Genomic DNA, 115343 nt, shown 5'->3' on the forward strand with positions numbered 1-115343 from the left:
CTCGGTCACCGTGAGCCGGTGCTCCACCCGGGTGGCCCCGGACGGGGGAACCGCGCCGGCGCCGAACTGGATGACGGTCACGGGCCTTCCGTTGACGTGGAGTTCGTACTCGGCGGTCGGGCGGCCGGTGTCCGGGGCGGTCCAGGTCAGCGTGACGGCGCCGGGGGAGGCGGTCGCGGTGAACTGGCCGGGCGCGGTGCCCGGGCCCTGGCCGGCGGACGGCGGCGTGGTCACGTCCACCGCCGGGCCGTCGGGGGAGGAGTTGTCCGCGCCGTCGCGGGCACGGACGGTGAAGGTGTAGACGGTGTCAGGCTGGAGGCCGGTCAGGGTGGTGCTGCTCTCGCCGGGGCCGGCCGTGTGGATCCGGACGCCGCCCTGGTAGACGTCGTACGCGGTCACGCCGGTGTCGTCGGTCGCGGCCGCCCAGGACAGGGTGGCGGCCCGGGGCCCGTCGGCCCGGCCCGTGGTGCGGGCCGGGGCGGTGGGCGGCAGGCGGTCCTCGGCCTTGGCCGCCGCGGTGGTGGCTTCGGCGGACGCGCTCGGGGCGGAGGCGTTGCCGGCGGCGTCCCGGGCCCGGACGGTGAAGGCGTACGCGGTCTGCGGGGCGAGGCCGGTGATGTCCACCATCGTCCTGTCGGCCGGGAGTTCGCGCACGAGACGGCCCGCCTGGAACACCTGGTAGTTGGTCACCCCGTCGGCAGGGGCCGCCGCCTGCCACATGACGTGCACGGAGGTGGCGCTGCCGGCCTGCGCCGTGATCCCGGCGGGGGCCGCCGGTGGCGTCGTGTCGGCCGCGGTGCAGGCGGTGAGCCCGGTGGCGGCCAGGCAGAGGGCGAGCAGGGGGGCGGTGCGTCGCACGGGGGGCCTTCCTCGGCATCCGCTTCCTCGTAAAGGTCTAGACATATATGGCACGGGCGCGGGCGGTGCGGCAATACCCGGGAGGAGATCGTCAAGCACCGATCGCCCGTCACGGACGGTCAACACCCGTACGGCGGACACGGGTTTCGCCCGAAGGCACCCCTTCCTGCGCCACGATGGCGCCGCCTAAGGAGGTATCGATGGTGATTTCGCTCTCGGTGGTCGTGCTGCTCCTCGTCCTCGCGTGGATCTTCATGCGCAGCGGCGGCCTCAAGTTCTCCCACGCCCTCGTCTGCGCGCTGCTCGGCTTCTACCTCGCGAGCAGCAGCATGGCGGCAACCATCCACGACGGCCTGTCGGCCACGGCCCAGGTGGTCTCCGGCCTGCGCCCGTAGGCCGGCGGCCGGCCCGCCTTGATCAACTGTTGCGCCTTCGTGAATCATCCGGCTCTTCCATGGACTCCTCGTGCGGTGCGATCTAGCGTCTGGCGGCGGCGCGATGTCATACGCACTGTCAATAAAACTGAAGAGAACGGAGGAAGTCCGGATGTTCCGAAGAGCGCTGAACTGCGCCGTGGTCCCCGCCCTCATCGTGTTCACCGCGATGTACGGGATCTCCCCGGCGCAGGCCGAGGAGATACCCCAGGCACCCGGCCACCGCCTGGTCAGCCACTACGACGGCGCCCCCGCGGCCGCCGCCCCGCTGCCCGGCGAAGCCCCGCCCCAGCACCCCTTCCTCGCGCCCAACGGCCGCAGCGGCATGCATTCCGACGCCGGGGGCAGCGCCACCTCCCCCTGGTCCGGGCCGCTCGGCAGGAACCCGCGGGTGACCAGCGAGAAGATCGCGGCACTCGGCGGCGAATGCGCCACCGCCACCTTCGACGCGGGCGGCAGGCTGGTCACGGTGTGCGGCACCTTCTCCGGCTTCAAGGTCAAGCTCCTCGATCCCCGCACGCTGGCCACCCTCGCGGAACACCAGCTCCCGCAGCGTTCCTCGACGGTCGAGGCGATCACCTCCCTCGACTTCTCGAAGATCTTCAAGGACACCTCGGGCGGCGCGTACTTCTACCTCGACCACGAGGACCGGGCCGTCCTGGCCGACTCCCGCCAGCACATCCTGCGCCTCTCGCACACGCAGCAGCCGGACGGCAGCTGGACGTTCGCCGTCGACGACGACTGGGACCTCACCGGCCAGGTCCCGCACGACTGCGTCACCTGGACCAATCTGCGCCCCAGCGGCACCTGCGACCCCGTCACCTCCGTGATGCCCGACTGGAACGGCCGCATCTGGTGGGTCACGCGGCAGGGCCGGGTGGGCACCGTGGATCCCGGGACCTCGCAGATCCGCTCGGTCCGGCTGCCGGGCGAGGAGATCCAGAACTCCTTCTCGGTCGCCGAGGACGGTGTGTCGATCGTCTCCGACCACGCGCTCTACAGCTTCCGCGCCGCCGCCGACGGCACCCCCGAAGTGCAGTGGCGCCAGACCTACGACCGCGGTACGGGAACCAAACCCGGCTCCGTGAACCAGGGTTCGGGCACCACCCCGGACCTCTTCGGCAACGGCTACGTCGCCATCACCGACAACGCCGACGACCGCATGAACGTCCTGGTCTACCGGCGCGGCGCGGACGTCCCGGCCGACCGGCGGCTGGTCTGCAAGGTCCCGGTGTTCGCCCGCGGAGCCTCGACCACCGACAACTCCCTGATCACCTGGGGCAACAGCATCGTCGTCGAGAACAACTACGGCTACGAGAACCTCACCAGCCTGCTGCTCGGCAAATCGGTCGTCGGCGGTATCAGCCGGATCGACGTCCGCGCCGACGGCAGCGGCTGCGACACGGTGTGGCAGAGCGGCATCCGCGCGCCCTCCGTCGTCCCGAAGCTGTCCACCGCGAACGGGCTGCTCTACTTCTACGAGAAGGAGCCCAACGCCCTGGGCATCGACGCCTGGTACCTGACGGCGGTGGACTTCCGGACCGGCGAGCGCCGCTGGCGGCAGCTGACCGGCACCGGGCCCCTGTACGACAACAACTGGGCGCCGATCACCCTCGGCCCCGACGGCACGGCGTACGTCGGCGTCTTCAACGGCATCGTCGCGGTCCGCGACGGCGGCTGAGGCCGACGGCAGCGAAGCTGGCCGGCACGCGATCCGTGCCGGCCGGCCCCCCTCACTCCCCGGGCCGTTCGGGCCGCCACAGCGGGTGTTCGCGCTCGGCCCACGCGCGGCCGACGGACCCCGTGCGCAGCCCGCGCCGGGCCTCGGGATCGGCCAGGGCCTTGCCGATGTGAGCGGCGAGCACGAGCCCGACGGCGAGGGCAAGCCAGTCGTGGACGAACGTGGCGGCGGTGCGCCGGACGACCGGGACGAGGCCGGTCCACCACATGAGCACGCCGGTGCCCGCCATCACCAGCACCGCCCCGGCCAGCCAGCCCGCGTACACCTTCTGCCCGGCGTTGAACTTCCCGGCGGGCCGCGCAGCCCTCCGGTCACGCCGCAGGGCGGCCCGCAGCCAGACCCGGTCGTGCGGCCCGAACCGGCCCAGGCGCCGCAGATCCGCCCGGAAGGCCCGCGAGGCGAGCCCCAGCAGGAACGGCAGGACGAGCAGCAGCCCGGACCAGACGTGCACGGTGACGACGAGGTGGCGGCGGCCGACGAGTTCGGCGAGCTGCGGGAGGTACAGGCAGGCCGCCGAGGCGGTGCACAGACCCATCAGCGCAGCGGTGGCCCGGTGGATCCACCGCTCGGCGCGGCTGAACCGGCGGACCCGCCCGGGCTGCGGGGCGCGCTCCGGCGCGGGCTCAGACCGTAGGAGCATCGTCGCGTCCGTTCGACCGGCCGACCCAGGCGTCGACCTCGTAGCCGAGGCGCTCCCAGTAGCCGGGTTCGACGTCACGGGTCAGGGTGATGCCGGAGAGCCACTTCGCCGATTTGTAGAAGTACATGGGGGCGACGTACAGCCGGACCGGGCCGCCGTGGGAGTGGCCCAACGGCTGGTCCTGCATGCGCAGCGCCACCATGACGTCGTCCCGGCGGGCCTGGGGGAGCGTGAGGCTCTCGGTGTACGTGCCGTCGAAGCAGCTGAAGCGGATCGCCCGGGCCTCGGGTCGCACCCCGGCGGCGTCGAGCAGCCTGGCCAGCGGCACTCCCTCGAACGGGGTGCCGGGAACCCGCCAGCCGGTGACGCACTGGACGTCCCGTACGACCCGGGTCTGCGGAAGCCGCTGCAGTGCGTCGAGGGTGTACGCCATGGGGCGGTCGACCAGGCCGTCGACGGTGAGCCGGTAGTTCTCGGGCCCGCGTCGGGGGACGGAGGAGGCCACCGAGTAGTAGCGGAACCCGCCGCCGTTCGGCAGCAGGCCGGTGAGGCCGGTGGGGTCCTTGTCGGCGGCCGCGCCGAGGAAGGTCTCGAAACCGCCCTGGAGGTAGGGGGCGCCGACCAGTCCGGCCGCGCCGAGCCCGACCATGCCGAGGACCAGGCGGCGGCCGACCGGCGCGCCCTGACCGTCGGGGTCGGGGTCGGGCGGGGGCGGTGCGGGTACGGGTGCGGGTGCTGGGCTCACGGGCCGATTCGACCACCGGCGGCGGCCCCGCACCAGGGCCGGCGGGTGTCCGTCAGACTTCCGTCACACCTTTCCCGCCTCCCGTGCGCGGTCTACGCCTTCCAGAAGAAGACGGCGGTCATCCGCTTCTCCTCCAGGGTCTGCCCGAAGTACCCGGTGGCGCTGTGGATCAGGTTCGCGGAGTAGAGCAGCAGCCGGTTGGCGCGGTGGGGGACCCGTACGTCCTCGGTGAAGGAGTCGGGGGACACGAAGCGGGTGCCCAGCGCGTCGACCAGGTTGTTGTGCGGTGCGATCACCTGGTTGCCCCCGAGGGCGCCGCCGGGCAGGCTCTGGCGGTAGAAACTCGTCCCGCAGTCCTTCGGGACCTTCGGGTTGAGGTAGAGCACGGCGGCATAGCGGCAGAGGGTCCGCGAGTCGGTGTGCGGGCGCGGCTCGGACTCGCCCTCGCCGACGACCTGGACGCAGTTGTGGTTGAACGTGCCGGCCCCCGCGGGCCGCTCGGCCCAGATCCTCGGGGCGCCGGTCGACTTCCGCACCAGCCGCTCCACCAGGGCCAGTTCCTCGGGCTCGAGACCCGGCATGGCGCGCAGTCCCGGCCAGCTCTCGGGCTTGTGCGGATAGCCCTCGGTCCAGTCGTCCTTGGCCAGGCAGCGCTGCCGTACGGCGTCGGGATCCGGCAGCACGTCGTCCAGTACCCAGTAGTCGCGCCCGCGGGTCGGCTTGCGGTACGGGAGGACCGGGAGGGGAGGAGGAGGTAGGGGCATGGGAGGGACCGTAGCCACCGGCCGCGGTGCGGCTCGCTCCGGAGCCGGTCAACGTTCCGTCAAGTGTTCCCCATGGACGCCGAGATGGGGCGGACACGCCCGGGGGCGCCCGTCGCCGGGCGGAGCGGGTGGTTCACTGGCGGCATGCCGCTCGAAAACTACGGAGTGCTGTCCGGAACCCTGCACCGCCACTTCCGTGAACGGCCGGACGACCAGGGGCGATGGTTCCGCGTCCACCTGGAGGTCGACGCCCCCGCAGGCCGCTACGCATGCGCCGTCGACGTCGACGGCAGGAACGCCACGGCCGGGATCCGGTGGAAGGTCTTCACCCTGCACGCCTCGGTGCTCGACCCCGTCGCCTCGCCGGCACCCGGGTACCGCGATCTCGCCCGGGCCTCCGGTTCGGGCGCGCTCGACCAGCTCCGACACCCGGCGCTCGCGGACCGCCCCGGCTGCCTCCTCGGCGGACACCCGCCGCAGTGGTACCAGCGCATCCTGGACCGGCTGAACCCGCCCCGGCCCTGGATCTCCGGCTCCTGCCTGGAGGCCTCCGAGGCGCTGGAGCCGATCCTCGTCCCCGGCCGACCGGTCCTGGTCTTCGGCGAGCCCTCCGCCGAGGGGCTCGGCATGCACAACATCCACCGGAACCAGGGCGATCCGTACGGCAGCCGGTGGTGGGCGGACAACGGCGTCTGGCAGGACGGGGCCGTGCTGACCCGGCGCCCGGACGGCCTGTTCGACGTGTTCGTCTCCGCGTTCTCCACCCAGACGGAACCCACCGACGCCGACGGCCACCCGGTCCAGGCGCCCTAGGCCGTCTCTTCCGGATCTTGCCTGACCTGCGCTGCCCGGCAAGATCCTAAAGAGACGACCTAGACGTGGTGCGGGCGGCGGGCCGCCACCGCCGCGCACGCTGCCGCGAGCGGCAGTTCCGCGCACAGGGCCAGGACCAGGGCCGTTGCCCGGGCACTGCCCGGAGCCGAGGTCGTCACGTCGAACCAGGCGTCCGCCACCAGCAGCGCGGCCGTCGCCGCGGCCAGCGGCGCCGCGCGCGGATCGTGCCGTCCCAGCAGCAGACCCGTACCGCTCAGCCCCGCGGCCAGCATGGCGTCCAGCCCGATCCAGGCGGTGGACCAGTTGGAGACCTCCGCGGTCTGCGGCAGCGTCTTCGACAGCACCACCATCCAGGGCAGGAGAGCCACTCCGGCTCCGCCGAGCAGCGTGGCCAGCCGGGGAGCGCGGCGGGCCCGGAAGCGCGGGGCGACGAGGGTCATGGCGGTGGAGCTCCTTCCGGCCCGGCGGTCCGTCCTCCGGGTACGGCGGCAACTCTGGTCGCGCGGAGGTCCGAAATCAGTAGCGGCACCGTCCGGACCGGGGGTGGCACTGGCTGCACCACCGGGCGGGCACCAGGGTGGTGGTACGGCTCTGACCAGTGCGATTACCGTACGGGCATGGGACTTTCCGGGGCGCTGAGGCGTACCACCAGCTGGATCGCCGGCCACGCTCCCTGGTCGGCGTGGGCCTGGCGCAGCACCGCCTTCACCGCCGCCGGTATCCCGACGGCCCTGCCGGCCGCGTCCGTGTTCACGTGCGCGGTCGTGGCGCCCGGCCGGGCGGCGGCCGCACTGCTCGTGGTGCTGGTCCTGAGCCCGCTGCTCACCCTGCTGCAACGCAGCCGGTTCCGGGAGCTGCTGGAGCTGGAGATACCCGCCGTCCGGTACGCGCACCGGCCGCTGCGCCCGCGGGGGCTGCTCGAACGGCTGCGCTCCGAGTCGACCTGGCGGCAGTACGGGTACCACCTGCTCGTCAGCCCGCTCGCCGGCGCCGGCGGGGCCCTGATCGTCCTCGCCTGGGCGTGCGGGGCGGCCGGGGCGAGCGTGTACGCCTGGTCGTGGCTGGTGCCCGTCGGCGACCGCGACCTGGGCTGGACCCGGGGCTACGACGCCGTCACCGTGCTCGGCGCCCTGCTGCTGCTGGCCACCCCCTGGCTGGCCGCCGCCCTGGCCCGGCTCGACGCCTTCGCCGCTGCCGCCCTCCTCGGACCCAACCGGGCCAAGGAACTGGAGCGCCGCGTCGAGGACCTCGCCGAGAGCCGGGCCGGCGTCCTCGACGCGGCCGACCTCGAACGCCGCCGGATCGAACGGGACTTGCACGACGGCGCCCAGCAGCGGCTGGTCGCCCTCGCCATGAACCTCGGCATCGCCCGCGCCACGCTCACCGACCTGCCGCCCGAGGCGAAGGCCGTGATCGACGAGGCGCACCGCGAGGCCAAGGAGGCCATCGAAGAGCTCAACAGCCTGGTACGAGGCCTGCATCCGGCCGTCCTGGAGGACCGGGGACTGGACGCGGCCCTCTCCGGGATCGCTGCCCGGGCGCCGCTGCCCGTCGAACTGACCGTGGAGCTGGCGCACCGGCCCGGTCCCACCGTCGAGGCCGTCGCCTACTTCGTCGTCTCCGAAGCCCTCGCCAACGTCGCCAAGCACGCCGAGGCCTCCCGCTGCCGCGTGGAGGCCCGCCGGGACGGCGACCTGCTGCGCATCACCGTCACCGACGACGGGGTGGGCGGCGCGGACCCGGCCCGTGGCACCGGACTGGTGGGCCTGCGCAAACGCGTAGGGTCGGTCGACGGAACCATCCTGATCAACAGCCCCCTCGGGGGCCCGACCGTCGTGACTGTGGAGCTGCCGTGCGGGCTGTGATCGCCGAGGATTCGGTGCTGCTGCGAATAGGGCTGGTCAAGGTCCTCGAAATGGCCGGATTCGAGGTGGCCGCCGAGACGATGGACGCCGAGGGCCTGCTCGCCGCCGTCGCCGAACACCGGCCCGACCTGGCCCTGGTCGACGTCCGCATGCCACCCGGCTTCACCGACGAGGGCGTGCGCGCCGCCCTGATGATCCGGCGTCAGTGGCCCGGGACCTCGGTGCTGCTGCTGTCCCAGTACGTGGAGGAGCGCTACGCCGCCGATCTGCTGGCCAGCCGGACCGGGGGCATCGGGTACCTGCTCAAGCAGCGGGTCGCCGACGTCGAGGAGTTCATCGACGCGCTCAAACGGGTCGCGGCCGGCGGCACCGCGCTCGACCCGCAGGTCGTCTCGCAGCTGCTGCTGCGCCGCGGCGGGGGCATCGACCCGCTGGAACGGCTCACCCCGCGCGAGCGGGAGGTGCTCGCGCTGATGGCCGAGGGCCGCTCGAACGCGGGTATCGCGGGCGGGCTGGTCATCAGCGAGAGCGCGGTCGCCAAGCACATCAACAACATCCTCGCCAAGCTCGACCTGCCGCAGGCCGACGGCGACCACCGGCGCGTGCTGGCGGTGCTGCGCTTCCTGGACGGGACCTCGTGAGCGGGGGCGGCGGCGGGAGCGGAGCCGCGGGCGGGTGGCGTCCGCGGAGAGCGGCGTGGATCGTGGCCGCGGTCCTGAGCGCCGTGCTCGTCGTCGCCCCGGCCGCCTGGCAGGTCTGGGCGTACACGTCCACCGAGAGCGGGACGCTGAGCGGCGGCAGCGGCGAACGGGCGGTGGCCGCAGTGGAGATCGACGCGGGCGGCGCCGACGTACGCGTCACCCCCCGCGCCGACCGGCAGGTGGTCTACCGGGCCGAGGTGCGCTGGTCGCTGACCGCTCCGGAGATCGAGGAGAGCTGGCTCGGCGACACCCTGAAGCTGACGCCGCGCTGCCCGGCGGTCGGGGCCGTGGTGGAATCCGGCCTCGGCTGCTCGGTCGACCTGGGCGTCACCGTGCCCGCCGGAGTTCCGGTGAAGGTGACCGCGGGCTCCGGCACGGTGGACATCAGCGGGCTGGGCGGCGCCGTCGACGCCGAGGTGGGTACGGGCCAGCTCCGGCTGACCGCACTGAGCGGACCGCTGCGGGCGAGCGTCGGCTCCGGCTCGCTCGAGGCCTCGGGGCTCACCTCACCGCAGGCCGAGCTCCGGGCCGGGGCGGGCTCTGCCGTCGCCCGTTTCGCCGCCCCGCCGCAGCGGGTCACCGCCCGGGCGGGCGCGGGCCACATCCGGCTCACCGTGCCCACGGCCACCCGGTTCCGGGTCACGGCCCGTGCGGGGTCGGGCCACTGTGAGGTCGTACCCGCCCTGCACGACCCCGCCGCGCCGGGCCGGCTGGACATCTCGGCGGACTCGGGCAGCGCCGAGGCGGGCTACTGAGCCCCGGGGCCGCGCCGGGCGGCCACGGCGCGTGCCGTGGCCGCCGGGGCGGTCAGGCGCGGGGCGGGACCCGGGAGGGGCGGCCCGTGCCGCGGGTGAGGGAGTACCCGAAGATGCCGGCGAGGGCGCCGAGCAGTCCGCCCGCGGCGGTCCAGACCCAGCGGTCGGACCAGCGTCCGCCGGACCAGCCGTCGGCCGGCTCCCCGACGGCCGCCGGCTGCGGCTTCGCCGAGCTCCCGGACACCGCCTGCGCGGTCTTGCCGATACCGGGTACGAGCGGCGCCGCCAGGGCGCCGTCGACCGCGTAGGCGCCTCCCGTGTCCCTGGTGGAGGCCTCGACCTCGGCCCGTACCGGAAGACCGAGGTCCTCCTCGGCCACGCCGACGACGGTCAGCCGGACGTAGTAGCTGCCGGGCAGCGGGTCGTTGGCCCAGGGCTCCGCGCCGGGGCGGACGGTGCGCAGGGTGCAGGAGAGCTCGACCGAGGCGGCCTCCTTGGCCGCCGCGGCCTGCTGCGTGCCGTACGTGCACGCCTGGCGGCGGCGCAGCCCGTCGTAGACGTCGAGCTGCCAGGTCGAGGCGCCGTGCCGGTTCGCCGCCGGAGGCAGCTTCACCGTGGCCTTGACCGTGGCCCGCTGCCCGGAGTCCAGCGGGACCACCCAGTAGAGGTAGTCACCGGTGGACGCGTCGGCCGTGGCCCGCTGGCCGGGCCGGATCGCCGTGGCGGTACGGAACGCCGTGCCCGCCTCGGTCGGCCCGGAGGCCTTGCCGCCGGGGCTCGGGCTCGCGCTCGCCGACGGGGTGTCCGCCGCGGCCGCGCCGGACATGGCGAGCACACCGCCGACGGCGAGGGCGGCTGCGGTCAGTGTGCGTACGGTACGCATCAGTTGGTCCTCCAGACCGAGATACGCCAGCGGGAGATCCAGCCCCACAGCAGACCGGCGACGAGACCGGCGAGCACCAGCACGCCGAGCAGCCACCAGCCGCGGCCGAGGCCGAACGACGCCGCGTCGGACGCGTCGTCGGGCCCGTCGACCAGGTCGATGGTGAGCTCGACCGGCAGGCCCGGCGTGGTCTTCACCGAGGCGGGCGCCGAGAAGGAGTTGCTGATCTGCAGGCAGACGGTCTCCGTCGCGGACTTGCCGTCCTCGTCGGCGTCGGAGTCGAGCTCGGCCTTCGGATAGCGCAGACCGGCGGAGATCATGTCCGTCCGTCCGTCGCCCGCCTCCGAGCCGCGGACGATCTCCCGCCCGTGCACGGTCGTCGCACGCAGCATGACGCCGTAGTCGTTGTTGACGGCCCGGTCGGCGGCGATGCTCACCGAAGCGCGCAGCTCCTGGCCGGGCTTGACGTCCACCCGGTACCAGCGGTGCTCGCCGAACGTCTCACGGTCGGTGTACAGGCCCGCGCCGAGCTGCGGGGCGCCCGCGCACTGCTTGGCGCCCTCGGTCGCCACCGGGGTGACGACCGGGGTGGCCGCGCGGTCCACCAGCTGCTTGACGCGGCCGGAGAGCTCGGCGGTGTGCTGCACCGAGGTGTAGGTGCCGCCCGTGGCCTCGGCGATGCAGATCAGCTGGTTGCGCGTCTTGGCGTCCGGGACGAGCCCGAGCGTGTCGATGACCAGGTGGATGCCCTGGGCCGCGATGTCACGCGCCACCTCGCACGGGTCGAGCGGGGCGCAGGTGTCCTCTCCGTCCGTGATGAGCACGATCCGCCGGGTGGCGTCACCGCCCTTGAGGTCCTCGGCCGCGCCCAGCAGGGCCGGCCCGATGGGCGTCCAGCCGGTGGGGGCCAGGGTGGCCACCGCCGTCTTCGCCTCGGTCCGGTCGAGCTTGCCGACCGGGTAGAGCTGCTTGGTGTCCTTGCAGCCGAGCTGCCGGTCGTCACCGGGATAGGTGGCCCCGAGGGTCCGTATCCCGAGCTGCACCTCGTCCGGTGTGGCGTCCAGTACCTCGTTGAAGGCCTGCTTCGCCGCCACCATCCGGGACTTGCCGTCGATGTCGGTCGCCCGCATCGAGCCGCTGACGTCGAGGACCAGCTCGACCTTGGGGGACTCCTTCGCCACCGGTTCGCCGGCAGCGGCATTCGCCGGGAAGAGCCCGACCGCCAGAGTGGCCAACAGGCCGCAGGCCCCGGCCGCCACCCATTTTCTTGTGATCATCGCCGGATCGTATTGAGGATCCACCCCCAAACCAAAACGCTCCGGGGAACCCCGCCCGCCCCGGCGCCACCGGCGCCGACCTGCTGTCGGCGCCGCCCGCGGTTACGCTGGACGGGGGAACGGTGCGCAGTGCCCCGACGGAGGCGACCTCATGAGACGACGCCATCATTTCCACATCGATCATGCGGGGCACTCCGTCAGCGCCACCGTCGAGACCGGCCACCACGTCGAGGTGGAGATCCTGGTCGACGGCAAGGAGACCGGCCACGGCACCACGCACCACGACCGGCCCGTCACGGTGCAGGTGGAGCTGCCGACCGAGCCGCCGATGCCGGTGTCCGTCCGCGCGACACCCGGGCCGGGCCTCCCGCGCTGCGTCCTCGAGGCCCCGGACGCCGCTCCCCAGGTCATGTCCCCGCGCCACTACTGACGCCTGCCGGCGACACGGCCGAGCGGCACGCCCCCCGGCCGTGGAGCCGGGGCACGCGCCGCTCGGGAGGAGGTCAGGCGGGCGTCAGCTCGCCTGGAGGGTGACGTCGTCCACGACGAAGGAGGTCTGGAGGGACTGGTCCTCCACGCCCTGGAACTTCAGGGTGACGCTCTGGCCGGCGAACCGGGACACGTCGTAGCTCTTGAGCACGTAGCCCGGGGCCGCGTCCAGGTTGGACAGGGTCTCCAGGGTCTGGCCGCCCACCGAGACGGTGAACCGGTCGTACACCACGCTCTCGTTCTCGTCGGTGTCGATGTGCAGGTAGAAGGCGAGCCGTGCCGTGGCGCAGCCGGCCGGCAGGGTCAGCGACTGCGAGGCGCTGTCCGTGTGGGAGGTCCCGTAGCCGGTCAGCCATGCCATGTACGAGCCGCTGTGCGAGACCTGGCCCGACTGGTTGGTGATGACCCCCGACGTGGCGGTCCACGGGCTGCTGCCGCTCTCGAAGCCGCCGTTGACGACGACCTGGCGCGGGGTGCACGTGCCCTGGCCGCCCCCGACGGTCAGCGTGTAGGTGGTGCTGTGGGCGACCGTGCCGGTACCGGTCACGGTCAGGGTGTACGTGCCCTGCGCGGTGCCCGCGCCGACCTGGACGGTGAGCGTCGAGGAGCTGCCGGATTGCACGGACGTCGGGCTGAGCGTCGCGGTCACGCCGGACGGGGCGCCGGAGACCGACAGGGCGAGCGACTGGGGGCTGCCGCTCACGGTGGTGGTGTTCACCGTGGAGGTGACGCTGGTGCCCGGGTCGGCGGAGCCGGCGGCCGGGGAGGTGGCGATCGAGAAGTCCTGCGCCGGGGTGTCGCCGCCGACGGCCTGCTTCCAGATCGTGTAGGCGACGCCGTCGGCGCTGCGGTCCAGGACCGTCGCGTTGATGTTGGCGGTCGTGTCGCAGGAGCTGTGGTAGCAGGCGTCGTACGCAGCGTTCGCGGTGCCGCCCCACTTCGTGGCCTGCGCCGAGGTCTTGCGGGCGCTGGCTCCGGCCGCGTAGCCGGAGGTGGGGATGCCGCCCTGCTGGAAGGAGTAGTCGTCACTGCGGCCCTGGCCCTCGGTGTTCTCCTCGGGGGCGAGGTTCAGCGAGGCCCAGTACGCCTTCAGCGGCGCGGCGGTGGCGGAGTTGAGGTTGTTGATGAAGTAGCCGCCGTTGGGCGAGGCGACCATGTCGAAGTTGTAGTAGCCCTTGATGGCGGCCTTCTCGGCGCTGCTGAGCCGGCCCACGTAGAACTCCGAGCCGTTCAGGCCCTGCTCCTCGTCGGTCCACCAGGCGAACCGTACGTGCTTGGTCAGGGTGGGGTTCTTCTGCGCGAGGACGAGCGCGTTCTCCAGCAGGGTCGCGGAGCCCGAGCCGTTGTCGTTGATGCCCGGGCCCGCCGAGACGCTGTCGAGGTGGGAGCCGAACATGACGGTCTGGTCGGCCGGGCCGCCGGGCCAGTCCGCGATCAGGTTGTTGGACGGGTAGGTGCAGGAGGTGCAGTTCTGCTCGGTGACGGTGAAGCCGGCCGCCTGCAGCTTGCCCTTGATGTACGCCACGGACTGGGTGTAACCGGCGCTGCCGGCCCGGCGGTTGCCGCCGTTCTGCGAGGCGATGGTGTTCAGCTGGGCCAGGTGCGCCTGGACGTTGGCCACGTTGATGTTCGGCGGGTCGTTCTGGGGCGGCGTGCCGCCGACGTTCAGGGTGTAGTCGACGGTGTGCGCGAGGCTCGGGCCCTGGCCCTTGACCGTGACGGTGGAGGACCCCGGCGCCGCGTTGGACGTGGCGGAGAGGGTCAGGGTCGAGGACTGGCCGGACTGCACGGTGGCCGGGTTGAACGAGGCGGTCACCCCGGACGGCAGGCCGGTGGCCGTGAGGGTCACCTGCTGCGCCTGGCCGGTGGTGGTGCTCGTGGCCACGGTGGTGGTGACCGAGGCGCCCTGCTGGACGGTGCCCGACGACGGGTTCAGCGTCATCGAGAAGTCGTCGTTCTGGCCGCTCGGGGTGCAGGTCGGGTCGCCGGACTGGGCGGGCACGCTGATCGCGTCCCAGGCGGCCTTGGTCCTGGTGAACAGGTTGCAGGTCGTCGGGTCGAGCGACTTGGCGGAGCTGAGGGTCGCCGTCCGGTACTTCTTGTAGGACATGCTGCTGGTCTTGAGGAGCATGCCGCCGTAGAAGATCTTGCCGGCGTTCTGCACGCCCACGCCGGTGACCGTGGACTGGTTGCAGGTGGGGCTGTTCGGCTTGCCGCCGCCCGGGCTGCTGCCCTCGGCCAGCAGGTAGAACCAGTGGTTCAGCGGACCCGCGGCCTTGTGCACCTCGGTGCCGGGTATCGCGGAGCTGTAGCAGGCCGGGTCGTTGTTGACGGCCGGCGGGTTGTACATGTTCCGGATCGGACCGTTGCCCTGGAGATTGATCATCTCGCCGACGGTGTAGTCCGGAGTGTCGTACGGGGCGGGCTCGTTCGCGTACGCCTCGGTCAGCGCGCCGAAGATGTCGCCGGTGGCCTCGCCGAGCCCGGACTCCTGGCCGCTGGTGCCGCCGGGGGTGTTGGAGTCGATGGCGTGCCCGTACTCGTGGCCCACCACGTCGATCCCGGCGATCCACTCGTTGGCGCTGTTGTGCCCGATGGTGACCGAGCTGCCGTCCCAGTACGCGTTGAGGTCGCCCAGGCCCACCTTGCCCGGGAAGCTGCGGCCGTTGCCGCTGACGCCGTTGCGGCCCAGCCACTGGCTCAGCATGTCCCACTGCTTCTGGGCGGCGAACATGAGGTCCGTACAGCCGGTTTCCTTGGACGTCGCGTTGCCCGTGCCCCAGGAGTCGGAGGACTTCGTGAACACGCTGCCGGTGCTGTAGTCCGCGCAGCTCAGTCCGGGCCGGTTCGGGTCGCTCAGCGAGAACGAGCCGCCCGAGGCGGTGGTGGAGATGGTGAGCGGGTTCGGGCCGTTCCACTTGCTGGTGCCGCTGCCGGCCACGACCTCGTCGTGGCGGTCGACGACCTTGCCGGTGCGGGCGTCGACGAAGACGTGCAGTTTGCTGGGCGCCGTCCTGGTGTTGCCGGAGAGGACGGTCTCCCAGGCCAGGACCGGCTTGTCGTCCTTGATCTTGACGACGAGGCGGCTCTCGAGCACCTTGTCGACCTTCGCCAGCTCCGCGCGCGAGGTGGCCTCGGCCGCCTTCGCGGTCACGGAGGGGGTGGTCGCCACGTCGATCACGGTGGAGGAGGCCGACTGGAGGGCGCGGACGTGCCCTTCGCCATCGGCGAGGACGACCGCGTCGCCGCCGACGACCGGCAGGCCGCGGTAGCTGCGCTCGTAGGAGACGGAGTACAGGTCCTGTACCCAGGGGGTGACCAGGCGCCTGTCGTACTGCTGCTGGGGCGAGTTGACCAGGGTGTCGAGACCGCTGCGGACCGCCGCGTCGGCGGCGGCGACCGCGCGCTCGGCGGACCTGGCCTGCGGGGAGGGTGCGGACCCGGTCTGTGGCGAGGCGGACGCGGCGGTGGCCAGCGTGCCGGCGAGGCCCGCGGTCAGCACCATGGCCGCCACGGAAGCCATCCATCTGGTGGGCTGCAAGAGTCCACTCCGATCGTGTGTGGGGGGTGCGGCTGGCTGTTCGCGCCGAGTATGGGCGTGGACATGGCGAGATTGGGACATCTCTGCGCGCATAAGACCCGCGTTATGGTGTGGTGGGGTCACGCTGCGTAAGCTGCCGGAATGCAGCTGGAGTTGAGGCATCTGCAAGCCGTGTGCCAGATAGCGGAGTCCGGCAGTCTGGGCGGCGCGGCCCGCCGGCTGGGGGTCTCCCAGCCCGCACTCTCCGCGCAGCTGCGCAGGATCGAACGGGTCACGGGCGGCGAGCTCTTCGTCCGCGGCCGGCACGGGGTGGAGCCCACCCCGCTGGGCCAGTTCGTCCTGGCCAAGGCGCGCCGCGTGCTCACCGAGATGGAGACCCTCGGCGCCGAGACCCGCGCCATGGCGACCGACGCCCCGCTGCGGCTCGGCTGCATCCTGCTCGTCCTGATCGACGGCCTGCTCACGCGGACGGACCTGACCCTGTCCGGGCGGGAAATAACCGTGGACGTGGAGCACTCGGTGACCGCGCTCGTACGGATGCTCGGCGCGGGGCACTACGACGTCATCGTCTACGGCGAGGTGAACGACCACGAGGTCGCCCTGCCCCAGGGGGTCCTGGCCCGGACCCTGGTGCCCAAGGAGCCGTTCTGCATCCGGATGTCCACCCGCCATCCCCTGGCGGGGCGGGAGGCCCTGGACCTCGCCGAACTGGCCGACGAGCAGTGGATGACCCTGGTGGAGGACGACGACGGCGGCCCCGAGGCCCTGGTCGAGGCCTGCGCGAAGGCCGGCTTCGTCCCCTCGCTGCGCTACCGGATCACCGACCGCAAGATGCGCCACGACCTGGTGGCGGCGGGCCGTGCCATCTCCCTCACCCAGCCGACGGCCCCCGCGGTGGAGGGCACGGTGATGCGCCCGCTGCTCGGCACCCCGATCACGGGCCGCATCCGCCTCGCCTGGAACCGCTCGTCGGTCTCCGCCGGACAGGCGGACACCCTGTACCGCGCGGCGGCCGGCGCGTACCTGGCCAACGTGGACAACAACCCCTTCCACCGCACCTGGTGGGACGCCCACCCGGAATCCCACCCCGTCCTCGGGTGAGGCCGGTCCCCGGGCCGGTCCCCCGGCCGGCGCCGTGCCGGGGCCGGGCCCTCAGACGGGGGCGCCGGCGGAGTCCGGCACGAGCCGCTCGGCATGGACCAGGCCCGCGACGTGGTCGGTGACCATGTCGAGGATCTCCGCCGCCGCGGCGGCGTCGCCGAGCACGAGGAAGTTCAAGGTCAGCCCGTCCGTCATCGCTGCAAGGTAGCGGGCCAGCACGGGGACGGGGACGCGGAGTTCGAACTCCATGCCGAGCCGGACCTGCTCGATGAGCTCGCCGTACGTCGCGCAGTACAGCTCGTACTGCCGCCGGGCCAGATGCTCGAACCCCGGCTCGCGCAGGGCGTACTGCGTGAGTTCGTACGTGAGCATGTGCTCGGCGGGATGGGCGCAGACGTGGTCCCAGTACGCCTGGAAGCCGGCCCGGACGGTCTCCCGGAGGGTGGTGCGCGGCCGGATCGCCTCCTTCACCACCGTCAGGTAGTGCTCGGTGATCGTCTCGATGACGGATTCGAGCAGCGCCTGCTTGGAATCGAAGCAGTAGTGGAAGACGCTCAGCGACACGCCCGCCTCGGCGGCGATGGACCGGGTCGTCGTCCTGGGGACGCCGTCGCGGGTCATCGCGCGGATCGCGGCCTCGGTCAGCTGCCGGCGCCGCTGCGCCAACGGCATCCGTGCCATGGGGATTCGGTTCCCTTCGTTCGCGTACTGCGGCGGACGGCCGGGGCCGGCCGGACCGGACGATCCGATCCGGCCGGCCCCGGCCGCGCTGCCCCGGCGCCGTCAGCTGCTGTAGACGCCGACCTCGTGCAGGGAGTACCCCCACTGCGTGCCGCGCCCCACCCCGTGGACCCGTACGTAGCGGGCGGGGACGCCGGCGAACTGCGCCGTGTCCAGGCCGCCGTCACCGGAGGTCGTGGACCACACCGTCTGCCAGTTCACGTCGTCCGCGGACACCTCGATCCGGTACGACTTCCCGTACGCGCGCTCCCAGTCGAGGGTGACGCGCTTGACGAGGCCGGGGGACCCGAGGTCGATCCGGAGCCATTGGTCGTCGCTCCAGTCGCTCGCCCAGCGGGTGTTCGTGTTGCCGTCCACCGCCCGGCCGGGCGCGTAGCTGACGAACGGGTTCCACTCGGCGGAGCTGGCCGAGGCGGGCGCGCCCGCGGCGAGGTTGACCCCGGCCTTGTGCTGCTCGGACGCCCCCCAGGTGCGCAGGTAGGACTCGGCGCCCTTGAAGAGGTCGTCCACGACTCCCTGGCCGCCGACCTGCCGGATGTCCTCGATCCAGTCGGGAACCAGGCCGTAGTGCGCGGCGCCGTCGGTGTTGAGGTCCCAGGTGCGCTGCCCGGTGGTCTGCCTGTCGATGACGGAGCCGCCGTCGGTGCTGCGGAAGGGGTACTTCACCGGGTTCGGGGTGTCGGCGCCGCGCGGGCCCGGCCAGCCGCCGACCCCGTTCATGTCGGTGCCGTACCCGTAGCCCACGTGGTACTTGTCGCGCAGCGCGTCCGTGCGCGCGGCCTCCGCGCTGAACCCCTCGGCACCGTTCATGTACTGGGCGGCGAACCCGCCGAGCTTGTAGAGGCGTTCGGTCCAGCCCAGGTCCATCCAGCTGTGCGAGGAGATCACGCCCGGGTAGGACTCGGACTCGAGGATGTCGAAGGCCCGGCCCGCGGCCTTGACGCTCATGTGGTCGACTTCGAGCATCATCTTGCGTTTCATCATGCCGCGCACGGCGTACTCGCCGAGGTCGGTGAGACCGCGGGTGTTGCACTGCGCGCCGGCCGCGTACGAGGGGACGGACACGCCCGCCGGCAGCTCCTTCTGCGCCGAGGGCGCAGCCGCCAGGCCGATCGGGTTGTCGTGCTGCGGTCCGGCGCACTGCTCGGTCTTCCAGAAGGTGCCGGTCGACAGGAACTGCCCCACGTTGATCGCCGTGCCCAGGGCGCCCTCGTCGAAGCGCACCCCGCACAGGGCGTTGTCGAACTTGTGGCAGAGGAACATGCTGCGGACGCCGATCCGGTGCAGCTCGTCGAGGCCGCGGTCGATGTCCTCCTTGCTGCACTGGGAGATGTCCAGGATCTGCTTGCAGCCGAACGGCTCGGAGGTCTCCACGCCCAGGATCACGGCCAGTTTGCCCTGCTGGATGACGTCGCGGGCCTGCGCGGAGTCCGTGACGATGCGGAACCAGCCCTTGCCCGGGCCGCCGTACATCTTGTCGATGTAGGCCTGCATGTCGTAGGTCTTCTGCGCCTCGAGGCGGATGGCGGTCATCTCGTCGCAGCTGCGGTCCTTGAAGAAGTAGACCGAGCAGATCACCCCGTTGGTGACGAGGTCGTTGACGAGTACGCGCTGGCCGCCGCGCCAGGCCCGCTCGATCCAGGCGTAGTAGTTCTGCTGGTGGGTCAGCGAGTCGTGGGCGGGCCAGTCCTTGAACGTCGGCCAGCCGTTGGGGTCGTGCTTGCCGTCGCCGCCCTTGGTGATGAAGTCGAAGATCGCGAGTGTGCCGTCGGGGTAGTGCTCCGGGCAGTCCTTGAGCGCGTCGGCGACCCCGAGGTCGGAGAACGCCTTGCCGCAGATGAGCCGGCCGCCGAAGCCCTCGTTGGACATGATGTGGTCGTGGGCGTCGACGAAGCCCCGTACCTGTCCCTGGGCGTCGGTGCCCTTGAAGGGCTCGCCCGTCACGTTGATCTGGGAGTCGGGCGCGGGCCGCGCCGTGGGGTTCCACCAGCCGGGATCGGCTTCGGCGGCGGCGCCGGGCGCGGGGCCGAGGGCCATGGCCACCATGGCGAAGAGCAGGGCGAGCAGCGCGAGGGGCCTGCGCCTGGTGCGGGGGGCTCGGGTCATGGTCATCACTCACGTCATCGGGAGGCGGATGGCGCGGTCGAGGACGCAGACCGTCGGAGAGAGCCGGTGAATTGTCATGTCCCGCGCAGGCAGTGCGATGAGAATCGCGACTGGTGCGAGCAGAGTCAAGAGTCCGGGACAGATGACCTGATGGAATGTCAGGTGTGGTGGTGGGGGCGGGGGAGGCCCTGGCCGGCCTCCCCCCCCCGCTACTCGGCGCCCTCGCCGAGGACCGCCGCGATGCCCTGTGCGAGACAGGCGATCCGGTGCGTCGGGAGTCCCGCGATGTTGATCCGCCCGGCGGTCGTCCCGTAGATCGCGTACCCGCTGCGCAGCCGCAGCATCTGACGCGGTGTGAGCGGCAGCATGGAGAACATCCCCTTCTGCCGCGCCAGTACATCGGCCTGAGCGTCCCAGCCCAGCGCGGTCAGCTCGGTGGTCAGGCCCTTGCGGTTGTCCTCGATCCGGGCCCGCATCCCGTCCAGCTCCGCGCGCCACAGGGCCCGCAGCCCGTCGTCCTCCAGGATCGCCGTCACCACCGCGGCGCCGTGCTCCGGCGGCATCGAGTACAGGGTGCGCGCCGCGTTCTGCAGGGCCGTCTCCACGTGCCGCAGCGACTGGCGCGACGCGCCGAGCACGACCGCGCAGCCGGTCCTGTCGCTGTAGAGCCCGAAGTTCTTCGAGCAGCTGATGGCGACCAGCATCTCCGGCACCCGCTCCGCGAGCAGCCGCGTGGCCGCCAGATCTGCCTCCAGACCGTCGCCGAGCCCGTGGTATGCCAGGTCCACGAACGGCACCCAGCCGGCCCGCTCGGCCAGCCCGGCGACCGCCTCCCAGTCCTGCGCGGACGGGTCGACCCCGGTGGGGTTGTGGCAGCAGCCCTGGAGCAGGACGACGTCGTCGCGCCGCGCCTGCCCGAGGTCGCGCAGCATGCCGGCCGTGTCGAAGCGGCCCTCGGCATCGAGCCAGCCGTACGTCCGCACGGTCAGCCCGGCGGCCTCGAGGATGGGCCGGTGGTTGACGTACGCGGGGTCGCTGATCCAGACCGTCGTGCCCGGCCGGGTGCGGCAGATCAGATCGGCCAGCAGCCGCAGCGCGCCGCTGCCCGCGACCGTCTGGACGGCCACGGCCCGCTCGGCCGCCCCGCCGGAGCCCAGGACCAGCGACAGCATCGCCCGGTTGAAGCCGGTGTTGCCGGAGAGCCCCCGGTACTCCTTGGACGCGGAGCGCTCCGCCAGGCGTATCTCGGCCTCGCGGACGGCCGCCATGACCGGGGTGCCGCCCGTCTGGTCCCGGTAGACGCCGAGGACGAGGTTCAGGCGCTCGGGCCGCGCGTCGGCGCCGTACGCCTCGGTCAGGTCCCACAGCGGGTCGACGGGCGGCGGCAGGAGGAGCTCAAGCATGGACGGGAACCTCGGGCTGGGTGCGGGTACGGGGACGGGGGCGCCGGTTGGCGAGGGCGACGCCCGCGGTGATGAGGGGGACGCCGACGAGCACGGCCACGGTCGGCGACTCGTCGAGCAGGGGAACGGCGAGCAGCACCACGGCGACCGGGCTGAGGCTGCCCACGGTGGAGCTGCGCTCCGCGCCGAGGCTGCGGATGGCGTAGGCGTACAGCAGGCCGGCGCACAGGCCGACGCCCAGCCCCTGCACCACCAGGAACAGGGCGATGTCGCTCCCGGCCGCCGAGGCCAGGCCGGTGGGCAGCACCCCGGTCAGGACCAGCAGCGCCATCACCGCGAAGGAGGGCAGGCACAGCAGGCCGATCGATCCGACCGGATCGAGGTCCACCTCCTTCAGTCCGACCGTGTACAGGGCCCACAGCCCGCTCGCGACGAGCAGGATCCCGGCGCCGGCCAGCACCTGCGTGTTCAGCGGGACGACGTAGCGCCAGACCAGGGCGACCACGCCGACCGCGATCAGTGCCAGCCCGACCGCCTGCGTGCCCCGGGGCAGGCCCTTGCCCGCGGCGACCATCAGCGCGGAGACGAAGAGCGGGACCATCCCCGGGACGATCGAGCCGACGAAGGCCGCCGAGGTCAGGGAGCCGCCGTACATCGCGGCCAGGAAGAACGGCACCCCGGCCCCGCAGGCGATCTTGAGCGCGGTGGCCGGGCGGACGGCGGCGATCCGCCGGCGCCGCCGCCACAGCGCGGGCGCCAGGACGAGGAGCGGGACGCCGAAGCGCAGCAGGGCCGCGTCGGCGGGCAGCAGGGAGGAGGTGCTCAGGGCCCGGGCGCTGAGCGCGAAGGCGGCCCAGATCAGCACGGTCACCACCAGGGCCACGGTGCCCTTCGCCTGTGGGGAGAGCCCGAAACGGCCTGCGGCGCGGGCCGGTGGGGGCGCCGTCGCGGGCCCGGCGTTCGTGGTGACCAAGGGGGTTCCTCCAGCCTCAGGGGCCGGATCCGGCCATGGAGCAACGCTAGATCTTTTGCCGGGGCAGCCGATTGCCAGTTCTGCCTCTCGGACATACGTTTGAGGCAGAATCTGCCAAGGAGTGGTGATGGACGCAGTCGATCTGCAGATCATCCGTGAGTTGCAGGCCGACGGACGGCTGTCCAACCAGGACCTCGCCGACCGGGTCCGGCTGTCCCCGTCGCCCTGCCTGCGCCGGGTCCGGCGCCTGGAGGAGGCCGGCCTGATCCGCGGCTACACCGCCATGGTCGACCAGGTCGCCTTCGGCCTGCCGATCACCGTCTTCGTCCGGATACGGCTGGACCGGCACACGAAGGAGGCGGTCAGGGTCTTCGAGGAGCACGTCGCGGTCATCGAGCACATCCAGGACTGCTACCTGATGGCCGGAAGCAGCGACTACCTGCTCCGGGTGGTCATCGAGAGCCTGGAGGCGTACGAGGCCCTGGTGCGCCACCGGATCCACGCAATCCCCGGCATCGCGTCGATCGAGTCGAGTTTCGCATTCGGCAGCGTGAAACAGTCCCGGGTCTATCCGAGCCCCGCGTGACATGCGGACGCCGGAGGGGCTGTGAGCCTCTCCGGCGTCCGCGGTGCGGGGGCGATGCCCCGCCCTCAATTCGCGAGCTTCTGCTTCAGGTTCTCCTTGAGCTGCAGCTTGATGTTCTGCTTGTTGACCTGGCCGCCCGTGCCGGTGCCGTTGCCGCCCACGGCGGTGGCGTCGCCGGTGTTGACGGCGTCGGCGCTGGCCTTGCCGCCGGTGGCGTTGCCGGTCTGGATGTCGCATCCGCCCTCGCAGTTGCCGACGCCGCTGCCGGCGTTGCCGCCGGTGGCCTCGCCGCCGACCGTGGTGTTCTCGGCGTTGGCGTCGCCGCCGGTGCCGATGCCGTCCGCACTGTCGTCCTGGAGGAGGTTGACGGCCTGCTGCGGCGCGGCGGTCGGCGCGGCCATCGCGGTCGCGGGAATGGCGATGCCACCACCGACCAGCGCGACGGAAGCTCCGGCCAGGACGATGCGACGGGTCCAAAAACGCTCAGACATGAGAATTCTCCATTCGGAACAAACAAGGGGTCTGGTAAACCGTCTCCGGGAGTTCCCGGTGAGGGCGTACTTCCAATGAACCCGACGGGGGAAAACGCGTCACGCCACTCGAAGACGTGGCTTGACGCAATGAATCGATCTTGATAGACCGGGCGCCCGTGTGGATCGCTGGATAGAATTTCCGGTAGGAAAGAGCGGCCCGTCGCGTGGGCGGGCCGTCCCCAGGCCGGCCGGGTGAGGGTGGTGCCTGATGGGCACGGCATCGGACTTGAGCCTCTACGCGGGCCGCCCCTCCGGCCTGATCGGGAAGCAGATCGCGGGGTACCGGGTCGAGCGCATGATCGGCCGCGGCGGCATGGCCGTCGTGTACTGCGCGCGGGACCTGAAGCTGGACCGCATGGTGGCGCTCAAGCTGATCGCCCCGGAGCGCGCCCGTGACGAAACCTTCCGGCGCCGCTTCACCCGGGAATCGCGTGTCGCGGCGTCGATCGACCACCCGCACATCGTGCCGATCTTCGAAGCCGGTGAGACCGACGGCGTCCTGTACCTCGCCATGCGCTACGTCTCCGGCCAGGACCTGAGGGCCATGCTGGACCGGGACGGTCCGCTCCCCGTGCCGACCGCCGTCCGCATCGCCGCGCAGGTGGCCTCGGCCCTCGATGCGGCGCATGAACACGATCTCGTGCACCGGGACGTGAAACCCGGCAACATCCTGGTCGCCGCGGGCACCGACAGCGAACACCCCGAGTACGTCTATCTCACGGACTTCGGACTGACGAAGAATGCGCGGTCGGCCACCGGAATCACCACCACGGGCGAATTCCTCGGCACGCTCGGCTACATGGCCCCGGAACAGATCTCCGGACGGCCGCTGGACGGCAGGTGCGATCTCTACAGCCTCGCCTGCGTCGTGTACGAGACCCTCGCGGGCGGGCCGCCCTTCGAGCGCGACGAGGATGCGGCGCTGCTGTGGGCGCACCAGTACGACCCTCCGCCTCCCCTGACCGAGCGGCGGCCGGGGATCCCGCCCGCCGCGGACGACGTCCTGGCCAAGGCCCTGGCGAAGATCCCCGAGGACCGCTACGACTCCTGCCTGGAGTTCGTCGCGGCCCTGCGCGTCGCCACCGCGACCGGCGCCCCCCAGCCCGCCGTTGTGCCGGCCGGGGAGGATGCGCGGCAGGCCGGGCACAGAGCGGAGGACCCGGTGGTGATTCCGGATCCTCCGGCCTGGGCCCGGCCGGTCTTCGCGCGCCCGCCCGGGGCGCTGTAGGCAACCGGGCTCCGCGTGCGGGTCACAGTCCGAGGGAGATGGCCAGTCGGGTCAGTTCGGCGGTGCTGTTGATGCCCAGCTTGGCGCGGATGCGGCGGAGGTAGGCGTCGACGGTGTGCTTGGAGAGTCCCATGTGGCGGGCCGTCTGCAGGTAGGTGCGGCCGGCGGCGATGTGGCCCAGTGCCTCCTGCTCGCGCGGGGCGAGGGACAGGGCGGCGGTCTCGGTCTCGGTCTGCGGGGTGGTGAGGGTGAGGCTCATGGGATTTCCCTCCGACGGATCGGATCGGTCATCTCTGCTCGCGCCCTCGGAAGCAGGTGGACATGTGGCCGAATGTCCGGTTTGTCCTGCTAAAAATCCTGCGCTCGCACCTTCACGACGGTGTCCGTCGACTGTCACAGGCGTGTGACAGGGCCGCCTTCCTCAGAACCCGATGAGGGACTGCTCGGCCCAGATCGTCTTGCCGATCGGGGCGTGCCGGGTGCCCCAGCGCTGGGCGAGCTGGGCGACCAGCAGCAGGCCGCGTCCCCCCTCGTCGAAGGTCCGGGCCCGCCGCATGTGCGGGGCCGTGCTGCTCGTGTCGGAGACCTCGCAGATCAGGGTGCTGTTCTCGTGGATCAGCCGCAGCTGGATGGGCGGCTCGCCGTAGCGGATGGCATTGGTGACCAGCTCGCTGACCAGGAGCTCGGTGACGAACGAGGCCTCCTCGAGCCCCCAGGCCGTCAGCTGGTCGGTGGTGCTCCTGCGGGCGGTGGCGACGACCGCGGGGTCGGGGGACAGGTCCCACACGACGACCTTGTCGGAATGCAGGGCCCGGGTCCGGGCCACGAGCAGGGCGACGTCGTCATCGGGACGGTGGGTCAGCATGGCCGTCAGCACGCGGTCGCACACCGTCTCCAGCGTGGTCGCGGGATGGGTGAGGGCCGCGAACATGCTGTCCAGGGCCTCGTCGATGTCGTGCTCACGAGCTTGCAGCAGGCCGTCGGTGTAGAGGGCGAGGACGCTGCCCTCGGGAAGCTCCACCTCGACGGTCTCGAAGGGCAGGCCCCCCAGGCCCAGCGGCGGGCCCGCCGGGACGTCGAGGAGGTACACGGAGCCGTCGGGGGAGACCACGGCGGGCGGCGGGTGGCCGGCCCGCGCGACGGTGCAGCGGCAGGTGACCGGGTCGTAGACCACGTACAGGCAGGTGGTGCCGATGCCTCCCGCGGTTTCCCCGACGGCGCCCCCGTCCGCCTCGTCGGCGGACAGGTGGATGATGAGGTCGTCGAGGTGGGTGAGCAGCTCGTCGGGCGGCAGGTCGACGTCGGCCAGGGTGCGTACCGCGGTGCGCAGCCGGCCCATGGTGGCGGCGGCGCGGATGCCGTGGCCGACGACGTCGCCCACGACCAGGGCCACTCTTGCGCCGGACAGCTGGATCACGTCGAACCAGTCGCCGCCCAGGCCGGCCGCGGTACCCGCCGGCAGATAGCGGGAGGCGATCTCCAGTGCCGCCTGGGTGGGGAGCGTGTGCGGCAGCAGGCTGCGCTGCAGGGTCATGGTGGTGGTGTGCTCCCGGGAGGATCCCTGGGCCTCGTGGATGCCGACGGCCGCCCTGGTCGCGAGCTCCTCGGCCAGCCGCAGGTCCTCCGGCCGGAAGGGCTCACCGCGCCGGTGACGTCCGAAGACGGCCACGCCGAGGGTGACACCGCCGGCCCGCAGCGGGACCACCATCACCGAGTGGGTCCCGAACTCGCTGACCCACGCGGCGGCCCGCTCGTCCTCGGCCACCCATTGGGCGAGGGCCGGGTCGGTCGGCCCGTACACGGCGCCGTGCCCGGTGGCCAGACACTCGCCGGGCGGTGACAGCGGCGGATGGCTGGTCGTCGCGCCGACCGCGACCTGGGACTCCGGGTTTCCCTCGAGGACCGACCGGACGGCGCTGCGGCACACGGTGACCGGCCCCGAGGCGGGGCCGGCGGACGGCTCGTCACCGCGCGGGGGAGGATCCAGCAGGTCGACGAACGCGAAATCGGCCAGCCGGGGGACGGCGACGTCGACCACCTCCTGAGCGGTGTGGGTGGTGTCCTGGGCGGTGCCGATGCGGGCGTCCGCGACGTCCGGCACGAGGATCCGCTGCCGGTCGCCCTCGCCCGCGGTCCTCTCGTGCGCGGCCAGGGACACGGCACGCACCCGGCCGTCCGGGTCGCACAACGGGGCCAGCGAGGTCGCCCAGCCGTGCTCCGTGACCGCCCCCGTCGAAGGGACGAAGGAGTCCATGTACTGCGGCTCACCGGTCTCCAGGACCAGGCGCATCCTCGCCTCGGTCTCGTCGCTCACGGGATCGGGCGCGATGTCCGGCAGCCGCAGCCCGCGCATCTCGGCCTCGGTGAGGGACAGCGTGCGCTCCATGCCGGCATTCGCCCGGACCAGCCGCAGGTCCGTGTCGAACACGGCCAGGAAGCAGGGGGACTGGGTGAACGCCCATTCCTTCAGCGGTTCGCCCCAGGGCGTGCCGCGGCCGCTCGTGACGGCGGACACCACGAGCCACTCGGTGTTCTCGCCGACGGACGTCCGGCGGTGCGCGAGCAGTCCCAGTTCCACCCGCCGGCCGTCCCGGTGCCGCAGCGCCACGGTGCCGCTCCACCGCTCCTGGCCGGCCGGGATCCCGGTCGCCGTACCGCCCACCGGGTCGTCGGCGAGCAGCTCGGCGGCGGGCACCCCCACGATCTCGGACGGCGCGTAACCCAGCAGCCGACGGGCGTCGTCACTCCACTGCGTCACGATGCCCTGCTCGCTGATGGTGGCCGTGGCCGTGTATGCCGACTCGAGGGAGGCGTTCGTTTCCTCCGGCCGCTCACCAGGAAAGCTGGGAAGTTGCTCCATCGCCGCTCATCTCGCCCTCGCTAGTTCCACTGCCGCCGTCCCACGGCAACCCCTGCACGGCCAGGCGCTCCACTGACAAGCATGATCCGGCGCGGCTGGGAGCACCAACGCAGTGCTGCCAAGGGGGGCGCTCAGTCGGCCGGCCCCGAGGAGAGGGCTGCCGGGACGCTCGGCGACGGCGCGGGGTGCGCGAGGACGAGGGCGAGGACCGCGCCTCCCGCCCGCCACAGCATCGCGCGGCGCCGTCCGCTGAGTACGGGAGGGTCGAAGCCGGTGATCCGGACGCGGCGCGGAGCGTCACCGAAGATGCCGCTGCGGTCGGCCTTGACCGCGGCTTCCTTCAGCGCCCAGGCGCCGGCCAGGACATCGGGCCGGTCCGTGCCGATGAGGGAGAGTTCCGCGGGGGAGAAGGCGTGCTCCCCGACGCGCCGGACCGTGGCCGCCGATCGTGTCTCGCACAGGTCCACGCCGACGGGTTCCGGTGCGAGGGCCGCGGCGACGTGCCGGGCGGTGTGACTGATGGAGACGTGCACGGCCGGCATCGGGCTGCCGCCCACGACGACGTACGGACTGCCGTCGTCACGCGGGAGGATCTCCACCTCGTCGGCAGACGCGCCGACGGCTCCGCCGACCAGGTGCTTGGCGAGCACCCGGCCGGCCACCCATTCGGCCTGCCGCCACGCGGGCAGCGCGTGGACCACGCGCCGCTCGGCCGGTGAGAGGTGCGGCGGGAGAACCGGTGGGACGGCCGCGCCCTGCCACGGGCCGGGGCGGTGGGCCACGACGAGGCCGGCTCCGCCCCATCGGTGGACGTGGCCCGCAGTGATCGGCGGGAAGGTGGTGTCCATGGCAGCGGGGTCAGGCGGCCATGGCCCGGTCAAGGTGCCGCAGCTCGTACTCCAGCGCGGTCACGGCGTGCCGGATCTGGTCGGCGGTGTGGTCACAGGTGATGAAGAAGCGCAGCCGGGCCAGTTCTTCCGGTACGGCCGGGTAGAGGATGGGGTTGACGCTGATGCCCTGCTGGAACAGGGCCTCGGCGAGTCGCAGGGTCTTCAAGGAGTCCCCGACGATGCACGGGACGACCGGGGTGTCCTGACTGTCCCCGACGTCGATGCCCGCATCGCGCGCGAGACGGACGAACAGCGCGGCGTTCTCCGCAAGACGCGCCACGCGCTGCGGCTCGGCACGCAGCAGTCGCAGCGCGGTCAGCGACGCGGCGGTGTCGGCCGGGGTCATGCCGGCGCTGTAGACGAAGCCGGGAACGGTGTAGCGCAGGTACTCGACGACCGAGCGGCTTCCGGCGACGTAACCGCCGCAGCTCGCCAGCGCCTTGGACAGCGTGCCCGACCACAGGTCGACGGCCCCGCGGTCGGTGCCGCAGTACTCGCCGACGCCCCGCCCGGTCGCGCCGATCGTCCCGATGCTGTGCGCCTCGTCGATCATCAGCAGCGCGCCGTGCCGGCGCTTGACCTCGACGAGGGCGGGCAGGTCGGCGATGTCGCCGTCCATGCTGTACACGCCCTCGACGACGACGAGGACCCGCCGGTACTGGTGGCGGACCTGGCCGAGGATCGCGTCGAGTGCGGCGGCGTCGTTGTGGGCGAACGGCCGCCGGGTGGCGCCGGAGAGCTTGCAGCCCTGCAGGATGCTGTCGTGGGCGAGGGAGTCGTGGATGACGAGGTCCCCGGGTCCGACGAGGTGCCCGATCACGGTGACGTTGGTGGCATGCCCGTTGGCCAGGGTGATCGCCGCTTCGCAGCCGAGCAGGTCGGCGAGTTCCGTCTCGAGCTCGAGGTGGAGCGGACGGCTGCCGGACAGCAGCCGGCTGGCGGACACCGACGTGCCGCAGCGCGCGATGGCCTCCTGGGCCGCCTCGGTCACCTGGGGGTGCGTGGCCATGCCCAGGTAGTTGTAGCTGGAGAACGAGACGAGTTCCCGGCCGTCGACGACGGTCGTGTCCGTGATGCCGCCTTCGTGGACCAGGAAGTACGGGTTCGGCAGCCCCGTCCGGGCGAGCGCGGCGAAACGCTCACCGTGCGCGGCGACCTCCGGGAAGCACTCGATCCGCGTCTGCTCCTCGGGCAGCGGTGCGGCAGCCGGTGCGGCCGCGGGCAGGTCGGCGGGCGGCCCGGCAGGGGCATCGTCGCCGGGTTCGGCGCGCTGTACGGGGACGGCCGCCGGTGCGGCGTCCGCGGAGCCGCCCGAGATCAGCGCGGCGATCCTTGCGGCGGTCGGCCGGTCGGCAGCCCTCTCGTCGCACGTCCACTGCGGCCACTGCCGGCGCAGCGAGGTGAACAGATCGGTCAGCATGAGCGAGTCGAAGCCGAGATCGTCGATCAGCAGCTGGTCGGCCCGCAGACGGCTCACCGGGAACGCGCTGATCCGGGCCACGTGCTCGAGCACGGCGGCGGTGACCTCGTCGATGCCTCGGGTCGCCGACGGCTCCTCGCCGTCCGGCACGCGGGCAGCGGGCGGGGGTACGGGTACTGCCGTGGACGGGGCGGTGACCTGCGCGGCGGGGGGCTGCACGGGGAGCGTCCCGGTGAGACGGCCGAGCAGCGTCACCTGCTGCCGGACCAGCTGGAGCAGTTCGTTCACCGGGTCGTTCGCCGGGTCGCTCACCTGGTCGTCCATCCGGTCGTTCGTCGGGGCGTTCATCGAGCTCTCCTGGGGCGGTGCGGGCCGGGGCGGGAGGGGGGTGGCGGGGGTGTCCTGCGGCGCGGGGTGCATGCTCCGCACCCAGTAGGACTGGGTGTCGAGCCTCGCGGCCGGGAGGTCCAGCAGACGGCGGGCTTCCTCGGGAACCAGGGCGCGCGGGTCGACCGGGGCGCCCAGGACCGCGAGCCGGGCGAGGGCCCGGACGAACCCGCGCCCGCCGTCGGGCGCCGCCTCTGCGGCGGCGACGGCGTGGACGTCGTCGTGGTCGGTGAGGTTGCGGCGGACGGAGGTGAGCAGCGAGCCGCCACCGGTCACCTGGAGGAAGACGCGGGCCCCCTGCTCGTAGGCGGTCCGGACGGCATCGCCGAAGCGGACCGGCGCGGACGCGTGCCGGGACCACAGCTCGCGCAGCCGCTCCGCGTCGGTGCAGACCGCCCCGTCCACGGACGACACGAACGGCAGGGCGGGGCCGGCGAGGGGCCGGTCGGCGAGGTACGCGCTCAAGGCCTCGTCGGCGGCGGCGAACCGCGGCGAGTGGAAGGCGCCGGACACCTCGAGGGGCAGCGTGACGACCCCGGCCTCGGTGCACGCGCGCCGCAGGACGGCGAGCCCGCGCAGCGAGCCGCTGACCACGAGCTGCCGAGGCTGGTTGAAGCAGGCGAGCCACACGTCGCCGATGCCGGTCATGAGCCGACGGCAGGTCTCCTCGTCGCCCTGCACGGCGAGCATGCCGCCCTGGGAGCCGGTCTCGGCCCGTCGCAGGGCTGCGCCGCGGTGGCCCAGCAGCCGGACGGCGGCCTCGTCGGTGAGGGCTCCGGCCGCGGCGGCCGCGGCGAACTCCCCGACGCTGTGGCCCAGGGCGAGGTCGGGCGCGAGGCCGCAGTCGGCGAGGAGGCGGGTGGTGGCGATCTGGACGGTACCGAGCAGCGGCTGACACACGTCGGTGGCGGCGAGCCGCTGCCTGAGCTCCCGGTCCTTGCCCTCGCCGGCCACCGCCTCGCCGTACAGCAGGTCGGTGAGGTCGAAGCCGGTGTTCCGCCGGGCCACCGCGCCTAGGGCGTCGACGGTCGTCCGGAAGCCGGTGAACCTCTCGTAGAGGTCCTGCATCATGCCGGGCCGCTGACTGCCCTGCCCGGGGAAGAGGAAGGCGATGCGCCGCCGGTCGGGCGGCAGCGGAGCGTCGGCGGCGAAGGCGCCGTCGCCGAGGTCGCCCCGGGCACCGTCGGCGAGCTGCCGGCGGGCCTCGCGCAGCCGCCGGACGAGTTCGTCCGTGTCGGCGGCGACGACCGCGAGCCGGGCGGTCAGGGGCTCACGGGCGCCCAGGGTGTGGGCCACGGCGGCCACCGGCGGGCGGTCCGCCGTGTCGAGTGCGTCGAGAACGTCGCCGATGTGCTCGTCCAGCAGCTCGGGGCTGCCGGCCGTGAGCAGGACGAGCTGGGGTCCGCCGGCTCCGGTCCGTTCGTCGAGGGGGCCGGCGGCAGGGGCGGGCGCCTCCTCCAGAACCACGTGGACGTTCGTGCCGCCGAAACCGAAGGAGCTGACTGCGGCACGCCGCGGGGTGCCCGTGGCCCGAAAGGGCCGCGCGGTGTCGGCGAAGCGCAGGCCCGCCGAGGCGATGCCCAGGTCCGGGTGGGGAGCGGTCTGCGGCTGCGGCACGATCGTGCGGTGGTGGACGACGAGGGCCGTCTTGATCAGCCCCGCGATGCCTGCCGCGGACAGCGAGTGCCCGATGAGGGCCTTGCCCGCCCCGAGGTAGCACAGTGCGGGGTCGTCGTCGGGGAACTCGGTGCGCAGTCGGCGCAGCCCCTCCACCTCGGCGCGGTCCCCGACGGTGGTGCCGGTGCCGTGGGCCTCGACGAAGCCCACGGACGAGGGGGCGACCCCGGCGTCGTCGTAGGCCCGGCGCATGGCGCGCAGCTGGCCTTCGGGGGTGGGAGTCAGCGGTCCGGGGGACGCGCCGTCGTTGGCCGAGCCGATGCCCCTGATCACCGCGTAGACGCGGTCGCCGGCGGCGAGGGCGTCCGCGAGCGGCCGTATGACGACGGCTCCGGCGCCTTCGCCGAGGACGAAGCCGTCGGCCGCCTCGTCGAACGGGCGGCACACCCCGGTCGCGGACAGTGCGCGGAGCTTGGAGAAGCCGACCAGGCTGTCGGGGGTGAGGTTGAGGTACACGCCGCCGACGACGGCGATCCGGCACGTGCCCCGGCCCAGGTGGGCGATCGCCTGGTCGAGTGCGACCAGCGAGCCGGAGCAGGCGGCGTCGACGGCGAAACTGGGGCCGCCGAGGTCGAACTGCCGGCTGACCGTGCCCGCCGCCATGTTGAGCAGGCTCCCGGGCAGCGTGAAGCTCTGGACGGTGCCCAGCCGTGCAGCCTCTTCCCTGGCGGCGTCGAGGCCGCCGGGGTGTTCCGCCGCGGGTGACTCGTCGGCCAGGGCGATGACCCGGAGGGGGGCCGCCATGAGGTCCTTGTAGTCGGACACCGATATGCCGAGGAAGACGCCGGTGTTCTCGCGGTCGAAGTCACCACGGCCCAGTCCCGCGTCGTCGAGGGCCTCGCGGGTGACGTCGAGCATCAGCCGGTGCTGCGGGTCCATGGCCCGGGCGCGGGCCGGGGGCACCCCGTAGTGCGGGGCGGCGAAACGGTCCACGGCGTCCAGGAAGGCGACCTGGTCGGTGTACGCGGCATGGGGGGCCGACGGGTTGCCGGGCTCGTGGAAGGTGCCGTGGTTCCAGCGTTCCGCCGGGACGGCGGAGAACTGGCGTTCCCCGCTCAGCAGCAGCTTCCAGTAGGCGCGGATGTCGGGGGCGCCGGGGTAGCGGCAACCGAGTCCGGTGATGGCGATGTCGGTCATGACGGGTCTTCTTCCTTTGCGTGGTGCCCCGGGCGGACGGCGACCAAGGCGGTGGGGACGGGTTCTGCACCGAGGGAGTCGGCGGTGCGAGGGGGAGGGGGCAGACGGGGCGGCGCGGACGGCGGGGCTCTCCTGCCGGCCGGGGCCGGGGGAGGGACGGCCACCGGATGCGGCGTCCTGCGCCCGATGGGCCACGGGGCCCACCAGTTCAGGCCGCCGGCCAGGCGCATGAGCGCCGGTACGAGGACGCCCCGCACGAGGGTGGCGTCGAGGAGGACGCCGAGGCCTGCGCCGATTCCGAAGAACTGCAGGAGCGAGACCTGGGAGGTGCCGAAGCTCAGGAGCGTGAACGCGAGGAGGGAACCGGCGGTCGTGACGATGCCGCCGGTGTGGGCTATGCCCGAGACGATCGAGTCGGTGTTGTCCTGCCCGGCCTCGTGGGCCTCCTTGATGCGCGCGAGGACGAACACCTCGTAGTCCACCGAGAGCCCGAAGACGATGCAGAACAGCAGCACCGGCATGGTCGTGCTGAGTGGTCCGGGCGTGAAATGGAGCAGGTGCTGCAGATGGCCCGTCTGGAAGACCCACACCATCGCGCCGAGGACGGCCGCGAGGCTCAGGGCGTTCAGCGCGATGGCCTTCAGCGGCAGCAGCAGGCTGCGCGTGAAGCCGAGCAGGAGCACGAACGTGGTGAGGGTGATCAGGGAGAGCGCCAGCGGCAGCCGGTCACCCACGGTGGCCTTTGCGTCGACCAGGACCGCGCTCGGTCCGCCGACGAGGACGTCGGTGCCCGCCGGGGCGGGAGTCGCACGCACGGCGCGCACGAGCTGCTGGGCGGCGCGCGACTGGGGGTCTGCCTGCGGCACCACGGAGAGCCGGGCCGGGCCGTCGCCGACGGGCCTGGCCGCGGATCCGGGGGAGCCGGAGACCGCTGCCTTCACGCCGTGCCGGAAGCTGCCCTCGGGTCCCACGACCTGGGCGACCTGCGGGAGCGCGGACAGCCGGCGGGCGTAGTCCGCACGCGCGGGCGGGGACGTCTTGCCCGTCATGACGACCGTGAGGGCGCTCGGGCCGTTCATGTCGAACGCACCGCGCACCAGGTCCCCGGTCTGACGGCTGGACGAGCTCACGGGCAGCGCCCGCTCGTCGGGGGTGGCGAAACCGGCGTGTGCGAACGGCCCGGCGAGGACCACGAGCAGTCCGATCACCGGCAGCGCCGCGATCAGCGGGCGCCGTACGACGATCTGCGCCAGGCCCCGCCAGAAGCGTGACTCGGAGCCGGCGTGGGCCCGGCGGCGCCACGGCACGGCCCAGGCGTTCACCCGCTTTCCGAGCAGCGCGAGCAGAGCCGGCAGCACGGTGACGGCGCTCACGGCCGCGATCGCCACCACGGCGATGCCCGCGTAGGCGAAGGAGCGCAGGAAGTAGGGCGGGAACACCAGCAGCGTCGCGAGAGCGGCGGAGACCGTGGCGGCACTGAAGAGGATCGTGTGGCCCGCGGTGCGCACGGTCCTTATGGCGGCGCTGCGCGGGCCGTGTCCCTCGGCGAGCTCCTCGCGGAACCGGGAGACGATCAGCAGCCCGTAGTCGATGCCCAGCCCCAGGCCGAGCGCGGTGGTGAGGTTCAGCGCGAAGACGGACACGTCGGTGACGGCGCCGAGCACGCTCAGGACCAGCAGCGTCCCGGCGATGGCCAGTACCCCGATCAGCAGGGGCAGAGCCGCGGCCACCACACTTCCGAACACCAGGACCAGCAGGATCAGGGTTCCCGGCAGTACGACGGACTCGGCGCGCTTCAGGTCGGACTCCGAGAGGTCCTGGAGCTCGGCGTCGATGAGCGCCGGTCCTCCCGCGTGCACCGTGAGGGCCGTGGTGGCAGCCGTCGGGGTGGTCAGCTCCTTGCTCAGCTGCTTGACCCGCGTTCCGAGCTGTTCCCCCTCGCCGTCCACGTGCGCGACGAGCATGGCCGCGTGGCCGTCCCGGCTGCGCAGCTCCGCCGTCCTGCCGGTCCAGTACGAGGTCACGGCGCTCACGTGCGGTTGCGCACGAAGGCGTCCGGTCAGGGCCTCGCCCGCACTGCGCGCCGCCGGGTCGTCGACGGAACCGCCGCGGGCCTGGGCGACGACGACCAGGTTGGGGGACGCCCCCAGGTGCTCGGCCGCCACGCGGGCGGCTCGGCTGGACTCCGATCGCGGGTCGTCGTACCCCTGCGTCTTCAGCCGGCCGGTCGCCTCCGACCCGAACACGGCGGACAGCAGGAGGAAAACGAGCGCGGCAAAGAGGACGAGCCGTGGACGGCGGGTCACGAAGACCCCTGCACGACGGGACATGAATGCCTCCGGTCCGGATGGTGTTTCGTTCCCGCTCTCGAGCAGGACGGTCGATTTCCACCGTGCAGGGAGGAGAAGCGGGGCCATAGCCCCGGCTATTCGTCACTTGACAGGAGCCGCTTCGTACCGGGCCGGAAGAGTTCGTCCGGGCGGGGTGCGGCCTTCTATCAAGATCGGTTCTGGGCGTCAAGTCACGTGTTCGAGTGGCGTGACGCGTGATGTCCCGTCGGGTTTATTGGAAGTACGCCATCCCCGGGGATCTCCCGGAGACGGTTTACCCGCCTTTTCTCATCCCGAATGGAGAATTCTCATGTCTGAGCGTTTTTGGACCCGTCGTATCTTCCTGGCCGGAGCTTCCGTCGCACTGGTCGGTGGTGGCATCGCCCTGCCGGCGACCGCGATGGCCGCGCCGGCCGCCGCCCCGCAGCACGCCGTCACCCTTCCCCAGGACAGCGCCGACGGCATCGGTACCGGCGGCGACGCCAACGCCGAGAACACCACGGTCGGCGGCGAGGCCACCGGCGGCGCGGCCTCCACCGGCGTCGGCAACTGCAAGGGCAAGTGCGTGATCACCACCGGCAACGCCCGCGGCGGCAACGCCAGCGCCGATGCCGTCAACACCGGCGACGCCACCGCCGTCGGCGGCGACGGCAAGGGCACGGGTGGCCAGGTGAACAAGCAGAACATCAAGCTGCAGGTCAAGGAGGCCCTGAAGCAGAAGCTCGGCAACTGAGGGCAGGACACCGCCCCAACGTCACGGACGCCGGAGAGGCCCACAGCCTCTCCGGCGTCCGTTTCGTGCCGCTCCGGCCCGTCAGCCGTTGCCGCCCGTGGCCGTCGCGTCACCGCTGATGGCCGTTGCATTGCCGCTGTTGAGGGCGTCGGCGCTGGCGGCGCCGCCCGTCGCGGCGCCCGTGGTGATGGTGCACCTGCCGATGCAGGTGCCGACACCGGAGTTGGCGTTTCCGCCGGTGGCGGTGCCGCCGACCGTGGTGTTCGCGGCAGTGGCGTCGCCGCTGACGGCGCTGGCGTCACCCCCCGTGCCCTTGTCGTCGTCGCCCATGGCCCGGGTGCCCTGCCCGACCGAGTTCGCGGCGTCGAACGTGCCGCTGAGAACCTCGCCGCTCACGGCGGTGTTGACGCTGTCGTGGCACAGACCGCTGCACACGTTGAAGGCTCCGTCGCCCACGGCGGTGTTGGTGCTGGTGCCGCAGAGGCCCACGCACTCGTTGAACGCTCCGGCCCCCACGGTCGTGTTGGTGCTGCCGTCGCACAGTCCCCGGCACACGCCGGAGGAGCCGTCGCCCACGGCGGTGTTGGTGCTGTCGTGGCAGATCCCCTCGCACACGCCCGAGGTGCCGTTGCCTGCGGCGGTGTTGCTGCTGTCGTGGCAGAGCCCCCTGCACACGCTCGGTGCGGTGTCGGTCGCGGCGGTGGTGACGCCGGCGTATCCGTACTGAGGGGATGCCGGTGCGGCCATCGCGGTCGCCGGCAGGGCCACGACGCCGGTCAGTGCCACGGAAGCCGCGGCCAGCACGATACGACGGGTCCAGGAACGCTCGTTCATCGGAATTCTCCGGGATTCTTGTGCGAGGTCTTCGCCTGTGGCCAAGCAGGCGGGCGCTGAGGCTGCCGGTCGGATACGCCCGGTGCTGTGCAGACGCCGGGGATCCCTGGGCTTATGCGAGGTCGACGTTAGCGTGTGGATCATGCCGCGAGCAGGATCTGGCGAAGCGCGGCGTGTTCCTGCCGCTTCTCGGTATCAAGATCGGTTCTGGGCGTCAAGTCACGTGTTCGAGTGGCGTGACGCAGGCTCTCCCTCAGGGTTTATTTGAAGTGCGCCCTCACAGAGGAACGCCCCGGAGGACGCGAAGCCGGAACATATCCCCGGACTTATCCGCGGGGCGGAATGCGAACCCTTTTGCAACCGAATGGAGAATTCCCATGTCTGAGCGTTTTTGGACCCGTCGTATCGTCCTGGCCGGAGCCTCCGTGGCGCTGATCGGCGGCGGTGTCGCGCTGCCGGCGACCGCGATGGCCGCGCCGGCCGCCGCCCCGCAGCAGGCCGTCTCGCTCCCCCAGGACAGTGCCGACGGCATCGGCGTCGGCGGCAACGCCAAGGCCTCGAACACCACCGTCGGCGGTACCGCCCGGGGCGGCGGCGCCTACGCCGGCGTGAGCAACTGCGAGGGCGGGTGCACGGTCACCACCGGTGTCGCCCGCGGCGGCAACGCCAGCGCGGACGCCGTCAACACCGGCGACGCCACCGCCGTGGGCGGGAACGGCACCGGCAGGGGCGGCACCGTCACCACGCAGGACATCAAGCAGGAGGTCCTGCAGAACCTGAAGGCGAAGCTCGCCCACTGAGGGCCGGCCGCCCCGCGGCCCCACGCGCGGACGCCGGAGAGGCCCACAGCCCCTCCGGCGCCCGCACGTCCGGTTCAGCCACCGTCCTGCATGGACTCCAGGGCCTCCTTGGCCCGCTTCTCCATCTCCGCCGCGGGGACGTCCTCCACGTGCGTGGCGATGTTCCAGCGGTGGCCGAAGGGGTCCTCGAGCTGCCCGGTGCGGTCGCCGTAGAACTCGTCCTTGACCGGCGACACCTCCGTGGCGCCGAGGGAGAGGGCCTTGGCGAAGACGGCGTCGACGTCCTCGACGTACACGTGCAGGGTGATCGGCGTGCCGCCCACCGACTTCGGCGAGCGGAATCCGATCTCCGGGTACTCGTCGGCGAGCATGATGACCGAGTTGCCCAGCTCCAGCTCGGCGTGGCCGATCCTTCCGTCGGGCGCCGGCATCCTCATCCGCTCGGTCGCGCCGAACACGGATGCGTAGAAGTCGATCGCGGCTGCGGCTCCGTCGGTACAGAGGTACGGCGTGACCCGCGGGTATCCCTCGGGAACGGGTTTGACGGCCACCGGGCTCCCGCCCTTCCGAACAGTGGCGATCACCGCCGACCGCCGTCTGCGACCACTGATATCCCGATCCCGCAGGGCACGCTCCGGCGCCGCGCGGCGCCCCCGCGACGGTTGCCCCGAAGGGCCCACCCGGGTCAGGGGTCAGCGGACCGCGACCACCACGTGGCTGCTGCCGAACTGCCAGACCGTACCGACGTGCTCGAAGCCCGCCTCGCGCAGCAGTACGAGGTGGTCGGTGAGGGTCAGGTCGTTGCCCTCGCACCGCGGGTGGGCACGTCGGCCCCGGGCGGCGAGCAGGGGCGTCAGCTCCGGGTCGGCGCGCACTCCCGACCACCACGACTCCCAGTCCTCGTGCGCCAGGGCCTGCTGCCGCTCGGCGCGCCGCCGGCCGATGTCGACGGCGAGCTCGTGGACCTTGGGGGAGTCCGGTTCCAGATGGTCGCCGTTGACGAGGACCCCACCGGGCCGGATGCACCCGGCCAGCTCCTCGTACGTCCTCCGCAGGGTGTCCTCGCCGAGGTAGTGCAGGGCCGTCGTCGAGACGGCGGCGTCCACCGGGCGGTCCAGCGCGAGCCCGTCGAGCCAGCCCGGCTCCCCGATCGAGGCCTCGGCGAAGCGCAGGGCCGCTCCGTGGTGCGCCCGCCCCAGTTCCAGCAGCAGCGGATCGGCGTCCACGCCGACGACCTCGGCCGCGGGCATCCGCCCGGCCAGCCGCGCGGCCAGCGACCCCGGCCCGCATCCCAGGTCGACGAGCAGGGGAGCCGCGCAGCCCGCCGTCACGCGCTCGACCACGTCGGAGATGACAGTGAACCGCTCCTCGCGGTCCACTGCGTAGCGCTGCTGCTGCCGCTCCCAGCGTTCCACCCACCGGCCGGCCGCCACCGTGTGCACGTTCATGTTTCTGTCCGCTCGCGCCTCTGCCGTTCTCACGGCCCTGAACTCCACATGAAAATCATTGCAGATTGGCGAGGGTGGCGAGCAGCGCTTCGATCTCCTCGGCCGTGTTGTACACGTGCAGACTCACCCGCACCGAGCCGTCCTTCACCCCGGCGCCCGCCTGGCAGTGTCCGTCGGAGCGGACCATGAACCCGTGGCTGTAGAGGATGAACCCCAGATCGCGGGATTCGACCTCGCGATGCCGGAACGCCACGATGCTCCGGCGCCGCTGGACCTCGGAGCCGGCCGCGAGGCTGGAGCGGCAGCCGAGCACCTCGTACGCGTCCAGCCCGCTCAGGCCGTCCGTCAGCCGGGCCGCCAGCGCCACCGTCCACGCCTCGATCCGGTCCGTGCCGGCCGCGTCGAGCCAGTCGAGCGCGGCCGTCAGGCTTGCGATGCCGACGGTGTTCGGGGTGCCGGCCCAGCCGCCCGGCCGGAACTGCGGCCCCCGTAGGCCCCGGGCCCAGACCGCGCCGGTACCCGGCAGTGCGAGGGCCTTGTGCCCGGAAAAGACCACGAAGTCCACGTCGAGTCCGGCGGCGGAGAACGGCAGGTGGCCGATGCTCTGTGCGGCGTCGAGGCAGATCGGGACATCCGGCCCGACCACGCGGCGGATCCGGTGCACGTTCATGTCGGCGCCGTAGACATGGTGCACGTGCGTGGCCGCGACGAAGCGGGTGCGGGGGCCGGCCGAGGCGGCGAGCGCCGCCGGGTCGTAGTCGCCGGAGGCCTCCTGGTACGGCAGCTCCCGGACCAGGATCCGCACGCCCTGCCGGGCCAGCAGCTCCCGTACCTCCAGCCACGGCGACAGGTTCGCCTCGTGGTCGGCGAAGGGGACGACGATCTCGTCCCCGTTGGTGAGCCGGCCCGCCAGCCAGTCCAGGGCGACGCTCCGCAGTCCCTCGGAGGCCCCGCTGGTGAAGTGCACCGACGACGCGTCCGGCTCGGGATCGCCCAGGAACTCCTTGACCCGGCCGCGGGCCCGTTCCACCGCGGCCGTCGTCGCGTTGGCCCAGGGGTACGAACCGCGGCCCGCGTTGGCGTTGGAGGTGGTGAGGTAGTGCTGTACGGCGTCCAGTACGGCCTGCGGCTTCTGCGCGGTCGCCGCACTGTCCAGGTAGGCCAGCCCCGGGTTCGCCGTGATGATCGGGAACTGGGCGCGCAACGGGCGCTGCCAGGACCGCAGCCCCTCGAGAGCGTCGGTGTCGGCCATGTCAGTCACGCACCAGCGGCGCGCCCGCGTCCCGCCACGCGATGATCCCGCCCGCGAGGCTGCGTACGTCGGGATGCCCCATCCGGGTGAGCAGGGCGGCGTAGCGCGCCGACTGCTCGCCGACCGGGCAGGCCAGCAGGACGGGCTGCCTCTTGCTGAACGGCAGCCCACCCCGGACGAGTTCGTCGAAGAGCTCGTCGACGATGTTGACCGATCCGTCGATGTGCAGCGCGGCGTAGGCGAAGGAGCTGCGCAGGTCGATCACCAGCGGCCGCTCGGCCGCGAGCCACTTCTGCGCGTCGGCCACCTCGATCACCCGGGCCGCCCGTACCTCGGCGTCGGCCAGCGCGGTCACGGAGTTGCGGGCGGGCGGGCGGCCCAGCAGCTCGGGGCGACGCTGCCTGACGTACCCGAGATAGCTCTCGACCCGGTCGCAGACGATGAAGACCGCGCTCCGCCGGTCCGTCTGCGTCAACTCTGCGTCGATCGGCTGCAGATGGCGGACCGTTCCCCGGTACGCGGCGCCGCCGGTGGGCCCGGCGAGGATGCCGCAGCGCCGGACCAGGGCGAGCATCCCGTCGATGGCGTCGTCGGCGCTGACCGACTCGATCGCGTCGTACGTGGCCGGGTCGAAGAGGCCGACCTCGTGGACCTCGTCGATGTTGCGGATGCCGGGGATGAAGTCCGACTTCCCGCCCACCAGCCCGATCACCCGTACGGCAGGATCGTGGGCGCGCAAGGCCCGGGCCACGCCCGTGGAGGAACCCGCCGTGCCGACGCAGGCGAGGAACCAGTCAGGGGCCCGGCCGTCCAGATCCGCCACGATCTCCGGGCCGGTACCCGTCTCGTGCGCCTCGGTGTTCAGCGCGTTGAAGTACTGGTCGGTGTGCAGGTGGGCGCTTCCGGACTGGTTCAGCCTCTGGTGGAAGAGGGTCAGCGGGTCCTCGGTGTCCGTCGGGTCCAGGCATTCGCTGCGGCCCGGCAGCTCCTCGATCTCGGCGCCCAGCAGCAGGAGCAGGTCCTTGACCTCGGGTATGCGCATCCGGTTGGTGACGCTCTTGAACGACAGTCCGTGCATGCCCGCGATGACGGCCAGCGCCTTGGCCGTGTTGCCGCTGGAGAGCTCGACGATCGCCGCGCCGCGCTCCCGGGCGGCGGGCAGGCCGGAGCGGGCCATGTTCCAGGCGGCCCGGTCCTTGACGGAGCCGAAGGGGTTGAGCATCTCGAGTTTCGCGTAGAGGTCGATGTGGCGCAGGCCGTGCACGGCCGGATCGATGCGGACCAGTGGGGTGTTGCCGATGGCCTCGGTGATGCTGTCGTACCTCATGCCCGTCCCCCCGAATCGGTGATCGGCCGGTATTCCTCGATCGGCCAGTACTCCTCGTCCAGACACCACCGCCAGGCGGCTCCTTCCCGGCGGACGGCCACCTTGCGGGCCACCGGCTGCTGTTGTGCGCGGGTGGCGCTGAAGTCCATGCAGTACCCGGCGGTGTTGGCGAAGCCGAGCAGGTCTCCCGGCCTCGGCAGCCTCGGCAGGAACACCGTTCTGCGGGTGACCAGGTCTGCCTCCAGGCAGAGGTTGCCCATGAGGTGGACGCCGACCGGCTCCTGCGGGCCGGCCGGTCCGCCGTCGCGGGGCACGAGCACGGGGTCCATGAGGATCCCGTGGTCCTCCAGGCTGACGTCGTTCGCGTTCATGGCGAGGCGTACGAACGCAGGACCCGTGTCCCGGTGCCGTACTTCCAGGACCCGGGCCAGGGACAGCCCGCACTGGTCGGCGAGGGCCCGGCCCGGTTCCGTGTACAGGTCGTAGAGGCTCTCCAGCAGCAGGGTGCCCAGTGGCCGGCCCAGGGTGGGGGCGGGCTGGGACAGGAGTGCGTCGAGGTAGGCGGCGCCCGCGACCGGGCGGTGGGCGGGGTACAGGCTCAGGGCGCCGCGGAGCGTACCGCCCTCGGAGTGCAGACCGTAGCCGTGCCCGCCCCAGGTCAGGGGCGGGCGGCGGCCCATCACCGAGGCCGTGAGCGCGCTCGTGTAGCGGTCCCACTGGGCGGCGTGCGCGAGGTAGCTGACGCCGAAGCCGCCGCCGATGTCCACGGCGCGCGGCTGGAATCCCCGTAACCGCAGCTCGTCCATGGCGCGCAGGCAGCCTTCGAGGGCGATGGCCTTCTCGTCCGGGCTCGTGGTGTCGAGGTGGTACGCGACGCCGACCGGATCGAGCCGGTCCCGGTGGCGTTCGAGGAGGTCCAGCAGCGGGCCGAGGGCCTTCACGGACGTACCGAACCGGCTCCTGCGGGACAGCATCCTGGGCCCGGAGGTCTCGAACTCGCCAAGGCGGAGCAGGACGCGCGGGCGCGGCAGGTCGTGGCGCCGGACGAGGCCCGCCAAGGCCTCCAGCTCGCCGGGGCCGTCGGCGTTCACGGTGACCCCCGATCGCGCGGCGAGCCAGAGGAACGCCGGATCCTTGGGGCCGGTCGCCATGATGCGGTCGGCGGGGAAGCCGTCGCCGAGGGCGCTGCGGAGCTCCTGGAGGGAGGCCACGTCCACGGCGGCGTCCGCGGTGGTGAGCCGCCGGACGAGGGAGCGGGAACGGTTGGCCTTGTGGGCGAAGAAGACGTGCCCGCCGAGGCGGTGGCGGCGGTAGACGGAGCGGAAGCCCTCGGTGTTCTGCGCGATCTGGTCGGGCACGAGGACGTTCAGGGGTGAGCCGAGGGCGTCCACGAGCGTGTGCAGGAACGGGGCCGAGCCGAGCAGCGCAGCGAGCCGCGGCGCCAACCGCGGTTCCAGGTACAGGGGGCCGGTGTCCAACGCAGCTGCTCCTCCCGGGCGCCGATCGTACGACGATTTACCTCGCGGCCCTGTTCCTGCCCTGCTGATCGGGTTCGGACGCGTGATGGCGGGAGATGACCGAAACGTGACCGGCGCGCCGGAGCACCTGGCAGCTCAGGCACCTCAGACGACTCGGACGCCACGGCCAGCTCGGGCCGTACGGACGGCTCAGGCGGCCCGGAGGGCGAGGTACATGAGGATCTCGTCGCGGTCGTCGCCGGGTGCCACCCGCAGACCGCCGGGCCAGCGCCCGATCTCGCGCCAGCCGAGACGGCCGTAGAACTCCTCGAGCCCCAGCCCGGCCCGGACGGCGATGTGCAACTGCTCCAGCCCCATCTCGTGGCGGGCGAGATCGCGGATCCGGTGCATCAGCGCGGTGCCGATGCCGCGGCCGCGGAAGTCGGGGTGGGTCATGACGTGGTTGACGGCGCCGCAGTGCGCGACGAGGGGATGCGGGTCACGACGCAGAATCAGCCACCCGGCGAGCCTCCCGCCGGCCGTGGCGACCAGCAACCGGGCGCGGTACGGATCGAGTTCGCCGACGAGCAGGCCCAGGGCCGGGTCGGCCTGACCGGTGGTCACCGGCGGCATGGGGAGCCCCCGGGGGATGACGGCGCCTCCGGCGTTGATCACCCGTACCCAGCAGTCGACGAGTTGTTCCCGGAGTTCGGCCGTCAGTTCCCGGGGGCGGGTGATCTGCGCGAAATCGAGTGGTTGCGGCGCGGTCATGGAACGCAGCTTGCCAGACGCGGCGTCGACGGGTGCCCCGGCCGGCTGAGGACGGACCGGCCGGGGCGGGGCGCACCGTGGGCGCCGGGGTCAGTCCGCCGTGGCCGGGGACGTGCGCCCGAAGTGGCGGGCGGTGGGTACCAGCGCCGCCGCCGCCGGGACGAGGAAGCAGGCGGCGGCGCACACGGCGAGTACGGCGGTGACCCCGAAGGCGTCGACGGCGGGCGCGATCAGCGCGAGCCCGACGGGTGCCAGGCCGTACGAGACGAGGAAGTCCAGCGAGGAGACGCGGGCCAGCTTGTCCGGGGCGACCTCGCGCTGGGTGGCCGTGAACCAGGGCACGTTGAACAGCTCGATGCCGATGCCGGCGACGGCGTACGCGGCGACGACCACGACCGGGTGCACGGGCAGCATCAGGCTCAGCGGGGCGAAGCCGTACGCGGCCAGCCCGGCGAAGGCGGCCCAGCCCTGTGAGCGCGGCCGCCGGCGGGCGATGACCAGGGCGCCGGCGAGCGCGCCCAGGGTGTACGCGGTCACGGCCGCGGCCAGCACCCATTCGGTGCCGTAGCGGTCCCGGCTGATCAGGGGCAGCGCGACGCTGGTGGCGGAGTAGCCGAGGGCGATGACGGCGACGAGGGCGCCGAGTCCGGCGAGGAACCAGGGATGGCGCCGCGCCTCGCGTATGCCCTCTAGGAATTCGGCGCGGAACCCGGCGCGCGGGGTGGGTTCCGCGGCCGGCCCGGCCGTGTCGGCGCCCTGACCTGGCACGAGCGCGGCCACCAGCCAGAGGAGCCCGATGCCGAGCAGCAGCGTCCCGGTGTCGAGGAAGGCCGCGAGCAGGGCGGTCAGGGCGGGGCCGGCGAGGGTGGAGCTGCGTACGGCCATGGTCATGGCGGCGTTGGCCTGCTGGCGGCGCGCGGGCTCGACGGTCTCGGCGGTGAGCGCCTGGAACGCGGGGCGGCAGGCGCCCTGTCCGGCGCCTGCGAGGGCGGCGGCGGCCGTCATCAGCACGAGCGAGCGCCCGAGTCCGGCGGCGAGGAGGGGCGCGGCGACCGCCGCCGCGAGGGCGGACCAGAGGACGACCGCGCGGCGGGAGTGCCGGTCGGCCAGCACGCCTCCGACGGCGACGGCCGCGAGGAAGCCGGCGGTGCGGGCGGCGAGGACCAGGCCCAGGCCGGCCGCGCCGAGGTCGCGGTGCAGGACCGCGAGGCCGAGCACGAAGGGCAGGGCCCAGGTTGCGAGGCCGGAGGCGGTGGTGCCCGCCCACAGGCGCAGGAACGCGGGGTCCCGGAGGATCGAACGCGGGGGCGGGGCATCGGTCTTGGCCGCTGTCGGTGCGGGTGTGGTCGCCACGGTGTGGGTGCTCCTCGGAGGCGGGGGAGCGGCTCGGCGAACCGCACCCCAGGGTCGTTAATGAAAATGAATACCATTACAGTACTCTTCGAACGCGGCACTCCTGCCCGGTACACGACAACACCCACGCCTTCCCTCCCAGACCGGAGACCCCATGCGCCATCCCGCCCGCCCCGTCATCGCCCTGACCATCGCCCTCGCCACCGCGGGCTGCTCCACGGCGGCCGGTGACGGTTCCCGAGCGGACGCCGGGCCCGCGGCCCGGAACGGCGCCAAGGGGTCCTCCGTCACCAGCTGCGGCCGCCAGGTGTCCTTCGCCGCGCCGCCGCGGCGGACCGTCGCCCTGGACCAGACCTCGACCGAGACCCTGCTCGAACTCGGCCTCCAGGACCGGATGGCGGGGACCGCCAACCTCAAGACGAAGATCCCCGCGCAGTACGAGGCCGGGTACGCCAAGGTCCCGGTCATCGCCCCGAAGATCGCCACCGGCGAGCAGCTGAGAGCCGCCACCCCCGACTTCGTCGTCGCCGGTTCCACGGACCTGTACACCAAGGACCGCGCCGGCACCCGCGAGGAACTGGACGCCCTCAAGGTCCCCACGTTCGTCAGCGCCGTGGACTGCCCGCAGCAGAACCCGGCCGGCAAGACCCCCTTCGAGCTGCTCTTCTCCGACTACGAGAACCTGGGCAAGGTCTTCGGCGCCGAGGAGCGGGCCGGAAGGCTCGCGGCCGACCAGCGCGCGGCGGTCGCCCGGGCCGGGGAGAACGCCGCCAGGGTCGGCGACGGCGCGGACCGGCCGACCGTCGTCTACCTCTACTCCGTCTTCAACGGCATGCCGTACGTGGCGGGCAGGACCGGCCTGCCCAGTGAGATGAGCCGGATCGTCGGCGCGAAGAACGCCTTCGACGACGTCGACGCGGACTGGCCGGAGGTCTCCTGGGAGGAAGTCGCCCGGCGGGACCCGGACTTCATCGTGATCGGAGACCTGTCCGAGCGCGGCCGCCCCGGCGACAGCGCCGCCGAGAAGCGCGCCGCGATGGCCGGGCACCCGGTGATCTCGAAGCTGGCCGCCGTCCGTGACAACAAGATCCTCGAGGTGCCGGGCATCGAGCTGGACCCCTCCGTGCGCTCCGTACACGCCCTCGGGCTGCTGGCGAACGGCGTGAAGGACCTCGGGTATGTCCGCTGACCCGGACATCCGGCCCGGCCGGTCCGCGGCGGCCCACGCGGGCCTCCTGCTCCTTGCCGCAGGCGTCCTGGCGGGCTCGACGGCGGCTGCCGTGCGCACCGGCGCCGCCGACGTGGGCTGGGGCGACCTCACCCGCGTCCTCGGCTCCCATCTCGGCCTGGACGTGGCTCCGTTGCCTGCGCTGGTGGACTCGCTCGTCTGGGACCTGCGGCTGCCGCGCGTGCTGACGGCCGCCCTCGTCGGCGCCTCGCTCGCCGTGTGCGGAACGGTGCTCCAGGCGGTCACCCGCAACGCACTCGCCGATCCCTACCTGCTCGGAGTCTCCTCCGGCGCGTCGACGGGAGCCGTCACCGTCGTCGTCCTCGGGATCGGCGCGAGCACGCTGGGGGTCACCGGCGGCGCACTCGCCGGCGCGCTGCTCTCCTTCGGCCTGCTCCTGCTGCTGCTGAGGCGCACCGGGCTGGATTCCGTCCGCATCGTCCTCACCGGCGTGGTGGTCGGCCAGCTGTTCACCGCGGTGACCTCGCTGGTCCTGATGGCCTCGGCGGACGCGGACACCACACGGGCCGTCACCCACTGGCTGCTGGGCTCGATGGCGCCGGCCCGGTGGAACACCGTCGTGGTCTGCGCGGTCGTCACCCCGCTGGGGCTGCTGGTGGCGTGGCTCTGCTCGAACGCCCTGGACGGGCTCGCGTTCGGCGCCGACACCGCCGCGTCCCTCGGGATCGGCGTACGGCACACGCGGATGCTGCTCCTCGTGGTCACGGCCGCGCTGACCGCTGTCGCGGTGGCCACCGTCGGCGCCATCGGCTTCGTCGGGCTGATCGTTCCCCACGGGGTCCGGTTCCTCGTCGGGCCGCTGCACCGGCTGCTGCTGCCGTACGCGGCGCTGGCGGGCGCGGTGTTCCTGGTCTGGACGGACGCGGTGGCACGGATCGCCTTCGCCCCGCGGGAGGTTCCCGTCGGCGTGATCACCGCCCTGCTCGGCGTACCGCTCTTCCTCCTCGTGCTGCGCAGGCGGGGTGAACTGTGAGGATCACCGCCGAGAGGCTGAGCTGGTCGGTGGCGGGCACGCCGGTCGTACGCGGGATCAGCGTGGACATCGCTCCCGGCGAGACGGTCGGCCTGCTCGGGCCCAACGGCTCGGGCAAGTCCTCGCTGCTGCGCTGCCTGGCCGGCCTGCGGGCCCCCGACGCGGGCACGGTCCGGTACGACGGCGCGTGCGTACGCCACTGGAGTGCGCGGCGGATCGCCCGTCATGTCGCCTTCGTCGAACAGGACCCGGGCGCGGACAGCGCTCTGCCCGTCGCCGCCGTCGTGGGCCTGGGCCGGACCCCGTTCCGGGACCGCTGGCGCGGGGCGGACGCCACCGACCGGGCGGTGGTCGCCGCCGCGCTGGAACGCGTCGGACTCACCGCGCTCGCAGACCGCTCCTGGAAGGCCCTGTCGGGCGGCGAGCGGCAGCGCGCCCACATCGCCCGCGCGCTGGCCCAGCAGCCGTACGGGCTCCTGCTCGACGAGCCCACCAACCACCTCGACGTCAGGCACCAGTTGGAACTGATGGAGCTGCTGGCCGGCACCGGCCAAACGGTGCTGGTCGCGCTGCACGACCTGTCGCTCGCCGCCCGGTACTGCGACCGGCTGCTGCTCCTGCACCACGGCCGCCTGGTCGCCTCCGGCACCCCCGAAGCCGTTCTCACCGCCGAGCGGTTCGCCGAGGTCTTCGAGGTCGACGCCGAACTCACCACCGACCCCCTGGGCCACCCCGTGATCACCTACCGCGGCCCGCTCGGCGCTCCGGCCCCGGCACCGCAACCCGCCCTGTGAAAAGGAACCCCATGCATCGCACGACCCCTGCCCCCACGCCTGCCCCCGTGTCCGGTGTCGACGGGCTCATCGAGGCCGTCCTGGCCGGCGCACACGGCCCGCTCCCCTCCGAACTCGTCGCCACCAGCGTGTTCTGGGTCCATCACGGCACCCGCCTGGCCGGCGGCGACACCACCTACCTCAACCAGTACGCACTGGTGCGCCTCGGCGGCTCCTTCGGCGCCTGCGCCTTCGAACCCGGCGAGATCGCCCCGGCGATCTGCCGCGACTCCTCCGGCGCCCCGCTCGACGCCCTGCTGCGCGAGGCCCCGCGCCCGCTCCGGATCGCCGCCCTCGACGCCTACCTCTCCGAGACCCGCCCGCACCGCGTGGCAGGCGAGGCGGGGGACGCCGAGCCCGTGACCCTCCCCACCGGTACCCCGGAGGTCCGGGCGAAGGCCCGCGACGCGGCCATCGCCGGACTGCTCGACATCGGGGAGGGCGCCCGGGTCGGCCTCATCGGCGTGGTGAATCCACTGGTCGCGGCGATCCGCGAGCGCGGCGGTGAACCGCTGCCCTGCGACTTCAACCTCAAGGCCACCCAGTGGGGCGACCCCGTCACCGACGACATGCACGAGGTGCTGGAGCGCGCCGAGGCCGTCGTCGCCACCGGAATGACCCTGAGCAACGGCTCGTTCGACACCATCCTGGAGCGCTGCCGGACCCGCGGCATCCCGCTGGTCGTCTACGCGCAGACCGGCAGCGCCGTCGCCCGCGCCTTCCTCGGCTCGGGCGTGACCGCGCTGTCCGCGGAGCCGTTCCCGTTCTCCCAGTTCAGCGCCGAGGAGACGGTCCTGTACCGCTACCGGACGGTGAGCCGCGCGTGATCCCCACCGGCACCGGGGACGCCCCCTGCCACCACGGCGAGATCCTCCAGGGCGTCTTCCTCGACGACGACGGCCGCAGGTGCCCGGGTCTGGTCACCCTTCCCATGGCCGGCCCGGGAAGCCGCGCAGAGTTCGTCCGCCGGCCCGGTACGGCTCCCGACGCGCTCACCGCCGTACCCGCCGACCGTACGAAAGCGGTACGGGCCGCGGCCCTCGCGGTGGCGGAATGCGCCGAGCGGACCGGACAACCGCCCTGCGGCGGGGAGTTGCGGCTCACCGGAGACGTACCGGTGGGCCTCGGCATGGGCAGCTCCACCAGCGACGTCATCGCCACCGTGCGTGCGGTGGCGGACTCGTACGGACTGCGGCTGGCCCCCGACACCGTGGCCCGGCTGGCCGTCCACGCGGAACTGGCCTGCGATCCGCTGATGCTGGACGGCCGGCCGGTGCTCTTCGCGCAACGCGAGGGCCGGGTGCTGGAGGTCCTCGGCGCGGCCATGCCGCCGCTGGTCGTCGTGGGCTGCGCCCTCGGCGGGGGTGCGCCCGTGGACACCCTCTCCCTGCCCGTCCGGGAAGCCTCCGAGGCCGACGTACGGGCCTTCGAGCGGCTGCGCACGCTGCTGCGCCGGGCGGTGGCCACCGCGGACGCCCGGCTCCTCGGCGAGGTCGCCACCGCCAGCGCCCGCCGCGGCCGACGGGCCCTCGGCCACCCGGAGTTCGACGCCCTGACGGGCATCGCCCGGCGGGCCGGAGCGGTCGGAGTGCAGATCGCGCACAGCGGCTCGGTGGCGGGAGTGCTGTTCGACCCGGCCGCACCGGGCCTGCGGCACCGCCTGCGCAGCTGCCTGCGCGCCCTCGACGCCCACGGCATCCCCGCCACCCGGACCTTCACGACCTTCACCACCACCCAGGAGACCCTGCATGGACCAGCACATCGCGGAGGCGGTCGGCCGTCCGGACCTGATACGCCTCGACGACCGGCTCGTCTGCCTGCGCTTTGAAACGATGAAGGTGGTCTCCGCCCTCGCGGCGGTACGCCACCTGCTGGACACCGGCGCGGTGCGCCGCGGGGACACCCTGCTGGACAGCTCCAGCGGCATCTACGCGTACGCCCTCGCCCTGGCCTGCCACCGGTACGGCATGCGCTGCCACATCGTCGGCTCGACGACGGTGGACCGCACGCTGCGCACCCAGCTCGCCGTGCTCGGGGCGACGCTGGAGCAGATGGCACCGTGCAGCGACCTCAAGCTCGACCAGAAGCGGCGCGTGGCGCGGATCCGCGAGATCCTCGCCGCACACCCCGAGTACCACTGGATGCGGCAGTACCACGACGACATCCACTACCTCGGCTACCGCGCGATCGCCGACCGGATCCGGCAGGAGACCGGCGACGTGACCGGGCTCACCGTGGTCGGCGGGGTCGGCTCGGGGGCGTCCACGGGAGCGCTCGCCCGCTACCTGCGCGGGGCCGCCGCAGGCCCGGCCGACGTCGAACTCGTCGGCGTCCAGCCGTACGGCAGCCTCACCTTCGGCGCCGAACACGTCCTCGACCCGGAGATCATCATCGCCGGGATCGGCAGCTCCATCCCCTTCGGGAACGTCTCGCACGAGATGTACGACACGCTGCACTGGATCTCCTTCGACGCGGCGCTGGCCGGGAGCGTCGACCTGCTGCGCCGGCACGCGGTCTTCGCGGGCCTGTCGACCGGCGCCGGCTACCTCGCCGCCCGGCACGAACGCGGGCGCTCGCCCGAGCGGACCGTCCTGTTCATCGCCGCCGACACCGGCCACCGCTACGTCGACACCGTCTACGCCCGCCACCGCGAGGCAGCCCCGATCGCGGACCTCGTCCCGCAGGAGGTCCGCGACCAGAGCGGGCTGGCCCTTCCCTGGTCCCGTATGCGCTGGAACCGCGCCCCGGCGCCGGATACGGGCCCGTCGACTCCACGGCGTACGCACCCCTGGTTCTCCACTCGGGCCACCTGAGCCTTATGTCCTTGTTTGTCATGCCTTCGTGAGTGAAGCAGAACACTCTCCGCAACGTTTTGCGCATGGATCTCGGGTGCCCGGGCAAGCGGCCGGACTGCCGGTGCAACCGGCAGGGGGATTCGAAAGAAGCGAAAGGCCGTACGCAACGTGACCGGAGCACAACAGACCATCCATGTGGGCGGAGAATGGCGCGCGGCCCTGTCCGGCGCCACCCGCGAGATCATCGACCCCGTCGACGCGACCCCGTTCGCGGTCGTGGCGGAGGGCGGCGTCCAGGACACCGACGACGCCGTGGCCGCGGCACGAGCCGCGTTCGCCGACGGCGCCTGGCCGCGTACGCCGGTCGCCGAGCGGGCCGCCCTGCTGCGGCGGGTCGCCACCCTGCTGGAGCGCGACCGCGAGCGGATCGGCGCCCTCGAGAGCCAGGACGCGGGCAAGACGCTGGAAGAGGGCCGCGTCGACGTCGACTGCGTCCGCGACGCCTTCCTCTACTTCGCCGACCTCGTGGCGAACGAGGACGGCGGACGGGCCGTCGACGCCGGTTCGGACGAGATCCGCAGTGTCGTCGTCCACGAGCCGGTCGGCGTCTGCGCCCTGATCACGCCATGGAACTACCCGCTGCTCCAGGCCAGCTGGAAGATCGCGCCCGCACTCGCCGCCGGCAACACCTTCGTGATCAAGCCCAGCGAGATCACCCCGCTGACCACCGTCGTGCTGATCGAACTGCTCCTGGAGGCCGGACTGCCGCTCGGTGCGGCCAACATCGTCACCGGTCCCGGCGGCACCGTCGGAGCCCGGCTCGCCGAACACCCGGACGTCGACCTCGTCTCGTTCACGGGCGGTCTCGTCAGCGGTACGAAGGTCGCCAGGGCAGCAGCCGACAGCGTGAAGAAGGTCGCCCTCGAACTGGGCGGCAAGAACCCCAACGTCGTGTTCGCCGACGCCTGTTCGACGCCCGAGGGCTTCGACACCGCCGTCGACCAGGCGCTCAACGCCGCCTTCATCCACAGCGGGCAGGTCTGCTCGGCCGGCTCCCGCCTCATCGTCGAGGAGCCGCTGCGCGAGCGGTTCGTCGCCGAGCTCGCCCGCCGGGCCGAACTGATCCGGCTGGGACGCGGCACCGACGCGGGCGTCGAGTGCGGTCCGCTGGTCTCCGCGGCCCAGCTGGCGAGGACCGAGGAGTACGTGGCCTCCGCTCTCGCCGAGGGCGCGGTCCTGCGCGCCGGCGGCGAGCAGCCGGCCGGTCCCGGCTACTTCTTCCGGCCCACCGTCCTGGACCGGTGCCACCGCGGCATGCGGGTCGTGCGCGAAGAGGTCTTCGGCCCCGTCCTCACCGTCGAGACCTTCCGTACCGAGGAGGAGGCCGTCGCCCTCGCCAACGACACCGAGTACGGCCTCGCCGGAGCCGTGTGGACCTCCGACGAAGACCGCGCCCGGCGGGTCGCCGCCCGGCTGCGCCACGGCACCGTCTGGATCAACGACTTCCACCCCTACCTGCCCCAGGCGGAATGGGGCGGCTTCGGGAAGTCCGGCATCGGCCGCGAACTGGGCCCGGGCGGTTTCGCGGAATACCGGGAGGCCAAGCACATCTACCAGAACCTCGCCCCGCGCCCCGTGCGCTGGTTCGCGGGCACGACGGCGAAGGACCGGGCATGAACGACCACGACGTGAACGACCGGCACGTGTACGACTACGTCGTCGTCGGCGGCGGCACCGCGGGTTCCGTGATCGCCTCCCGCCTCACCGAGGACCCGGACGTCAGCGTCGCCGTCATCGAGGGCGGCCCCAGTGACGTCGGCCGCGACGACGTCCTCACCCTGCGCCGCTGGATGGGCCTGCTCGGCGGCGAGCTGGACTACGACTACCCCACCACCGCGCAGCCCCGGGGCAACTCGCACATCCGCCACAGCCGTGCGCGGGTGCTCGGCGGCTGCTCCTCGCACAACACCCTCATCGCGTTCAAGCCGCTGCCCTCCGACTGGGACGAGTGGGCGCAGGCAGGCGCCGAGGGATGGGACGCGGCGGCCATGGACCCCTACTTCGCCCGGCTGCGCAACAACATCGTCCCCGTCGGCGAGGCCGACCGGAACGCGATCGCCCGGGACTTCGTCGACGCCGCGCAGAGCGCGCTCGGTGTTCCGCGCGTCGAGGGCTTCAACAGGCGCCCCTTCCACGAGGGCGCCGGCTTCTTCGACCTCGCCTACCACCCGGAGACCAACAAGCGGTCCTCCGCCTCCGTCGCCTATCTGCACCCGTTCCTGGACCGGCCGAACCTGCACATCGCCCTGGAGACCTGGGCGTTCCGGCTGGAGCTGGAGGGCACCCGCGCCACCGGCGTGCACATCCGTACCAAGGAGGGCGCGGAGCACGTCGTGCGCGCCCGGCGTGAGGTCCTGGTGTGCGCGGGGGCCGTGGACACCCCGCGCCTGCTGCTTCACTCCGGCATCGGGCCGCGCGCCGACCTGGAGGAGCTCGGCATTCCCGTCGTGCACGACCTGCCGGGCGTCGGGGAGAACCTGCTCGACCACCCCGAGTCGGTCATCGTGTGGGAGACGCACGGTCCGATCCCGGAGAACTCCGCGATGGACTCCGACGCCGGGCTGTTCGTCCGCCGGGACCCCGCGGCCGAGGGCCCGGACCTGATGTTCCACTTCTACCAGATCCCCTTCACCGACAATCCGGAGCGCCTGGGCTACGAACGGCCCGCGCACGGCGTGTCGATGACCCCGAACATCCCCAAGCCGCGCAGCCGGGGCCGGCTCTACCTGACGAGCGCCGACCCCGAGGTCAAGCCCGCCCTCGACTTCCGGTACTTCACCGACGAGGACGACTACGACGGCCGCACCCTCGTCGACGGGATCCGCATCGCCCGGCGGATCGCGGCGAGCCAACCGCTGGCCGGATGGCTGAAGCGGGAGGTGTGCCCCGGGCCCGAGGTGACCTCCGACGAGGAACTCGGCGCGTACGCCCGCCAGGTCGCGCACACCGTGTACCACCCGGCCGGCACCTGCCGGATGGGGGCCGTCGACGACGAACTCGCCGTCGTCGCGCCCGACCTGAGGATCCGGGGCCTGACCGGCATCCGGATCGCCGACGCGTCCGTATTCCCCACCATGACCGCCGTCAACCCGATGATCGGCGTGCTCATGGTCGGCGAGAAATGCGCCGACCTGCTGGGAGGAACCCCCCGATGAACACTGCGCCCCACACCACCACGACCCTGCCGGACACCACGACTGCGCCGCCCGCCCCGCAGCAGGGCCCCGCGCAGCCCGTCTTCTCCGTACGCAACCTGTGGAAGGTCTTCGGTCCGAAGGCCGACCGCGTGCCCGCCGACGAGGAACTCGCCGCCCTCGGCGCCGCCGAGCTGCGCGAGCGCACCGGCTGCACCGCCGCCGTCCGCGACGTCTCCTTCGACGTCCGCAAGGGCGAGGTCTTCGTCGTCATGGGCCTGTCGGGCTCGGGCAAGTCGACGCTCGTACGCTGCCTCACCCGGCTCATCGAACCGACCTCGGGCACGATCTCCATCGACGGCGAGGACGTGCTGTCCATGGACACCGGCCGGCTCCGCGAGCTGCGCCGGCACCGGACGGCGATGGTCTTCCAGCACTTCGGGCTGCTGCCCCACCGCACGGTGCTCGACAACATCGCCTACGGACTGGAGATCCAGGGCGTGGGACGCGGCGAACGGCGTGAGCGGGCGGCGCAGTTCGTCACCAAGGTCGGCCTCGACGGCATGGAGCACCGCAGGCCGAGCCAGTTGTCCGGCGGCCAGCAGCAGCGCGTGGGCCTGGCCCGCGCACTCGCCGTCGACCCCGAAGTCCTGCTGTTCGACGAGCCGTTCAGCGCGCTGGACCCGCTCATCCGCCGCGACATGCAGGAGGAGGTCGTACGCCTCCACCAGGAGGAGGGACGCACGATGGTCTTCATCACGCACGACCTGAACGAGGCGCTGAAGCTCGGCGACCGCATCGCGCTGATGCAGGGCGGCCGGATCGTGCAGCTCGGCACGCCGGAGGAGATCGTGGGCGCCCCCGCCGACGACTACGTCAGGGACTTCGTCCGGGACGTGCCGCGCGAGCAGGTGCTGACCGTCCGCTCGGCGATGCGCCCCGCGCTCGCCGACGAGCACGAGGCCGGCCCCGCGCTCTCCCCGAGCGCCACCGTCCACGAGGCCATCGAGGCCGTCGCCCGTACGGGCGTCAACGCGCGGGTCGTCGAGAACGGCCGCTGCCTCGGCGTGGTCGACCACGCGGGACTCCTCGGTGTCGTCGCCGGGGTACCGGCCGCGACCGGGAAGGCGGTGGCCTGATGCATTCCCATACGACCTGGCCGCCCCCGTGCGGCACGACCGGCGTCGGCGCCGTGCCGGCCGACGCCGGGCGGTGGGGCCGATGACCGCCACCGTCACCCCCGCCCCTGCGAACTCCACGACCGCCACCGACGCGGGACCCGGTGCGCTGCGCATGCTCGCGCGCCACCGCGGGCGTCTGATCGGCGCCGGCGCGGCCCTCGCGCTCGTCCTCGGTTCCGTACTGCTGGGCGCCGGGAACTGGCCGGCGCCGCTCTCCGTCGACCTGTCGGGACCGCTCGAGCGCACCAGCGACTGGATCATCGACAACCGCGACGGACACCCCCTCTTCCTCTACTTCCTCGGGCACGTCAGCAACGTCGTGGTCGTCTGCGTCCGCGCGGTGTACCTGCTGCTCCTCGCCCTCGGCTGGGCCGGCGTCACCGCCGCCGCCGGGCTTCTGGCCTGGCGCGTCGCCGGGGTCCGGCTCGCGCTGACCTCCGTCGCCGCCTTCGCCGTGTGCGGACTGCTCGGCATGTGGGTGCCCACCATGCAGACGCTCGCCCTGATGGTGGTCGCCGTCGCCGCGTCCGTGCTGCTCGGGACCCTCCTCGGACTGGCCGCCGGCCTGTCGGACCGCATGCACCGGATCCTGCGGCCGGTGCTGGACACCATGCAGGTGCTGCCGGCCTTCGCGTACCTGTTGCCCGTCGTCCTGGTCTTCGGCATCGGCGTGCCCGCGGCCGTCCTCGCGACCGTCGTCTACGCGGCCCCGCCCATGGCCCGCCTCACCGCGCTCGGGCTGCGCGGCGCGGACGCCGGGGTCGTGGAGGCCGCCACCTCCCTCGGCGCCACCGGCAGGCAGCGGCTGCTGACGGCCAGGTTGCCGCTGGCCCGCAAGGAGCTGCTGCTCGGCGTGAACCAGTCGATCATGATGGCGCTCGGCATGGCCGTGATCGCGTCCGTCATCGGCGCGGGCGGTCTCGGTGACCGCGTCTACCAGGCGCTGGCTTCCGTCGACGTAGGCGCCGCGCTCGCCGCCGGTGTCCCGATCGTGCTGCTCGCCATCGTCCTGGACCGGGTCACCGCCGCGGCGGGGGAGCGGATCGGCGAGGCTCCGGCCGGCCGGCCCGGGCTCGGCTGGGCCGTCGCCGCCGGGGGGAGCGCCGCCGTCGCCGTCGCGGGGCGCCTGCTCGACCGGCTCTCCTGGCCCGGCACGTGGACGGTGGACACCGCCGAGCCCGTCAACGGGGCGGTCGACTGGATGACCGCCCACCTCTACTCCGGCGTGCCCCTCGTCGGCGGCACCGCCGACTGGGCGGGGCACTTCACCACGTGGGTCCTCAACCCCCTGCGCGACGGACTGCAGTGGCTGCCCTGGTGGACGGTCCTGCTGACCGTCGGCGCCGTGGCCCTGCTCATCGGCACCTGGCGCACCGCCGCGACCGCCGTCCTGGCGATGGCCGCGATCGGCGTGCTGGGCGTGTGGGACCCGGCGCTCGACACGCTGTCCCAGGTACTGGCCGCCGTCGCCGTGACGCTGCTGCTCGGCTTCGGCCTCGGGGTCGCCGCGGCCCGCAGCACCCGCCTGGGCCGCGCGCTGCGCCCGCTCCTCGACGTCTTCCAGACGATGCCGCAGTTCGTGTACCTGATCCCCGTGGTCGCCCTGTTCGGCGTGGGCCGCGCCCCGGCGGTCGCGGCCGCCGTGGTCTACGCGCTGCCCGCGGTCGTGCGGATCACGGCCCAGGGCGTGCGCGCGGTGGACCCGGCCGCCCTGGAGGCCTCGCGCTCGCTGGGCGCGACCGGGCGGCAGCAACTGTTCCAGGTCCAGCTGCCGCTGGCACGGCCCGCGCTGCTGCTGGCCGTCAACCAGGGCGTGGTGCTGGTCCTCGCCGTCGTCGTCATCGGCGGCCTCGTGGGTGGCGGGGCGCTGGGCTACGACGCGGTCTTCGGCCTCGCCCAGGGCGACCTGGCGACCGGTCTGGTCGCCGGCGCGGCGATCGTCTGCCTGGGGCTGATGCTCGACCGCGTCACCCAGCCGACCGGGCGCCTCGACCTCGCCGGAAAGGGGGCCTGACATGGCTCACACACGACGCACACGTTTCGCCGCACTCGCGGCCGCCGTCGCCCTGACGGCCCTCACCGGCTGCGGCGCAGCCGACATGACCCGCCAGGCCTCCCCGTACGCCGACGCGAAGGGCTCCCGCACGGTCACGCTGTCCGTGCAGTCCTGGGTGGGCGCGCAGGCCAACGTCGCCGTGGCCCAGTACCTGTTGGAGCACGAGCTCGGCTACCGGGTGGACACCGTCCAGATCGACGAGGTACCGGCCTGGGACGCGCTCAGCCAGGGCCGGGTGGACGCCATCCTGGAGGACTGGGGCCACCCGGAGCAGGAGAAGCGGTACGTCGACGACAAGGGGACGATCGAGCGGGGCGGCGAGCTCGGGGTGACCGGCCACATCGGCTGGTTCGTGCCGACGTACTTCGCCGAGGAACACCCCGACGTCACCGACTGGAAGAACCTGAACAAGTACGCAGAGCAGTTCCGTACCGCGGAGAGCGGCGGCAAGGGCCAGCTGCTGGACGGCTCCCCGTCCTACGTGACGAACGACAAGGCGCTCGTGAACAACCTGGGCCTCGACTACCAGGTCGTGTTCGCGGGCTCGGAGGCGGCGCAGATCACGCAGATCAGGCAGTTCGCCAAGGAGAAGAAGCCGTTCCTGAGCTACTGGTACAAGCCCCAGTGGCTGTTCGAGAAGGTCCCGATGACGGAGGTGGAGCTGCCCGCGTACGAGAAGGGCTGCGACGCCGATGCGCAGAAGGTTGCCTGCGCGTACCCGCACACGCCGCTGCAGAAGTTCCTCAACACCCGCTTCGCGGACGGTGGGGGTGACGCCGCCGCCTTCCTGAAGAAGTTCCGGTGGACGACCGCGATGCAGAACGACGTCGCCCTGATGATCGCGGATCAGAAGCTGTCGCCCCAGGAAGCGGCGGGCCGCTGGGTGAAGGAGAACGAGGCCACCTGGCGGGCCTGGCTCCCGTCCTGACGCGGATGCCCGGCGGCGGGGGATCCCCGCGATCTCCCCGCCGCCGGGCGGTCCCATCGGCTCCGCGTGCGCGCGAACGTTCCACCGAGTAGCGTCGGATGTGAGCGTTCCGTCCACTCCGCTGCGGCCCGGGCCCGGCGGGGCCGCCGCCGTATCGGCAGGGGGGACGAGATCACATGCCAAAGCCCAGCATCCACGCGGTGACCGCCGCGGCCGCTCTGGTATGCCTGGCAGCATTCGGCCCCGCACCGAGCAGCGCTGCTCCACCACCCGCCCACTCCGCCGGCCGGCCCGGTCAGGCAGCCCCGTCCCGGTTCGTGCCCGGTCCCTGCCCGAAGACGCCCGAGCCGATCGAAGCGCTCGCCGGCGCACGGTGCGGCTTCCTCGAGGTCCCCGAGAACCGCTCCCGCCTCGGCGGGCGGACCATCAAGCTGGCCGTGGCGGTCATTGCGGCTGCCGAACCGGCGAAGCCGGCGCAGGACCCCCTGGTGTTCATGGCGGGCGGCCCCGGCGGCGACACGTTCGACGACATCCCGTTCCTCGTCGAGTCCGGCCTGAACAAGGACCGCGAACTGATCGTCATGGCCCAGCGCGGCAACCTCTACGACCAGCCCAACCTCGCCTGCCCGGAGATCGACCGCTTCAACGCGCAGTCCGTGGGCCTGGGCTATGACGCGAAGCAGGCGCAGCAGCTCATGCTGAAGGCGGTGAAGGAGTGCCGGGACCGCCTGACGGCCGACGGTGTCGACCTGAACGCCTACAACACCACCGAGAACGCCGCCGACTTCGCCGACCTGCGCAAGGCCCTGGGCATCCCCCGGTGGAACGTCTACGGGTACTCCTACGGCAGCGACCTGGCCCTGACGTACCTGCGCCTGCACCCCGAGGGGATCCGCGCCGTGGCGATCGACTCGGTCACACCTCCCCGGACCGCGACGCTGCCGTGGGGGTGGAGCAGCGCCGCCGAGGGGATCGGCAACATCTTCGGGGCGTGCGCGGCACAGCCCGCCTGCAAGAGCCGGTACCCCGACCTCCCCCGCATGCTGACGGAGCAGGTGCGCAAGCTGGAGGCACATCCCCTGACCCTGAACGTCCCGCCGCCGGGCGGAGGGAAGCCGGTCAAGGTCGTCCTCGACGGGGGCGCGCTGCTGAACCTGATCGTTGCGTTCACCCCCCGCCCCAAGGACGTCCCGGCGGCGCTCGACGAACTCAGCCGCGGGAACCCGGAGCGCTTCGCGCAGGCCCGCGCGGGCGGCTCGGTCCAGCACGCGGGCGTGTTCGCGCACGGCCTGACGAACTCGGTGGCGTGCAGCGAGTGGGCGCCTGGGTACTCGGAAGCCGACGTCCTGAAGGCGGGGCGCAAGGCCTTCCCCGGGTGGCCGGACACGGTTCTGGCCCAGGTGCCGCAACTTCCCTTCCAGTACCCGGCGTGCCGGATCTGGAACGTCGCGGACCGCGCGTCCGTCCAGCGGGTGGCCACGGTCAGTTCGGTGCCGGCGCTCCTCGTCTCCGGCACGTTCGACGTGAAGACCGGGGCGAGCTGGGCGAAGGGAGTGGCCCGCGACCTGTCCCGCTCGACCGCCGTGCAGGTTCCCGGAATCGGCCACTGGGTGGTCCCGCAGTCGCCTTGCGCGCAGCGCGTGCTGGCCTCCTTCCTCGCTCGCCCGACCGCGCCCGACACCGCGTGCGTGGACGGCCTCGAGCCCGCACCGTTCACGATCGTCCCGAAGTAGCCGGGAGGGCAGATGACACGTCGCCGGGCGCCCCGTCGTCGCCGCACCGTACGACGCCTCCAGTCCACGTCGGCCGGCATGGCGACCGGTCTCCTCGTCACCGCACTGCTCGCAGCGTCCGCTCAGGCGCAGTCCCGCACCGACACCACCCCCGGCCCCAGCCCCGGCCCCGGAGCACCGATCGGCACGGTCGCCCGGACGGTGGGCGACGCCCGCTTCGAACCGGGCCCCTGCCCGAAGACGCCGGAGCCGATCGAGGCGCTGAAGGAGGCCCGCTGCGGAACGCTCACCGTGCCGGAGAACCGCGCCGAGCCGAGCGGCCGGACGATCGGACTCGGTGTGGCGATCGTGCCCGCCGCGACCGACAAGCCGAAGGCCGACCCCATCGTGTGGCTCGCGGGCGGACCCGGCGACGACGCCGTGGGGGAGGCGCAGATGGCCATCGACGGCGGCCTGAACCGCGACCGCGACGTGATCCTCATGTCCCAGCGCGGTACGTACACGGCCGACCCGGCGCTCCTCTGCCCCAATGTCGACGAGTTCAACGCGCACGTGGTCGGCCTCGTCTACGACGCCCCCTCCACCGAACGCCTGCACGTCGATGCCACCAAGGCCTGCCGTGACAAGCTGGCGGGCCGCGGCGTCGACCTCGGTGCCTACAACGACGCCGAGAGCGCCGCCGACTACGAGGACCTGCGCGCCGCGCTGGGCATCGAGCAGTGGAACCTGTACGGGATCTCGTACGGCACCCACCTGGCACTGGCCTACATGCGCCTGCACCCCGAGGGTCTGCGGTCGGTGGGCCTCGACGGCATACTGCCGCCGTCCAGATCCGGGTCGGCCTCGACCTGGAGCAGCTTCCGGCAGGGCGTCGAGGGCCTGTTCAAGGCCTGCGCGGACCAGCCGGCCTGCAACAAGCGCTACCCGAACCTGTCGGCCACCTTCACCAAGCTCGTCAGCGACCTCGAAGCCAAGCCGGTCACCACCACCGTCACGGTCCCCGGCAGCGACAAGCCGGTGAAGGTCGTGCTGGACGGCGGGACCCTGGTGAACTGGCTGACCTCCGCCACCCACACGGCCGAGGCCGTACCCCTCTCCCTCGACGAGCTGGCGCACGGCAACCCGCAGCGGATCGCCCGGCAGTGGGCGGGCTGGAGGACCAACCCCAAGGGCATCGGAGTGACGTCGCACGGTCTCAGCTACGGCGTCTTCTGCAGCGAGTGGACGCCGTACGAGAGCCCGGACGCGGCGCTGCAGGGCGGACGGAAGGAGTTCCCGTCGTTCCCCCGCTCGGTGCAGGCCCAGGCTCCGCTGCTCACCTTCCTGCATCCGGACTGCGACGCCTGGAACATCCCCCCGGCCGCGCGCTCGATCCGTGACGTCACGCGCGGCGACATCCCCACCCTCGCCCTGTCGGGTGCGTTCGACGCCCAGACCGGCGCGGACAACGGCCCGTACGTCGCCCGTACGCTGGACAAGGCCAAGGTCGTCACGGTCCCGTACGAGCCGCACGTCGTGTTCGCCACGTCGAAGTGCGCCCAGGAGATCGCCGTCTCGTTCTTCGACAACCCGGCCGCACCGAAGACCGAATGCCTGAAGAGCCTCAAGGCGCCCAAATTCGAGATCGGGCCGGGCCGGTAATCCATATTCCCTCGAATTCCCCTCGAGCCACTCTGGTGATCGAATTGAGTGATGCCTGAGCGGTGTGACCGTCGGGTAACTGTCCTGCTGAATTGTCGGATTCGTGAACTGTCGTTCGTGATAGATATGAACGAATATGCGAGGCAAAGGGACTGACTCGACCCACCGACAGTGAGGGAATTACCGTGCCGGCACACCAGAAGCTCTACCTTCGCCCGTCCGTGGTCGCTCAGCCCCTGCTGCACCGCTGGTACGCGTGGCCCTATCTCCTGGCGCCCCACACCGGCGCACTGAATCTGCGGGACCGCCTGCTGCCCATCGTGGACAGCTACTTGAAGGCACCGCACCTCCACGACGCGGTCATCGCGGACCCGCACCGCTACGGCGCCCCCTTCCTCGACCCCCAGGGCGCCACCCACGACGAGGTCCAGGCGGCCCGCGAGGCCATGGTCAAGAGCGGCCAGGCCAAGCTCCAGCTCGCCGACGACATAGCCGAACTCCGGGCCCTGCTGCGGGAGAAGGCACTCGGCGGGCCGATGGAACCCCTCTACCCCTTGGTCCCCGACTCCCTGCGCGGGCGGGTGGAGCTCGTCTACGACACGGCCCACCGGCCCACCTTCCGCTTCTTCGAAGCGCTGATGTACAACTCGCCGGCGTACGAGCGCGACGGTCAGTGCGTCTCCCTCACCGTCGCACCGGGCCCCCAGCCCTTCGTGTACAGCAGCCCCGTCCTCCCGCACCCCGACCGCCTGGACATCGGCGTGCCCTTCGACTCCCCGCTGTGGGACGAACTGTTCGCGGCGCGCCTCGACCCGGTCGACGTCCCGCACCTCGCGCAGCGCCTCGGCGTCGCCGAGGCCGACCTCCCGGCGTTCACCGCGCTGTTCCACGACGCGCCGCCGGCGCAGCACACCCCGCCCGCGGCCGGAGACGTCCGGGTGCGGTACTTCAATCACGCCACCGTGCTGATCGAGACCGACACCGCGTCCGTCCTCCTCGACCCGCTCATCGGCTACACCGAGGACGGCCACGAGCACTACACCATCGAAGACCTCCCGCGGCACATCGACGCGGTCGTCATCAGCCACTTCCACTCCGACCACTTCTCGCTGGAGACCCTGCTCCAACTCCGCACCCGCATCGGCACGATCGTCGTGCCCCGCGCCTCCGGCGGATCGCTGCCCGATCCCAGCCTCAAGGCGATGCTCCATGCCCTCGGCTTCCCCAACGTGCAGGAGCTGGCCGAACTCGAGACCCACCGCGTGGCCGACGAGGTCGAAGTCACCGCCCTCCCCTTCCTGGGCGAGCACGCCGACCTCGACATCCGCACCAAGATGGTGCCCCTCGTCCAGGCCGGCGGCCGCAGGTTCCTCTTCGCCACCGACATCACGCCGCTCGAGCCCGCGCTGTTCAGGAACGTCCCCGGCCTCACCGAGACCCCCCTCGACGCGCTCTACATCGGCCTCGAGTGCGTCGGAGCCCCGCTGAAGTGGCTGTACGGGCCGATGCTGGAGGGGAAGCTCTCCCGCGAGCACAACACCGGGCGCCGGCTCAAGGGCAGCAACGCCGCCCAGGCCGACGAGCTCGCCCAGCAGTTGGGCGCCCGTCACGTCTACGCCTACGCCATGGGCCTCGAACCCTGGCTCAAGCACCTCACCGGCTCCGAATTCGACCCCGAAGCCGAACAGGTGCAGCAGGCCGGCGTCCTCACCGTGCTGAGCGCCGAACGCGGCATCACCGCCGAGCTCCTGCGCGACCGGGCCGAGCGGACCTGGCCCGCCGTCGACCCGGCGAAGGCGTAGCCCGAGCGGTCACGGCAATGCACGCCGCGACGACCGGTGCACTCGTCCGCGCCTCGAGCGGTAATAGAGGGCCCTTCGATCGGCCGCGGCTAGGCTATTCGAATCGAGAACTGACAATAATTCGGCAGGGGGCGTTTGTTTGTGAACCATGGCGATCCGAAGACCTTGACTTCCCTTTTTGAGGAATGCGCCAGGAGATTGCCGGGTCATATTGCCCTGGAATTCGAAGGCGAATTCTTGAGCTACGGCGAGCTGAATCGCCGGGCAAATAGACTGGCTCACCATCTGCGGGACACCGCCGGAGTCCGCCCCGACGACCGGGTGGCGATTCTGGTCCGGAATCCGCCGGACATGATCATTGCCATGCTGGCCACCCTCAAGGCCGGCGGTGCCTATGTCCCGCTGGACCCCGACAACCCGCCCGGAGTGACCCAGCGGATCGTCGAGAACGTGGCACCCAGGGCCATGGTGATCGAGTCGTCAGCGGCCGCGGGCGCGATGTTCTTCGACGGCGAGCTCTTCTTCCTGGACGTCATGGGCGGCGCCCTCGACACACCGGACTCCGACCCCGAGCCGGTGGCCACACCGTCACACCTCGCGTATGTGGTGTACACATCGGGAACGACCGGGACCCCCAAGGGCGTGGCCGTCGAACACCGCGCGATCGTCAACACGCTGACGTGGCGCAACGCCTATTACGGGTTCGGTCCGGACGATGTGACCCTGGCCATTCCGCGGCCGTCTTTCGACAGCGCTGTGGTGGACACCTTCTCAGCCCTCACCTCCGGTGTGCGCCTCCTCCTGCCGCGCCGGGACCGCATCACCGACCGGCGTTACATGACCGGTCTGATGGAGCAGCGGGGCGTCACCCATTTCCTGATCACCCCCATGCTGTACAAGCGGCTCCTGGAAGGCATGGAAGCCCAGCAGGTGGCATCCCTGCGGAGCGTCACGATCGCCGGTGAATGGTTCGCGTCGAGTCTGCCCCAGGAGCATTTCCGGCGTCTCCCGGAGGTGCACCTGTACAACGAGTACGGCCCCTCCGAAAACGCGGTCTGCTCCACTGTCCAGCGCCTCTCGGCCACCGACGAGCGCGTGCTCATCGGCAGGCCGATCGACCACACCGAGGCGTTCGTCCTGGACGAGGACGGCGCCCCCGTGGCGCCGGGCGGAATCGGGGAGCTCCACCTGGCCGGGGCGGGCCTGGCCCGGGGCTACCTGGGCGCTCCCGAGCTGACCGCGGAGCGGTTCTTCACGCCGGCCACGCCCTCGATCGCCGGGAAGCGCGTCTACCGCACCGGGGACATCGTCCGGCAGCACGAGAACGGCGACCTCGAATTCGTCGAGCGCCGGGACGGCCAGGTCAAGATCCGGGGCCGCCGGGTCGAGCTGGGCCACGTCGCCCAGGTCCTCTCGCAGGACGCCGCGGTGGGCCACGTCCACCTGCTGCGCCACGCCACCGACTCCGACACGCCGCTCCTGATCGCATTCGTCCAGGGGCCCACGGCCCAGGACGTCGACCGGCTGCGCGCCATGGCGCAGGAGAACCTGCCGGAGTACATGGTCCCTTCGGCGATCATCCCGGTCGACTCCGTGCCGCTCACCCGGCACGGCAAGGTCGACGACAAGGCCCTGGTGGCCCTGTACGCGGATGCCGTCGGCCAGGGCGGGGCGGGCCCGGAGCCCGCGACGGAGGCCGAGGCCGTGCTCCTCGAGATCTGGCAGGAGCTGTTCGCGCCCCTGCACATCGGTCTGGACGACGACTTCGTGGACCTCGGCGGCGACTCCCTCAGCGTCATGGACCTGCTCGCCCGGGTGGAGACGCGGATCGGGGTCCAGCTCGACGTCTCGGATCCCTACACGGACCGGACCGTCCGCAGCCTGGCCCTCAACATCGAGAACCGACAGAACGACAAGGTGGGTACAAAGTGAGCAGCCAGAGGGGTACTGACTCCGTGTTCGGCGGTGTCGACTACGACGTGGTCATCGCGGGCGGTGGCCTGGCCGGGCTCTGCCTGGCCAAGCAACTCAAGGACGCGCAGCCCGAGCTCTCCGTCCTCGTCTGCGAGCGCGAGCGCTCACCGATCCCGCTGTCCGCGCACAAGGTCGGCGAGTCCTCGGTCGAGGTGGGCGCGTACTACTTCCACCACGTCCTCGGTCTGTACGACTACCTGGAGGAGAACCACCTCGAGAAGCTGGGGCTCCGGTACTTCTACGGCGGCGGCTCGGGCCTCCACGAGGAAGCCGAGTTCGGCGTCAACCGCTTCCTGCCGGCGAAGTCCTACCAGCTCAACCGCGGCTCCTTCGAGGAGCACCTGCGCGTGGTGGCGGCGGCTGCCGGGGCCGAGCTGACGCAGGGCGTCAAGGTGCTCGACATCGAGCTCGGCGAGCAGGACGCCCCGCACCGGGTGACGTACCAGGCCGTCGACGAAGAAGGCGCCCAGCCGACCAGCATCTCCTGCCGATGGGTCGTCGACGCCACGGGCCGCCACCGGCTGCTGCAGCGCAAGCTCGACCTCACCAAGCGGTACCCCAAGCCCCACAACTCGGTCTGGTTCCGCCTCGAAGGCCGTCTCGACACCGACGAGGCGGTCGGCGCCGAGCACACCGGCTGGCACGACCGCATCACCGAGCCGCGCTGGCAGTCCACCAACCACTTCATGTTCGAGGGCGGCTGGGTGTGGGCCATCCCGCTGGCCCCCAACCACACCAGCGTCGGCATCGTCGTGTCCGACGACCTCCACCCGGTCACCAAGTTCAACCGGATCGAGAAGGCGATCGACTTCGTCGCCGAGCGCGTTCCGGGCTTCGACCCCGCCATCCGCGAGCTGCCGGTCCTCGACTTCCGCGTACTGAAGAACTACAGCCACTCCTCGCAGCAGGTCTTCTCGCAGGACCGCTGGGCGTGCGTGGGCGACGCCGCCGTCTTCGCCGACCCCTACTACTCCGTGGGGTCGAACCTGATCGGCTACGCCAACAGCTTCGTGACCGAGATGGTCGGCCGCGACGTGAAGGAGTCCTTCGACGAGGGCTTCGTGCGCTACGCCAACCGCTGGTTCCTCTCGCTCGCCGAGGGGCTCACCTTGAACATCCAGGGCTCCTACGCCTTCCACGACAACGCCGTGATCATGTCGTTGAAGACGATCTGGGACTACTACGTCGGATGGTCCTTCTCCGACCCGCAGTTCTACGGGAAGACCTTCCTGGACGAGTCGGCGAGCACGGCGCTCAGCGCGCTCGGCGCGCACGCGGTGGCGACCCAGGGCACCATCATGAAGCTCTTCCAGGCCTGGGCGCGCAGCTACCGCGGTGTCTTCGCCTTCGACTACATCGACTACTACGACGACGTGCCCACGCTCGTCCGGCTCTTCGAGCAGAACCTGCCGGGTGACGAAGTGCCCGCCTTCGGCACGGTGCTCGCGAGCGTCCGCGACGGTCTGGAGCGCATCGAGGAGCTGGCCCACGTCATCTTCTACCTCGCCCTCGAGGACGCCCTTCCCGAGCGCCTCGAAGAGATCCGCTCGCGGGGCTGGCTCAACGTCTCGGCACTGAGCCTGGACCCGGAACGCTGGGAGCAGGACGGGCTGTTCGCGCCCAAGAGCCGGCCGCGGCTGGACCAGGTCGACGTCCTGGAGAAGGAGCTGCGGGCCCTCTACCGCACCTCGGCGCCCGCCGGACGGTAGACCACCGCCCACTCACCCGGGCGAGCTCCCGGGTGAGTGGGCGAGCACCGTGGGGGCGGGGGTGCGGCGAGCCGACTCCAGTCGGGCTGGACCCGCGCTGGTGGCCCGCTGGAGCGCCGAGCCAGTGGCGCTTGAACGGTGTTGCGGGCCCTGCGGAGCTGTCGTAGCGTCAAGTGCACTGAATGCCCGGTGCGTCCGAGTCGGCCCAGGTGGGCGAGGTTCGTGTCACCACCGCCGCAGCGGCGCCCGAGAGCAGCCCCACCCCTCCGCCCCCTGTCCAGCAGCCGGTGCAACCCGACTTGCGTGCACCGGCCGGAAACGCCTCCCGAAGGGCTCATCGCGTTGCGTCACTCACCGACATCGGCCGATTCGATCTACCCGCGGCCGCTCGAGGCCTATGGCTGGTCCCCCGAGCTCGACGACCAATTCGCCTCCGTTGCCGACGCCTCGTGGGTGCCCGGCCGGGTCATTCGGGTCGACCGGGGCCGTTGCGACGTCGTGATCGCCGACGGCGACACCGAGGTGACCGTCGTCCATGCCGACACCGGTCCGGTCTCGGACCCCGACCCGACGAAAATGCCCTGCACGGGCGACTGGGTGGCGGTCCGGGCCGGCGCGGCCGGCACGTACGTCCAGGCGCTGCTGCCGCGTCGCACGGCAATGGTCCGCTCCAGCGCCTCCCAGCGCTCCGAGGGCCAGGTGCTCGCCGCCAACATCGACACCATCGGCGTCGTCGTGGCCCTGGACACCGAGCCGGACCTGGGCCGCATCGAGCGCTTCCTCGCCCTCGCCTGGGAGAGCGGAGCGCAGCCGGTGATGATCCTCACCAAGTCCGACCTCGCGCAGGACGCGGACAGCGTCCGCGAGACGGTCGAGCAGGCCTCGCCCGGGGTGGACGTCCTGGTCGTCAGCGCCACCACCGACGACGGCATGGACGTCCTCGCGGCCGTTCTGACGGGGACGAGCGTCCTGGTCGGACAGTCGGGCGCGGGCAAGTCCACCATCGCCAACGTGCTGCTGGGCCGCTCCGTGATGGAGACCCAGCAGACCAGGAGCGACGGCAAGGGCCGCCACACCACGACGACCCGCGAGCTGATGCCCCTGCCGGCCGGCGGGGTGCTGATCGACACTCCCGGTATTCGCGGCGTGGGCCTGTACGACGCCGCCGACGGCCTCCAGCAGACGTTCTCGGAGATCGAGCAGCTCGCCGAGGACTGCCGGTTCCGGGACTGCGAGCACGTCGCGGAACCCGGCTGCGCGGTACGCGAGGCCATCGACGACGGCATGCTGCAGCAGCGCCGCCTCGACAGCTACCACAAGCTGCTCCGCGAGAACCAGTGGATCGCCTCGCGGAGCGATGCCCGCCTGCGCCAGGATCGCCTCAAGGCGCTGAAGACGCAGGGCAAGGAAGGCATGGCCAACATGATCGCGAAGCGCGGCTGACGCGAGGCGACGGCCTGGTCGCGGTACCGGGCGCCCGAGTTGCGGGCCGCCCGGTACCGCGACCCGACAAGTGCATGGGCACCCCCTGTGGTGTCAGCGGTGACCCGCGTACCCGCTCGGCCACGGCCCCGCGGTGCGCGGGCCGTTCGCGTCCGACCTCAGTGACGGGTGTGCCCGCACGCGCCCGATGCGGTGATCGAACCCCATGGCGGCTCACGAGCCGTGGGGAACGCCGCTTGGCCAACGGGCAGTTGTCTTCATTCGTCCTCGAGCAAGGAATGTGCCCATGACACCCGACTCTGTTGTGCCCGCGACCACGATCCGCCCTCGACGCACCGGCGCCGCGCAGCCGGCGCGGGCCCACGCCCGGCTCGCGCTGACCGCGGACGCCGTCGACGGCCTGGCCAAGGTCTCCGGCGGGCGCCCCCTGGAGGAACTGGTCGCCCTCACCGCGGCGACCGCAGTGGTGGTCGGTGCGGCGGAGCACACCGACGAGCCGGTGGTGGCCGTGTCCGGCCCGGCCGGCCCTGTGCTGTCCGGCATCGGGCTCGCCGCCCGGTCCACCGTCGGCGATCTGGTCCGGGCCGCCGACGCGGCCCTGCGCTCGGCGCCCGTGGTGACCGACGGGGCGGCGCTCGCCGGCGCGGTGCTGGTCCGCTCGGCCCGCGTCGCCGCCGGCCCCGCCGCCCCTGCGTCCCAGCAGGACGTCATCGACCTGAGACTGACCGAGTCCGGTGCGGACGGCGTACGCGAACTCGTGGCCGAGGCCGGACCGGACCGCGCCGAGACCTGGTTCCTGGACGTCCTGCTGCGCTCGCTGTCCCGTGTCCTGGCCGGATTCGCCGATCCGCACGCCCCCGCCGCCGCACTGCCGTCGGCCGCAGCGGACGACGCTGCGGCGGCCGTCGCGCTCGGCCGACGCGGCTTCGAACCGCAGGGCGTCACCACGACGCTGACGGCGCCGATCGAGGAGTCGGTCCGCGCGAACCCGGAGCGTACGGCCGTCGTCGCCGGCGCCGAGTCCCTGACGTACCGCGAGTTCTGGCAGGCCGCGCAGGCCGTGGCGGCTCGTCTGCACGCAGACGGCATCGGACGGGGCCACCGGGTGGGCGTGCTCACCGGCAAGACGGTCCACGCCGTGTCGGCGATCACCGGCACGCTGCTGGCAGGCGCGGCCTACGTGCCGCTCGACCCCAGGTCACCGGCCACGAGGCTGGCCGAGATCCTGGACGACGCCGAGTGCGCAGCCGTCCTCGCCGCGCCCGACCTGCAGGGCGGGCTGCCCGCCGGCCTCACCACCCCGGTGATCGACATCAGGGCCGCGGCCGGCGGCCCCGCCGCCGAGCCCGGGACCGACCGGCCCGGGCCGCTCCCGGACGACCTCGCGTACGTGGTGTACACCTCGGGGTCGACCGGCAGGCCCAAGGGCGTGGAGATCCGGCACCGTGCCATCGCGAGCTATGTGCACTGGAAGCGCGGAAACCACGGGCTGGACCAGGACACCATGCTGCTGCAGCTGCCGTCGCTGGCCTTCGACAGCTCCGTCGCCGACCTGTTCCCGGTGCTGGCCTCCGGCGGGCGCCTCGTCCTCGCGGACACGCACCAGCTGCTGCCGCGTCAGCTGGCCGAGCTGGCGCAGCAGCACCGCATCACCCACCTCACGACCGTCCCGAGCCTCTACCGGGTCCTCGTGGGCGAACTCCCGCGTGCCGCGGACTCACTGCGCGCCGTCACGGTCGCCGGCGAGGCCACGACGCCCGATCTGGTGCGCCGCCACCACGAACTGCTGCCCGGAGTCAGGCTGATCAACGAGTACGGCCCGACGGAGAGCTCGGTGGGCGCGACCGCGTTCGACCACGGCACGGCCGCCGGCCCCGGCTTCCCGATCGGATGGCCCATCGCCAACACCGTCGCCACCGTGACCGGCGGCGACGGCCGGGCCCTGCCGATCGGTTTCGTCGGAGAGCTCAGGCTGGCGGGACACGGCCTGGCGGACGGATACCGCAACCGGCCGGAGCTGACGGCAGCGGCGTTCGTGGCCGACGCGCAGGCGCCCGGGGGGCGGAGCTACCGCACGGGGGACCTCGTCTGGTGGCGTCCGGACGGGATGCTGGAGTTCACGGGGCGGGCCGACGACCAGGTGAAGATACGCGGCCACCGGGTCGAGCCCGGTGAAGTGGAGAGCGTGCTGGGACTGCTGCCGGGAGTCCGCCAGGCGGCGGTCGCCGTGGTGAGCGGCCCCGACGGCGCTCCGGCGCTGGCGGCCTGGCTGGAAGCCGTGGACACCACGGTGGAGGAGATCAGGGCGCGGGCCAACGCCGCACTGCCGCCCGCGATGGTGCCGACCTCCATCACGCTGATCGACGAGCTGCCCCGGATGGTGAGCGGCAAGATCGACCGGGGTGCCCTGGTGCGTCTCGCCGAGGCCGGCGCCGCCACGGCACCGGCGTCCTCCCCGTCCCCGTCCCCGTCGCCGGCGGGAGCGGAAGGCGACGGGCTGGAGGCGAAGGTCGGGGCCATCTTCGAGGAGGTCCTCGCCTCCGGACCGATCGGTCCCGACGGGGACTTCTTCGACGAGGGCGGGCACAGCCTGCTCGCGATCTCCGTGATCGACGCCATCGAACAGCAGCTGGGCGTGAGCATCGACCTGGGTGACTTCTTCGACACCCCCACGGTCCGCGAGGTCGCCGATCTGATCCGGAAGGCCGGGCCGGACCACGCGGCGTAGCCGCGCCGCAACGCAAAGACCGTGCCCGGGGCGTCCCTGCCCCGGGCACGGTCTTTGCGTCGGCGGTGTGCGGGCCGCCGGCTAGCCGATCAGGCGGGAGCCGACGGACCGGCGCATGGCACGGGACTTGCGCAGGTCGTGGGTGACGTTGACCCGCTTGAGCCAGCGGTCCGTGCCGTCGTAGCGCGCCTCGAAGGCACTACGGCTGTGCACCACCCGGTGGTTGTTCATGAAGACGCAGCTGCCGGCCTCGAGCGGGCAGTCGGTCAGTCCGGCGTCGAGCAGCTCCGCCGCCGCCGCGAAGGCCCGTACGGCCTCGGTGTCCTCCTCGGGCGCCGACATGTGCGTCGCGTCGAAGCACAGCAGGGGGTGGGACCGGGAGCCGGTCAGCATGGGCACCAGGCCGAGCCCGTCGATGAGGCGCGCGATGTTCTCGAAGACCAGCCGGTCCTCGTCGGTGCGCACCGTGTTGTTCTCCGGCAGGTGTGACTTGTCGGGAACGATGCGGAACCGGCTCTGGAACAGGACGTCGAGGACGTCCTGCGGCAGTACCGAGAAGTCCGCCTCCGCAACGGTCACCGGCACGGCGTCCGGGTTGCGCAGCGCCGACAGGATGATGTAGTCGGCGCGGTAGGGGTGGAAGGCGTCCTCGGTGTGCAGGGTCAGCGGTGTCTTGCTGCCCGTGCCGAGCAGCTCGCGCTCGTACTGGCGGATCGGGAACACGTCGTTGACCAGGTGCCCGTCCTGCTGACTGGCCCAGCCGAACGGTTCGCCGAGCAGCGAACCGTAGAGGAGGACGAGGATCTCCTCGGGCAGTTCGCGGTGGATCCGGGTCTCGTCCTTCCAGTGCGCGGGCGTCGGCCCGATGCGCTCGTCGTCCACGAGATGGCCGTTGACCGAGCAGAAACCGCGTGCCTGGTCGAGGGAGAAGGCGCGCAGGAAGCGCCGTACCCGCACGGGCAGTTCGCCGGTGAGCAGCGGCAGCTCCTGGAGCAGCCGTTCGTCGTCGGCCGCGAGGTACTGCTCGGCCAGGCGCAGTGTCAGTTCGGACACCTGCCGGGCCTCGGCCTCGGTCAGCCTCAGCTCCGTCCCGGTCCGTGGCTTGATGGACGTCGTCATGGTTCGTCTCCTCGTGTGCAGGGGCAACAGGTCGGTTCAGGCGTCGAACCGGAAGCCGCCGAAGGCGCGGGGCGTCAGCGCCGCTTCGGGTCCGGGTTCCGCGGGGTCCCGCAGGAGGCGCGCCACTTCGTCGACGAGGCGCCCGGCCATCCGCTCGGCGGTGTCCGCGGCGTAGAGCTCGGTGTCGTACTGGAGCCACAGCCGCATGCCGTCCGCGTGTTCCACGAACTGGAAGGACAGCTCGAACATGCCGATGCGCTGGGGTATCGGCCCGCCGCGCAGGGCGATCCCGCCCGGTGCGCACGGTCCGGTGTCGATGCGGGGATACAGGGCCACCCACACGTCGAAGAACGGCATCCGTCCGGGGGAGCGCGGTGGGGCGAGCGCCGCCACGAGCGTGTCGAAGGCCACCTCGCTGTGGTCCACGGCGTCCACCGTGCGCTGCGCGACCTGGTCGACGAGGTCGTCGGCCGAGATCTCGTCCCGGACGTGCAGCCGCAGCGGGACCGTCGCGACGTGGAAGCCGACCGCGTCGTTCGCACCGAGTCGGGCCCGCCGGTCCACGGGGGTGCCCAGACAGATGTCCGTGCTGCCCGTGATCCCGACGAGGGTACGGGCGACGGCGGCGGCCAGCGGCACGAACGGGCCCGCGTGGTGCCGCCTGCCCAGGTCCGTCAGCCGGCGCTGCACGTCCGGACCGATCTCCCGCACGGCGATGCCGGTGGCGCTGCCGGCCCGCTGCGTCCGCGGACCGCGTACCGGGAGCGGCAGCGGCGCCGGAGGGGGCAGGAGCACGCGACGCCAGTGCTCGAGCGAGGCCTCCTGATCGGACGGGCGGTGCGCGGGCCGGTCCTCGGGCGGCCCGGCAGCAGCCGGGTCCGCGTAGGCCGCCACGAGTTGCGTGGCGAGGATCTCCAGGCTGCGGCCGTCGCACACGAGGTGGTCCGCGAGCAGCAGGAGCGACCACCGGGCGTCGGCCCGCAGGAACAGGGTGGTCCGTGTCAGCGGGCCGGTCGACGGGTCGAACGGCACCGCGAGGCGCTCGTCCACCAGGGCGTCGAACCGGGTGTCGCCCTGGTCGTGCCCGCGCAGGTCGACGACCTCCAACGGCGGGACGTCGTCGGTGACCACCGCCCGCGGCTCGCCCTGGGCCTCCACGAAGACGGTCCGCAGCACCGGGTGGCGTCGTATCAGGCCGTCCAGCGCCGCCGCCAGCCTGTCGGCGTCCACGGCACCCTCGCCGTCCAGCAGACAGGGCACCGTATAGGCCCCGGAGACGCCGTCCCCGTGCTGCCGTTCGAGCCACAGCCAGCGCGTGGCTTCGGAGACCTCGGCCCCGGGCAGGGCAGCGGCGGGCCGCCGGCGCGCGGCGGCCGGCTCGGCGGGTTCCACGGCTCCGGGGGCGAGGCCGGCCAGCCGGGCCGCGAGCAGTTCGGGCGAGGCGGCGTCGAAGATGTCGCGCACGCGGACCCGCACGCCGACGGCCTCTTCCACGGCCACGGAGAGCTCCAGCGCGGACAGGCTGTGTCCGCCGGCGACGAAGAAGTCGGTGTCGGAAGTGACGCTGTCCAGTTCGAGTGCCGTGGCGAACAGCTCGCACAGCCGCCGCGTCAGGTCGGATTCAGTCACGGTCGCCCCATCCGCTGTGCCTGAGGGCGGTGTCAGAAGTCATAGTGTGTGTCGCTCCAAACAGTGCCGGGTGCGGTCGGCTCCGGGGTCGGGGGCAGGGTCGGTGACGGGGGGCCGGCAGGCGGTGTGCACTGGCCGGCGGCCAAGGTGCGCAGCACCGCGGCGACGTGATCGACGTAGCCGCCGGCCTCCGCCTCGTCGAGCAGGTTGTCGTCGTAGGTGAGGTCGAGGTGCAGTGCGTCGCCCTTCACGCGTGCGTACAGCCACAGGTCACTGGTGGCGGGCAGGTCGTTCGCCAGCAGGTCCTCGACCACATGGCGCTCGGGGCGCAGTCCCGCGTTCTCCCAGCTCACGCCCAGGTCGAGGAGCAGGCTGCGGCCCGGTGCCGCGCGCAGTGCCAGCTGCTGCGCAAGCACGTCGAACGGCAGCCGGGAGTGGTCGTAGGCCTCGAAGATCCCGCTCTGGACCCGGGACAGCAACTCGCCCCCGGTCACCGGCTCGTCCAGGGTGACCCGCAGGGGCACCGCGTTGACCAGGTAGCCGATCAGCGCGTCGGCCTCGGGCCGGTTGCGGAGTCCCGCGGCGAACCCGACGACGAGGTCGGTGGCCCGGGTGCGCTGGTGCACGGTGAGGGCGAAGGCGGTGACCACCTGCGCGAACGGCGTCGCGGGGGCGCCGTCGAGCACGGCCGCGGGAAGGGACCGGCGAACCAGTGCGGTCCGGCCCCGGCGGCTGCGGCGGCGGGCCGGGTCCACGGGATCGGGCCCTTCCGCGACGCCGCGCAGCCGTTCCCGCCAGAACTCCACCTCGCGCTCCGCCTCGGGTCCGGCCAGCCACTCCTGCTCCTCACGGACCCACTCCTGGTAGGTGTAGGGGAGCCGGGGCAGGCGCGGCCGTTCACCCGCGACGGCCTGCTCGTACGCGGTGAACAGGTCGTCCAGCAGCACGTCGACGCTCGCGCCGTCGTAGATCAGGTGGTGGGCGGTGACGGTGAGCAGATCACCGCCGACGGGCCCCGCGAGCAGCCGCACTTCGAACAGCGGCGCCCTGTCCAGGGCGAAGCTGACCCGCCGGGCCTCGTGCAGCGCGGCCGCGACGTCCGGCCCCGAGGGGTCCGCGCCGGGCAGATCGACGACGACCAGCGGTGCGCCGTCCGGCAGCCGCTCCAGCACGTTCAGCTCCGCATCCGTACCCCGGGGCAGGACCTGCGCGCGGAGCATGTCCTGGCGCTCGACGACGGCACCGAGGGCGCTGCGGAGCGCGTCGGCATCGATCCGGCGGCCCAGCCGTACGAGGTCGGAGATGATGAAGGTGTCCGAGCCCGCCCACCGTGAGGTCAGCCAGACGCGGCGCTGTGCCCGGGACAGCGGCAGGAACCCGTCCTGCGAGGACGCCCCCGCGACCGGGCCCCGCTCCGCTGCGGCCTTCGCCGACGGCCCTTCCAGCGCCGTGGTGAGCGCGGCCACGGTCGGGAAGGTGAAGACGGTGCCCACCTTGACGTGCAGGGCGTGCGCGATGCGCGCTGCGGCCAGACTGTGGCCGCCCAGCTCGAACAGGTTGGCGTCCGGGTCCGTGACGGGCCGCTCCAGGATCTGCGTCCACACCTCGGCGACGCGCTGCTCGGCGGGGGTGAACGGCCGGGTGGCGGCGGGGGGTTCCGCGGCGGCCAGGGCCTCGTCGGGCGCGGGCAGCGCCCGGCGGTCGAGCTTGCCGCCCGCGGCCACCGGGAGGGCGGGCAGGAACACGAAGGCGGCGGGCATCATGTAGGCGGGCAGCCGCCCGGCGAGGTGCCGGCGGAGCGCCGCCGGGTCCGCCTCACCGACCACGTAGGCGACCAGCCGTGGTTCGGCGCCGGTCGTCGGGAGCACGGCGGCGTTGCGCAGGCCCGGGGCTTCGGCGAGGACCGCGGCCACCTCGTTCGGCTCGACCCGGTTGCCCCGGATCTTGAGCTGGTCGTCGGCCCGGCCCAGGTACTCCAGGCGCCCGTCGGGCAGCCGGCGGGCCAGGTCGCCGGTGCGGTACATGCGCTCTCCGGGGCGTACCCGGCTGGTCACGAAGCGGGTCGAGGTCAGCTCGGCGTCGCCGAGGTAGCCGCGGGCCAGGCCCGCCCCACCGATGCACAGCTCGCCCGCAGACCCCAGCGGCACCAGCTCGCCCCGCTCGTCGAGCAGATCCACCCACTTGCCGGGCAGCGGGCGGCCGATCGAGGCGTCGCCGGAAGCCGTCCCGGACCGCGTACCCGGCGTCTCGGGGGCCCCTGTCGTGTCCACCGGATCCAGGGTGGTCACCACACTGTCCTCGGCCGGGCCGTACTCGTTGAACAGTCGGACACCGGGAAGGAGTTCGGCATGCCGGGCGGCGAGCGCCCGGGTGACCCGCTCCCCGCCGAGGACGACCTCGCGCACCTCGGAGAACGCCGGTCCGACCTCGTCGAGCAGCATCTGGTAGAGACTCGGCACGAGCATCACGTGGCGGATCGGGTGCCGGCGCATGACCGCGGCCACGTCCTGCGGCGTGAGCAGCTGCTCCCGGGTGACGATCACCATGGGCGCGCCCGATCCGAGCGCGCTGAACACGTCGGCGATGCCGGCGTCGGCATGGATCGGATCGACCTGGAGGACCGCCCCGCCGGCGTCGAGGCCGTAGTGGTCGATGCGGAAGCGGACGGAGTTGACTATGCCGCGGTGCTCCACCATGACGCCCTTGGGCGTTCCGGTGGAGCCGGAGGTGTACACGACGTACGCGAGGTCGGCGGGGCCCGCGGGGTGCAGCGGTCGTGGCTCGTCCCGCACCGCGGCGGCCTCGGGCGCGTCGCCGACGGTCACCGTGGGCAGGCCCTCGGCGGTCGTGGTCCGCGTGAAGTCCGCCGATGTGACGGCGGCGACCGCGCCGCTGTCGCGGAGCACCTGCGCCAGCCGGGCAGGCGACTGCTGCGGATCGAGGGGAAGGAACGCCGAACCGGTCTTGAGGACGGCGAGCAGCGCGACCGGCATCCACTCGGACCGCTCGCACAGCACCGCGACCACGCGGTCGGGCCCGGTGGGCGCCGCCGCGGCGATCCGGGCGGCCAGGGCATCGGCCCGGCGGTCCAGTGCGCGGTAGGTCAGGACACGGTCGCCGCAGACGACGGCCCGGTCCTCGGGCGCGCGCTGCACCTGCGCGTGTACGAGGTCGAGGAGGGTGCCCGCGGTGCCCGTGGCAGAGGGGCTCTGGCCGGTACCGGCCGCGATGAGCGCGGCGCGCTGTGCACCGGGCAGCAGGGGGACCGCGCCGACGGGCGCCTCGGGGGCGTCCGCCAGGGCGGTCAGGAGGCGGTCCAGCTGGCCGGCGAGCCGGTGCGCGGTGTCCGCGTCCAGTACGTCCTCGCGGTAGGTGATCGCCACCTCGATCGGACGGCCCGGACCGGGTTCGCTGAAGCTGAAGGTGAGGTCGAACCCCTCCGCGCCGCTGTCCAGGCGGATGTGTTCGGCCGCCGGACCCTCCTCCGTGCCCAGCGGGTCCGTACCGGAGACGGCGGCCTCGACCAGCACGTCGAAGAGCGGATTGCGTCCCGTGATCCGCTCGCGCCCCAGGGACTCCACGAGGTTCTCGAAGGGGTACTCCTCATGGGCGCGGACCTCCCGCGCGTGCGCCGCCACCGCCGCCACCACGTCGGCGTAACCGAGCTCCGGCCCGATCGGGGTGCGCAGTGCCACGGTGTTGACGAACAGCCCCACCGAGTCGGCCAGTTCGGGGCGGTCACGGCCCGAGACGACCGTGCCGAGCACGATGTCCCCGGCCCCGCTCCAGCGGAGCAGAAGGACACGGACCGCGGCCACCATCGCCGTGAACGAGGTGGCGCCGAGCTGCCGGCACAGGTCCTGTACGGACCGGGTCGTGGCTTCGCCGAGCGTCAGCCGGACGGTGCCCGCCGCCGAACTGCGCTCCGTCGGCCGGTGGCGGTCGAGCGGCAGGTCGACGCTCGGCGCGCCGTCCAGGGCGCGCTGCCAGAACGCGCTGCCCTCCGCGTCGTCCGGGCGGCCGTGCCTCTCGAGCGCGTACGCACCGTACTGCGTGGGCTCCGCCACCTGCTGCCTGCCGCTCAGGAACCGCTGGAGGTCGCGCAGGATCACCGCGAACGACCAGCCGTCGCAGACGCTGTGATGGACCGACAACAGGAGGGTGCCGCCGGGGCGGCCGTCCTCGACGAGCCAGTGGGCACGCAGCAGGGGACCCCCGGCCGGGTCGAACACATGGCGCTGCTCCGCATCAGCGATGCGCCGCAGGAGACCGTCGGCGCCCCCGGTGCCCGCCCGGTGGACCCGCAGTCCGGGCCGGGCCCGCTCGGGAGCCAGCACGATCTGGCTCAGGCCGTCGGGGCCGTCGCGGAACACGGTGCGCAGGGCCTGGTGCCTGCGCACCGTCCGCTCCAGCGCGTCCGCCACCTCGGCCGCCTCGTGGGAGCCGGGCAGCCGGAAGGCTTCCACCATGTTGTACGGGCGCACCTCCCCGCCCTCGTACTGCTCGAGGAACCACATCCGGCGCTGGGCGTTGCTCGCGGGGACGGGGTCCGGGGTCTCGGGCCACGGCGTCCGGACGGGGCGGTCCGCACCCCCGTCGGCCGCGGCGCGGCGCAGCAGCGCACCGAACCCCTCGGGAGTGCGGGCGGTGAACACGTCGCGGATGGTGATCACGCCGCCGCCGCCGGCAGCCGCGGCGAGCCGGCCCGCGAGGTCGACGGCGGTGAGGCTGTGGCCGCCCGCCGCGAAGAGGTCCTCGTCCCCGGAGCGCGGCGCGGCGCCGAGCACGTCGGCCCAGATCCGGGCGGCGGCGCGGTCGGCTTCGTCGTCAGGCTGCCAGACCTGCCGGTCCAGGCCCGCCACATGGGCCAGGATGGCCACGCGGTCGATCTTGCCGTGCAGGGTGACGGGCAGCTCGTCGAGTCGCAGGATGCGGCCCGGGACCATGTAGCCGGGCAGGCGCAGCTCCAGCCGGCGGCGTACGTCGGCCGGTTCGAGATCCTGGTCCGAGGTGTAGACGGCCACGACGGTCGGCGGCCCCGAGGGGGCGGTGAAGGGGAGGACCGTGGCGGCGACGACGCCCGCGACGGAGCTGAGGGACGCCTCCACCTCGCCGAGCTCGACCCGGTTGCCGTGGATCTGGATCTGGTTGTCCCGGCGGCCCAGGAAGACCAGCTCGCCCCGGCGGTTCCAACGGCCGAAGTCGCCGGTCCGGAACACCCGTACGCCGGGGTGTGCGGGCAGCTCGCAGAACCGCCCCGGGCCGGTCGGTTCGTCATCGGCGTAGCCACGGGCCACGCCGGGGCCGAGCACGTGGATCTCGCCGGGGACGCCGGGCGGTGCGTGGTCCCCGTGGGGGGTGAGCAGCAGCACGCCGAAGCCCTCGGAGGGCCTGCCGACCGGGACGGTCGTCAACTCGGGGAAGGCCGATCCGGGGCAGGTGAAGGTGGTCGCCTCGATGGTGGCCTCGGTGGGCCCGTACAGGTTGCCGAAGGTGCCCACGCGCAGCCGGTCCGCCAGCCGGGGCAGGAGCCCCGCCGGGATCTCGTCGCCGCCCAGCAGGCAGATGCGGACGTCTTCGGCGGCCCCCGCGGGCAGCCCTTCGGCCATGACGGCGAGCAGGGAGGGCACACAGTTGAGGACGTTGACGCGCAGGCGGCGCGTCGAGGCCCAGAACTCCGAGGGCGAGAGCGTCTGCGGCGAGCCCATGACCACCACGCAACCGCCCGCGGCGAGCGTGGTGAAGATCTGGTAGGTCAGGGCGTCCGAGGTCACCGCGGACAGCAGGGCGCACCGGCTCTCCTCGTCGAAACCGAGGAGCCGTCCCGAGGCGAGGGTCTTGTGGGCGAGCTGACGGTGGGTGAGCGCCACCGGGCGGGGGAGGCCGGTCGATCCGGAGGTGAAGAAGAGGATGGCTTCGTCGTCGGGACCCGGTCCGGCCGCCGCCCCGGGGCCGTCGGCGCCGGCCAGGGCCTGCGGGGACACCACGGGAATGGCCAGGTCTCCGGGCAGTTCCTCCTCTGCGGAGATGACGCAGACGGCCCCGCTCAGGCGCAGCTGACGGGCGACCCGCTCCGGCGGGTGCGAGGGGTCGAGGGGAACCATCGAGGCGCCCGCCCGCAGTACCGCCAGTACCGCCAGGACGAGTTCGGGGCTCTTGGGCAGCAGCAGTGCGACGCGGTCGCCCGGCTTCACACCGTGGTCGAGGGTGAGCGCCCGTGCGGCGCGCGACGAGCGCAGCGCCAGCTCCCGGTGGCTCCACAGCACGGTGCCGTCGGACACGGCCTCGCGATCCGGGAAGCGGTCCGCCGCGTCGTCGACGATGCCGGTGAGGGTCGCGTCGGCGAAGTCCGCCGCGACGGGCAGGCCCGACCACCGCTCCAGTTCGGCGCGCTGCGCGGGACCGAGTACGTCCAGCTCCGCGACGGGCCGCCGAGGTGAGCGGCCCAGTTCCGCGAGGGCGGCCGCCGTGCAGCGCAGAAGGGCTGCCGCGGCCACCGGCAGCTCGCCGTCCGCCTCGGCGGTCAGGGTCAGCAGGCCGCCGGTCCGACGCAGGGTCAGGCACAGGCCGACCGGCTGCAGCAGCTTGCCGCCCGCCTCCTCGCACACGACGCCGAGCCGGCCGAGAGCACCGGCCACGGGCACGTCGGCGAGCCGCAGACGGGAGGCGATCGCTTCCCGGTCGGGCCAGGCGAGGGGCAGGGCGGATTCGAGTTCGGCGTGCAGTGCCGTCAGGAAGGCCGAGGCCGGTGCCTCGCGGTCGAGGGGAGCGCAGAGCGCGAGCTCGCGTGGCGCCGCGTCCGCGCCGGTCCCCGTGCCCGCCCCGGGCGACGGGGTGGGCACGGGGACGAGGACCACATGCCGCGGTTCCTCGTCGAGCGCGGCCAGCGCGAACCGGGCGGCCGCGACCGCCAGCAGCAGGAGGCCGGTGGCGTCGCCGCCCGTCAGGGTGTCCAGCCGCTCGGTGACGGCGGGTTCCAGGACGCATTCCGGCGTGTCGCCGTCGGGGGACACGACGTCCAGGAACGGAACTCCGCGGCCGGTCGCCAGCCGGGCGAGCCAGGATTCACTCAGGGCATTGTCACTCAGCATTTCGTACGCTCACCCAATACCTTCGATGGTTCTGAAGAACAAGACGGCACCTAAGATCCTGCGCAAGGAAAAAGGGCCTTGTCAATCATGAATCCGATGTCCACGGCCGGCCGTTGCCCTCTCTTCCCTCAGTAGTTATGATTGCCGATCATCGGCGTCCGGCACCATCGTGTGCTCACCAACCGACGGGATCTCGCATGCTCAAATCACAAAGGCTCGCCACGCTTCCGATCGATTCCTACGACCTTGCCGAAGATATTTCGGTCATCGATTCGAACGATGCTGGAGGCGAATACGACGCATTCTCCTTCGGATACTGGTCCGCGCATGTCCTCGCGAACTCAGGGGGAAGCGGAAAGGACACTGCCTTCCGGCCCTACGAGGGCCAGCTCACCCTGACTGAGCTGGGAAGGAAGCTTCCCGGAATCATGTCGCTCGTCACCGACAACTTCCCTCTCGAGAGGCTTCAGTGGGTCCGCATCTTCGGCCTGAGTGACGGAATTCTCGCGCCACACGTCGATTTTCTGGAATTCTCGGAACCGGGTACGCGACTTCAGATACCCCTGCGCACGGACGAGGACTCCCTGCATTCCGAGAACGACATCGTCTACCACCTCCGCCGCGGCGAGGTATGGAAAATCCACACCACCGTTCCCCACTCGGCCCGCAGCGTCTCACCGGTCGCCAGGCTGTCTCTCTGCCTTGATTTCGCGGACGCCGAAGCGCCCATCGAAATCAAGAACACCATCCAGTCGGAACTGCCCGTCCGAATCATTTCGCGCCCTCCGGTCTCGGACGCCGACGTGGCGGAGCTGCTGTCCTCCGCGGCCGATATGAACGCCACCAACCTGCGCGCCTCCTTCCGGAAGTTCGCCGCGGTCCACTTCACCCGCCAGGCCGATGCGACGGCGGCGTTCGACTGGTTCGTCGAAGCCGCCGTGCGCACCGGGGACGACGCACTCGTCGAGAAGGCCCGGGCGTTCCGGACGTACTGCATCGAGAAGCGCGGCTACCGCGAGGCGTTCGACTGGTGAGGCACCAGGGCCAGGGGCTGAGCCCCCTGGCCGGGCAGGGCCTTGCGATCGAGCTTGCCGTTGGGTGAGATGGGCAGCGCGTCCACCAGCCACCAGCGCACCGGCACCATGTAGTCGGGCAGGACCGCGAGCAGCGCCCGCCGCAGTTCCGGGGCCGGCGGCGGAGCACCGGTGAGAGCAGCGTGCAGCTCCACCGCCCCGCCGGCCCGCACCACCGCGAACGCGGCGGCGTCCTTGACCCCGGGGAAGTCCGCGAGGCGCGCCTCCACCTCCCGGGGTTCCACGGCATTGCCCCGGATCTTGATCAGGTCGTCCATCCGGCCCAGCAACTGGAGCGTCTGGTCGGCCCGCCACACCCCCCGGTCCCGGGTGCGGTACAGCCGCTTGCCCGGACGGAACGGATCGGGCACGAACGCGGTGCGGCTGAGCTCGGGATCGGTGTACCCCGGGGCCACCCCCACGCCGCCGATGTACACCTCCCCGACCTCCCCGTCGGGCACCGGTACGCCGTGCTCGTCCAGCAGGTAGACGTAGGTGTTCCACACCAGTGACCCGACCGGCGGCCTCGGTTCGAGATTGCCGGCCGCCCCGCTCATCGAGTGGCTGGCCACCATGTGGTTCTCGGCCGGCCCGTAGTGGTTGTGCAGGGTGAGCTCCGGCCGGCGCGTCAGCAGACCCTCCAGAGCCTCCGTGACCTTGACCGTCTCGCCCGCGCTGATGATGTGGCGCAGGTCCGCGGCGTGCTCGAAGTTCGTCGGCAGCGTCATGACCACGTCGATGAGCGACTGCGGGAAGTCCACGACTTCGATGCGTTCGTCGATGACGAAGTCGATCAGGTCCCGTGGATCGCGCCGCACATGGGGCTCCGGCACGTACAGGCACCCGCCCGAGGCGAGCGTGTAGAACACCTCCTGGACCGACACGTCGAAGGTCAGCGGTGCCACCTGGAGGACCCGCCGGCCGCGCCCCAGCCCGGAGCCGTCCACCTGCCAGGAGATGAAGTTGGCCAGGCAGCGGTGGGTCTGGACGATGCCCTTGGGGTTGCCCGTGGATCCGGAGGAGAAGATGACGTACGCCGGATCCTCCGGCGCCGGCTTCCGACGGACCGCCGCCGGCGCCGCGCCGCCCACCGGATCCGGTGCCACCAGACCCGCCAGAGCGGTCGCCCGCGTCCCCGAGGCGCTGGTGTCCAGCGCCCCCGGATCGGCCAGGACCAGCAGCGCTGCGCTGCTCGCCCGCAGGATCTGCTCGATGCGCTCGGGCGGGTACGTCGTGTCCACCGGCAGGTAGGCGGCCCCGGCCCGCAGCGTGCCCAGCACCGCCGCGGTGAAGTCGGCTCCCGCCCGCGCGGCGATGAGCACCGTGTCACCGCGCGCGATGCCGAACTCCCGCCCGAGCCGGGCCGCGACGCCGTCCGCGAGACGGTCGAGCTCCGCGTACGTCACCTCCCGGCCCGGCTCGCGCACCGCGGGCGCCCCCGGGTGCGCGGCCACCTCGCGGTCGATCAGCTCCAGGACCGAGGACACGCCGGTGTCCCTCACCGGCCCGGCGTGCCCCGGGGGAGGGGACAGTGCGGTCATCGCCGCGCTCCCGGCTGCCCCTCCCAGGACCGGGTGACCGACCCCGGAAGGAACGAGTAGGGGTCCTGCGGGTCGTCGGCGGTCGCCTCGATGGCGAGGTGGTGACCGACGCCGAGGTCCCGTGCGAGCTCCTCGAACACCTCGACCATCACCAGGTCCTGGAGCGCCAGGCCCGTCGAGTCGTACACGGTGGTGACGGGGGAGAGCTTGCGGTGGGCCTCCGGGTCCAGGAGGATCTCGGCGAGCGAGGGCCCGATCTCCTCGGGAGCGAGCTGCTGGCAGTCGCCCTCGGCCCGCGCCTGCTCCACGTGATCGGGGCAGACGACCGCCTTGCGCAGCAGCTCCAGCGGCAGCTCGGTCTTGCCCGGCATGTCGGAGCCGATGGCGTTGATGTGCACCCAGGGCTTGAGGTTGGTCCCCTGGATGACCGGGCCCGCGTACGGCGCGACCGAGGTGGCGGTGCACAGCACGTCGGCCCGCTCCTCGACCTCGGCCAACGGCGCGATCCGTACGGCCCCGGCAGGCAGCCGGGACCTGGCCGCGAAGGAGTTCTCCGCCTGCACGTCCTCGTCGCACACCAGGATCTCGGAGAAGGAGAAGACCCGGGACAGGGCGTGCAGTTGCGTCACGGCCTGCGCGCCGCAGCCCACGAGGCCGAGGACCGCGGAGTCGGGACGCGCCAGCACCCGGCTGGCCAGCGCGGACGCTGCGCCCGTACGGATCGCGGTGGCGAAGGTCCCGTCGATGACCGTCCGCAGGTGTCCGCTGTCCGCATCGAAGGCGCACAAGGTGGACAAAATGGTGGGCAGCTGGTTCTTGGCAGGATTGTGCGGGTTGTAGCCGACCATCTTCATGGACACCGTGGCGCCGTGCCGGAGCGCGGGCATCCACTCCAGCAGCCCCAAATGTGGTGTCTTGATGAGGAATCCGTCCCGCTGCTTCATCTCCACCGGCGCGTCGCTGCCGGTGGCGAGAACGGTTTCCAAACGGTCGATCGTCAGATCGTAGAGTTGCCCCAGCCCCACCTTCGTGACGATGGTGGCGATGGCTTCGGCGTCGAGTATGCGCGTGCGCTCAGCTTGCAACGGTCTCTCCTGGCACTCAGTGTTCGGGCTGGTCCGAAGAAGTCGAAGGAACAGGGGATTTCTGGGAGGCCGAGGAGCTGCGCCCGTGCCAGGACTCCCACAGTCCGGCGTACGCGCCCCCTGCCGAGACGAGCTCGTCATGGGCCCCTTGCTCGGTGATGCGGCCGGCCTCCATCACGACCACACGGTCCGCGTCATGGGCGGTGTGCAGCCGGTGGGCGATGGCGATGACGGTGCGCCCGCGCAGCACGCCGGCGAGCGAACGCTCGAGGTCGCGGGCCGCCCGCGGGTCGAGCAGCGAGGTGGCCTCGTCGAGTACCAGGGTGTGCGGATCGGCCAGGACGAGCCGCGCCAGGGCCAGTTGCTGCGCCTGGCCGGGTGACACGGGGTTCTCCTCGGTGCCCAGCTCGGTGTCGAGACCCTTCGGAAGGGCCTGGACCCAGTCCTCGGCGGCCACGGCCGCCAGAGCCGCCGTCACCTGCTCGTCCGTGGCGTCCGGCGCGGCCAGGGCCACGTTCTCGCGCACGGTTCCCAGGAACACGTGGTGTTCCTGCGTGACCAGCGCGACGTGGCGGCGCAGCTCTTCCAGCGGCAGTTCGTGGACGGGCACGCCGCCCAGCGTGACCGATCCGGTACGCGGCTCGTGGATTCCCGCGAGGATGCGGCCGAGGGTCGACTTCCCGGCCCCCGAAGGGCCGACGATGGCGATGCGCTCACCGGATCCGACGTTGAGACTGACGTCCTCGATCACGTCGTGACCGGCTCGGTAGGCGTAGGCGACGCCCTCTGCGGCCAGCCGCTCGCCCTCGGGCCGCCGGCCGGAGTCGCCCGCCGGGCCGGCCTCGGCCTCGATGCCGATCAGGCGGGCCAGCGAGGCATCGCCGACCTGCAACTCTTCGAGCCAGCCGAGGAGCTCGTCCAGCGGGTCGATCACGGCCCGGGTGTAGAGGGTCGCGGCGGTCACCTCGCCGAGGCTCACCCAGCCCTCGATGTAGAAGAGGCCGCCGAAGAGCAGCGTGGCGGCGACCGGCAGCACGTAGCCGAAGTCCATCAGCGGGAACCAGACGCTGCGCAGGAACAGCGTGCGCCGCTCCGCGCCGTTCGCCCGCACGACGTCCTCGTCGGTGCGGCGGATGCGCGGGCCGGACCGGTGCAGCGACTCCACCGTGCGGGCGCCGGTCACCGTCTCGGAGAGGCCCTGGGTGAGGTCGGAGTAGCCGGCCGCCTCGGCCAGGTAGGCGTCCCGGGCACGTGCCAGGTACCAGCGGGTCGACCAGACGATGAGCGGGACGGCGATGAGGCACGGCAGGACCATGATCGGGCTGGTCACGACCAGCGCCACCAGCGTCAGCACCACCGAGAGGCTCGCGACCAGGATCGACGGCGCCCCCATGCGCACCGCGTTGGACAGCGAATCCACGTCGCGGGTGCTGCGGGTCAGCAGATCGCCCGCCCCGGCCTTCTCCACCGTGTGCAGGGGCAGGGTCAGGACCCGCCGTATGAACCCCTCGCGGATGTCGGCGAGGACCAGCTCACCGAGCCGGGCCCCCTGGAGGCGGGCGGTGCGGGTGAACAGGCCCTGGAGCAGGAGGAGTCCGGCGATCGTCAGCACCGTGAAGTCCACCTGGTCGGTGGTGATGCCCTTCTCCACCTGCTCGACCAGACGGCCCAGCAGGGCGGGCACGACCAGACCGCAGACCGTGGCGAGGACGAACCAGAGCACGGTGCGGGTCAGCAGGCCGGTATGGCTGCGCACCAGGCCCCGTACGTGACGGCGGACCGTCTTCGCGTCGGCTACCGGAAGACTCACTGGGCACTCCTCTGAGGGCGGTTGTCGGAAAGACCGGGGACGGTGACGGTCACGTCTCCTCCCGCATGACAACGGCGGCGTACTGGGACGCACCGGCGGCGAGCTCACGGTGCGTGCCGGTCGCGACGACCTTGCCGTCCTCCACGTAGGCGACCTCGTCGGCCCGGGCGAGCAGCAGCGGGCTGTTGCTCACGACCACGGTCGTGAGCTCCGCCCTGGAGCTGTGGAGCCGTTCGGCGATCACCGATTCGGTGTGGGCGTCCACGGCGCTGGTCGGATCCACCAGGACGAGGACCGGGGGCTGCGCTGCCAGCGCGCGCGCCAGCCGGAGCCGCTGCTGCTGGCCGCCCGAGAAGGCGGAGCCCCCTTCGGTGACGACGGTGGCCAGACCGTCCGGCAGGGCCTCGACGATGTCTTCCGCGTTGGCGTCGTGCAGGGCCTGGGCCCGCACCTGGTCCGAACGTCCGCCCAGATCCTCCGCCAGGACACCGGAGAAGAGGGTGTCGTCGTTGCGGGCCACCAGGACGAGGTCGCGCACCTGCTCCAGCGGCAGCGAGTCCAGTGGTACGCCGCCCACGGTGACCTCACCCGGGGCGTAGCGCCCGAGCCGTTCGGCGATCTCGGCACCCTCCTCCGGAGTGGTGGCGGCGATCACGGTCATCAGCCCCGGCCGGACCTGCAGCCCCGATGCCGGGTCGTACAGGTCGGGCGCCTCGGGGAGATCGGCCCGCGCGACACCGGATCCGGCGTCGGGCTCGAGGGCCAGGACCCGCACGACGCGCTGCGCCGCCACATCGGCGCCGACGAACGACTGCACCGCCGACGTCGCCGTGCGCATGGGCAGCATGAGGAACGCGGCGTACCCGTAGGCTGCGACGAGTTCACCGGCGGAGAGACCACCACCCACCGCGAGGCGGGCACCGATCCAGACGACCGCCACCACGAAGATCCCGGGGAGCAGCACCTCGGCTGCGGGCAGCACCGATTCGACCTTCGCCACGTGGACGCCCGCCTCGCGCAGCCGCTGCGAGTCCTTGCGGTAGCGCTCGCCGAACGCGGCCTCGCCGCCGATGCCGCGCAGCACGCGCAGACCGGACACGATGTCGCCGGCCCGGTTCGTCAGGTCGCCCTCCAGGTCACGGTAGCTGCCGATCCGCTTGTGCAGCGGGCTGAGCAGCGGGCCCGTGCCCGCGAGCAGGACGGGGACGCCGATGAGGACGAGCAGGCCGAGGGTGACCGAGGTGGAGAGCAGCACCATGGCGACGAGCACCACGGTGACCGCGCTGCCGATGCCGCGGGCGAGGGCTCCCGGCAGGGCGCCGATGCGGGAGATGTCCGCCGTGCCGATGGCGACGACCTCGCCGGCGCTGATGCGCTTGGGCAGGGTCGCGCCCAGCCGCGTCGCCTGCGCGGCGACGAGGCGGAACGTCAGGTAGTTGGCCTTGAGCTTGCCGATCGTGTCACAGCGGTGGCGCAGGACGCTGCCGGCGGTGGTCACCAGGGCGAGCCCGACGATGACGCCGGTCCAGAGCAGAAGCCGGCCGGTGTCCTTCTCCGGCAGGGCGTCGATGGCCCGGCCGATGGCGAAGGGGGTCAGGCCCATGCTGGCCATCCACAGGCAGCCCCACAACACCCCGAGGAACAGTGTGCTCGACTGCCTGCCGATCAGCCATCGAAGATAGCTCCGGGGAGACCGGAGGTCCGGATCTCCCAGTTCGGGCAGCGGATTGTTGCTTGGCAATGCGAATTCCTTCGGGGTTGTCCCGTCCCGGACGGCCGGGGCGGGCACGGGGGCTGAGGGGTACTGAGCGGTTCTGCCGTCGGGGGATGCCCGAAAGCGTCCCCGGTCAGCTGTGCGGTGACAGCAGACCCAGGACGAACGCCCTCAGTTCGGCGGTCACGCGGTGTGGATCGGCGAGGTGGTAGAAGTGGTCTCCGGGGAAGGTCCGTACGGTGCCGGCACCGGCGGACCAGGCAGGCCACTTGCGGATGTGGTCGTCCGTGACGCCCGCGTCGTCCTGCCCCCGCCAGGCGCCGAGCGGGCAGGGCAGGAGCGTGTCCTCCACGGGCGGCGCGTAGGAGTCGCAGATGGCGTTGTCGCCGCGCAGGGGTCGCGCCACCGCCGCGGCCAGACGGCTGTTGGCGCCCACGGCCGCGGGCACGACGCCTTCCGCGACCAGTTCGTCGACGAGCTGCTGGTCGGTCAGCCGGGCTGAGCCGGAGGGCTCGCCCTGGTCGTCCGGTGCCCGGCAGGCCGAGGCGACGAAGCCGCGGGGCCACCGGCCGTGCTCGCGCCCCAGGGCGCGGGCGAGCTCGTACCCCACCAGCGCTCCCATGCTGTGGCCGAACACGAAGTAGGGCAGGCCGAGCCGGGCGGCGACGGCCGGCGCCACCTCGTCGAGCACCTCCGCCATGCCGGTCGCGGGCTCCTCGCGCCACCGGTTCTCGCGACCCGGCAGCTGTACGGCCAGCAGCGCGATGTCCGGGCCGAGCAGTTCCTGCCAGGTGCGGAACTGGAAGGCGCCGGAACCCGCGTGGGGCAGGCACACCAGTACCGCCTCCGCGTTGCGCGGCGGATCCCACTCGACGAGGGGTCCCGGCTTCACAGCCGCCCCCGCATGCGTATCGGTTCGGCAGTGGCCGGGCTGAGACGGACACGTGAAGGTGACGCTTCTGAATGGGGGCCCACTGTTTCCCTTGTCAGTCGAAGGTGGGGTTCAGCGGTCGTGAACGGTCCGTGCTCGGCGACCGGAAATGACTTCAACGGTGGACGCGGTATGAGACGTTGGGGCACGGTCGTCATGCACTGGCCCTCGAGTGAGACTCGATTCGAAATGCACAGCCCCCTTCCTCTTCGCCAACATTCCTACCACGGAGTGGACTTGGAATGTCAACAGATGCCTCATGGCAGCCTCTCCGCGACCTTCTCCACCCAATGATTTATATCGTGAACCCGGTCGAGTCCGCCTTGAGTTCCGCTTTCGGCCGGCTGGAAGCGGAATGGAAGAACCTCCGCCGCCGCATCAGCCCGTGATTCACTGGCGGGGAATCTACGGGTAAGAGGTCGGTCGACCTGGAGCCTTGTCGGCGAGGGTGTTTCGGCGCAATGAGGCGTACCTCTGGCCGGTCGGCGTGCAAGGAGACCCCGATGCCGCTGAAGCAGGTGTCCAGAACCCCGCCCCTGACGGGGGTGTGGGATGAACGCGTGAAGGCTTCGCTGCGATACAGCGAAACGAAGCCGAAGGGGTGTGTGCATGGCGCAGGAGAAGCGTGGCGTAGCCGTGGTCTCGGGTGCATCATCGGGATTCGGCAGGAGAATTGCACAGGTGCTGTGCCGGCGGGGCTACTCCGTCATAGCTCTGGCCCGTAGAGCGGACCGTCTGAAGGAATTGGCGGATGAGGACTCCACGGGAGCGATTCTCCCGGTGGTCGCCGATGTCCGTGACCGAGAAGGGCTGGCCAGGGCCCTCGACGAGCTGCCTCCGGAATTCCGTGACATCTCGGTGCTCGTCAACAACGCCGGACTCTCGCGGGGGTTCGACACCCTCCAGTCGGGCAGTGGCGATTCCTGGCGTGAAATGATCGACACGAACATCTCCGGTCTGCTGAACCTCAGCGGCGTGGTGCTTCCCCGGCTCGTCTCCCGCGGGTCCGGGCACGTGGTGAACATCGGCTCGATCGCGGCGAACTACCCGTACATGGGCGGGAACGTCTACGCCGCCACCAAGGCGTTCGTCCACCAGCTGTCGCTGAACATGCGCGTCGACCTCCAGGGAACGGGCGTCAGGGTGAGCTGTGTGGCGCCGGGCATGGCGAAGACCGAGTTCGCCAAGGTCCGCTACGACGGGGACGAGGAGCGCGCCGACGCGCTCTACCGGGGAATCGAGCCGCTCACCGACGACGACGTCGCCGAGGCGGTCGCCTGGTGCCTCGCGCAGCCCGCCCGCGTCAACGTCAACATGATCGAACTGATGGCGGTCGAGCAGCACTTCGGGCTCGGCGTCGCCGGCAGCCCGCCCGCCCCGCCGGGTGGTGCGGAGGGTGCGTGAGTCCGTGCAGACCGCCTCCCGGCGCGTGAGCGCGCCGGACGTGCTCGTTGCGAGACCCGCGCGCCCCGAGGACGCGGAACAGATCGCCCTGCTCTCCGCCCCGTTCGTCGAGCAGGGCCTGCTGGTCGCTCGCCCGCTGGCCGAACTGGCGCGAGCGTCACAGGAGTTCGTGGTGGCCTGCGAGGGGGACCGGCTGGTGGGCTGCGCCGGGGTGGCACCCTTCGGCGGCAGCCTGGTCGTGTACAACCTGTGCATCGCGCTCGACTGGCAGGGCAGGGGAATCGGCCGGCACCTGGTCGGCATCGCCGAGACCATCGGCAGAGACCGGGGTTACAGCTCTCTGCTGGCCCTGACCCGGTACGGCGGGGACTGGTTCGGGAGGCTGGGCTTCTCGGAAGTCCCGGCGAACGAGACCCGCGACGAATGGCGCACCCTCTTCCGTCCGGGCCGAAGATCCAGCCTTTACCAGTTGAGACTCGCCTCCGAGCAGTCCGGAGACCGAAGCACACCCATGTGCCGACTCAAGCAGACCAAGGAGTGACACAGTTGATAATCTGCGGGTTGAAACTCACGCATGACGGTGCCGTCGCCCTGCTCGACGACGACCGTCTCGTGTTCAGTGTTGAGATGGAGAAGCTGGGGAACGGTCTGCGCTACAGCACCGTTGCCGACTTCAGCCTGATCCCCGGAGTCCTCGCCGACTTCGGCTACAAGCCCGAGGACGTCGACGAGTGGGTCGTCGACGGCTGGGACGGAGACGTCTCCGGAACGGTGGCCCTCCTCGACCAGGGGACGCCCACGGAGATCGTGGTCGGTCCCTACAGGGAGTCGGCGGCATGCCCGGCGCTCGATGCGCCCAGCGTCTCGGGCACGTTCCCCATGGACGGCCAGACCTACCCGTACACCAGTTTCCCGCACGCGGCAGGACACGTGGCGAGCGCTTACGTGTCCAGCCCCTTCGCCCAGCGCGGCGAAGGCTCCTTCGTCCTGGTCTGGGACGGCGGACTCTTCCCCCGCCTCTACTGGGCGGACCCGCGCGGCGGCGTGGAGAACCTGGGCGAACTCTTCCCCCTCCTCGGCCACGCGTACGCCATCGCGGGACACCACTTCGGGCCCTTCCGCAAGACCGTCCAGTCACCCACGGTCGACGACCTCTCGGTCGCCGGCAAGCTCATGGCGTACATCGCGCTGGGCCGGACGGACGAGAACGTCGTCGCGGTTCTGCGGGAGGAGTTCCACCGGGTCTTCGAGAGCGACGAGCCGGCCGCCGTCGAGTACCGCGCGACCGTCGGCGGGTACGGCAGTCTCTTCGAGCGGTCCGTGCCCCCCGTGCACGAGTTCTTCTCCGCGGTCCGCGCCCGGGTGTCCGAGAACGGGGTCAGCGACGAGGACGTCCTGGCGAGCGTGCACGACTTCTTCGAGGGACTCCTCGTCGAACGGATCACCGCCAAGGTCCGCGCCGCCAAGGGCGAGGGCCCTTGGAACCTGTGCTTCGCCGGCGGCTGCGCGCTCAACATCAAGTGGAACAGTGCGCTGCGCGAGGCGCCGGACTTCCGCGACGTGTGGGTCCCGCCGTTCCCCAACGACTCGGGTTCCGCCATCGGAGCGGCCGCTTTGGGCCGGGCGCAGCGCGACGGCCTGGCGCCGCTCGAGTGGAACCCCCGCCTGGGCCCGGCGCTCACCCCGTCGCTCGAGCTGCCCGACGGCTGGTCGGCGTCGGCGTGCGCGCCGGAGGAACTCGCCGCGATCCTGCACGAGTCCGGAGAGCCCGTGGTGGTCCTGCACGGACGGGCCGAACTCGGCCCTCGCGCACTCGGTGGCCGCAGTATCCTCGCGGCCCCGGTCAGCGCGTCGATGAAGGACGAGCTGAACCGGGTGAAGGACCGCGAGCCGTACCGGCCCGTCGCCCCCATCTGCCTCGAGGCCGATGCACCGGAGATCTTCGCTCCCGGCACGCCGGACCCGCACATGCTCTTCGACCACGAGGTGCGGGCGGAGTGGGTGGACCGGATCCCCGCGGTCATCCACCTCGACGGCACCGCGCGGCTCCAGACGGTCGGCCCGGCGGACGACGACCTGCTCTTCGCCGTCCTGTCCGCCTACAAGCGGCTCAGCGGCGTCCCCGTGCTGTGCAACACCAGCGCCAACCTCAACGGGCACGGCTTCTTCCCGGACGTGGCGTCCGCCGCGCAGTGGGGCAGGGTCGCCCGGATCTGGAGCGACGGGACGCTGTACCAGCGGACCGACGGCTGAGCCGGGGGAGCAGCACCCAAGGCACCGCCTACGGCCGGGGCGCGCGACGCAGGAGCAGGGTGACGAAGCCGAGCGTGCCCCGGTAGCCGTGGACCCAGGCCGCGCGGTGCGCGGCCGCGGCCTCGAAGGCCTGGCCGTGGTCCGGGTGCTCCGGATGGTCGAGGGCCCAGCGGGAGAGCGACCCGGTCCAGGACCACTCGTAGTCGTCCCACTCCCCGGGGGTGCTGACGTGCCCGTACAGCGGCACCCAGCCGTCGGCCGTGATGCGGTCGACCGTCGTCGCGAGGTCGGCGTAGTCATCGGCGGCGAATCCGGCGTCGAGGGTCTTGCGGTCGGGTTCGCGTTCCCAGAAGCACTCGCCGATGAGAACGCTTCCACCGGGGGCGAGATGGTTGTCGGCGGCCTTCAGCGTGGGCAGGAGGCCGCCGAAGGCGTGCGTGGCGCCGATGCTGAGCACCAGGCCGTATCGGTGTGGGGAGCTGAACTCCGCGGCGTCCCGGGCGTGGAAGGCGATCCGGTCACCGAGCCCCGCGTCGTCGGCGGCGCGACCGGCGGCGGCGACGGCCTCTGCGTCGTTGTCGACGCCGTCGCCGCGAAGGTCCGGGCGAGCGGCTTGTGCGCGCATCAGCCAGGTGCCCGATCCGCACCCGAGGTCGAGCAGCCGGGCGTCGCCGCTCGGCAGGGCCCGGTCGAGCAGCGTGCGTACGGAACCGTCGCTCAGCGGAGCGGCGATGGGGTGGTCGGTGTGGGCGATGGAGCTGATCTGTCGGCGGTCCATGGCGGCATCCTGCCCAGCCGCGCGCCCCACGACCCGCGAGTCGCCCCGCCGCGGCGCGCCTTCCTGCTCGCAGCGGAACGTGACCGCGCAACGGATCTGCGCCGGCCTCGTCGACCTGTATCCGGCGAACGGGCTCCGTGTATCGCGGACGTATCGAAAACTGCATACGCCATCGCAACGGCTCTCGGCTTCCCATGGGGGCATGAACCACAACGCACCCCTGCCGCCGCCGCCCGGCCGCACGCGCAGGATCGTGCTCCCCGGCCTGGCGGTCTCCGTCCTGCCGGGCGCGCATCGCCCCCGCCGCGGCCGTGGCGATCGCGTTCCTGCTCGTGTTCGGCCTGGCGGGGGATGGATCCTCGCCGGCCGGATGCTCGCACCCCTCGCGCGGATCACGGATGCGGCACGGACGGCCGGGACCGGGTCGCTGTCCTCATCGAACGCCTGCACGCCGTCAGCACGCGGCGCCGGATCCCGGACCTGGGTCAGGACTTCGGCACGGTGTTGATGTGGTGGGTGCCGGCGCTGTAGAAGCCGTCCACCGTTTTCTGGACCTCCGCCTGGGAAACGGCCTCACCGGCCTTGTAGTAGAACCAGTTGACTTTCATTTCCCATGTGCGCGGACCGCCGGTGAAGGGAAGGTCGATGAACCAGTTGCTGAAGTGGACGTCCATCTTCTCGCGCGGGACGTACTTGCCGGAGCTGGTGAACAACTCCTTGCCGTCCAGGGAATAGACGACCTTTCCGTTCACGGCGGTGATCATCATGATGTGCCAACCCCCAAGGTGCTGCTTGAGGGTGTGGCTGACTCGGTCCGGCGGATCGGCCTTGTACCAGCTGACGCTGTCGAGTTGCGAACCCACCGACCCCCAGCCGCCGTTCGGCAGGTACTCGTGGTCGAGTTCGCTGTAGTTCGCCGAGGAGTCCGAGGGGGATATCGGAAAGAAGGTCTGGACGACGTGGTCGCCGTTGCGACCGCTCGTGGGCTTGTCGCTGAAGTAGACCCGGGCGGCGTAGGTCCCCGTGAAGAGTTCGGCGCCGGTGCTCTGCACCTCGACCTGCCTGGTGCCCTGCTTGGTGCCGTCGGTGGAGGCCTGCAGTTGCAGGACCCTGCCCCCCTGGGCGGTCGTGTCGGTGGGGAAGCCGGCGCCGGCGCCGGACCAGGTGTCCTTGATCCCCGGGCTGCCCGCGCCGTCGCGGACCTCCCAGCCGTTGGCGGCGAGCGAGGGGTCGTCGGGGCCGCTGTAGTGGAAGGCGTCGAACAGGGTTCCCGGCGGTCCGGACGGGGTCGGCGAGGCGCTGGGGGCGGCGCCGTCGCCACCCCCGCCGGATGCGGGGCCGCCGGAACACGCGGCGAGTGCACACAGGAGGGCGGGCAGCGTGAGCGCGGTCCACGCGCGGCGACGAGAGGTGCGGCGGGGCTGGCTCACACGGGCTCCTTGGGGCGCAGAGGCGGTACCTGGACACGCCCTTTGCATGAAGATCAAATGACTGATCACACGAGGAGGGGCATCTTAGCGAAATGAAGTCGTGGCCTTTGCCGCCCCGTGTGCGGTCGGTGCGTCTCGCCTACCGGTCGGTACGCCCAATTAGCATTTCGATCCGATTACAACACCTGAGTAGATCGCGCCAAATGCATACATCGCGCCGAATTCGATTCAGGTCGGTGCACTAGCGTTCGCCCTGCTATTCCGCGGTCTACGTACCTGCAATGAGAGGCCCCGCACGGTGCGCCCAGTCATCACTTCCCTCGACCGCGGATCGGCGCACCAGACGGAGCATGGCATGTCTGAGTCAAGTTTTGGGGGGCCCGCTCCGGCACCGGTGTTCGTCGACCAGTCGGGTCTGCGCGGCCGTCTGCTGCGGGGCTTCGGCTGGCCGGTCTCCGTGGTCGGCGCGATCCTGGCGGTCGCCATGGGCAGCAGCCTGATCGGCGTCCAGGCGGACGCCCCGGCGATGGGCATACCCGCGCAGCGGCCACCCGCCCCGTCGCGCTCACCCGCGCCGTCGCTGTCGCCCAGCCCGTCGTCCGCGTCGTCCGCCGCTCGGACGGCCACGCGGTCCGCGACACCCCAGGCGAAGAGCACGGCCACCACGACGAAGCCCACGGCCACCTCGACGAAGGCCGTGTCCGGCACATCGAAGACCACGGCCGGCACATCGAAGAGCACGACCACCGCGCCGCGCGGGGCAGCGTCCTCCCGCCAACCGACCAAGCACCCCTGATCGTCCGCGCCATCCATCTCCAGGAGCGTCATTGTCCCGCCACCAGCGCCGCCGGCAGTCCCTGCTGAGGCCGCGCCGACTGGCCGCGCCGCCACTGCGCTTCTTCATGCCGCTGTCCCTGCTGGGCTGCCTGCTCGCGCTCCTCGTCCTGCGCGGCCTCGCCACCAACGAGGCGTTCCACGACTCCCGGATCGCGATCTCGGTCGACAAGACGACCGTGCCGGACAACCTGCTCAAGGGCGGTCCGGTCATCGACGCGCGGGGCACCAAGAACGAGCACCCCGTGAGCTATCGCATCCCCGACCGCACCGCGGTCCTGAGCTTCGACGACGGTCCCTCGCCGGAGTGGACTCCGAAGATCCTCGAGGTGCTCGCGGCCCGCAACATCCGCGCGGACTTCTTCGTGACCGGCGCGATGACCACGCGCAACCCGGAGCTGATCCGCCGGCTCGTCGCGGGCGGCCACGAACTCGGCGTGCACACCTTCACCCACCCCGATCTGGTGTACCAGTCCCACGCCCGGATCAGCTGGGAGCTGGCGCAGACGCAGCTGGCGCTGGCCGGCGTCGCGGGCGTGCACAGCGCGCTGTTCCGCCCGCCGTACTCCTCCGACGCCTCGGCGCTGGACGACTGGAACTACCCGGTGATCAAGTACGTGGGCGCGCGCGGCTACCTCACCGCGTTCATCGACCGCGACACCGACGACTGGAAGCGTCCCGGCGTCGATGCGATCGTCAAGGCGGCGATGCCGTCCAAGCCCGGCGCGGGAGCGCTGATCCTGCTGCACGACGCGGGTGGCGACCGTACCCAGACGATCACCGCGCTCGTACAGATCATCGACAAGCTGCAGGCGCAGGGCTACCGCTTCACCACCATCTCCGAGGCGCTCGGCGCCTCCAGCGCCACCGTCCCGGTGCACGGTTTCCAGCTGTGGGCGGGCAAGGGGTTCATCCGGGCCACCCAGTTCGCCGTGCACACGCTGCCGGTGCTGGTCGCGCTGCTGGCCCTGGTCGGCTTCCTCAACTTCGGCCGGTTCGCGCTGATGCTCGTCCTCGCACCGATCCACGCCCGCCGCTCCAAGCGAAGGGACGCGTGGGGAGCGCCCGTCACCGAGCCGGTCACCGTACTGGTCCCGGCCTACAACGAGCGCGAGTGCATAGCCAACACCCTCAACTCCCTGGCCGCGAGCGACCATCCGATCGAGGTGATCGTCATCGACGACGGCTCCACGGACGGCACCGCGGACATCGTCGAGGAGATGGACCTGCCGTTCGTCCGGCTGATCCGCCAGGTCAACGGCGGCAAGTCGAGCGCCCTCAACACCGGCATCGCGGCCGCCTCGTACGAGATCATCGTGATGATGGACGGCGACACCGTCTTCGAGCCGTCCACCGTGCGCGAGCTGGTCCAGCCCTTCGGCGACCCGGCGATCGGCGCCGTCGCGGGCAATGCCAAGGTCGGCAACCGCGACAGCCTGATCGGCGCCTGGCAGCACATCGAGTACGTCCTCGGCCACAACCTGGACCGCCGGATGTACGACATGCTGGGCGTCATCCCGACCATCCCCGGCGCGGTCGGTGCCTTCCGCAAGGAGGCCCTGCAGGGGGTCGGCGGGATGAGCGACGACACCCTCGCCGAGGACACCGACATCACCATCGCGGTGCTCTGCGACGGCTGGAGGATCGTCTACGCCGAGTACGCCCGCGCCTGGACCGAGGCTCCCGCCAGCCTCCAGCAGCTCTGGTCCCAGCGGTACCGCTGGAGCTACGGCAGCATGCAGGCGATGTGGAAGCACCGCGGCGCGGTGACCTCCCGCGGCCCGGCCGGGCGCTTCGGCCGACTCGGGCTGCCGCTCGTCGTGCTGTTCGGCGTCGTCGCCCCGCTGCTGGCGCCGCTGGTCGACATGTTCCTGCTGTACGGCGTGCTGTTCGGGGACGCCCCGATCACCCTCACCAGCTGGGGCGGCTTCATCCTGCTCCAGGCCGCACTGTCCTGGTACGCCTTCCGGCTCGACGGTGAGAAGCCCTGGCATCTGATCAGCCTGCCGATCCAGCAACTGGTCTACCGCCAGCTGATGTACATCGTCCTGCTGCAGTCCGCGATCACGGCGATGACCGGTGGCCGGCTGCGGTGGCAGAAGCTCCGGCGCACCGGTGAGGTCGCTGTTCCGGTGGAGGCCCGGCCATGACCGCATCCATCGATCTCGGGCGCGCCCAGGACACCGTCCAGTTGCGGGTCCCCGCCGTGCTGCGACAGGAGCCGGAGCCGGAGGCACTGCCCAAGCGCAAGGGCGGCCGGGACCGCTATCTCGACCTGCTGCGCGCGCTGGCGCTGGGCCGCGTGGTGCTCTACCACAACTTCGGCTGGTTCTGGCTGCCGCTCGTCTTCCCCTCGATGGGCGTGATGTTCGCGCTGGCCGGCTCACTGATGGCCCGCTCGCTCAGCCGTCCCGCTCTCGGCGTGATCCGCGGCCGACTGCGCCGCCTGCTGCCGCCGATGTGGCTGTTCGGCGCCGTCGTGATCGCCCTCCAGATCCTCGACGGCTGGGGCCCCGACTCCGAGGGCCACCCCACCTGGTGGTGGGCCAAGCTGGCGTTCTGGATCCTGCCGCTGAGCACTCCGCCGTACGCGGAAGACCTGTCCGGCTTCCACCACCACGTGGAACACGTCTGGGCCGCGCAGATCATCGTCCCGCTGTGGTACCTCCGGGCCTACCTGTGGTACGTCCTGCTCTCGCCGCTGATGCTGCGGGCACTGCGACGGTTTCCGGTGGTGACGCTGTTCACGCCGTTGGCGCTGACGATCGTCATGAACACGTTCTTCGTCGACCAGGAGTTCATCTACAGCCGGGTGTGGGAGACCGCCAACGACTTCGCCATGTTCGGCTCCTGCTGGATCCTCGGCATGGCCCACCAGGAAGGGCTGCTCAAGAAGATCCCGCAGTACGTACTGCCGTCCGTCGCGCCGCTGATCATGGTGGCCGGCCTCTGGTACCTGCAGACCCGGCCGGTCGATCCGACCGAACCGACCGACATCGAGTCCTGGCCGATCGCCCAGGCCCTGTGGTCCCTCGGCTTCGTCGCCATCCTGCTCCACGTCAGCCCGTCCTGGGAGCAGTGGCCCAGGCCGCTGGAACGCTGGAACGGCCTGGTCAGCCTGATCAACGCACGCGCTGTCAGCGTCTACCTCTGGCACGAGGTCGCGCTGGTCGTCGCCGTCCCGCTGATCGACCCCCTCTGGAGCGTCCACTTCTTCTACACGAACCTCCAGTGGCTGCTGGCCAGCCCATGGTTCACCCTCCTGGTGGCCATCCCGCTGCTCTGCCTGCTGGTGCTGACCTTCGGCTGGGTCGAGGACCTGGCCGCCAAACGCCCGCCACGGCTCTTCCCGTACCCGCGGCGCCGCCGCGGCAGGCGCCGGGCCGCCGACTGACGGGGGCCGTCCGATCCACGGAGCTGCCTCCTACGACTTCGGCGCCTGCTGCTGGAGGGCGGTATGGCCGGCCACGGACATGGCGAGCACGAAGAAGACCAGCGGAAGAGCGCCCAAGGCGAACACGCCGCTGCGCCACAGCACCAGCGCCAAGGCCGAGTGGACGACGAGCAGCGCGATGGCGAGCGCGATCCCGAAGATCGGCCGGCTCCGGCGCGACACCAGCAGGAGGGGCCGGCGCAGGTGGGGCGGGACCCGCCGGGTCTGCCACCGCAGCCAGCCTCCCCAGCCGCCGACGAGCACGGCCGCGCACACCAGGCAGGTGACGAGGGCGTCGGTACCGGTGGCGCCCGCACGCAGGCGGGCGGAGCCCAACGCCACCGTGACGGCCCCGGCGAAGGCCACCCAGCGGGAGCCCGTCAACGACGCCCAGGCCATCTTCTCCAGGTTGTGGCGGGCGTGGCGGTCGTCCAGGTCGAGGGCGGCGGCCTGGATGAAGCCCTCGGCGGCCCGGGTCCACGAGCCGGGACGGCGCCATTGGCGGCGCAGATGGAGCAGCGCGAGGTTGTTGTGGGCCGTGTTGTTCTCCGGGTTGAGGCGCAGCGCCGTCTCGTAGGCCTGCTGGGCGTCGTGGTAGTCACGGGTGTGGTGGGCGGTCAGGCCGAGCAGGACGTACGCGTCGCTCTCCTCGGGGGCGAGGGCGACGGCCCTGCGGGCCGACTCGCGCGCGGCCCGCTTGTGCTTCCTGCGGCCGCTGCGGTCGAGGACGCTGCCGAGGGTGTAGTGGGTCGCCCAGTACTGCGGGGCGATTTCGACGGCGCGCCGGGCGGATTCCTCGGCCTGCTTGTCCTTCTTCAGGGCGAGCAGGACGTGGGTGCGCACCAGCCAGCCGCTCACCGACCCGGGTGCGAAGCGCAGGGCGTGCTCGACGGAGGTGAGCGCCTGCTGATCGTCGCCGAGGCGGTGCCGGCAGCGGGCGAGCAGCACGAGTGCGTCGGCATCGTCGGGGTGGTCGGCGAGGTGCCCGGCGGCGAGTGCGGCGGCCTGCTCGTGGCGCCCCAGGTCGAAGAGGGCGTCGGCCTGTTGCAGGGCCCGGCTCATCAGACCTTGTCCCGGTCGTGGGTGATGCTGAGCAGGTTCGGTACGAGTGCCAGCCAGAACAGGACCTGAGGGACGGTGCGCTCGCTCCACGGAAGAGCGACGAGCAGCAGCGCGCACAGGGTGGCCCAGGTGGCCTGGCCGAGCACGACCCTGGGCCAGAACGAGTGGCGCACGAGCGCGAACACGGTGAGCTGTGCCCCGGTCCGCAGCCGCCGGTAGCGGCGCCAGGCGCCGAAGCCCCACACCACGGCCATCAGGGTCAGCGCCCACAGCCGGGTGCCGAGATGGACGGGCAGCTCCTTCGCCTCGCCCCCGGTGGGGAAGACGTCGACGGTGACGGCGGCCATGACCAGACAGAGCAGGGCGAGCCACCGGGTGCCGCGGAGCATCCGGTAGACGGCCCTGTCGAGGTCCTTGCGGAGCGCGTCGGAGTGCGGTGCGGCCGCGAGCCCACCCGCGTACAGTTCGGCGGCCCGGGCGGCGGAGATGCCGGCCTTGGCGGCCTCGCGCTCGGTGGACACGGTGACGGCGAGGGTGTGCGTGGGGTCGACGCGGAGGATCTGCCGGATGGCCTCGTCGGCCAGCTCGGTCCGCTCGTGGAACGTGGCGACCTTGTGCATGGTCGCCCACGTGCAGGTCTCCTCCGGTCCCTCCCGCACCGCGACCTCGGCGTGCTCGAGCGCCTCCTCCGGGCGGTCCGGGGCCAGTTCCAACAACAGCTCGGCGAGCTGCCGTCGGGGGCCCCAGGCATACGGATCGATGCGGATCGCCAAGCGCTGCGCCGCCTCGGCCTCCTCGAGCCGGCCCAGGTGGCGCAGGGCGTAGCCGCGGACGAAGTGCGCGTCGAGGAAGCCCGGTTCGAGCCGCAGAGACTCCAGCGCGGCGGCGAAGGCCTCGGAGTACCGGCCCAGGGTCAGCTGGCACTGGCCGAGCTGGCTCCACGCCTGGTGGTCGTCGGGGTCCTCGGCGAGACGGCGGCCGACCGCTTCGCGCGCCTCCTCCGGGCGCATCATCTCGTAGAGCGTCCGGGCCCGTTGGACCTGTGGGTGCGTCGTCACAGCTTGCGCTTCTTCTTCAGGTAAGCGACCAGGTCGTCGTAGACGCCGCCGTCGTTGGCGAACATGGCGACGTTGCGGGCGGAGGCGAACCAGGATTCGCTGGACGGCTTGATCTGCTTCGCCGCGTTCAGGAGGTCCTTGGTGCCGATCATGCGGATGGTGCCGGAACGGGCGGAGTCCAGGAGCGCGTACTCGGCCGCGCTCTCGCAGAGGTGGGCGAGGTCTGCGCCCGAGAAGTCCTCGGTGACCTTGACGATCTTGTCGAGATCGACGGACTCGATGGGGCGCTCGCGCAGGTGGTAGCGGAGGATCGACTCCCGGGCCGGGGCGTCGGGCGGCAGCACGAGCAGGGTGCGGTCCAGGCGGCCGGGGCGGCGCAGGGCGAGGTCCACGTCCCAGGGGACGTTGGTCGCGGCGAGCACGAAGACGCCCTCGTTCTGTGCGGCGTTGATGCCGTCGAGCTCGGAGAGGAGCTGGTTGACGACATTGCGCAGGCCGCTGTGGTGCGTACGCGAGCGCTTGGCGCCGAGCGCGTCCAGCTCGTCGAGGAAGACCACGCAGGGCGCCTGGCGGCGGGCGGCCTCGAAGATGTGGTGGACGTTCTTCTCCGAGGCGCCGATGTACATGTCGAGGATGTCGGAGAGCGAGACCGACATGAAGCCGGCACCGAGTTCGCCGGCGACGGCCCGCGCGATGAACGTCTTGCCGCAGCCGGGCGGGCCGTAGAGGAGCAGGCCGCCGCGCAGCGACTTGCCGTACAGCTTGCGGAGTCCGGGGTTGCGCATCGGGGCGAGGAAGGCGGCTTCGAGCCGGTCCTTGACCTGCTGCATGCCGCCGACGTCGGCGAGGCGTACGTCGCCGGGGGCGTCGATGTCCCAGGCGGACGCATCGGCCGGGTCGCCGCTGCCGTCCGCGGTCAGGGGGGCCTCGGTGGCGTCGCCCGCGGCGGCGGGGTCAGTGGGGTCGCCGGCGAAGCGGGGGCCGACGACGCCGGCGACTTCCTGCTCGGCGGCGGCCCAGTCGAAGGCGGGGGGTCGCGTGCCGGCCGCGGGCAGTTGCATGGCGCGGACCATCAGGTCCCGTACGGCTTCGTCGCCCGGCGCGTGCTGCAGCGCGACCGCGGCCTGCGCGACGGCCTCGTCGTGCCTCCCCTCCGCGAGGAGCAGTTCGGCGAAGTGCAGCCGCAGGGGCACGTCTTCGGGCGCGGCGGCGACAGCGGCCCGCAGGCTACGGATGAGAGGTGACTCGTCGGACATGGGGTCAGCCTAGAAAGCGGCCCGCGGCTCTCCTCCACCGGGTGCGGTCAAGATCGACGGGCGCGCGTTGCGCGTTGGTCCTGCGGCGGCGGGCGGCGCCCCACGCGCCGCCGCCCGCCACCCTCAGCGCCGCGCAGCTGCGTCGACAGCGCCAAGAACCGCACGGGGCACCGCGCCTCACGCAAGGCGCCGCTTCTCGTGCTCCTAGAAGAAACCGAGCTTCTTGGGGGAGTAGCTGGTCAGGATGTTCTTCGTCTCCTGGTGGTACAGCAGCTGCACCTACGCTGACCAGGTTAGGGGGCTGGCTGGGGTGGTGCCCACCTGGAGCCATGGGGCCCGGATCGGATCCGCGAGCTCGACTGGAACGGCGGTGGCGCTGCCAACGCTGCCTTTGCGCCGGGCGACGGAGGCCAGGCCGATGAGCAGGGGCGCCCGTCAGGCTCGCACTGGGCAGGGATGCCCCGGGTCTGCGACCTTCAAGCTGCATGACGCGTCGGTCCGAGGTGACGAGGCGCAAGATCGGTCGGCGCGACCTCCTACCTGTGTGGCACTGGAGGAATGAAGAACCTGGACGAAGCTGCCTTCGACGAGGTTGATGTCCGCGTGGTACCGGAGCGGCAGCTGCCGAGAGCCATGTACCTCGCCCTCGGGATCGCCACCGTCATCTACATCGCCATCGCCCTCGGCGTGTTCGGCACCCTGACCGTCGAGGAGGTGGTCTCCTCCGGCGGCACCGCCCTCGCCGTGGCGGCCGAGCCCACACTCGGCCAGGCCGGCTACTGGCTGATGAGCGTCACCGCCCTGTTCGCCACCGCCGGTGCGACCAATGCCGGGCTGTACCCCGCTGCGGGCCTGTCCGAGCGGCTCGTCGACAACGGTCTGTTCCCGCCGCTCATGGCCCGCAAGGTGGGCGGCCGGGTGACCGCGGGCCTGCTGTTCGAGGCAGCCGTCTGCCTCGTGCTCGCCATCGCGTTCAAACTCGAAGCGATCGCCTCGATCGGCAGCGCCGTCGCCCTGCTCATCTTCGTACTCATCACCATCGCCCACTTCCGCGTGCGCAAAGAGACCGGCGCCAACCCGGCCATCCTCGTGCTCGCGGTCGCAGCAGCCGGCGGGGTCCTGGTCACCTTCATCGTCACCACCCTGATCCACGAGCCCGCCTCGATCGTCACCCTGCTGGCCATCCTGGCGATCAGTGCCGGGCTGGACTTCGGCTGGCACGGCCGGCGCGGCGGCCGGACCGGCAACTCCACGACCGCGAACGGTGGCTGACCGCGGTTCGATCGAGACGACCAGGGCGAATCGCCAGCAGCCGGGGACTACGTACCAGGCGAGGGTACGGCGGAACCAGCTGGCTCCGAGCGGCGCTGGGAGAACATTCCATGGATCATCAAGTCCATCCACGCCGGAGCCGCCCGCGCCTGCGACGTGATGCGGATGCTTGCGCGACACGGCCGCCCCCCACACCTCGCGGGGACGCGATCTCGTACTACGGGCGGATCGTCCTCCACCACCGAGGAAACCGGCTACGCCTTCCGAACAGATGCTGTCGTCCATTGTGCCCGGGCCTCTGGCGGTCGCGGACCGGATCTTGGCGTATGCGGCGGGCGGGCAATGGGCGGTGGCTTGGCCCGGGCGGCAGGGATCGGGCATGCGCGGGAAGCCGTGGTAGCGATCGGCAGGGGGAGGGCGCTCCCTCGGGTGGCCTGAGCCTTCGGCTACGGCCGGTGGTCGTAGCAGAGCTCTGGCGAGCGGGGTTCCGGGATGTAGGGGAGCGGCGCGGTGTCGTGGTCCGGCGTGGCCGGCGGCAGAACCCGGCACGTGGGGTCGCCGTCCTCCATGGGGCACCGGACCTGCCGTTGCTTCGGCATGACGGTGGGCGGTTCGCCCGATGGCGCGTGGTCGGACCGCCCGGTCCTTGTACGCCTTGCGCTCGTCGGACTCTCCGTCTCCGTAGTACCGCCCTCGGCGTCGCTTCGCATGTGGGCGGCGATGACCGTGCCCATCCGCTGGTACACCGACATGCGCTCGATGAAGCCGCGTTCCTCGCACACTTCTGCACAAGTGAGGCGGCGGGGTACGTGCAATCGGCGATCGCGGAGATCTCGTTCGAGTAGTGCCGCGCCGCTTGCCGCTCCGAGGTCCGGTTCGTCAGGTCCAGATATTGGTCGAAACCTGAGAGCCGCACCCACCGGTTGGGCATGCCGGCCTCCGCTCGCCGTACGGCGATGCACGAGGCATGGCCGCAAGTGCGCCACTCATTCAGGCCCCGGAAGGGGTGCATTGACGACTCCGAACGGTACGTGAACGCTTGGGGTGGCCGGCGCCGTGCCGGTCAGGTGGGAGACCTGGTCGTCGAAGAAGATGTGCGGGTCGAGGGCGCTCATCACGGCGGCCTTGTCGATGCCGCCCAGGAAGAAGGCGTCGTTGACGCGCAGTCCCCACTGCTTGAGGCTACGCACGGCACGTTCGTGCGCGGGGGCGTCCCGGGCGGTGACCAGGGACACCCGTAGGCGGGGCTGATAGGCGGGGTCCTTGCGGCGTTCTTCCTCTTCGCGGCGCTGGATGCGGTTGATGCCCGCGAGGAAGTTCTTCAAGGGACCTGGGTCGTGAGGGGTGGCCGCATTCAGGACTTCGTGCGCGCGGAACCCGTCGATGCCGGCGGTTCGGTAGATCCGCTCTGAGGAGTCGCCCGCCAGTACGCCGTCGAAGTCGAAGGCGATGCGGAGTTCCCGGTCGGTGTCGTCGTCGACTCGCTCGGTCTCGAGTACATGCCCCGCCGGCAGGCCGTCGGCCACCGCTTCCCGAACGTCGGAACCGTTGGCCGACAGGAACAGGGACATGTTCAGAGCGGGTATGAAGCGGTGTGACGACCGGCCTTGCTGGAACACGGCCCGACTGATGTGCAGGCCGTGCGCCGAGATGGAACGCATGACGCGGAGCCCGGTATCCGGGTCATTGCGCGACAGGATGATGACCTCGACCAGCGGATCGAGGGGCTCCGCGAGGTCGTTCAGCGACAGCAGGCGCCGGACGAAGGGGAAGGCCACCCCCTTGTCGAGGGCGTCGTCCACGTGGGCCTCCTGGTACCTCCGGTACGCGTCCTCACCCTGCTCCCGGAACACCGCGTCGCAGTCGGCGAGGTCGAACAGGGCGCTGGAGGCGATCCCGATGACGACGCGTTCGGACAGGTCGTACTTCATCTCGCCCCCTGCTGGCACACGTGCAACATCGAGACGGTTATCGCCTGTTCGAATGCGTCGAAAACATGTGCGCCACCTGCTCGGTAACCAGCTGCGCTCCGGGCAGCCGCGTCTCGTTCGCTGGTCCGAACAATGGACGGTGGTCGTCGCCCAGCGGGCGCACGGCCCAGGTACCCCTTCGTGCCTCCGTGTCCCCTCGGAGCGTCAGGGATCCTTCCCGCGAAGGGGATCTTCGTGACCGCCACGTCCGCAGCCGCAGCAGCAGGCGCCACCGCCCACGGCTACCCCGCCAGGGCGGGAACCGAGAGCTGAAGAAGGCGATCGAGGGCTACTGGAAGGGCATCTCACCGAACCCGGCGGTGCCGCCGGTACGGGCGAAAGATCTGAACCGATACCGGGAATCATGCAGCGACGAGCTCCTGCTCGCGGTCCGGCGCATCGACCTTGGGCTTCTTGTTCGGCAGCGAGAGCCGGAAGACCTTGCGCCACGCGGAGAACACCTGCTTGGGCAGCGGCCCGGTGACGTACTCCAGCTCGTACTTCTCGAACAGCGCGCGCACCCTCACCGCGACCTCGGCGTACCGGTTGCTCGGCAGGTCCGGGAACAGGTGGTGCTCGATCTGGTGCGACAGGTTGCCGGTCATGAAGTGCATGGCCTTGCTGCCGCTGATGTTCGCCGAGCCCATCATCTGGCGCAGGTACCACTGACCGCGCGTCTCGCCCTCGATCGACCGGCGCTCGAAGACCTTCACGCCCTCGGGGAAGTGCCCGCACATGATCACCGAGTGGGTCCAGATGTTGCGGATCAGGTTCGCGGTGAACGTCGCGGCGAGCGTGGTGAGGAACGACGGGCCCGACAGCAGCGGGTGGATCACGTAGTCCTTGAGCACCTGCTTGCGGATCTTGCGGCCCACGGCCTTGGCCCGCGCGCGGAACTCCGGGTTCTTGCGGCGGCGCTCGTGCAGGTTCTTGCCGAGCTCCAGGTCGTACGCTGCGATGCCGTACTCGAAGAAGCAGGCGTTGATGAAGTTCCACAGCGGCTGGCCGAGGTGGAACGGGTGCCACCTCTGGTCCTCGTCGACGCGCATGATGCCGTAGCCGAGGTCGTTGTCCTTGCCGATCACGTTGGTGTAGGTGTGGTGCAGCTCGTTGTGCGAGTGCTTCCACTGCTCGGACGGCGAGACGTGGTCCCACTCCCAGGTGGTGGAGTGGATCTTCGGGTCTCGCATCCAGTCCCACTGGCCGTGCAGGACGTTGTGGCCGATCTCCATGTTGTCCATGATCTTCGCCACGGACAGACCGGCGGTGCCGATCAGCCACGCGGGCGGGAAGATCGAGAACAGCAGCACACCCCTGCTGACCAGCTCGAGCTTGCGCTGCGCCGAGATGACCTTGCGGATGTAGGCGGCGTCCTTCTCCCCGCGGTCGGCGATCACCTCGTCGCGGATCGCGTCCAGCTCGCGGCCGAGCTCCTCGATCTGCTCCGCGGTCAGGTGGGCGGTGGGGTCGATGGCGGTCAAGGTGCTCCTACCGTTCGATGTCGCAGGGGCCCGCCGCGGCGGACACGCAGGTCTGGATGAGGACGCCCGGCTCGGCCTCGGTGATCTCCCCGGTGCGAAGGTCGCGGATGGCGCCCGCCTTGAGCGGCGTGACACAGCCGAAGCAGATGCCCATGCGGCACCCGGAGGGCATGAGCACGCCGGCCTCCTCGCCGATGTCCAGCAACGGCGTGGCGCCGTCCGCGTCGACGGTCTTGCCGCTGACGCTGAACGTGACCTCGCCGCCGTCGCCGGCGACAACGACGCCGGGGCGGAAGCGTTCGGTGTGCAGCTGCTCTTGTACGCCGTGCGCGGTCCAGTGCTCTTCGGCGGCGTCGAGCAGGCCCGCGGGCCCGCAGGCCCAGGTCTCGCGCTCGGCCCAGTCGGGCACGAGTTCGTCGAGACGGGCGATGTCGAGCATGCCGTCCGTGTCGGTGTGCACCTCGGTGAGCCGCAGCTTCTTGTCCGCGACCAGGTCGTGCAGTTCGCTGCGGAAGATCACGTCTTGCGGCTGTGGCGCGCAGTGGACCATGACGACGTCGCCGAAATCGACGTCGCGCAGCATGCCCATCACGGGCGTGATGCCGCTGCCGGCCGTCAGGTAGAGCACCTTGGCGGGCTTGGCCTGCGGCAGCACGAAGTCACCGGTCGGCTGGTCGAGCTGGATCAGCGTGCCCGGTTTCGCCCTGCGGACCAGGTGGTTGCTGACCTTGCCGTCCGGGATCGCCTTCACGGTGATCGTGACGAGGCCGTCCTGGCGGTTCGTCGGCGAGGTGATGGAGTAGGCGCGCCACAGGCGCACCCCGTCGACGTCGACCCCGATCCGCACGTACTGACCGGCTGTGTGGCCGCGCCAGCCCCGTCCCGGCCTGATCACGATGGTCGCGGCGTCCCCCGTCTCGGGGTGCACGGCCTCGATGCGCCCACGCAGGTCGGCGCCCGAACGCAGCGGGCTGACCAGGTCGAGGTAGTCCGACGGCAGCAGCGGCGTCGTGATCATCTCCAGCAGTTTCCACGCCCTACTGCGGAGGGCTGCACTCGTCATGGCTCCAGCTTGCTGCGCCTCAGGGCGTAAGGTCCTAACCGTAGGACGTGAATCTGATCGGCGGAATTGTTCGCAGGGAACAAAAACGTGAGCCATGTAACCCGGAGGGCCAGCGAGCTGGCCCTGGATGAGACGACGGTCACCGTACTTCGGGCCGCGCTGAAGACCACCGCCGACGAGGTCGTCCAGGCGATCATCGACGAGGTCCCTCCCTACGCCAACGCCCTTTCGGGACACATGGGCGCCACCATCCGCCGCGCCGTCCGCACCGCCCTCGGGCACTACCTGGACCTCGCGAGCGGGAACGCCACGGGCGGCGACGGCGGTGACGCGGCCTACGAGCTGGGGCGCGGCGAGGTCCGCGACGGGCGTTCGATGGACGCCCTGCTCAGCGCCTACCGCGTCGGCGCCCGCGTGGCCTGGCGATGCCTGGCAGCGGGTGCCGTACCCGCAGGTCTGCCTGCCGCCGAGGTCGCCAAGTTCGCCGAGCTGACCTTCGCCTACATCGACGAGCTCTCCGCCGCGAGCGCCGCGGGCCACGCCGACGAACTGGCCGCCCGGGGCCGGGACCACGAGCGCCACCTGGAACACCTGGCCCGCGACCTCCTCGCCGGCGCGAGCCCGGACGTGCTGCTGGCCTCTGTTCAACGGGCCGGGTGGCAGCCTCCGGTATCGCTGACCGCCGTCCTGCTGCCCGCCGCCCAGGCCCGGCCTGCCTACCGCGCGCTCGACCCGAGCACCCTCGTCCTAGACGATCTGCCGGACGCCTTGGGCGTACTGCTCGTCCCCGATGCCGACCGGTCACACCTCTTGCGGCAGCTGACCGACCGCACCGCCGTGGTCGGCCCGGCCCGGTCATGGACCCGTGCATCCGCCTCGTACGCACGAGCCGCACGCGCACGCTCCCTCTCCTCCGATATCCGCGACACCGAGGACCACCTGCCCGAGCTGGTGCTGAGCGCCGACGTGGAGGCGTTCGCAGACCTGCGGGCCCGAGCCCTCGCACCGTTGCAGACCTTGCCTGTCGCGACCGCACGGCGGCTGGAGGAGACGTTGCGGGCGTGGCTGCTTCACCAAGGCAGGCGGGACGAGGTGGCGGCGGCGTTGTTCGTCCATCCCCAGACCGTCCGGTACCGGATGTCGCAGCTGCGGGAGCTGTTTCCGGATCTCGCATCGCCACACCGGGTCCTCGAGCTGACGCTGGCGGTCGGTCTTCGGGTCAGCTGACGCGTACCTCGACCGTGGGAGAGGGGCTGGATGAACCGGGAGGAACAGAAAGAGTTGACACCCGTGTCGAGCGGGTCGAGCCGACGGCGCCTGACGGGCGAAAGCCCAGGTCAGGCGCCGTCTTTCAGGCTCTAAAAGAAGCCGAGCTTCTTCGGGGAGTAGCTGGTCAGGATGTTCTTCGTCTCCTGGTGGTACAGAAGCTTCACCCACGCTGACCAGGGGAAACGGAAGTTGGTGCGGCCCCTCGGCGGGGGCTGGTCCGGAATTGGTCCGGATCTTGGTCCTGCTGGTCCCTGGCGGAGAAGCTGGCGTGGGATGGGAAGTTCTGGGAGTGATCCATGTGCTGCACGTCTGCTGCGCTCGCCAGCTCGGCCCGAAACTCTGGTCGTCTTACCGCCAAGGTGCCTGGGCGCGCTGTGCCTGTTGTTGTGCGGAGGCGGCGTCTGCGCGTGCCATGGACAGGAGGTGGGGGAGCCGCCCGGCTGCTTGGGCGTTCCACCAGCAGTGGGCATCGGGCGAGAACGCGGCCTTGGGGACGTTGTCGATGGCTTCTTGGTACACGGCGGGCGAGTCGTGCCATTCGGTGTCGCCGATCACTCGCAGGGAGCGGCGCGAGAGACCGTCGAGGAGGGTGAAGAGCCGGGGGACTGCCGTCAGGCGGTGTCGGCTGGGGCCGGCTTGGCGGGTACCGCCTGGATATTGGGCCCAGAGGAGGTACTGTGCTGGCCACGGCATATCGATCCCCTCGCGTCCGTCGTAGGCCACGACCACCGGCTCGGCCATGGAAGCAGCGACGCCGGTCACCAGCCCGCGCCCCGTGTGGTGCAGTTGATCGGCCAGCCTGACCACCCACGGTTCATCCTGTAGGTCGCGCTTGATCGCCCGCTCCAGGGCGTCGTATGCACGCGCCCAACGTGCCGCTACAGGAGAGGCGTGGTTGTTCTGCTCGGCAGGAGTGAGACGCATCAGGGCATGGAGCCACTTCTCGCACCACCGGTCGAAGCCCGACTGGTAGTCGTAGCGTGCCGTGCCCGAGAAGGTGTCCTTCCCTTCCTGTGCGTCCAGGGCTTCCTCGCAGATCTCTTCCCAGGTCTCCTGCCAGGGGAGTCGGAACTTCCCGGGCCGACGGCGTCGGAAGTCGGAGTCGAGGAGCGCGGCCGTCGCGATCAGGAGCAGCTCCTCTTGGGCCTTCCCGCTGCGGTAGGCGTCGGCATGGCGTTCCGCCAGCCGATCACGAGCGGTGCCCAGTGCCGAGTGCGGCTTTCGAAGGAGGCGATGGGTGTCCCCCGTATTGCTCCCTCCGGGTCCGAACATCCCGAAGGTGAGGACGTTGCAATACGCCTCCAGGTCATGCCCGGAGTCGAGCCGGCCGGCCAGCGTCGCCAGTTCTTCCATGCTTGAGATCAGACGACGGGCCTGCGTGTAGTAGTCGGGGAACGGGTTGGGGCAACGCCGGCACCCCCCGGGCTCCGGAACGTCGGCCATGCTTCCACGATCCGGCACCCGCAGGCTGACGGCAGCCCGCTGCGGAGGAACGCGGAACGCCCCGCACTCTGCCGACAGATGCAGTACCGAGCCGCTCGCCGCCTGCCACAGCGGTACGTCCATTCCCGCCAGAGGGCCCAATGGCACGTCGAGTGCCGTGGGAAGGGATACCTGCTCATGTGCTGCAACACTCGCGGACACGCTCGTGAGCTCCTGCCTCGGATGCCGAATGCGTACTGCACCAGCCTGTCCTACGCCCGAGCGCCACGGCGCAGCTTTCGCCGATCGAGTGACGGCGCCGAGGTGCAGTCCTGATGGGTGCCCCCATCGACCGGCCATCGGCGCATCCATCCCGAAACGAGGCGTAGGCCATCTGGGCCGGACCCGCCTCTCCAGCCCGGTCTACGGGCGTCGTAGGAGCCGGACGCCCGGGACGGGGAGTGACCGGGCTCAGGTCCGTACCCCGGATCCGGCCGGCGGCTGGGCTGGTCGGGTGACAGTGCCCAGTCCGATTGGAGCAAGATCGTTCGCTCCATGGGGGTGATGAAACCTTCCCCCCTGCCCGGGGTCGTGACCCCTTCTGCCATCGTCGCTGCCGTCGTCGGGCCTCTCTCGTGGGCCACATCGGTCCGATCGGAGCTTCACCGCGCCCCGGTACCGACTCCGTGCAGCCGTACGGGGAGGTGAGGTAACCGCGATTACGTCCTCCTCACATCACCGTCGCCCCGCGACTTCCGTTCTCATACAACTCACCAGGAGTGCCATGTTCCTGACCCGACTGACTCGCTGCGCCGCCGTGGGTATGGGCGGTCTCGCCCTGGTCGCCGCTTCGGCCACCGCCGCCGGCGCCGACGCGTACGCCCCCTACGCGCAGGCCGCCGCTCACGTGACGGCCAACGGCACCCTGCTGGAGGCCAAGAGCATCGACGCCGTTACGCGGCCCAGTACGGGGATCTACTGCCTGCACGTCTCCGACCCGGAGATCAACTTCTCCGAGAGCATCTTCACCGCCACGCTCGGCACCGGAGCCAACCGCGGCTCGAGCGTGCAGATTGCCCTGGGACGCACGGAGTGCGGCGGCGACCCGCGCACGATCCCCGTGGTCACCGGCGACCGCAACGGCAGCTTCGCAGGCCAGGAGTTCTACCTCACCATCCAGTAACCCCCGTCCTTCGCACACCTTCCCCAGAACGGAAACACCTGCCGTGCACCTCTCCCGCAGCAAGCGCGCCCTCGTCCTGGCAACCACCGCAGTCGCCCTGCTCGGCGCCGGCGTCAGCGGAGGTATCGCACTCGCCGCCGCCGACAATGTCCGGGCTCCCTACGCGCGGGCCGCCGTCACCGTGAACGACGACGGCTCCATCGTCCGTTCCAAGGGCATCGACACCGTCACCCGCCTCTCCGACGGCAGGTACTGCGTCAAGCTCAACCCCGGCGTCGACCCCAACAACGCGGTCTTCACCACCGCGTCCCACCGCTACCGTCTCTTCGTCGTCACCGAACTCGGCAACAACCCCGACTGCGGCGACGACCCCCAGTCCATCCGCGTCACCACCACCGACCACGAAGGCACCTTCGCCGACGGCTCCTTCTCCCTCGTCGTCCACTGACTTCCGCCACACCACAAGCACGGCAGCGGGCCCCGGCCACAGACGTCTGGGGCCCGCTGCTCCGTAAGGCCTGGCCCGGCACGGCGTGTGCGAAGGGCTGCTGGTCCTGGGTGGAGGGTTGGTCGCCGGCCCCTTGGGCGCCCGGCGGGTGACCCCGCCCGCTTTCGTTCGTTTGCCGCGTGACCTGTGCGGGCCCTGACGCGTTCCCCAGCCATGCGAAAGATCATCACTTGCGGCCTGCTGACTGTTGCGGCCCTTTCCGCCGCCACGCCCGCCTTCGCCGACAACGACAGCAACTTCGGCAGCGGAGTCAACGCGGCGAACAACTGGAACTTCACCGCCGCTGACGTGTGCATCCAGGAACTCGCCGTGGTGCCCGCCCTGAGCGACTGGACCGGCAACCACAAGAACAACTGTTCCAACGGCAACGTCATCGACCATTCCGGCGCAGGCCTGGCGCCCGGGGCTTGAGTCATGCCGGTGTCCTGCGGAGAGCGTGAGGACCGCAGAGGCAGCCGGGTTCGACGCGTCTTGGCAGACGTCCCAGTAGGGCACGGCCACCGTCGGGTCGAACCGCCGCAGCGTCTGTTCGAAGTGCGCCAGGAGCTTGCGGCGGAAGGGGAAGAACAGAGAGTTCCCCGTGGTGGCGCCGAAGTGTGCGTCGGCTTGGCCCGCGAACCATGCGACCCAGCCCTCGCTGTGGGCGGAGGCAACCGCTTTCGCGTAGGCGGCCCATTCACTCTCGCTCAGCTCGCGTACTTCCTTGCGGACATGCATCTGTGCACTGGGCGCAGCCATGGGGGCCGAGGAATCGTCAATACCTGTGGATGAGTTCGGTGGTTGCCCCTGGGGCTGACGGTTGTCCGTGGTGTGGTGCCGGGTAGGTCTCGCCCGGCACCACATGCCCGGATTGTGCCTGTCGATGTCAGCGGTAAGCGCCGGCGATCTGGCGGGTGGCTACGTTGATACGGTTCCAGGCGTTGACTGAGGCGATTGCCATGACCAGTGCGGCGAGGGCCTCCTCGTCGAAGTGGTCGGCGGCCTGGTTCCACACGTCGTCGGGTACTCCGCTGGGGCTGTCGGCGATTCGGGTGGCCGCCTCGGTCAGGGCCAGCGCCGCCCGTTCCTGGTCGGTGAAGTACGGCGCGTCACGCCAGGCTGCTGTCGCCCAAAGCCGCTCGTCGCTCTCGCCCGCCTTCTGGGCCTTGTGGGCGTGCGAATCCACACAGATCCCGCACCCGTTGATCTGGCTGGCCCGCAGTCTGACGAGCTCCAGGATGCGCTGAGGGACGCCGCTGTCCCGGAGATAGTTCTCCATGGCGACCATGGCCTGGTAGCCGCCTGCTGCGATCTTGTAGACATCGGCCATCCGTGCCTGCATCTCAATCATTCCTCACCATTATGGATGTTTGATTTCTTGAATTGGCTGCCCAGCGGGAAGCGCTTGGCCTCCCTCAGGCTCCGGGGGTGACCGCGCCACCTCGCCCGGACATCCCTCAGAGGACTGTGAGGTGGGCATCGAGTCGTTCCAGGTCCTCGGCGTCCAGGGTGATTTCGGCGGCGGCGATGTTCTCTTCCAGGTGTGGCACCCGTGTCGTGCCCGGTATGGGGGTGACAGTGATCCCCCAGGCGTCGGTTCGCTGATGCACCCAGGCCAGTGCGATCTGTGCAGGCGTCGCTCGGTGCTTGCGGGCGGCGTCCGCCAGGGGGACCGACAGCGCCGCGTGCACCGGGTCGATCTGGGATGGGTGGAAGAGTCCGCGTTGCGGGGAGTAGGCGACGACACCCACACCCAACTCGGCACAGACCGGGAGCATGTCCTCGATGCGGCGGGCGCGCAGCGACCACTGGGATTGCACCGCGGTGATCGGGTGCACCGTCTGGGCGGCGCGCAGTTCGTCGCCGGTGACCTCCGAAAGGCCGAGGTGGCGCACCTTTCCGGCGCGGACCAGGTCCGCCATCGCGCCGACTGTCTCTTCGATCGGGACCTTCGGGTCGAGGCGGTGTGCGTAGTAGAGGTCGATGACGTCTGTCCGGAGGCGGGTCAGGCTCGCCTCGCAGGAGCGTTGCACGTAGGCGGCGTCACCGCGAATCGTCCAGGAGTCGCCTGCACCGCGCACAATGCCGAACTTGGTGCACAGCAGGGCCCGGTCGCGTCGGCCGCGCAGCGCACGGCCCACGAGACGTTCGCTGCTGCCTCGCCCGTACATGTCGGCGGTGTCCAGGAAGGTCACGCCCAGGTCCAGCGCCCGGTGGATGACGGCGGTGGCCTCGGCCTCGTCGGCTGGGTCGCCCATCTGCATGCATCCCAGTCCCTGTGCGGGTACGGCCCAGCCCGTGGGTCCCATGAGTGAGGTGCGCATCGCGGTCCGCTTTCCTTGTCGGTAGTGCTGCGCCGTAGGGCAGGTCCGGGCGCGCGGCTCACACCGAGGCGATGCCGAGCGTCAGGGGTGCGACGGCCAGAACCATCAGTGCGGCGGGGGCCGGAGCCCCCTTCATGTCTCTCACCCGCAGGTGCGAAACCACGGCGCCGGCGAAGAAGAGCAGGACGCCCGCGGCAGCGGCGATGCCGAGCGGCCGGTAGACGAGCCCCGCCAACAGGCCGAGCGCACCTGCGAACT

General features: G+C 71.7%; 88 protein-coding genes and 2 pseudogenes (2 of these 90 cut by a window edge). 43 read left to right on the forward strand and 47 right to left on the reverse strand.

From position 1 onward, the window contains the following. On the reverse strand, nt 1–858 hold the 5' portion of the coding sequence (locus ACFYXK_RS12135; protein WP_389411041.1) for a fibronectin type III domain-containing protein. 99 nt of this gene lie to the left of the window's left edge; the window shows 858 of its 957 coding nt (coding positions 1–858); the start codon lies at nt 856–858; its stop codon lies off the left edge, out of view. A 200-nt stretch (nt 859–1058) separates the two neighbouring features. Here ACFYXK_RS12135 and ACFYXK_RS12140 point away from each other — a divergent pair, with 200 nt between their 5' ends. Both ACFYXK_RS12140 and ACFYXK_RS12145 read left to right on the forward strand, forming a co-directional pair. Further along, complete coding sequence (locus ACFYXK_RS12140; protein ID WP_053790200.1) at nt 1059–1253, forward strand: hypothetical protein; 195 nt, start codon at nt 1059–1061, stop codon at nt 1251–1253. A 151-nt stretch (nt 1254–1404) separates the two neighbouring features. After that, complete coding sequence (locus ACFYXK_RS12145) at nt 1405–2973, forward strand: hypothetical protein (RefSeq protein ID WP_389411042.1); 1569 nt, start codon at nt 1405–1407, stop codon at nt 2971–2973. Nucleotides 2974–3025: 52 nt separating this feature from the next. On the opposite strand, the gene ACFYXK_RS12150 is transcribed toward ACFYXK_RS12145, so the two are convergent. From ACFYXK_RS12150 to ACFYXK_RS12160, 3 genes are all read right to left on the reverse strand, one after another. Further along, entirely contained in the window at nt 3026–3673 is a 648-nt protein-coding gene (locus tag ACFYXK_RS12150) for a cytochrome b/b6 domain-containing protein (protein ID WP_389411043.1), read from the reverse strand. Beyond that, nucleotides 3657–4322: a molybdopterin-dependent oxidoreductase gene (locus ACFYXK_RS12155; protein WP_389411329.1), complete on the reverse strand. Its 666-nt coding sequence runs from the start codon at nt 4320–4322 to the stop codon at nt 3657–3659. The genes ACFYXK_RS12150 and ACFYXK_RS12155 overlap by 17 nt, the downstream gene beginning before the upstream one ends. Before the next feature lie 188 nt (nt 4323–4510). Beyond that, complete coding sequence (locus ACFYXK_RS12160) at nt 4511–5182, reverse strand: DUF6445 family protein (RefSeq protein ID WP_389411044.1); 672 nt, start codon at nt 5180–5182, stop codon at nt 4511–4513. 144 nt (nt 5183–5326) lie between these two features. Between ACFYXK_RS12160 and ACFYXK_RS12165 the strand changes: the two genes are divergently transcribed. Continuing rightward, nucleotides 5327–5995 carry a DUF2278 family protein gene (locus ACFYXK_RS12165; RefSeq protein WP_389411045.1) on the forward strand — a complete coding sequence of 223 codons (669 nt, stop codon included), beginning with the start codon at nt 5327–5329 and terminating at the stop codon, nt 5993–5995. A 59-nt stretch (nt 5996–6054) separates the two neighbouring features. On the opposite strand, the gene ACFYXK_RS12170 is transcribed toward ACFYXK_RS12165, so the two are convergent. Continuing rightward, nucleotides 6055–6456 (reverse strand): LPXTG cell wall anchor domain-containing protein, encoded by a 402-nt coding sequence (locus tag ACFYXK_RS12170; RefSeq protein WP_389411046.1) that lies wholly within the window; start codon nt 6454–6456, stop codon nt 6055–6057. A 177-nt stretch (nt 6457–6633) separates the two neighbouring features. Between ACFYXK_RS12170 and ACFYXK_RS12175 the strand changes: the two genes are divergently transcribed. The 3 genes from ACFYXK_RS12175 to ACFYXK_RS12185 all read left to right on the forward strand — a co-directional run bounded on the left by ACFYXK_RS12175 (nt 6634) and on the right by ACFYXK_RS12185 (nt 9337). Then, the gene (locus ACFYXK_RS12175) at nt 6634–7881 is read left to right on the forward strand and encodes a histidine kinase (RefSeq protein WP_389411047.1); all 1248 of its coding nucleotides are present in this window, start codon (nt 6634–6636) and stop codon (nt 7879–7881) included. Continuing rightward, nucleotides 7869–8522: a response regulator gene (locus ACFYXK_RS12180; protein WP_389411048.1), complete on the forward strand. Its 654-nt coding sequence runs from the start codon at nt 7869–7871 to the stop codon at nt 8520–8522. The genes ACFYXK_RS12175 and ACFYXK_RS12180 overlap by 13 nt, the downstream gene beginning before the upstream one ends. 62 nt (nt 8523–8584) lie before the next feature. Beyond that, entirely contained in the window at nt 8585–9337 is a 753-nt protein-coding gene (locus ACFYXK_RS12185; RefSeq protein WP_389411049.1) for a hypothetical protein, read from the forward strand. Between the two features lie 52 nt (nt 9338–9389). On the opposite strand, the gene ACFYXK_RS12190 is transcribed toward ACFYXK_RS12185, so the two are convergent. Both ACFYXK_RS12190 and ACFYXK_RS12195 read right to left on the reverse strand, forming a co-directional pair. Continuing rightward, nucleotides 9390–10220 carry a hypothetical protein gene (locus tag ACFYXK_RS12190; protein ID WP_389411050.1) on the reverse strand — a complete coding sequence of 277 codons (831 nt, stop codon included), beginning with the start codon at nt 10218–10220 and terminating at the stop codon, nt 9390–9392. After that, entirely contained in the window at nt 10220–11497 is a 1278-nt protein-coding gene (locus tag ACFYXK_RS12195) for a VWA domain-containing protein (protein ID WP_389411051.1), read from the reverse strand. The genes ACFYXK_RS12190 and ACFYXK_RS12195 overlap by 1 nt, the downstream gene beginning before the upstream one ends. A gap of 151 nt (nt 11498–11648) precedes the next feature. Between ACFYXK_RS12195 and ACFYXK_RS12200 the strand changes: the two genes are divergently transcribed. Further along, a complete protein-coding gene (locus tag ACFYXK_RS12200; RefSeq protein ID WP_383510709.1) occupies nt 11649–11927 on the forward strand; it encodes a hypothetical protein in 279 nt (92 codons plus the stop codon). A gap of 84 nt (nt 11928–12011) precedes the next feature. Here ACFYXK_RS12200 and ACFYXK_RS12205 read toward each other — a convergent pair whose 3' ends face one another. Next, nucleotides 12012–15509, reverse strand: coding sequence for a M28 family peptidase (locus ACFYXK_RS12205; RefSeq protein WP_389411330.1), 3498 nt, complete (start codon nt 15507–15509; stop codon nt 12012–12014). A 159-nt stretch (nt 15510–15668) separates the two neighbouring features. Here ACFYXK_RS12205 and ACFYXK_RS12210 point away from each other — a divergent pair, with 159 nt between their 5' ends. Then, a complete protein-coding gene (locus ACFYXK_RS12210) occupies nt 15669–16628 on the forward strand; it encodes a LysR family transcriptional regulator (RefSeq protein ID WP_389411052.1) in 960 nt (319 codons plus the stop codon). 51 nt (nt 16629–16679) lie between these two features. Here the strand turns inward: ACFYXK_RS12210 and ACFYXK_RS12215 are convergent, their stop codons facing one another. From ACFYXK_RS12215 to ACFYXK_RS12230, 4 genes are all read right to left on the reverse strand, one after another. Further along, entirely contained in the window at nt 16680–17309 is a 630-nt protein-coding gene (locus tag ACFYXK_RS12215) for a TetR/AcrR family transcriptional regulator (RefSeq protein WP_389411053.1), read from the reverse strand. Nucleotides 17310–17411: 102 nt separating this feature from the next. Continuing rightward, nucleotides 17412–19415: a discoidin domain-containing protein gene (locus ACFYXK_RS12220; protein ID WP_389411331.1), complete on the reverse strand. Its 2004-nt coding sequence runs from the start codon at nt 19413–19415 to the stop codon at nt 17412–17414. A gap of 269 nt (nt 19416–19684) precedes the next feature. Continuing rightward, nucleotides 19685–20878, reverse strand: coding sequence for an aromatic amino acid transaminase (locus tag ACFYXK_RS12225; protein ID WP_389411054.1), 1194 nt, complete (start codon nt 20876–20878; stop codon nt 19685–19687). After that, the gene (locus tag ACFYXK_RS12230) at nt 20871–21851 is read right to left on the reverse strand and encodes a DMT family transporter (protein WP_389411055.1); all 981 of its coding nucleotides are present in this window, start codon (nt 21849–21851) and stop codon (nt 20871–20873) included. Before ACFYXK_RS12230 ends, ACFYXK_RS12225 begins: the two co-directional genes overlap by 8 nt. Nucleotides 21852–21978: 127 nt before the next feature. On the opposite strand from ACFYXK_RS12230, the gene ACFYXK_RS12235 reads away from it, so the two are divergent. Further along, nucleotides 21979–22437: an Lrp/AsnC family transcriptional regulator gene (locus tag ACFYXK_RS12235; RefSeq protein WP_323139609.1), complete on the forward strand. Its 459-nt coding sequence runs from the start codon at nt 21979–21981 to the stop codon at nt 22435–22437. 65 nt (nt 22438–22502) lie between these two features. Here the strand turns inward: ACFYXK_RS12235 and ACFYXK_RS12240 are convergent, their stop codons facing one another. Further along, nucleotides 22503–22928, reverse strand: coding sequence for a hypothetical protein (locus tag ACFYXK_RS12240; protein WP_389411056.1), 426 nt, complete (start codon nt 22926–22928; stop codon nt 22503–22505). A gap of 250 nt (nt 22929–23178) precedes the next feature. Here ACFYXK_RS12240 and ACFYXK_RS12245 point away from each other — a divergent pair, with 250 nt between their 5' ends. Further along, complete coding sequence (locus ACFYXK_RS12245) at nt 23179–24198, forward strand: serine/threonine-protein kinase (RefSeq protein WP_389411057.1); 1020 nt, start codon at nt 23179–23181, stop codon at nt 24196–24198. 22 nt (nt 24199–24220) lie between these two features. Here the strand turns inward: ACFYXK_RS12245 and ACFYXK_RS12250 are convergent, their stop codons facing one another. The 5 genes from ACFYXK_RS12250 to ACFYXK_RS12270 form a co-directional block, all read right to left on the reverse strand. Then, nucleotides 24221–24457 carry a response regulator transcription factor gene (locus ACFYXK_RS12250; RefSeq protein WP_383510724.1) on the reverse strand — a complete coding sequence of 79 codons (237 nt, stop codon included), beginning with the start codon at nt 24455–24457 and terminating at the stop codon, nt 24221–24223. Between the two features lie 162 nt (nt 24458–24619). Further along, nucleotides 24620–27058: a SpoIIE family protein phosphatase gene (locus ACFYXK_RS12255; protein WP_389411058.1), complete on the reverse strand. Its 2439-nt coding sequence runs from the start codon at nt 27056–27058 to the stop codon at nt 24620–24622. 131 nt (nt 27059–27189) lie between these two features. Continuing rightward, complete coding sequence (locus ACFYXK_RS12260) at nt 27190–27906, reverse strand: 4'-phosphopantetheinyl transferase family protein (protein WP_389411059.1); 717 nt, start codon at nt 27904–27906, stop codon at nt 27190–27192. A 10-nt stretch (nt 27907–27916) separates the two neighbouring features. After that, complete coding sequence (locus tag ACFYXK_RS12265; RefSeq protein WP_389411060.1) at nt 27917–32569, reverse strand: type I polyketide synthase; 4653 nt, start codon at nt 32567–32569, stop codon at nt 27917–27919. Then, nucleotides 32566–34899, reverse strand: coding sequence for an MMPL family transporter (locus ACFYXK_RS12270; RefSeq protein ID WP_389411061.1), 2334 nt, complete (start codon nt 34897–34899; stop codon nt 32566–32568). Before ACFYXK_RS12270 ends, ACFYXK_RS12265 begins: the two co-directional genes overlap by 4 nt. Nucleotides 34900–35209: 310 nt before the next feature. Here ACFYXK_RS12270 and ACFYXK_RS12275 point away from each other — a divergent pair, with 310 nt between their 5' ends. Further along, on the forward strand, nt 35210–35632 hold the full coding sequence (locus ACFYXK_RS12275; RefSeq protein WP_389411062.1) for a hypothetical protein: 423 nt from the start codon (nt 35210–35212) through the stop codon (nt 35630–35632). Nucleotides 35633–35713: 81 nt separating this feature from the next. On the opposite strand, the gene ACFYXK_RS12280 is transcribed toward ACFYXK_RS12275, so the two are convergent. Beyond that, nucleotides 35714–36466: a hypothetical protein gene (locus ACFYXK_RS12280; RefSeq protein ID WP_389411063.1), complete on the reverse strand. Its 753-nt coding sequence runs from the start codon at nt 36464–36466 to the stop codon at nt 35714–35716. Nucleotides 36467–36843: 377 nt separating this feature from the next. Here ACFYXK_RS12280 and ACFYXK_RS12285 point away from each other — a divergent pair, with 377 nt between their 5' ends. Beyond that, nucleotides 36844–37266 (forward strand): hypothetical protein, encoded by a 423-nt coding sequence (locus ACFYXK_RS12285; RefSeq protein ID WP_389411064.1) that lies wholly within the window; start codon nt 36844–36846, stop codon nt 37264–37266. Nucleotides 37267–37340: 74 nt separating this feature from the next. Here ACFYXK_RS12285 and ACFYXK_RS12290 read toward each other — a convergent pair whose 3' ends face one another. The 7 genes from ACFYXK_RS12290 to ACFYXK_RS12320 form a co-directional block, all read right to left on the reverse strand. Beyond that, nucleotides 37341–37817, reverse strand: a complete 477-nt coding sequence (locus ACFYXK_RS12290; RefSeq protein WP_389411065.1) for a VOC family protein — start codon at nt 37815–37817, stop codon at nt 37341–37343. A 141-nt stretch (nt 37818–37958) separates the two neighbouring features. Next, nucleotides 37959–38714: a class I SAM-dependent methyltransferase gene (locus ACFYXK_RS12295; RefSeq protein ID WP_389411066.1), complete on the reverse strand. Its 756-nt coding sequence runs from the start codon at nt 38712–38714 to the stop codon at nt 37959–37961. 55 nt (nt 38715–38769) lie between these two features. Continuing rightward, nucleotides 38770–39966 (reverse strand): aminotransferase class V-fold PLP-dependent enzyme, encoded by a 1197-nt coding sequence (locus ACFYXK_RS12300; protein ID WP_389411067.1) that lies wholly within the window; start codon nt 39964–39966, stop codon nt 38770–38772. Between the two features lies 1 nt (nt 39967). Beyond that, nucleotides 39968–41293 carry a pyridoxal-phosphate dependent enzyme gene (locus ACFYXK_RS12305; protein WP_389411068.1) on the reverse strand — a complete coding sequence of 442 codons (1326 nt, stop codon included), beginning with the start codon at nt 41291–41293 and terminating at the stop codon, nt 39968–39970. Continuing rightward, entirely contained in the window at nt 41290–42771 is a 1482-nt protein-coding gene (locus ACFYXK_RS12310; protein ID WP_389411069.1) for a Y4yA family PLP-dependent enzyme, read from the reverse strand. The genes ACFYXK_RS12305 and ACFYXK_RS12310 overlap by 4 nt, the downstream gene beginning before the upstream one ends. A gap of 189 nt (nt 42772–42960) precedes the next feature. Further along, a complete protein-coding gene (locus ACFYXK_RS12315; protein WP_389411070.1) occupies nt 42961–43521 on the reverse strand; it encodes a GNAT family N-acetyltransferase in 561 nt (186 codons plus the stop codon). Nucleotides 43522–43611: 90 nt separating this feature from the next. Continuing rightward, nucleotides 43612–44874 carry an MFS transporter gene (locus ACFYXK_RS12320; RefSeq protein WP_389411071.1) on the reverse strand — a complete coding sequence of 421 codons (1263 nt, stop codon included), beginning with the start codon at nt 44872–44874 and terminating at the stop codon, nt 43612–43614. Between the two features lie 154 nt (nt 44875–45028). Between ACFYXK_RS12320 and ACFYXK_RS12325 the strand changes: the two genes are divergently transcribed. The 18 genes from ACFYXK_RS12325 to ACFYXK_RS12410 all read left to right on the forward strand — a co-directional run bounded on the left by ACFYXK_RS12325 (nt 45029) and on the right by ACFYXK_RS12410 (nt 71113). Beyond that, entirely contained in the window at nt 45029–46063 is a 1035-nt protein-coding gene (locus tag ACFYXK_RS12325; RefSeq protein WP_389411072.1) for an ABC transporter substrate-binding protein, read from the forward strand. Then, nucleotides 46053–47096: a FecCD family ABC transporter permease gene (locus ACFYXK_RS12330; RefSeq protein ID WP_389411073.1), complete on the forward strand. Its 1044-nt coding sequence runs from the start codon at nt 46053–46055 to the stop codon at nt 47094–47096. Before ACFYXK_RS12325 ends, ACFYXK_RS12330 begins: the two co-directional genes overlap by 11 nt. Next, nucleotides 47093–47890 carry an ABC transporter ATP-binding protein gene (locus ACFYXK_RS12335; RefSeq protein WP_389411074.1) on the forward strand — a complete coding sequence of 266 codons (798 nt, stop codon included), beginning with the start codon at nt 47093–47095 and terminating at the stop codon, nt 47888–47890. Before ACFYXK_RS12330 ends, ACFYXK_RS12335 begins: the two co-directional genes overlap by 4 nt. 11 nt (nt 47891–47901) lie before the next feature. Then, on the forward strand, nt 47902–48756 hold the full coding sequence (locus ACFYXK_RS12340; protein ID WP_389411075.1) for a Rossmann-like domain-containing protein: 855 nt from the start codon (nt 47902–47904) through the stop codon (nt 48754–48756). Then, complete coding sequence (locus tag ACFYXK_RS12345) at nt 48753–49757, forward strand: GHMP kinase (protein WP_389411076.1); 1005 nt, start codon at nt 48753–48755, stop codon at nt 49755–49757. The genes ACFYXK_RS12340 and ACFYXK_RS12345 overlap by 4 nt, the downstream gene beginning before the upstream one ends. Further along, nucleotides 49678–50742 carry a pyridoxal-phosphate dependent enzyme gene (locus ACFYXK_RS12350; protein WP_389411077.1) on the forward strand — a complete coding sequence of 355 codons (1065 nt, stop codon included), beginning with the start codon at nt 49678–49680 and terminating at the stop codon, nt 50740–50742. The genes ACFYXK_RS12345 and ACFYXK_RS12350 overlap by 80 nt, the downstream gene beginning before the upstream one ends. 150 nt (nt 50743–50892) lie before the next feature. After that, on the forward strand, nt 50893–52401 hold the full coding sequence (locus ACFYXK_RS12355) for an aldehyde dehydrogenase family protein (protein ID WP_389411078.1): 1509 nt from the start codon (nt 50893–50895) through the stop codon (nt 52399–52401). Beyond that, complete coding sequence (locus ACFYXK_RS12360; protein WP_389411079.1) at nt 52398–53939, forward strand: GMC family oxidoreductase; 1542 nt, start codon at nt 52398–52400, stop codon at nt 53937–53939. The genes ACFYXK_RS12355 and ACFYXK_RS12360 overlap by 4 nt, the downstream gene beginning before the upstream one ends. Continuing rightward, entirely contained in the window at nt 53936–55057 is a 1122-nt protein-coding gene (locus tag ACFYXK_RS12365) for a glycine betaine/L-proline ABC transporter ATP-binding protein (RefSeq protein WP_389411080.1), read from the forward strand. The genes ACFYXK_RS12360 and ACFYXK_RS12365 overlap by 4 nt, the downstream gene beginning before the upstream one ends. A gap of 82 nt (nt 55058–55139) precedes the next feature. Continuing rightward, on the forward strand, nt 55140–57113 hold the full coding sequence (locus tag ACFYXK_RS12370) for an ABC transporter permease (RefSeq protein ID WP_389411081.1): 1974 nt from the start codon (nt 55140–55142) through the stop codon (nt 57111–57113). Nucleotide 57114: 1 nt separating this feature from the next. Further along, the gene (locus tag ACFYXK_RS12375) at nt 57115–58083 is read left to right on the forward strand and encodes an ABC transporter substrate-binding protein (protein WP_389411082.1); all 969 of its coding nucleotides are present in this window, start codon (nt 57115–57117) and stop codon (nt 58081–58083) included. Between the two features lie 176 nt (nt 58084–58259). Next, nucleotides 58260–59816: an alpha/beta fold hydrolase gene (locus tag ACFYXK_RS12380; RefSeq protein WP_389411083.1), complete on the forward strand. Its 1557-nt coding sequence runs from the start codon at nt 58260–58262 to the stop codon at nt 59814–59816. A 78-nt stretch (nt 59817–59894) separates the two neighbouring features. Beyond that, on the forward strand, nt 59895–61457 hold the full coding sequence (locus tag ACFYXK_RS12385; protein WP_389411084.1) for an alpha/beta fold hydrolase: 1563 nt from the start codon (nt 59895–59897) through the stop codon (nt 61455–61457). Between the two features lie 185 nt (nt 61458–61642). After that, entirely contained in the window at nt 61643–63259 is a 1617-nt protein-coding gene (locus ACFYXK_RS12390; RefSeq protein WP_389411085.1) for an MBL fold metallo-hydrolase, read from the forward strand. Nucleotides 63260–63400: 141 nt separating this feature from the next. Beyond that, nucleotides 63401–65191: an amino acid adenylation domain-containing protein gene (locus ACFYXK_RS12395; RefSeq protein WP_389411086.1), complete on the forward strand. Its 1791-nt coding sequence runs from the start codon at nt 63401–63403 to the stop codon at nt 65189–65191. Then, nucleotides 65188–66942: an NAD(P)/FAD-dependent oxidoreductase gene (locus ACFYXK_RS12400; protein WP_389411087.1), complete on the forward strand. Its 1755-nt coding sequence runs from the start codon at nt 65188–65190 to the stop codon at nt 66940–66942. Before ACFYXK_RS12395 ends, ACFYXK_RS12400 begins: the two co-directional genes overlap by 4 nt. A 342-nt stretch (nt 66943–67284) precedes the next feature. Continuing rightward, nucleotides 67285–68385, forward strand: a complete 1101-nt coding sequence (rsgA, locus tag ACFYXK_RS12405) for a ribosome small subunit-dependent GTPase A (RefSeq protein ID WP_389411088.1) — start codon at nt 67285–67287, stop codon at nt 68383–68385. A 286-nt stretch (nt 68386–68671) separates the two neighbouring features. After that, on the forward strand, nt 68672–71113 hold the full coding sequence (locus ACFYXK_RS12410; RefSeq protein ID WP_389411089.1) for an amino acid adenylation domain-containing protein: 2442 nt from the start codon (nt 68672–68674) through the stop codon (nt 71111–71113). 81 nt (nt 71114–71194) lie between these two features. Here ACFYXK_RS12410 and gntD read toward each other — a convergent pair whose 3' ends face one another. The 3 genes from gntD to ACFYXK_RS12425 are packed head-to-tail and all read right to left on the reverse strand — an operon-like array spanning nt 71195 to nt 80952. After that, nucleotides 71195–72232: a guanitoxin biosynthesis L-enduracididine beta-hydroxylase GntD gene (gene gntD, locus ACFYXK_RS12415; protein ID WP_389411090.1), complete on the reverse strand. Its 1038-nt coding sequence runs from the start codon at nt 72230–72232 to the stop codon at nt 71195–71197. 36 nt (nt 72233–72268) lie between these two features. Continuing rightward, a complete protein-coding gene (locus ACFYXK_RS12420) occupies nt 72269–73861 on the reverse strand; it encodes a condensation domain-containing protein (RefSeq protein WP_389411091.1) in 1593 nt (530 codons plus the stop codon). Between the two features lie 32 nt (nt 73862–73893). Then, on the reverse strand, nt 73894–80952 hold the full coding sequence (locus tag ACFYXK_RS12425; RefSeq protein ID WP_389411092.1) for an amino acid adenylation domain-containing protein: 7059 nt from the start codon (nt 80950–80952) through the stop codon (nt 73894–73896). Between the two features lie 197 nt (nt 80953–81149). Between ACFYXK_RS12425 and ACFYXK_RS12430 the strand changes: the two genes are divergently transcribed. Beyond that, nucleotides 81150–81986, forward strand: coding sequence for a putative nonproteinogenic amino acid hydroxylase (locus tag ACFYXK_RS12430; RefSeq protein WP_389411093.1), 837 nt, complete (start codon nt 81150–81152; stop codon nt 81984–81986). On the opposite strand, the gene ACFYXK_RS12435 is transcribed toward ACFYXK_RS12430, so the two are convergent. The 5 genes from ACFYXK_RS12435 to ACFYXK_RS12455 all read right to left on the reverse strand — a co-directional run bounded on the left by ACFYXK_RS12435 (nt 81962) and on the right by ACFYXK_RS12455 (nt 89067). Then, on the reverse strand, nt 81962–83566 hold the full coding sequence (locus ACFYXK_RS12435) for an amino acid adenylation domain-containing protein (protein ID WP_389411094.1): 1605 nt from the start codon (nt 83564–83566) through the stop codon (nt 81962–81964). The genes ACFYXK_RS12430 and ACFYXK_RS12435 overlap by 25 nt on opposite strands. Continuing rightward, nucleotides 83563–84651, reverse strand: coding sequence for an ornithine cyclodeaminase family protein (locus tag ACFYXK_RS12440; protein ID WP_389411095.1), 1089 nt, complete (start codon nt 84649–84651; stop codon nt 83563–83565). The genes ACFYXK_RS12435 and ACFYXK_RS12440 overlap by 4 nt, the downstream gene beginning before the upstream one ends. A gap of 16 nt (nt 84652–84667) precedes the next feature. Next, nucleotides 84668–86461, reverse strand: coding sequence for an ABC transporter ATP-binding protein (locus ACFYXK_RS12445; RefSeq protein ID WP_389411096.1), 1794 nt, complete (start codon nt 86459–86461; stop codon nt 84668–84670). Nucleotides 86462–86510: 49 nt separating this feature from the next. Next, nucleotides 86511–88064 (reverse strand): ABC transporter transmembrane domain-containing protein, encoded by a 1554-nt coding sequence (locus tag ACFYXK_RS12450; RefSeq protein ID WP_389411097.1) that lies wholly within the window; start codon nt 88062–88064, stop codon nt 86511–86513. Nucleotides 88065–88308: 244 nt separating this feature from the next. Further along, nucleotides 88309–89067 carry a thioesterase II family protein gene (locus ACFYXK_RS12455; protein WP_389411098.1) on the reverse strand — a complete coding sequence of 253 codons (759 nt, stop codon included), beginning with the start codon at nt 89065–89067 and terminating at the stop codon, nt 88309–88311. Between the two features lie 648 nt (nt 89068–89715). On the opposite strand from ACFYXK_RS12455, the gene ACFYXK_RS12460 reads away from it, so the two are divergent. The 3 genes from ACFYXK_RS12460 to ACFYXK_RS12470 are packed head-to-tail and all read left to right on the forward strand — an operon-like array spanning nt 89716 to nt 92763. Next, on the forward strand, nt 89716–90510 hold the full coding sequence (locus ACFYXK_RS12460) for an SDR family NAD(P)-dependent oxidoreductase (RefSeq protein ID WP_389411099.1): 795 nt from the start codon (nt 89716–89718) through the stop codon (nt 90508–90510). Next, nucleotides 90503–91051 carry a GNAT family N-acetyltransferase gene (locus ACFYXK_RS12465; RefSeq protein WP_389411100.1) on the forward strand — a complete coding sequence of 183 codons (549 nt, stop codon included), beginning with the start codon at nt 90503–90505 and terminating at the stop codon, nt 91049–91051. Before ACFYXK_RS12460 ends, ACFYXK_RS12465 begins: the two co-directional genes overlap by 8 nt. Before the next feature lie 20 nt (nt 91052–91071). Further along, nucleotides 91072–92763, forward strand: a complete 1692-nt coding sequence (locus ACFYXK_RS12470) for a carbamoyltransferase N-terminal domain-containing protein (protein ID WP_389411101.1) — start codon at nt 91072–91074, stop codon at nt 92761–92763. A 28-nt stretch (nt 92764–92791) separates the two neighbouring features. Here ACFYXK_RS12470 and ACFYXK_RS12475 read toward each other — a convergent pair whose 3' ends face one another. Continuing rightward, nucleotides 92792–93541 carry an SAM-dependent methyltransferase gene (locus ACFYXK_RS12475; protein ID WP_389411102.1) on the reverse strand — a complete coding sequence of 250 codons (750 nt, stop codon included), beginning with the start codon at nt 93539–93541 and terminating at the stop codon, nt 92792–92794. A gap of 296 nt (nt 93542–93837) precedes the next feature. Here ACFYXK_RS12475 and ACFYXK_RS12480 point away from each other — a divergent pair. Then, a pseudogene (locus ACFYXK_RS12480) lies at nt 93838–93974 on the forward strand (two-component sensor histidine kinase); the annotation flags it as partial. Between the two features lie 52 nt (nt 93975–94026). On the opposite strand, the gene ACFYXK_RS12485 reads toward ACFYXK_RS12480, so the two are convergent. Beyond that, nucleotides 94027–94971 carry a glycoside hydrolase family 16 protein gene (locus tag ACFYXK_RS12485; protein WP_389411103.1) on the reverse strand — a complete coding sequence of 315 codons (945 nt, stop codon included), beginning with the start codon at nt 94969–94971 and terminating at the stop codon, nt 94027–94029. A 355-nt stretch (nt 94972–95326) separates the two neighbouring features. Between ACFYXK_RS12485 and ACFYXK_RS12490 the strand changes: the two genes are divergently transcribed. The 3 genes from ACFYXK_RS12490 to ACFYXK_RS12500 all read left to right on the forward strand — a co-directional run bounded on the left by ACFYXK_RS12490 (nt 95327) and on the right by ACFYXK_RS12500 (nt 99199). After that, a complete protein-coding gene (locus tag ACFYXK_RS12490; protein WP_389411104.1) occupies nt 95327–95767 on the forward strand; it encodes a hypothetical protein in 441 nt (146 codons plus the stop codon). Between the two features lie 94 nt (nt 95768–95861). After that, the gene (locus tag ACFYXK_RS12495; protein ID WP_389411332.1) at nt 95862–97955 is read left to right on the forward strand and encodes a bifunctional polysaccharide deacetylase/glycosyltransferase family 2 protein; all 2094 of its coding nucleotides are present in this window, start codon (nt 95862–95864) and stop codon (nt 97953–97955) included. Continuing rightward, entirely contained in the window at nt 97952–99199 is a 1248-nt protein-coding gene (locus ACFYXK_RS12500; protein ID WP_389411105.1) for an acyltransferase, read from the forward strand. Before ACFYXK_RS12495 ends, ACFYXK_RS12500 begins: the two co-directional genes overlap by 4 nt. Before the next feature lie 30 nt (nt 99200–99229). Here ACFYXK_RS12500 and ACFYXK_RS12505 read toward each other — a convergent pair whose 3' ends face one another. From ACFYXK_RS12505 to ACFYXK_RS12515, 3 genes are read right to left on the reverse strand one after another with little or no spacing between them, the layout of a single operon-like run. Beyond that, complete coding sequence (locus ACFYXK_RS12505) at nt 99230–100300, reverse strand: tetratricopeptide repeat protein (protein ID WP_389411106.1); 1071 nt, start codon at nt 100298–100300, stop codon at nt 99230–99232. Next, nucleotides 100300–101358, reverse strand: coding sequence for a tetratricopeptide repeat protein (locus ACFYXK_RS12510; RefSeq protein ID WP_389411107.1), 1059 nt, complete (start codon nt 101356–101358; stop codon nt 100300–100302). The genes ACFYXK_RS12505 and ACFYXK_RS12510 overlap by 1 nt, the downstream gene beginning before the upstream one ends. Further along, the gene (locus ACFYXK_RS12515) at nt 101355–102614 is read right to left on the reverse strand and encodes a tetratricopeptide repeat protein (RefSeq protein ID WP_389411108.1); all 1260 of its coding nucleotides are present in this window, start codon (nt 102612–102614) and stop codon (nt 101355–101357) included. The genes ACFYXK_RS12510 and ACFYXK_RS12515 overlap by 4 nt, the downstream gene beginning before the upstream one ends. Nucleotides 102615–103172: 558 nt before the next feature. Here ACFYXK_RS12515 and ACFYXK_RS12520 point away from each other — a divergent pair. Next, on the forward strand, nt 103173–103886 hold the full coding sequence (locus tag ACFYXK_RS12520; RefSeq protein ID WP_389411109.1) for an amino acid permease: 714 nt from the start codon (nt 103173–103175) through the stop codon (nt 103884–103886). A gap of 986 nt (nt 103887–104872) precedes the next feature. Here ACFYXK_RS12520 and ACFYXK_RS12525 read toward each other — a convergent pair. The 3 genes from ACFYXK_RS12525 to ACFYXK_RS12535 all read right to left on the reverse strand — a co-directional run bounded on the left by ACFYXK_RS12525 (nt 104873) and on the right by ACFYXK_RS12535 (nt 108400). Next, on the reverse strand, nt 104873–105817 hold the full coding sequence (locus ACFYXK_RS12525) for a 5'-nucleotidase (protein ID WP_389411110.1): 945 nt from the start codon (nt 105815–105817) through the stop codon (nt 104873–104875). A gap of 401 nt (nt 105818–106218) precedes the next feature. Continuing rightward, complete coding sequence (locus ACFYXK_RS12530) at nt 106219–107337, reverse strand: fatty acid desaturase family protein (RefSeq protein WP_389411111.1); 1119 nt, start codon at nt 107335–107337, stop codon at nt 106219–106221. Nucleotides 107338–107344: 7 nt separating this feature from the next. Further along, nucleotides 107345–108400: a ferredoxin reductase gene (locus ACFYXK_RS12535; RefSeq protein ID WP_389411112.1), complete on the reverse strand. Its 1056-nt coding sequence runs from the start codon at nt 108398–108400 to the stop codon at nt 107345–107347. 87 nt (nt 108401–108487) lie between these two features. On the opposite strand from ACFYXK_RS12535, the gene ACFYXK_RS12540 reads away from it, so the two are divergent. Next, nucleotides 108488–109627 (forward strand): helix-turn-helix domain-containing protein, encoded by a 1140-nt coding sequence (locus ACFYXK_RS12540; protein WP_389411113.1) that lies wholly within the window; start codon nt 108488–108490, stop codon nt 109625–109627. A gap of 390 nt (nt 109628–110017) precedes the next feature. Here the strand turns inward: ACFYXK_RS12540 and ACFYXK_RS12545 are convergent, their stop codons facing one another. Then, entirely contained in the window at nt 110018–111235 is a 1218-nt protein-coding gene (locus ACFYXK_RS12545) for a hypothetical protein (protein WP_389411114.1), read from the reverse strand. A gap of 640 nt (nt 111236–111875) precedes the next feature. On the opposite strand from ACFYXK_RS12545, the gene ACFYXK_RS12550 reads away from it, so the two are divergent. The 3 genes from ACFYXK_RS12550 to ACFYXK_RS12560 all read left to right on the forward strand — a co-directional run bounded on the left by ACFYXK_RS12550 (nt 111876) and on the right by ACFYXK_RS12560 (nt 113193). Further along, the gene (locus ACFYXK_RS12550; protein ID WP_389411115.1) at nt 111876–112274 is read left to right on the forward strand and encodes a hypothetical protein; all 399 of its coding nucleotides are present in this window, start codon (nt 111876–111878) and stop codon (nt 112272–112274) included. A 43-nt stretch (nt 112275–112317) separates the two neighbouring features. After that, nucleotides 112318–112722, forward strand: coding sequence for a hypothetical protein (locus ACFYXK_RS12555; RefSeq protein WP_389411116.1), 405 nt, complete (start codon nt 112318–112320; stop codon nt 112720–112722). Nucleotides 112723–112935: 213 nt separating this feature from the next. Then, nucleotides 112936–113193: a hypothetical protein gene (locus ACFYXK_RS12560; RefSeq protein ID WP_389411117.1), complete on the forward strand. Its 258-nt coding sequence runs from the start codon at nt 112936–112938 to the stop codon at nt 113191–113193. A gap of 45 nt (nt 113194–113238) precedes the next feature. On the opposite strand, the pseudogene ACFYXK_RS12565 reads toward ACFYXK_RS12560, so the two are convergent. The 4 genes and pseudogenes from ACFYXK_RS12565 to ACFYXK_RS12580 form a co-directional block, all read right to left on the reverse strand. Then, a pseudogene (locus ACFYXK_RS12565) lies at nt 113239–113625 on the reverse strand (tyrosinase family protein); the annotation flags it as partial. Between the two features lie 22 nt (nt 113626–113647). Further along, complete coding sequence (locus ACFYXK_RS12570; RefSeq protein ID WP_389411118.1) at nt 113648–114112, reverse strand: carboxymuconolactone decarboxylase family protein; 465 nt, start codon at nt 114110–114112, stop codon at nt 113648–113650. A gap of 106 nt (nt 114113–114218) precedes the next feature. Next, a complete protein-coding gene (locus ACFYXK_RS12575) occupies nt 114219–115085 on the reverse strand; it encodes an aldo/keto reductase (protein WP_389411119.1) in 867 nt (288 codons plus the stop codon). A gap of 58 nt (nt 115086–115143) precedes the next feature. Beyond that, on the reverse strand, nt 115144–115343 hold the 3' portion of the coding sequence (locus tag ACFYXK_RS12580; RefSeq protein WP_389411120.1) for a DoxX family protein. It continues 175 nt past the right edge of the window; the window shows 200 of its 375 coding nt (coding positions 176–375); the start codon falls outside the window, past its right edge; the stop codon is at nt 115144–115146.

Source organism: Streptomyces sp. NPDC002209, from assembly GCF_042890265.1.
Classification (GTDB): Bacteria; Actinomycetota; Actinomycetes; order Streptomycetales; family Streptomycetaceae; genus Streptomyces.

Bases quoted from the DNA above. Each gene is read 5' to 3' on its own strand.
- ACFYXK_RS12140 (WP_053790200.1), top strand. From the start codon at position 1,059: ATGGTGATTTCGCTCTCGGTGGTCGTGCTGCTCCTCGTCCTCGCGTGG.
- ACFYXK_RS12145 (WP_389411042.1), top strand. From the start codon at position 1,405: ATGTTCCGAAGAGCGCTGAACTGCGCCGTGGTCCCCGCCCTCATCGTG.
- ACFYXK_RS12150 (WP_389411043.1), bottom strand. From the start codon at position 3,673: ATGCTCCTACGGTCTGAGCCCGCGCCGGAGCGCGCCCCGCAGCCCGGG.
- ACFYXK_RS12155 (WP_389411329.1), bottom strand. From the start codon at position 4,322: ATGGTCGGGCTCGGCGCGGCCGGACTGGTCGGCGCCCCCTACCTCCAG.
- ACFYXK_RS12160 (WP_389411044.1), bottom strand. From the start codon at position 5,182: ATGCCCCTACCTCCTCCTCCCCTCCCGGTCCTCCCGTACCGCAAGCCG.
- ACFYXK_RS12165 (WP_389411045.1), top strand. From the start codon at position 5,327: ATGCCGCTCGAAAACTACGGAGTGCTGTCCGGAACCCTGCACCGCCAC.
- ACFYXK_RS12170 (WP_389411046.1), bottom strand. From the start codon at position 6,456: ATGACCCTCGTCGCCCCGCGCTTCCGGGCCCGCCGCGCTCCCCGGCTG.
- ACFYXK_RS12175 (WP_389411047.1), top strand. From the start codon at position 6,634: ATGGGACTTTCCGGGGCGCTGAGGCGTACCACCAGCTGGATCGCCGGC.
- ACFYXK_RS12190 (WP_389411050.1), bottom strand. From the start codon at position 10,220: ATGCGTACCGTACGCACACTGACCGCAGCCGCCCTCGCCGTCGGCGGT.
- ACFYXK_RS12195 (WP_389411051.1), bottom strand. From the start codon at position 11,497: ATGATCACAAGAAAATGGGTGGCGGCCGGGGCCTGCGGCCTGTTGGCC.
- ACFYXK_RS12200 (WP_383510709.1), top strand. From the start codon at position 11,649: ATGAGACGACGCCATCATTTCCACATCGATCATGCGGGGCACTCCGTC.
- ACFYXK_RS12205 (WP_389411330.1), bottom strand. From the start codon at position 15,509: ATGGCTTCCGTGGCGGCCATGGTGCTGACCGCGGGCCTCGCCGGCACG.
- ACFYXK_RS12210 (WP_389411052.1), top strand. From the start codon at position 15,669: ATGCAGCTGGAGTTGAGGCATCTGCAAGCCGTGTGCCAGATAGCGGAG.
- ACFYXK_RS12215 (WP_389411053.1), bottom strand. From the start codon at position 17,309: ATGGCACGGATGCCGTTGGCGCAGCGGCGCCGGCAGCTGACCGAGGCC.
- ACFYXK_RS12220 (WP_389411331.1), bottom strand. From the start codon at position 19,415: ATGGTGGCCATGGCCCTCGGCCCCGCGCCCGGCGCCGCCGCCGAAGCC.
- ACFYXK_RS12225 (WP_389411054.1), bottom strand. From the start codon at position 20,878: ATGCTTGAGCTCCTCCTGCCGCCGCCCGTCGACCCGCTGTGGGACCTG.
- ACFYXK_RS12235 (WP_323139609.1), top strand. From the start codon at position 21,979: ATGGACGCAGTCGATCTGCAGATCATCCGTGAGTTGCAGGCCGACGGA.
- ACFYXK_RS12240 (WP_389411056.1), bottom strand. From the start codon at position 22,928: ATGTCTGAGCGTTTTTGGACCCGTCGCATCGTCCTGGCCGGAGCTTCC.
- ACFYXK_RS12245 (WP_389411057.1), top strand. From the start codon at position 23,179: ATGGGCACGGCATCGGACTTGAGCCTCTACGCGGGCCGCCCCTCCGGC.
- ACFYXK_RS12250 (WP_383510724.1), bottom strand. From the start codon at position 24,457: ATGAGCCTCACCCTCACCACCCCGCAGACCGAGACCGAGACCGCCGCC.
- ACFYXK_RS12255 (WP_389411058.1), bottom strand. From the start codon at position 27,058: ATGGAGCAACTTCCCAGCTTTCCTGGTGAGCGGCCGGAGGAAACGAAC.
- ACFYXK_RS12260 (WP_389411059.1), bottom strand. From the start codon at position 27,906: ATGGACACCACCTTCCCGCCGATCACTGCGGGCCACGTCCACCGATGG.
- ACFYXK_RS12265 (WP_389411060.1), bottom strand. From the start codon at position 32,569: ATGACCGACATCGCCATCACCGGACTCGGTTGCCGCTACCCCGGCGCC.
- ACFYXK_RS12270 (WP_389411061.1), bottom strand. From the start codon at position 34,899: ATGTCCCGTCGTGCAGGGGTCTTCGTGACCCGCCGTCCACGGCTCGTC.
- ACFYXK_RS12275 (WP_389411062.1), top strand. From the start codon at position 35,210: ATGTCTGAGCGTTTTTGGACCCGTCGTATCTTCCTGGCCGGAGCTTCC.
- ACFYXK_RS12280 (WP_389411063.1), bottom strand. From the start codon at position 36,466: ATGAACGAGCGTTCCTGGACCCGTCGTATCGTGCTGGCCGCGGCTTCC.
- ACFYXK_RS12285 (WP_389411064.1), top strand. From the start codon at position 36,844: ATGTCTGAGCGTTTTTGGACCCGTCGTATCGTCCTGGCCGGAGCCTCC.
- ACFYXK_RS12295 (WP_389411066.1), bottom strand. From the start codon at position 38,714: ATGAACGTGCACACGGTGGCGGCCGGCCGGTGGGTGGAACGCTGGGAG.
- ACFYXK_RS12300 (WP_389411067.1), bottom strand. From the start codon at position 39,966: ATGGCCGACACCGACGCTCTCGAGGGGCTGCGGTCCTGGCAGCGCCCG.
- ACFYXK_RS12305 (WP_389411068.1), bottom strand. From the start codon at position 41,293: ATGAGGTACGACAGCATCACCGAGGCCATCGGCAACACCCCACTGGTC.
- ACFYXK_RS12315 (WP_389411070.1), bottom strand. From the start codon at position 43,521: ATGACCGCGCCGCAACCACTCGATTTCGCGCAGATCACCCGCCCCCGG.
- ACFYXK_RS12325 (WP_389411072.1), top strand. From the start codon at position 45,029: ATGCGCCATCCCGCCCGCCCCGTCATCGCCCTGACCATCGCCCTCGCC.
- ACFYXK_RS12330 (WP_389411073.1), top strand. From the start codon at position 46,053: ATGTCCGCTGACCCGGACATCCGGCCCGGCCGGTCCGCGGCGGCCCAC.
- ACFYXK_RS12340 (WP_389411075.1), top strand. From the start codon at position 47,902: ATGCATCGCACGACCCCTGCCCCCACGCCTGCCCCCGTGTCCGGTGTC.
- ACFYXK_RS12350 (WP_389411077.1), top strand. From the start codon at position 49,678: ATGGACCAGCACATCGCGGAGGCGGTCGGCCGTCCGGACCTGATACGC.
- ACFYXK_RS12360 (WP_389411079.1), top strand. From the start codon at position 52,398: ATGAACGACCACGACGTGAACGACCGGCACGTGTACGACTACGTCGTC.
- ACFYXK_RS12365 (WP_389411080.1), top strand. From the start codon at position 53,936: ATGAACACTGCGCCCCACACCACCACGACCCTGCCGGACACCACGACT.
- ACFYXK_RS12370 (WP_389411081.1), top strand. From the start codon at position 55,140: ATGACCGCCACCGTCACCCCCGCCCCTGCGAACTCCACGACCGCCACC.
- ACFYXK_RS12375 (WP_389411082.1), top strand. From the start codon at position 57,115: ATGGCTCACACACGACGCACACGTTTCGCCGCACTCGCGGCCGCCGTC.
- ACFYXK_RS12380 (WP_389411083.1), top strand. From the start codon at position 58,260: ATGCCAAAGCCCAGCATCCACGCGGTGACCGCCGCGGCCGCTCTGGTA.
- ACFYXK_RS12385 (WP_389411084.1), top strand. From the start codon at position 59,895: ATGGCGACCGGTCTCCTCGTCACCGCACTGCTCGCAGCGTCCGCTCAG.
- ACFYXK_RS12410 (WP_389411089.1), top strand. From the start codon at position 68,672: ATGACACCCGACTCTGTTGTGCCCGCGACCACGATCCGCCCTCGACGC.
- gntD (WP_389411090.1), bottom strand. From the start codon at position 72,232: ATGACGACGTCCATCAAGCCACGGACCGGGACGGAGCTGAGGCTGACC.
- ACFYXK_RS12425 (WP_389411092.1), bottom strand. From the start codon at position 80,952: ATGCTGAGTGACAATGCCCTGAGTGAATCCTGGCTCGCCCGGCTGGCG.
- ACFYXK_RS12430 (WP_389411093.1), top strand. From the start codon at position 81,150: ATGCTCAAATCACAAAGGCTCGCCACGCTTCCGATCGATTCCTACGAC.
- ACFYXK_RS12435 (WP_389411094.1), bottom strand. From the start codon at position 83,566: ATGACCGCACTGTCCCCTCCCCCGGGGCACGCCGGGCCGGTGAGGGAC.
- ACFYXK_RS12450 (WP_389411097.1), bottom strand. From the start codon at position 88,064: ATGGGCCTGACCCCCTTCGCCATCGGCCGGGCCATCGACGCCCTGCCG.
- ACFYXK_RS12460 (WP_389411099.1), top strand. From the start codon at position 89,716: ATGGCGCAGGAGAAGCGTGGCGTAGCCGTGGTCTCGGGTGCATCATCG.
- ACFYXK_RS12475 (WP_389411102.1), bottom strand. From the start codon at position 93,541: ATGGACCGCCGACAGATCAGCTCCATCGCCCACACCGACCACCCCATC.
- ACFYXK_RS12490 (WP_389411104.1), top strand. From the start codon at position 95,327: ATGTCTGAGTCAAGTTTTGGGGGGCCCGCTCCGGCACCGGTGTTCGTC.
- ACFYXK_RS12500 (WP_389411105.1), top strand. From the start codon at position 97,952: ATGACCGCATCCATCGATCTCGGGCGCGCCCAGGACACCGTCCAGTTG.
- ACFYXK_RS12505 (WP_389411106.1), bottom strand. From the start codon at position 100,300: ATGAGCCGGGCCCTGCAACAGGCCGACGCCCTCTTCGACCTGGGGCGC.
- ACFYXK_RS12515 (WP_389411108.1), bottom strand. From the start codon at position 102,614: ATGTCCGACGAGTCACCTCTCATCCGTAGCCTGCGGGCCGCTGTCGCC.
- ACFYXK_RS12520 (WP_389411109.1), top strand. From the start codon at position 103,173: ATGAAGAACCTGGACGAAGCTGCCTTCGACGAGGTTGATGTCCGCGTG.
- ACFYXK_RS12525 (WP_389411110.1), bottom strand. From the start codon at position 105,817: ATGAAGTACGACCTGTCCGAACGCGTCGTCATCGGGATCGCCTCCAGC.
- ACFYXK_RS12535 (WP_389411112.1), bottom strand. From the start codon at position 108,400: ATGACGAGTGCAGCCCTCCGCAGTAGGGCGTGGAAACTGCTGGAGATG.
- ACFYXK_RS12545 (WP_389411114.1), bottom strand. From the start codon at position 111,235: ATGGACGTACCGCTGTGGCAGGCGGCGAGCGGCTCGGTACTGCATCTG.
- ACFYXK_RS12550 (WP_389411115.1), top strand. From the start codon at position 111,876: ATGTTCCTGACCCGACTGACTCGCTGCGCCGCCGTGGGTATGGGCGGT.
- ACFYXK_RS12560 (WP_389411117.1), top strand. From the start codon at position 112,936: ATGCGAAAGATCATCACTTGCGGCCTGCTGACTGTTGCGGCCCTTTCC.
- ACFYXK_RS12570 (WP_389411118.1), bottom strand. From the start codon at position 114,112: ATGATTGAGATGCAGGCACGGATGGCCGATGTCTACAAGATCGCAGCA.
- ACFYXK_RS12575 (WP_389411119.1), bottom strand. From the start codon at position 115,085: ATGCGCACCTCACTCATGGGACCCACGGGCTGGGCCGTACCCGCACAG.